This window comes from Tangfeifania diversioriginum, from assembly GCF_900141875.1.
GTDB classification, from domain to species: domain Bacteria; phylum Bacteroidota; class Bacteroidia; order Bacteroidales; family Prolixibacteraceae; genus Tangfeifania; species Tangfeifania diversioriginum.
Genome location: NZ_FQZE01000006.1, coordinates 1 through 115,343 on the forward strand (window position 1 = coordinate 1; position 115,343 = coordinate 115,343).

The 115,343-nt window shown below is 42.2% G+C and carries 76 protein-coding genes and 1 pseudogene (1 of these 77 running past the window's edge); 21 read left to right on the top strand and 56 right to left on the bottom strand.

Annotated elements, in window-relative coordinates; genetic code table 11:
• Positions 1-84 precede the first annotated feature (84 nt).
• The 20 genes from BUC07_RS05230 to brnA form a co-directional block, all read right to left on the bottom strand.
• On the bottom strand, positions 85-603 hold the full coding sequence (locus BUC07_RS05230; RefSeq protein WP_073166658.1) for an FAD-dependent oxidoreductase: 519 nt from the start codon (positions 601-603) through the stop codon (positions 85-87).
• Between the two features lie 34 nt (positions 604-637).
• Positions 638-1,807 carry a n-acyl-d-glucosamine 2-epimerase gene (locus tag BUC07_RS05235; RefSeq protein WP_073166661.1) on the bottom strand — a complete coding sequence of 390 codons (1,170 nt, stop codon included), beginning with the start codon at positions 1,805-1,807 and terminating at the stop codon, positions 638-640.
• Between the two features lie 15 nt (positions 1,808-1,822).
• Positions 1,823-3,244 (bottom strand): sugar porter family MFS transporter, encoded by a 1,422-nt coding sequence (locus BUC07_RS05240; RefSeq protein ID WP_073167054.1) that lies wholly within the window; start codon positions 3,242-3,244, stop codon positions 1,823-1,825.
• A 102-nt stretch (positions 3,245-3,346) separates the two neighbouring features.
• A complete protein-coding gene (locus BUC07_RS05245) occupies positions 3,347-5,059 on the bottom strand; it encodes an FAD-dependent oxidoreductase (protein ID WP_073166664.1) in 1,713 nt (570 codons plus the stop codon).
• Positions 5,019-5,363 carry an endonuclease/exonuclease/phosphatase family protein gene (locus BUC07_RS05250; protein ID WP_073166668.1) on the bottom strand — a complete coding sequence of 115 codons (345 nt, stop codon included), beginning with the start codon at positions 5,361-5,363 and terminating at the stop codon, positions 5,019-5,021. The genes BUC07_RS05245 and BUC07_RS05250 overlap by 41 nt, the downstream gene beginning before the upstream one ends.
• Complete coding sequence (locus BUC07_RS05255) at positions 5,350-6,204, bottom strand: sugar phosphate isomerase/epimerase family protein (RefSeq protein WP_073166672.1); 855 nt, start codon at positions 6,202-6,204, stop codon at positions 5,350-5,352. Before BUC07_RS05255 ends, BUC07_RS05250 begins: the two co-directional genes overlap by 14 nt.
• Positions 6,205-6,320: 116 nt before the next feature.
• Complete coding sequence (locus BUC07_RS05260; RefSeq protein WP_073166675.1) at positions 6,321-7,829, bottom strand: Gfo/Idh/MocA family protein; 1,509 nt, start codon at positions 7,827-7,829, stop codon at positions 6,321-6,323.
• Positions 7,830-7,918: 89 nt separating this feature from the next.
• Positions 7,919-10,165, bottom strand: a complete 2,247-nt coding sequence (locus BUC07_RS05265) for an alpha-amylase family protein (RefSeq protein ID WP_073166678.1) — start codon at positions 10,163-10,165, stop codon at positions 7,919-7,921.
• Positions 10,166-10,172: 7 nt separating this feature from the next.
• Positions 10,173-11,225 (bottom strand): DUF4434 domain-containing protein, encoded by a 1,053-nt coding sequence (locus tag BUC07_RS05270; protein WP_083578105.1) that lies wholly within the window; start codon positions 11,223-11,225, stop codon positions 10,173-10,175.
• Positions 11,226-11,349: 124 nt separating this feature from the next.
• Complete coding sequence (locus BUC07_RS05275; RefSeq protein WP_175552467.1) at positions 11,350-12,669, bottom strand: alpha amylase family protein; 1,320 nt, start codon at positions 12,667-12,669, stop codon at positions 11,350-11,352.
• Positions 12,670-12,846: 177 nt separating this feature from the next.
• The gene (locus tag BUC07_RS05280) at positions 12,847-14,238 is read right to left on the bottom strand and encodes a DUF5018 domain-containing protein (protein ID WP_073166685.1); all 1,392 of its coding nucleotides are present in this window, start codon (positions 14,236-14,238) and stop codon (positions 12,847-12,849) included.
• 14 nt (positions 14,239-14,252) lie between these two features.
• Positions 14,253-15,875, bottom strand: coding sequence for a RagB/SusD family nutrient uptake outer membrane protein (locus BUC07_RS05285; protein ID WP_073166689.1), 1,623 nt, complete (start codon positions 15,873-15,875; stop codon positions 14,253-14,255).
• 12 nt (positions 15,876-15,887) lie between these two features.
• A complete protein-coding gene (locus BUC07_RS05290; protein ID WP_139279482.1) occupies positions 15,888-19,034 on the bottom strand; it encodes a SusC/RagA family TonB-linked outer membrane protein in 3,147 nt (1,048 codons plus the stop codon).
• Positions 19,035-19,142: 108 nt separating this feature from the next.
• Positions 19,143-20,273, bottom strand: coding sequence for a DUF4855 domain-containing protein (locus BUC07_RS05295; RefSeq protein WP_073166695.1), 1,131 nt, complete (start codon positions 20,271-20,273; stop codon positions 19,143-19,145).
• Positions 20,274-20,550: 277 nt separating this feature from the next.
• The gene (locus tag BUC07_RS05300) at positions 20,551-21,762 is read right to left on the bottom strand and encodes an ROK family protein (protein WP_175552468.1); all 1,212 of its coding nucleotides are present in this window, start codon (positions 21,760-21,762) and stop codon (positions 20,551-20,553) included.
• Positions 21,763-22,022: 260 nt separating this feature from the next.
• The gene (locus tag BUC07_RS05305; RefSeq protein WP_139279483.1) at positions 22,023-23,789 is read right to left on the bottom strand and encodes an arylsulfatase; all 1,767 of its coding nucleotides are present in this window, start codon (positions 23,787-23,789) and stop codon (positions 22,023-22,025) included.
• Entirely contained in the window at positions 23,777-23,956 is a 180-nt protein-coding gene (locus BUC07_RS05310; RefSeq protein ID WP_073166702.1) for a hypothetical protein, read from the bottom strand. The genes BUC07_RS05305 and BUC07_RS05310 overlap by 13 nt, the downstream gene beginning before the upstream one ends.
• A 5-nt stretch (positions 23,957-23,961) precedes the next feature.
• A complete protein-coding gene (locus BUC07_RS21430; RefSeq protein WP_217652650.1) occupies positions 23,962-24,606 on the bottom strand; it encodes a sulfatase-like hydrolase/transferase in 645 nt (214 codons plus the stop codon).
• Between the two features lie 20 nt (positions 24,607-24,626).
• On the bottom strand, positions 24,627-25,394 hold the full coding sequence (locus BUC07_RS21105) for a sulfatase-like hydrolase/transferase (RefSeq protein WP_217652651.1): 768 nt from the start codon (positions 25,392-25,394) through the stop codon (positions 24,627-24,629).
• 37 nt (positions 25,395-25,431) lie between these two features.
• Positions 25,432-25,668: a type II toxin-antitoxin system BrnA family antitoxin gene (gene brnA, locus BUC07_RS05320; protein ID WP_073166705.1), complete on the bottom strand. Its 237-nt coding sequence runs from the start codon at positions 25,666-25,668 to the stop codon at positions 25,432-25,434.
• A gap of 167 nt (positions 25,669-25,835) precedes the next feature.
• On the opposite strand from brnA, the gene BUC07_RS05325 reads away from it, so the two are divergent.
• Positions 25,836-26,378, top strand: coding sequence for a YceI family protein (locus tag BUC07_RS05325; RefSeq protein WP_073166708.1), 543 nt, complete (start codon positions 25,836-25,838; stop codon positions 26,376-26,378).
• Positions 26,379-26,536: 158 nt separating this feature from the next.
• Here the strand turns inward: BUC07_RS05325 and BUC07_RS05330 are convergent, their stop codons facing one another.
• The 5 genes from BUC07_RS05330 to BUC07_RS05350 all read right to left on the bottom strand — a co-directional run bounded on the left by BUC07_RS05330 (position 26,537) and on the right by BUC07_RS05350 (position 32,830).
• Positions 26,537-28,966, bottom strand: a complete 2,430-nt coding sequence (locus BUC07_RS05330; protein WP_073166711.1) for an alkaline phosphatase D family protein — start codon at positions 28,964-28,966, stop codon at positions 26,537-26,539.
• A gap of 90 nt (positions 28,967-29,056) precedes the next feature.
• On the bottom strand, positions 29,057-30,655 hold the full coding sequence (locus BUC07_RS05335; RefSeq protein WP_073166714.1) for a sulfatase family protein: 1,599 nt from the start codon (positions 30,653-30,655) through the stop codon (positions 29,057-29,059).
• Positions 30,656-30,771: 116 nt separating this feature from the next.
• Entirely contained in the window at positions 30,772-31,752 is a 981-nt protein-coding gene (locus tag BUC07_RS05340; protein ID WP_073166717.1) for a hypothetical protein, read from the bottom strand.
• 247 nt (positions 31,753-31,999) lie between these two features.
• The gene (locus BUC07_RS05345; protein WP_073166719.1) at positions 32,000-32,392 is read right to left on the bottom strand and encodes a GxxExxY protein; all 393 of its coding nucleotides are present in this window, start codon (positions 32,390-32,392) and stop codon (positions 32,000-32,002) included.
• 102 nt (positions 32,393-32,494) lie between these two features.
• The gene (locus tag BUC07_RS05350) at positions 32,495-32,830 is read right to left on the bottom strand and encodes a phospholipase D-like domain-containing protein (protein ID WP_073166721.1); all 336 of its coding nucleotides are present in this window, start codon (positions 32,828-32,830) and stop codon (positions 32,495-32,497) included.
• Between the two features lie 437 nt (positions 32,831-33,267).
• On the opposite strand from BUC07_RS05350, the gene BUC07_RS05355 reads away from it, so the two are divergent.
• On the top strand, positions 33,268-33,954 hold the full coding sequence (locus BUC07_RS05355; protein WP_073166723.1) for a hypothetical protein: 687 nt from the start codon (positions 33,268-33,270) through the stop codon (positions 33,952-33,954).
• Positions 33,955-34,325: 371 nt separating this feature from the next.
• On the opposite strand, the pseudogene BUC07_RS21600 reads toward BUC07_RS05355, so the two are convergent.
• From BUC07_RS21600 to BUC07_RS05470, 24 genes and pseudogenes are all read right to left on the bottom strand, one after another.
• Positions 34,326-34,418, bottom strand: a pseudogene (locus tag BUC07_RS21600) (hypothetical protein); the annotation flags it as partial.
• Positions 34,419-34,662: 244 nt separating this feature from the next.
• Positions 34,663-36,429: a class I mannose-6-phosphate isomerase gene (locus tag BUC07_RS05360; RefSeq protein WP_073166728.1), complete on the bottom strand. Its 1,767-nt coding sequence runs from the start codon at positions 36,427-36,429 to the stop codon at positions 34,663-34,665.
• Positions 36,426-37,718, bottom strand: a complete 1,293-nt coding sequence (locus tag BUC07_RS05365) for a glucosidase family protein (RefSeq protein ID WP_073167064.1) — start codon at positions 37,716-37,718, stop codon at positions 36,426-36,428. Before BUC07_RS05365 ends, BUC07_RS05360 begins: the two co-directional genes overlap by 4 nt.
• A gap of 20 nt (positions 37,719-37,738) precedes the next feature.
• Positions 37,739-40,117, bottom strand: a complete 2,379-nt coding sequence (locus tag BUC07_RS05370; RefSeq protein ID WP_073167061.1) for a GH92 family glycosyl hydrolase — start codon at positions 40,115-40,117, stop codon at positions 37,739-37,741.
• Position 40,118: 1 nt separating this feature from the next.
• Positions 40,119-41,273 (bottom strand): MFS transporter, encoded by a 1,155-nt coding sequence (locus BUC07_RS05375; protein WP_073166732.1) that lies wholly within the window; start codon positions 41,271-41,273, stop codon positions 40,119-40,121.
• Positions 41,274-41,275: 2 nt separating this feature from the next.
• Positions 41,276-42,235, bottom strand: coding sequence for an ROK family protein (locus BUC07_RS05380; protein WP_083578106.1), 960 nt, complete (start codon positions 42,233-42,235; stop codon positions 41,276-41,278).
• Complete coding sequence (locus BUC07_RS05385; RefSeq protein ID WP_073166735.1) at positions 42,220-45,366, bottom strand: GH92 family glycosyl hydrolase; 3,147 nt, start codon at positions 45,364-45,366, stop codon at positions 42,220-42,222. The genes BUC07_RS05380 and BUC07_RS05385 overlap by 16 nt, the downstream gene beginning before the upstream one ends.
• Before the next feature lie 2 nt (positions 45,367-45,368).
• Positions 45,369-47,681, bottom strand: a complete 2,313-nt coding sequence (locus tag BUC07_RS05390; protein ID WP_073166738.1) for a GH92 family glycosyl hydrolase — start codon at positions 47,679-47,681, stop codon at positions 45,369-45,371.
• Positions 47,678-48,697, bottom strand: coding sequence for an aldose epimerase family protein (locus tag BUC07_RS05395; protein WP_073166744.1), 1,020 nt, complete (start codon positions 48,695-48,697; stop codon positions 47,678-47,680). The genes BUC07_RS05390 and BUC07_RS05395 overlap by 4 nt, the downstream gene beginning before the upstream one ends.
• Positions 48,698-51,463 (bottom strand): alpha-mannosidase, encoded by a 2,766-nt coding sequence (locus tag BUC07_RS05400; protein ID WP_083578107.1) that lies wholly within the window; start codon positions 51,461-51,463, stop codon positions 48,698-48,700.
• Between the two features lie 35 nt (positions 51,464-51,498).
• On the bottom strand, positions 51,499-52,737 hold the full coding sequence (locus BUC07_RS05405; protein ID WP_073166750.1) for a uroporphyrinogen decarboxylase family protein: 1,239 nt from the start codon (positions 52,735-52,737) through the stop codon (positions 51,499-51,501).
• Between the two features lie 6 nt (positions 52,738-52,743).
• Complete coding sequence (locus BUC07_RS05410) at positions 52,744-53,976, bottom strand: mannitol dehydrogenase family protein (protein WP_073166754.1); 1,233 nt, start codon at positions 53,974-53,976, stop codon at positions 52,744-52,746.
• Positions 53,966-55,159: a carbohydrate kinase family protein gene (locus BUC07_RS05415; protein WP_083578108.1), complete on the bottom strand. Its 1,194-nt coding sequence runs from the start codon at positions 55,157-55,159 to the stop codon at positions 53,966-53,968. The genes BUC07_RS05410 and BUC07_RS05415 overlap by 11 nt, the downstream gene beginning before the upstream one ends.
• An 11-nt stretch (positions 55,160-55,170) precedes the next feature.
• A complete protein-coding gene (locus BUC07_RS05420) occupies positions 55,171-55,845 on the bottom strand; it encodes a D-lyxose/D-mannose family sugar isomerase (RefSeq protein ID WP_073166757.1) in 675 nt (224 codons plus the stop codon).
• 19 nt (positions 55,846-55,864) lie between these two features.
• Positions 55,865-58,198 carry a GH92 family glycosyl hydrolase gene (locus tag BUC07_RS05425; RefSeq protein WP_073167074.1) on the bottom strand — a complete coding sequence of 778 codons (2,334 nt, stop codon included), beginning with the start codon at positions 58,196-58,198 and terminating at the stop codon, positions 55,865-55,867.
• A 65-nt stretch (positions 58,199-58,263) separates the two neighbouring features.
• Complete coding sequence (locus tag BUC07_RS05430; protein ID WP_073166761.1) at positions 58,264-60,537, bottom strand: GH92 family glycosyl hydrolase; 2,274 nt, start codon at positions 60,535-60,537, stop codon at positions 58,264-58,266.
• An 11-nt stretch (positions 60,538-60,548) separates the two neighbouring features.
• Positions 60,549-62,582 (bottom strand): glycosyl hydrolase 2 galactose-binding domain-containing protein, encoded by a 2,034-nt coding sequence (locus BUC07_RS05435; RefSeq protein ID WP_083578109.1) that lies wholly within the window; start codon positions 62,580-62,582, stop codon positions 60,549-60,551.
• A gap of 73 nt (positions 62,583-62,655) precedes the next feature.
• Positions 62,656-65,028, bottom strand: coding sequence for a GH92 family glycosyl hydrolase (locus tag BUC07_RS05440; RefSeq protein WP_073166768.1), 2,373 nt, complete (start codon positions 65,026-65,028; stop codon positions 62,656-62,658).
• 4 nt (positions 65,029-65,032) lie between these two features.
• On the bottom strand, positions 65,033-67,945 hold the full coding sequence (locus tag BUC07_RS05445) for a glycoside hydrolase family 38 N-terminal domain-containing protein (RefSeq protein WP_083578110.1): 2,913 nt from the start codon (positions 67,943-67,945) through the stop codon (positions 65,033-65,035).
• Between the two features lie 85 nt (positions 67,946-68,030).
• Complete coding sequence (locus tag BUC07_RS05450; protein ID WP_073166776.1) at positions 68,031-69,191, bottom strand: hypothetical protein; 1,161 nt, start codon at positions 69,189-69,191, stop codon at positions 68,031-68,033.
• Positions 69,192-69,227: 36 nt separating this feature from the next.
• On the bottom strand, positions 69,228-70,850 hold the full coding sequence (locus BUC07_RS05455) for a RagB/SusD family nutrient uptake outer membrane protein (protein ID WP_073166780.1): 1,623 nt from the start codon (positions 70,848-70,850) through the stop codon (positions 69,228-69,230).
• A 20-nt stretch (positions 70,851-70,870) separates the two neighbouring features.
• Positions 70,871-74,404 carry a TonB-dependent receptor gene (locus BUC07_RS05460; protein WP_083578111.1) on the bottom strand — a complete coding sequence of 1,178 codons (3,534 nt, stop codon included), beginning with the start codon at positions 74,402-74,404 and terminating at the stop codon, positions 70,871-70,873.
• Positions 74,405-74,597: 193 nt separating this feature from the next.
• Positions 74,598-75,599, bottom strand: a complete 1,002-nt coding sequence (locus BUC07_RS05465; RefSeq protein ID WP_073166784.1) for a FecR family protein — start codon at positions 75,597-75,599, stop codon at positions 74,598-74,600.
• Between the two features lie 395 nt (positions 75,600-75,994).
• The gene (locus BUC07_RS05470; protein ID WP_073166787.1) at positions 75,995-76,561 is read right to left on the bottom strand and encodes an RNA polymerase sigma factor; all 567 of its coding nucleotides are present in this window, start codon (positions 76,559-76,561) and stop codon (positions 75,995-75,997) included.
• 647 nt (positions 76,562-77,208) lie between these two features.
• Between BUC07_RS05470 and BUC07_RS05475 the strand changes: the two genes are divergently transcribed.
• From BUC07_RS05475 to BUC07_RS05495, 5 genes are all read left to right on the top strand, one after another.
• A complete protein-coding gene (locus BUC07_RS05475; protein ID WP_073166791.1) occupies positions 77,209-78,585 on the top strand; it encodes a purine-cytosine permease family protein in 1,377 nt (458 codons plus the stop codon).
• Positions 78,582-78,764 (top strand): hypothetical protein, encoded by a 183-nt coding sequence (locus BUC07_RS05480; protein ID WP_073166793.1) that lies wholly within the window; start codon positions 78,582-78,584, stop codon positions 78,762-78,764. The genes BUC07_RS05475 and BUC07_RS05480 overlap by 4 nt, the downstream gene beginning before the upstream one ends.
• Before the next feature lie 509 nt (positions 78,765-79,273).
• Positions 79,274-79,720 carry an IS200/IS605 family transposase gene (tnpA, locus tag BUC07_RS05485; protein ID WP_073166795.1) on the top strand — a complete coding sequence of 149 codons (447 nt, stop codon included), beginning with the start codon at positions 79,274-79,276 and terminating at the stop codon, positions 79,718-79,720.
• Between the two features lie 385 nt (positions 79,721-80,105).
• Positions 80,106-80,369, top strand: coding sequence for a hypothetical protein (locus tag BUC07_RS05490; RefSeq protein WP_073166798.1), 264 nt, complete (start codon positions 80,106-80,108; stop codon positions 80,367-80,369).
• A gap of 87 nt (positions 80,370-80,456) precedes the next feature.
• Positions 80,457-81,362, top strand: a complete 906-nt coding sequence (locus BUC07_RS05495) for a fructosamine kinase family protein (RefSeq protein WP_073166800.1) — start codon at positions 80,457-80,459, stop codon at positions 81,360-81,362.
• Positions 81,363-81,414: 52 nt separating this feature from the next.
• Here BUC07_RS05495 and BUC07_RS05500 read toward each other — a convergent pair whose 3' ends face one another.
• From BUC07_RS05500 to BUC07_RS05510, 3 genes are all read right to left on the bottom strand, one after another.
• On the bottom strand, positions 81,415-81,717 hold the full coding sequence (locus BUC07_RS05500) for a type II toxin-antitoxin system RelE/ParE family toxin (protein ID WP_073166804.1): 303 nt from the start codon (positions 81,715-81,717) through the stop codon (positions 81,415-81,417).
• Positions 81,717-81,938 carry a hypothetical protein gene (locus BUC07_RS05505; protein WP_073166807.1) on the bottom strand — a complete coding sequence of 74 codons (222 nt, stop codon included), beginning with the start codon at positions 81,936-81,938 and terminating at the stop codon, positions 81,717-81,719. Before BUC07_RS05505 ends, BUC07_RS05500 begins: the two co-directional genes overlap by 1 nt.
• Before the next feature lie 334 nt (positions 81,939-82,272).
• On the bottom strand, positions 82,273-82,788 hold the full coding sequence (locus tag BUC07_RS05510) for a nitroreductase family protein (RefSeq protein WP_073166811.1): 516 nt from the start codon (positions 82,786-82,788) through the stop codon (positions 82,273-82,275).
• A gap of 274 nt (positions 82,789-83,062) precedes the next feature.
• Between BUC07_RS05510 and BUC07_RS05515 the strand changes: the two genes are divergently transcribed.
• Positions 83,063-83,536, top strand: a complete 474-nt coding sequence (locus BUC07_RS05515) for a hypothetical protein (RefSeq protein ID WP_073166814.1) — start codon at positions 83,063-83,065, stop codon at positions 83,534-83,536.
• 56 nt (positions 83,537-83,592) lie between these two features.
• On the opposite strand, the gene BUC07_RS05520 is transcribed toward BUC07_RS05515, so the two are convergent.
• On the bottom strand, positions 83,593-83,775 hold the full coding sequence (locus BUC07_RS05520; protein WP_073166818.1) for a hypothetical protein: 183 nt from the start codon (positions 83,773-83,775) through the stop codon (positions 83,593-83,595).
• A 174-nt stretch (positions 83,776-83,949) separates the two neighbouring features.
• Between BUC07_RS05520 and BUC07_RS05525 the strand changes: the two genes are divergently transcribed.
• The 10 genes from BUC07_RS05525 (at position 83,950) to BUC07_RS05575 (ending at position 107,803) form a co-directional block, all read left to right on the top strand.
• Positions 83,950-88,119: a hybrid sensor histidine kinase/response regulator transcription factor gene (locus BUC07_RS05525; RefSeq protein ID WP_073166821.1), complete on the top strand. Its 4,170-nt coding sequence runs from the start codon at positions 83,950-83,952 to the stop codon at positions 88,117-88,119.
• A gap of 143 nt (positions 88,120-88,262) precedes the next feature.
• Complete coding sequence (locus BUC07_RS05530; RefSeq protein ID WP_083578114.1) at positions 88,263-90,575, top strand: fasciclin domain-containing protein; 2,313 nt, start codon at positions 88,263-88,265, stop codon at positions 90,573-90,575.
• A 46-nt stretch (positions 90,576-90,621) separates the two neighbouring features.
• The gene (locus BUC07_RS05535) at positions 90,622-93,876 is read left to right on the top strand and encodes a SusC/RagA family TonB-linked outer membrane protein (RefSeq protein WP_073166828.1); all 3,255 of its coding nucleotides are present in this window, start codon (positions 90,622-90,624) and stop codon (positions 93,874-93,876) included.
• Positions 93,877-93,893: 17 nt separating this feature from the next.
• Entirely contained in the window at positions 93,894-95,363 is a 1,470-nt protein-coding gene (locus BUC07_RS05540; protein WP_083578115.1) for a RagB/SusD family nutrient uptake outer membrane protein, read from the top strand.
• A 1-nt stretch (position 95,364) separates the two neighbouring features.
• Positions 95,365-96,936, top strand: coding sequence for a fasciclin domain-containing protein (locus BUC07_RS05545; protein WP_175552469.1), 1,572 nt, complete (start codon positions 95,365-95,367; stop codon positions 96,934-96,936).
• Between the two features lie 15 nt (positions 96,937-96,951).
• The gene (locus BUC07_RS05550; RefSeq protein WP_073166835.1) at positions 96,952-98,493 is read left to right on the top strand and encodes a fasciclin domain-containing protein; all 1,542 of its coding nucleotides are present in this window, start codon (positions 96,952-96,954) and stop codon (positions 98,491-98,493) included.
• Between the two features lie 41 nt (positions 98,494-98,534).
• A complete protein-coding gene (locus BUC07_RS05555) occupies positions 98,535-101,861 on the top strand; it encodes a SusC/RagA family TonB-linked outer membrane protein (RefSeq protein ID WP_073166838.1) in 3,327 nt (1,108 codons plus the stop codon).
• A gap of 19 nt (positions 101,862-101,880) precedes the next feature.
• Positions 101,881-103,737: a RagB/SusD family nutrient uptake outer membrane protein gene (locus tag BUC07_RS05560; RefSeq protein WP_073166842.1), complete on the top strand. Its 1,857-nt coding sequence runs from the start codon at positions 101,881-101,883 to the stop codon at positions 103,735-103,737.
• A 410-nt stretch (positions 103,738-104,147) separates the two neighbouring features.
• A complete protein-coding gene (locus tag BUC07_RS05570) occupies positions 104,148-106,901 on the top strand; it encodes a T9SS type B sorting domain-containing protein (protein ID WP_175552470.1) in 2,754 nt (917 codons plus the stop codon).
• On the top strand, positions 106,898-107,803 hold the full coding sequence (locus BUC07_RS05575) for a PorP/SprF family type IX secretion system membrane protein (protein ID WP_073166854.1): 906 nt from the start codon (positions 106,898-106,900) through the stop codon (positions 107,801-107,803). The genes BUC07_RS05570 and BUC07_RS05575 overlap by 4 nt, the downstream gene beginning before the upstream one ends.
• Positions 107,804-107,809: 6 nt before the next feature.
• Here BUC07_RS05575 and BUC07_RS05580 read toward each other — a convergent pair whose 3' ends face one another.
• Both BUC07_RS05580 and BUC07_RS05585 read right to left on the bottom strand, forming a co-directional pair.
• Positions 107,810-108,556 (bottom strand): SDR family oxidoreductase, encoded by a 747-nt coding sequence (locus BUC07_RS05580; protein WP_073166857.1) that lies wholly within the window; start codon positions 108,554-108,556, stop codon positions 107,810-107,812.
• A gap of 31 nt (positions 108,557-108,587) precedes the next feature.
• Positions 108,588-109,733 (bottom strand): MFS transporter, encoded by a 1,146-nt coding sequence (locus BUC07_RS05585; RefSeq protein ID WP_073166861.1) that lies wholly within the window; start codon positions 109,731-109,733, stop codon positions 108,588-108,590.
• Positions 109,734-109,875: 142 nt separating this feature from the next.
• Here BUC07_RS05585 and BUC07_RS05590 point away from each other — a divergent pair, with 142 nt between their 5' ends.
• On the top strand, positions 109,876-112,011 hold the full coding sequence (locus BUC07_RS05590; RefSeq protein WP_073166864.1) for a S9 family peptidase: 2,136 nt from the start codon (positions 109,876-109,878) through the stop codon (positions 112,009-112,011).
• Positions 112,012-112,015: 4 nt separating this feature from the next.
• Here the strand turns inward: BUC07_RS05590 and BUC07_RS05595 are convergent, their stop codons facing one another.
• Positions 112,016-112,771: a methyltransferase family protein gene (locus BUC07_RS05595; RefSeq protein WP_073166868.1), complete on the bottom strand. Its 756-nt coding sequence runs from the start codon at positions 112,769-112,771 to the stop codon at positions 112,016-112,018.
• A 394-nt stretch (positions 112,772-113,165) separates the two neighbouring features.
• Between BUC07_RS05595 and BUC07_RS05600 the strand changes: the two genes are divergently transcribed.
• Both BUC07_RS05600 and BUC07_RS05605 read left to right on the top strand, forming a co-directional pair.
• Complete coding sequence (locus BUC07_RS05600; RefSeq protein WP_083578116.1) at positions 113,166-114,638, top strand: SGNH/GDSL hydrolase family protein; 1,473 nt, start codon at positions 113,166-113,168, stop codon at positions 114,636-114,638.
• 9 nt (positions 114,639-114,647) lie between these two features.
• Positions 114,648-115,343, top strand: the 5' portion of a protein-coding gene (locus tag BUC07_RS05605; protein ID WP_217652652.1) for an MBOAT family O-acyltransferase. 993 nt of this gene lie beyond the right edge of the window; the window shows 696 of its 1,689 coding nt (coding positions 1-696); the start codon lies at positions 114,648-114,650; its stop codon lies off the right edge, out of view.

The following is a 115,343-nucleotide window of genomic DNA, read 5'->3' on the forward strand; positions in this document are numbered from 1 at the left end:
GCCAGACAATGGAATTATTAGTGAATTTTCAACCTGCTAATAACGGAGTTGAACAATGCCTATTAAAAATAAATCGTTAGTTTTTCAGCAAACCCTAATTCTTCTCGACTCCCTGATGTAAGGATATTTGGCCATCCCATCGGTGGTTCCCATCACATCGCTGCGCAGGCGTAATCCCGGCCAGCCTGTACCACCGTCGGGCCGAGGTGCTTCGGTTTGCAGCCAGTGAAACAATGATAAGTTCAACTGGCGGGCGGTTTCAATATGTTTTTTGAACTCTTTTTCACTCACATCGATCACATCTCCCAAAAAGTAATCGTTTTGCGGCCAGTTCACAATGGTGATGTCACCGTCGTAAGTCCCCGGCTCAAAGTTATTTTTGTTGATGATGCGCCGGTAGTTCCAGAGATTCAAAACCCCACCGGTGCTTTTCCCTTCCGGATGAAATCCCAGTTCTTTGGGCTCTAAGGTTTGTGGGTTGGAATAATTCAATTCGAGCAGTTTGCCTGCCCAGGGCGGGGTCAAATCGTAACCTCGTTCTTCTCCTGTACAGGAAATAAGTGCGGCCAGCGATGCCACCAAAAGAATTTGCCATATCTTCATCTAAAAAAAATCTATCTGTTTAAAAATTCTGTGATTATTTTTCGGCCAACTTCACGAGGGTTTGCCAGCACTGATAAAGTCCTCTCGGCACGTGGAAGCACCCTTTCCATTTACCGCCTTTCAGGTCAAGCAATACCTCGCCCTGCCTGTTCAGGTAACCGAACCATTCGGGGTGCTGTTCGTCGGTAAAGTGCGACCAGGTATAATCGTGTACTCTTTCAAACCATTCAAGCGATTTTTCTGAACCGGTAAGTTGAATACTTTTCAGCAATGAAATGAGAGTTTCAATATGTACCCACCAAAGTTTCTGGTCCCACTCCAGCTGTTGGGTCGGATGGCCTTTGGCGTCCATAAAATAAAAAATACCGCCATATTTTTTATCCCAGCCGTATTCAAGCATCTGGTGCATAATTTTTTCTGCTTTTGCAACGGCCTCCGGCTGGTTAAACCGCACACCCAGATCCATAATAAACCACATGGCTTCGATGGCGTGGCCCGGATTCAGCAAACGTCCGTCGAACGTATCGGAAAATGAACCATCGGCATTTACATTTTCAACTACCAGCCCCAGCTCCGGACGGTAGAAAACATTAAGCACTTCATGCATCACCGATTTGGCCGTTTTTTCCACCGCTTCGGCCCCCAGGGTATGTTCCATTTCGAGGGCAAGATTGCACATAATCATCGGCAACGCAAAATTTTTCAGGTTGCGTGTACCAGGATACGCCTTGTTGTATTTTCCCTTAGGATTGTCTTGCCTCTCTAAAATCCGGTCGAAAGTTTTGCGGGCAATATCGTTGTATTCTGCATTGCCCGAAGCCAGTCCCAGTTGAGCAAAAGCCATGGCGGCAAACGTGTAAGAAAAAATATTGTAGGGTTGCACCAGCGGGTTTCCTGCACGGTTCAGACTGAAAAACCAGTTGTAATTACCGTCATGCCCATATTTTTTCAGGAATTCACCTCCATGCAGGGCACAGTCGAGCCATTCCTGCTTTTTTTCAACCTTATTATATAACATCGAAAAAAGCCACACTTCGCGCGCCTGAAGCCAGATAAATTTATCGGTATCGAAAACATTTCCTTTGCGGTCGAGGCAGGAAAAATACCCGCCAAATTCCAAATCCTGAGATTTATTGAGCCAAAAAGGAACGACCCGGTTGAGCAGTTCATTTTTATATCTCTGTTCCAATTCATTAAAATCCATATCTTCTATTCCCTCCTATTTCTTTTCATCTTTTAACCAAAAAAGTTCAATCTCTTCAAGTGTTTTTCCTGTTGTTTCAGGCATTAAGCGCCAAATTATGAACATATATGGCAGACACATTACTGCAAACAGGAAAAAGGTGCCTGCCGGTGATAAAGTTGCCAGAAGCCAGGGAGTAAGCTGTCCTATCAAATAGGTTCCTATCCACAGTGAAAATGTGGCAAGTGACATGGCAAATCCTCTGATTCGTGTTGGATACATTTCTGACAGAAAAACAAAAATTACCGCACTAATCGATCCGGCAGTAAAAAAGATGTAAGCTAAAAAACAAATCAACAAGAAAGTACTGGTTAATCCCATTTGTTCGGAAAATAAGAAATAAAAGCCGATTAAAATTAGTGAAAGAATCATCCCGGATACTCCCACGTAAACCAGTTTTTTACGCCCCACTTTATCGATTATAAGTAATGCAAGTACTGTTGTCAGCATATTTACAGCACCGATTAATGATTGATAAAAAAGTGAATCTCCGCTGGACAAGCCACTGCTCTCAAAAATTGTTGGTCCATAATAAAGTACCGCGTTAACACCCATAAACTGCCCCAATATGGCAATAGCTGCCCCAATAATTACTGCTTTTCGAAAACCTGGCTGCATAAGTACTTTCCAATCAGAGCTAACTTCCGATTGGAGTTGTAATATTTTTTTTGTTTCGTTTACCTGAAAAGAAATATCTTCAGTTTTAACAAAGATTTTTGAAAAAATTGCAAAAGCTTTATCTTCCTTATTCTTTACCAACAGCCAGCGAGGACTTTCAGGAATTAAAAATGTTACCAGAAAAAAGAGAGCGGCAGGCAAGGTTTCTGCTCCTAACATTCCCCGCCAGGACTCAGAACCAAAAATTCGCTGAAATGATGAAACTGAAGAGTAAAAATCTACAGACAATTTTAACAGAAAATAATTCACCAAATAAGCGACTAAAAATCCAACTGTTATGGCAAGCTGATAAAGTGATACCAAACGGCCGCGATGGGATGCCGGTGAAACCTCTGAAATATAAAGAGGACAAACAACCGAAACTATTCCAATTCCGGCACCTCCAACCATACGCCATACTACAAGGTGGTTAAAACTGACTGACAGAGCACAACCCAATGCTGAAGCAGTAAATAGAAGTGCAGAGAGAATCATTGTATTTTTCCTTCCAAAATAGTCACTCAGCCTTCCGGCAAACAATACCCCCGCAATTGACCCAACCAATGCACAACCAACATACCATCCGCTTTGCAGAGTATTCAGTTCAAACTGTGCTGTTACCTGCGAAACGGTTCCCGATATTACAGCCGTATCGTATCCGAACAATAAACCACCTAATGCCGCCACTATAGATATAAAGGCAACATATTGCATGTTAATTAATCTGTTTTTGGTATTCATTATATTTTTTGCATTATCGAATTGCACATTGCACTTCTTCAATTTTTCCAACTTCAATTGGGTATTCCCTTACAAAAATCGCATAATTTAAAACATTTTACATTATTCAGGCCAGTGTGTTTCCATTCCCTGGGTCCGAATCCAGCCTTGAAACTCTTCCAGCAAACTCCTGTTTTCACGAACTGCTCTTGGTAAGGTTTTTTTCTTTGTTGCAAAAGCTATAAGTGAGCCAACAACTTCGCCGATACTCCACTCCACCGGATGCAGCCTGTAACACCCATTTGTGATATGCGTTGTGCCAATATTTTTATTTGCAGGCAACAGGTTATTCATACGCTGTGGCAGCAAAGCGCCTAAAGGAATCTGAAAAGGAAGAGAGCCAAAGTCAATATAATTATCGCCCTGGCTGCTGGGGTGCAAATCGATATGATAATAACCTGTTCCTATGCTGTCGAAAAATTCCGCGGCTTTTTTGCCGGCTTCCTCGCCCACCACCAACTTTCGGTTTTCTGCACCCACGTGTTCTTCCAATATGGTAAACTCAGCCTTAATTCTTCTGGATTCTCTGATGTAAGGATATTTGGCCATACCATCGCTTGTTCCCATCACATCGCTGCGCAAACGTAATCCGGGCCAGCCTAAGCCACCATCAGGGCGCGGAGCTTCGGTTTGCAACCAATAGAACAGAGATAAACTCAACTGGCGGGCTGCCTCAATATGTTTCTTGAACTCTTTTTCACTCACATCGATAATATCCCCTAAAAGATAATCGTTCTGAGGCCAGTTTACAATGGTAATATCTCCAGTATATGTTCCGGGACCAAAATTATTTTTATTGATTATGCGCCGGTAATTCCACAGATTTAAAACATCGCCTGTTCTTACCCCTTCCGGATGAAAACCAAGTTCTTTTGGTTCCAAAGTCTGTGGACTGGAATATTTCAGATCCAGTAATTTCCCTGGCCAGGGCGGGTACATATCAGGAACATAATTGCTCCAGAAAGTATAGTCTTCCGGACGGTCAATGATGTTATTTGCACCGTGCTGATAATCCATGGCAAAACAGAGTGTGAATGCCTGATTGTCCTTTGGATTTCCCTTTTCGGGAGCATGCAGTTCGCCGGTCTGACTTTTGGATTCGGTGCCGGTAACGTATTCGGTGCCGGTAAGCGGAAGCAGATCGCCGCATTCCGTTGCATCCACAAAATACGTGGCTTCAAGCACTATTGTCTGGTTGTTTTTCAGGTTCACTGCCTCAATGGCTTTTACCTTTTCGCCTGTAACATCGGCTTTTTTTATTTTGTGTTCGGTTAAAACAATCAGCTTTCCCGAGCTCATGTACGGATGAAGCATTTCCAGAAGTACAGCCACAGCCACTTTAGGCTCGTGGCATAACCGCGAAACAGCACCGTCTCCCGGGTTGAGGTTTTCACGTTTACGGGCATCCGCAGTCAAGGGATAATTGCGCTTGTAGTACTCCCGCACGCGGTTTCTGAAATCACGATAAGATGCAGGCGCGCCATGCGTTTCAATCCAAGGGTGTTCGTCAGGTGGAACGCCCTGTTGCGAAACTTGCCCGCCAATCCAGTCGGTTTCTTCCGTCATAACCACTTTCAACCCATTCCGACAGGCTGCAAGGGCTGTTGCACATCCCCCCATTCCGCCACCTGCAATTACTACATCGGCTGAAAATCCATCAGATAATCTTTGATTTTTATTCGAATTGGCAAATATTTCTGAACCTTGCAATGGTTGGGTTAACAACATACTTCCGCTACCGGCAGAAAGCAGTGTTATAAAATTTCTTCGTTTCATTTTTAACTGAATGAGTTATCTTTTTTACTTTAAGTTCTGTAAATACAACTACTTCCTGTAGCGCTACTAAATCTGGATTTGCCTGTTTAATAACCCGGGCAATTGCCGGAAGGTCCACTTCATTCCATCCTTTTGAAGGAGGATGAGCAATACGAATATTATAACTCAGGATTTTTATATTGCTTTTATTCCCCTTATTACCGAAAAAGTTTGTGCCAAACAAATTACTACTGGTCGCAAAGGAAATTATTCCAATTGCAACCAGTAGTGTTATTGTTTTATTGACTGATTTATAGAATTTCATCAGACAAGTTATTAAAATACGAAATACTTTTTTCTATATCGGGCACTGAATTGTACCAATTATGTTCGTATTCAATAGAAAATAGTCCTTTGAAGTTTTGTCGTTTTAGTTCTGTCAGCATTCCATTCAAATCCAAAATGCCGGTTCCCCAAATTACATCGTGCTGCTCTGCTTCTCCCTCAACTTTTTCTTTAATGTCTTTAAAGTGGAGTGCTTTTACATGACCATCCAATTTTTTTAAACATTCCACCGGGTCGAGGTTCATTCTTTTCCAGTACCCCACATCGGCGCAGGCTCCAATACGGTCGCTCAACCCGTCAACGGCTTCGAGAAACATATCTGGATTCCAGTAATTTGAAGGCTTCGGGTGGTTATGGATAGCCACATCAATTTTATATTTGTTGGCCAGCTTGTCCACATATTTTAAATGCTGGTATTCCGGTTCGCAGGTAATGATTTCAATTTCCATTGCATCGGCAAATTCGAATAGCTGTTCCCACTCCTGTTCATCTTTGCAGATAACCACACCGCTGGCAACAATTTTAACTTTTTTAGACCTGGCATATTTTAACACTTGTTTCCGGGTGTTTTTATCCATCCGAAAATCCATAGTGCCTTCCATACCTTCTCCCAACGGCTGACCGTAATAAACTTCAATGTATTTCAATCCAAGCTGCTGTGCTTTATCAACAGCTTCCTGAAACGTAAATTTATGAAAGGAATAACTTTGAACTCCCAATTTCCAACCTGCTTTTTCAAAGTTGGTCTTTTGGGCAAAACCGGTTAACGACAGGACAACAGTTGCCAAAAGGATACTAAATTTTACAGTAATTTTTTTCATTCTTTTATAATGTTGAATACTCTCACAAAAACGACAACTTAAATTTACAAAGTTTAAATGAACATTTTTCAAAAAAAGGAGAAGCTGCCGTAGCAGCCCTCCTATATTGAGACTACCTAATCTCCAGGCATATCTGGTAACGACCATCCATCCCTGTATGTATGTTTCACCCATTCTTCAGCCATTTCCCGGGCGTTGAACTCGGCATAATCCCGGTTAAACCTGGGATCACCGTCAACCACTTCGAATTTATCGTTTGTAACCACCTTAATTTTATCGGAATCCGAAATATTGGTAAAGCGCATGTTTTCGCCGTCCCAGTCGAGGATGCGGTTCAACCCTTGCAGGCGCACGGCCAGTACTCCCATTACCACCATTTCGTTGAATGGGCCCGAATACTCGAAATTGGCGCATGTTTCGGTACGGCTTTCTGCCGGTTCTTTACAGGCACGAATCCAGTCGCGTTCGTGTGCACCCGACCATGGCCCGGATTCAGATCCCGGAATCCGGCGTAATACTGGTTTGGGTTCTTCAAAATCTTCCATTTTGGAATAGGGCAGCAAAGTAGGATGCATTCCGTAGTAGCTGGTCATTATCTTGCCTTTCGAGCCAACAAACAGCAAACCTCCGCCGCTGTCTTTTCCAAGTACTTCTCCGTCGGGTAGTTCCACCGGACGGCGAGGTAACAGGCCCCCGTCGTACCAGGTCACTTTCACTTCGGGCATTCCTACATCCGGCATGTTTTTACGGGCCGGAAACGTATATTTTACAATTTCGGCATGAGGTGGGCTTTCGGTATTCACCAGCGTGGAAGAACCTTCCACCTGCGTGGGATATTTAAGGTTGAGCGCCCAGAAGACGGGGTCGAGCACATGGCAGGCCATGTCGCCCAGCGCACCGGTGCCAAAGTCCCACCATCCGCGCCAGTTCCATGGGGTATAGGCAGAATGGTAAGGCCTGTACGCAGCAGGCCCCAGGAACAGTTCCCAATCCAGCGTACCCGGCACTTTCATCTTTTCAGCGGGCCGCTGCAATCCCTGCGGCCATATGGGCCGGTCGGTCCATGCATGTACTTCGGTTACTTCACCGATAGCGCCCGACCAAATCCATTCACACACCCTGCGGATATCGCCATACGAATTGCCCTGGTTACCCATTTGGGTTGCTACCCCGTATTTTTTGGCCAGTTTAGTAAGCAATCGCGATTCATACACTGAATGCGTGAGCGGCTTCTGGGTGTAAACATGTTTGCCCAGTGTCATGGCATGGGCAGTAACCGCAGCATGTGTATGGTCGGGTGTTGCCACCAATACAGCATCTATGGAATTGCCTGCTTTATCGAGCATCTCGCGCCAGTCTTTGAATTTTTGGGCTTTTGGATAATCTTTAAACGTTTTTCCGGCGTAATCCCAGTCCACATCGCAAAGAGCCACAATGTTTTCGGAACTCATATTCCGCAGGTTGTTCCGGCCCATGCCACCTATGCCAACTGCTGCAATATTTAGTTTATCGCTTGGGGAAACATGGCCGGCTGCTTTTCCCAATACCGAACCGGGAACCACCGTAATTCCTGCGCCAGCTAATGCAGCTGTTTTGACAAAATTTCTTCGGTTTATGTTTTTCATACTATTTACTATTTTAATGCTTTATAAATTAAAATCTTCTATAACCAATTGGAAAAGAATTCATTTGGTCATTTGTAGTTTTTTGTAATCTAAAACACTTCAGCATTTTGGATTAACCCGGTAACCTTTTGAACAGGCAAATCGAAAACCATAAAACGACGGTTATCAACCGGTACAACAGAATGATCACTATTTTCTTTAAAATTAAGTTCCTTGCCTGGTTCCTCAAATAATCGCATTTTACTTTTTTCAACATCAATTTTCAGGAAAGCTTCACCACGAATATGCCAATAGCATAGCCACGTTTCACCATTTCTGTTGAACACGAAAGCCTTTATATCAGGAGAATCATTCGCCGGTTTAGCGATTTGCTGATATGTAAAAAACTCAAATTTTCCCTCTTCGTCTTTCAGTAAAATGTGCTCCTGGTCAGGTTGTTTTAACTGTTCTTTTTGTTTCTCAGTTAACAATTCTCCAATGCGAACATCTTCCCAGTTTCGGATAATTTTCAGATTGTCCCATGTTCGGGGATGGGCTTTCAATTCTTCGAGTTTACCCATCAGAGCGATAGGACAATCCCATGCTGCAGCCCGGCTGCATATATATTCATACATGTCGGGTTGCATTCCTTCTTTAGTGCTATCGGGTGCCAGGTAATCGTTCCATCCAAAATTTATTGAAGTAAAATCCTGTGCAGTAAATTGGGCAGCATACATCGGATACTTTTGTGTTGCCTGACGAATCACTTCCGGTGCAAATAAATCAAACGCATTTCCTCTGGTTATAATATGCCAGCTGTAGTGCGATTTAATAGCACCCTCCGATAATAAAGGAGCATTTTTAAACGCATTGTAAACTATTGACTGTGATCGGGCAACATGGAACCAATATGGCGGATGAACATCTTCGGCCCCATCAAAATAAATAAACTCAAAACCAGCAGCATCATATATTTTTGCAATACGTTCAGCTAATTCCTGCTGAATACTTGTATTTTGATCAAACCGGATAAAGAGTGGCCAGGTATCTACATCGAGCAAGCCAAACTTGAATCCTTTTTCAACAGGTTTAATTTTTGAACCGAGCACACCACGCTTACATCCGATGAATTGATAAGGAAAGGTTGTAGTGTAATTCTCGTATGAGATTAACTCATTCCCTAATTTCAATAACCGACGTCCCTCTTCAAGTGTGCAACCTTCGGGATTTTCCTCAATCTGTATAATATCTGAAGAGTTGTCAATCGAATCGGCTAATGTAAAAATGCGCCTCAGATTAAGCCTGGCATCAGGAACCGGACTGACATACGGATCGTTTCTGGCAGCTTTGTTATAGTGAATATGAAAACCAGGAATCATTCCTGCCTCTCTGATTTTTTGTGTAATGAACTTTAAATCATCCATGCCGTTGGGATATTCAGGCCGCCACGGGAAATGGCCCATTGAAAGAGCAAAATCTGTATAATACAACACGATCATACGAAAGCCACCTTCTTTTGCAAAAGCAATGTGCTCATCAATATTTTTTGTAGTTACATTACGCAATTCGTAATAGGAATATTTGTATTCTTCCCTTCGTCTGCTTTCAACTCCCAGGGGCAGGTTGTAATCCTTTTCAAGTTGATCGATCCTGTCCAATAACTTATCTTTTTGAGTTGTAATTAAAGCTGCCCCAACATTCATAAGCTTTACCCGGTTTTCCATACCTGCATAAAGCAAATGATAATTATTCCGGTCGAATGCATCGATACGTGCAAATTCATCTGTAGCCAATAAATTTACAGCCACATCATCGTCCCACACAACATTAAGCCATTCGCCCATGTGCCTGCGTTTTTTTACGGGTAATTGAAGTAAAGTAAACTCATCAATTTCAGTTGGCCTTTTAATACCAAACTTTTCAATTTCGTAATCCAGATTTGTAAGTTTGAAACCGATATAGTTGTCAGTAATATTCAGTGATATGGTTGCAGTGTAAGCAATTTTTTCAAAACCAACTATTAATTCATTTCCAATCCTGTAAATTGTGTCGGCCCCAAATGTTCGCGGTTTTGCCGGGTAGGTAAGAAAAAGTTCGTTATCGTATGGACGGTATTCTGTTATGGCGAAAGCAGGTGTATTCGTCCCAGTTTCAAGACACTCCTGTCCTGTTTCTTTATGAATCAAACTAATAGCCTCACCTTTTGCACTAAAGACAAGTTGCATTTCAGCATTTTCGATTATGACTTGATTCAGATTTTTTCCCCTTTCTTCTGCAATGATTTCATTAGTGAAGAAAAGGAAAAGAAAGAATAACGATAATGTTTTCAGTTTGCTTTTAACCAACGAATTAAACATCTCAAATTTATTTTATAAAACCATTCTTCTGAAGTGTTTGATAAAGTTCGGTAGAATTTGGATGGCCTGCAAATGCATCAGAATCAGGAGCATTCATTAATCCCATGTACTGATAAATGAATATTTTCTCCACGTAAGGAGAAACCGCTTCCAATTGTCTGATAACCCGTTCTGCCGGAGCTGGCAAGAGAGCACTTTGATAAACCTGTCCTTCAAATTGGAAAACCTCCACATCAGCCCATATTCTTGACTTTGCAGCTTTTTTATGCAGCTTATATAAACTTTTAAAAAATCCGGCACTCTCTTCTACTTTGGTCTTTTCAACACCTATTTCATCCTGATAGGCTATAAAATCCACATTCAACTGTTCAATTTGCCGTTGATGTCTATCGTCTGCTATAACATTGCGTGTTCCATAAGGAGCAATAAGCGTTTTGGCTTTAGGTGTAAGCTTTGCTGCTTCGGAAGAGGAACTATTTACATAGTTAATAAAAAAGTCATCGTAATGTCCCTGTATTCCTGTTTCATTTGGATAGTACCAGCCATAAAAACTTTTGTGATGTCCATATTTTTCAGCAATTTCATTCATCGCCCGGAGCCTGATTTTTTCAACCTCTTTATCTTGCATCAAAAAAGCGGGCTTTGTCCATTCTCCAAAAAAACCATTGCTTACAAAAAATTTAATGCCGTACTTATCTGCAGCCGACAATACAACTTCCAGAGGATCCTCGCAAGCCAGCTGATGTTTGGGAAGAAATTTCGATGGATAAAAGGTTTTATCTCGAATTGCGGTATTCAGTAATACCAGATAACGAATGCCGGATTGTGCGATTTCTTTAATTTTATACTCCCACTGATTAGCTGTAAATTCAGCCAGAGTGGGATTCCAATATTTTCCTTCGGCCAAACTATGATGCTGAAATTCAAACCAGGAACCCTCTATCGGCTTAATTCCGGCCGATCCATTCAGTTGAGCCATCAGTTCCGGTGCTACCCCTAAGCCCAATGCAGTTACTCCTATTGATTTGCAAAAATTTCTTCTTGTTGTTTTTGTCTTCATTACTTACCCATTATTTTTTATTATCAAATAACATTTGTTTTTTGATAGCCCGAAACTTTTATTGCCGGGTTATCTCTTTGAAAAATTATTTCTTTGATAAAACGACCACAAAAAAATAAAACTCCTAATTATTAGAATATTCAATTGCCCTGTCGATACCTTTTTTTACGGCATCCCACTGATTATACATATTTAAATAAATCATATCGAAAAACATCAATCCATCACCTACAGTTAAAGCAATAAAAACTGCTTCTTCCGCATCATTGGGTTTATTTTCGAAATTCAACCCGTAAAGACTTCCGCAAACAGCAACATCCCCCAAAGTTACTTTTTTAGCATTCAAAATTGCCCCCTCTACACTCCATTCATTTTCTGCACCATACAAAGTTTGGCCGTATGCTCCGGTCATGTACAGGTCGAGAAGTGAGGCATATCCATAGTTTTTGTATTCCGGAGTAGCCCAGGAATAATGAAGAGAAGCATCAAACCGGTTACTGGCCCAATTCACTCCTTCGTTGTAATAAGATGAATACCACGACCCGGTATATGTTCCGAATTTGATATCCGGATTTATTTCTTTTACCTTTTTTCTTGCATTTTCGAAAAGATCATAAATGGTTTTAGCTCTAAATTCCAACCACTTTTTATAGTGTGTTCCGGGCTCTACCTTATCCCCCTTCCAGGTAAAAACAGAATATGGAAAAGAATTTACCGTGGTGCCGATATATTTTTCAAACTCAACTTTTGTAAGTGGAGAAAAATCACTTTCAATTGAATTAAAGCGGGCTCTGTCCAGAATAATGCCATCGACATTCGAATAATTTTGAGCCAGATCTTCCACTATTGACAAGAGATATGTTTGCACTTCGGGATTTACCGGATTAAAAAATTTTGCATGCGATTTTTCATCGTCCATAATTGAAATAATCCCTGAAGGATAATAGAGTTGTGTTGCCCAGGAACTCTTGTCAGTCTCCCGGTACAAAACACCTCCGTCGCGAATATTTCCACCAACCATAATGTTGATGTTTGCATTCACTTTTAATCCCAGATTATGGGCCTCTTCGATAAATGTACCCAGATAATCCCAGGTGGCAGTCCTTTCAATATTGCCTAACTTTTTTATTTGTTCAACAATACCACTTTCATACAGAACATCTCCGCACGTTGGCCTCACATCCACAACCACTTCAGTGAACCCTGTATTTTTTGCTTTAACCAGGCAATTCCGAACATTTTCTTTGCTGTTTGCCAGATATTCAAAATTCGCCGAAGCGTCAATCCATAAGATTTTGGGTTTTTCGCTCACTGGAACAGATGGCTGCTGCACAGGAGGTTCTTTCCACTGCACCTCATCATCTCCGAGTTTGTTGCCTTCAGGGCTTGAACAGGAAGCATGTATGAGCAGGTAAAAAAATGCGATATAAAATTTTATTTTCATGGCAAAAAGAAAAAGCATTCTGAACTAAAGCAATAATTACGGAATTGAATCAATAAGCAAGCATGTAAAAAAGGGGCTGAACTTTTATTGAGTTCTTTTCATATTTGTTACAATATAAAATATTCAATATCAATATTCAGCCCCTCTCAACACCTTTTTATTTCGAATAAAAGGTTATTAATAGATTTCCCAGAGTTCCACGCCGCCGTTAGTGCATAAGAATGCAACAACAGCCGATTGTCCGTCCGGACTGACCTTCACCTTCACATCGCCGGTAACATTTCCGTTACTGGCGTAATTGGGATCCATTGGAAAATTGAGCCAATCATTCCATGCTCTGAATTTAATCAAATCCATGACAGATGAGATTTCGTTTGGCCTGAGCATTACTTTTCTGACATCGAAAATTTCTCTCATCCAATTGAAAGCATTCTGCTCTATAAAAAACATATAAAAGGCTCCATCCATTTGAGCATAGTCAAAAGCGTGGCCCCCACCTAACCATTGATGGTAAACATCCTGAATGTGATGTTCTGACTGATAGATTGGCTGATTGGTTGTACCATCCATATAGGTAATGGCAACTTTGGCAACCCCGTTCTCATACCGGGCCACAAAATAGTTACTGTTGGCACCAACCTCTATCGGTACAATTTTGGCTTGTACACCCATGGTATAATCGAGTGAATAATCGACCCTTCTGGGCTCTTCTGACACGACCTGCCCGTTTTTGATTTCCCACTGCAGGAACATATTTTTATTGGAGAGGGCCAGGTAGAGGAAAGCATGATCGGTCATATCACCTCTTACATAAATCTTTCTGCCAATCTGTACTCCCGGAATATCCAGTACATATTCAAACAGCAGTTCAGGGTTTGCCGATACCCCTTCCCACCAGTACATGTGTATCACATCACCTTCGGCAACACCAAAGTTACATGAAGCAATATTTCCGGCATCATCGGTGGCCATGTGCAGCGGCACAGTCCTTTGAAGATCTCCCCAGTCGATTCCTTCCATCGAAATATCACCGGCTTTTTCTCCGTCAGAAATGTTAACGTAAAAAAATCCGCCTCTGTCGTGTACTACAACATAATCGCCACTGAAACCCACCGCACCATTGTTATGGTCGGTAAAATTTAGTTCCGTAGCAGTTCTTTTCCACAGAGTACGGTGCTGATACTGGACACTTAATTGAGCTTCGATTGTATAAGCCTGTCTTGCTCCATCGGCTCCTACTACTTCAAACTGATAAGGTTCAGATAAATCCACCGGGCCTTCAAAAGCGGGCTCAACGCGCGCGTTGTTGGGAATACTGGCAGACACATTGATTTTTGTCATATCAGTAGTTTTAAGCCCGTTAATATCTGCCTCAACTACAATAGACCCATCTGTTTCTGTTTCATCTACAGTGATTTTGGTATCAATCAGATCGGAGGTTAAAAAACTAAGTGTGGTCAGTTTATTTCCGGCCGTAGGAATCAATTCTTCAGCCTCCTGACATCCAGTTGCCAGAATTATCACACTAAGAACAAATAATGACAATATTTTATTCATATTTTTTCTCATAACTTTTCAATTTTTTACCATAACGGTGTTTGTATGCACAAAGGATTGTTATTTATCTCACTTTGAGGCACAGGTAATTTATAATAGCTTTCTTTAAACACCCGGTTTTGATCGTCACACTCTACCGTTTCAAAGATGAATGAATCGCCATCTTTTGTAATCTTGGTTCCATGCATTCTTTTACCGTCAAGCACATCTACAGCAATTCTCCAACGACGCAAATCCCAAAGGCGATGACCTTCAAAAGCCAGTTCAACCTTGCGTTCTTCCCTGATGATTTCACGCAAAGCTTCTTTGTCTGTGACGGTTATTTTCGGCAGTTTAGCTCTTTCCCGTACTTTATTGAGAGACACCAGAGCTTCGGCTCCTCTTCCCAATTCGTTGAGTGCCTCTGCATGATTCAGCAACACTTCCGCGTACCTTACTTCGTACCAGGTTTGAGCGCTTACTCCATCCATCGGGGCATCTTCATCAATCATTTTCCTGATATAATAACCTGTAGTAGTTCCTCCGCCACTTTGCTGTGAACCATATTGTTCAAAGCCATCTGTGCCGCCAACAAAAGTCTCAATCGTGCGACCTTTCCATGATGCGCCATTATAGAGTACAGAAGCATAAAACCGGGGTTCCCTGTTTGCATAAGGATTGGCAGCATGCTCCGGATTATTCCAGTCGAATTCACTGCCATCTGCCATCCGGTAAGAATCTACCATTTCAAGTGTTGGTCCGGCAATGCCAATAATGCCTTCGCTCTTATCTCCCTTTGGACTGTACAATTTATGGAAACCATGCCCTAAGGTACCTCCAAAACGATAACTCAGAACTCCCTCTTTGCTATCTTTTGTTTTAAAAACTTTATCATAATCCGACTCAAGCTGGTATAAATCGCCTTCTTCTTTTATCACTTCTTCTGCGGCATCAACCGCATCCTGCCACCTTTCTGCATAAAGCATTACTCTCGATTTATAACCTAATACTCCACCCCTTGTCAGACGGCCTAAATCGGCATTGTCCCATTTACGTGGAAGATTAGCAGCAGCAAAATCCATTTCCTTTATGATAAAGTCATAGCATTCACTCTCGGTACTTCTTGCTTTGAATGCCTCGTTTGGTCCATCGATATAGTCTCTGATGATTATTCCACCGTGGCTTCTTACCAGCATAAAATGCAGAAATCCTCTAAAAAACCTTGCCTGGGCTTCCATTAGTATTTTATCCGCTTCGTCATAGGTGGCATAATTCTCCAACCCAAATAAAAATTCATTAATCCTTCGAATCCGGTTATATTCATAGGAATAATCGGAAAGAACCGGATTATTGGGACTAATAATTGAACTGAGGATTGTTTTATTTACATCACCTCCGTTAGCTCCCATAACATGTTGATTATATTTTACGATATCGCTAAACCCATCGTTCAACGCTACTCCTGCGTATTTTTTGCCATAAGGGCCGTATTCGTATATAGGCTTATATAAACCATTGATATACAAATAGGTATTCTCCATTGTTTTCCATATCTCTGCTTCTGTGTAAACCGTGCGAGGTTCCGGATTGAGATAATCCTCACTACAGGCACCTAACAGAAGAAAAGAGACCAGAAAAAGTAACTGATACTTGATTTTACTTATTTTCATTGTTATTTCGTTTTAAAATGTTACACTTACACCAAACTCATAAGTACGTTGTTGTGGATAATATCCGTTGCTGATTTCAGGCGCTTCCGGGTCGATGCCATACTTATTCAAACCTGACCATGTGAGAAGATTGGATCCTGTGAAACTTAACCTGACCACATCAATCCCGGCTGCTTTTAAGTAGTTGCTGTTTACGGTATATCCGATCTGAGCATTTTTTAATCTAAGATAACCAGCATTACGCATCCACCAGGAAGAAGCCCATCCGTTAGCATTGCCCACTTCGGCTGCCACTGTAGTCAGACGGGCAAACTCTGCGTCCGGGTTTTCCGGAGTCCAGCTGTCTTCAATCAGGAATCGGGGCGAATTACCGTTTCCATGGAAGGGACGGGTGTATATGGTAGCATCTACTGCACCATTTGCATAAACACCGCTCAAAAACATATCGCGGATTGCTGCACCCTGGAAAAAGATTGATCCATCAAAATTCTTCCACGAAGCTCCCAGATTCATACCATACATCAATTCTGGGAAACTGCTGTTTCCAAGAAATGTATAATCCTGAGCACTCTCGATCTTTCCATCACCGTTCAAATCTTTATACAAAATATCTCCGGGACGGATTTGACTTATTTTTTGAAGGTGACTGAGCGTTGGTGTATTCATAATCTGCTCTTCCGACTGGAAAAGACCTTCGGCAATAAATCCCATTTTTTCACCCATTTTTCTTCCGGTGCGTTTTTGATAAGCTGGTGTATTCGGACTTTCATTCATCTTCAGAATTTTATTCCGTGACCATCCCAAATTCCCTTTTATATTATAGGATACTTCACCTATTTTATTGTTATGTGTCAATACCAATTCCAATCCGCGGTTTTCCACTTCACCTCCATTAACTGTCCCGGGGTAATTACCACCCAGCGATGGTGGGAAAAGACTACCTCCGCCGATTAAGATGTCGCGGGTATGCTTATAGAAATAGTCAAATTCCATTCCGAAGATGCCCTTGTCCAACATCATCTCGAACCCCACATTGTAGGTAGCGGTTTTTTCCCAGGTGATATCCCGGTTCACCTCTCCTGCTGTATATACAGAAATGTATTCTTTGTCACCAATATAGATAGTTGCCGGATTTCTTCTCATCATATTCAGATAAGCAAACTGCCCCACATTAAGGTCATTACCAAGGACTCCGGCAGAAGCACGCAACTTCAGGTTTGCAATCTTATCCTTCAAATTACTAAAGAAAGGCTCCTCGGATATTCTCCATCCGACCGATGCAGCGGGAAAGAATCCCCAACGGTTCTGTGGGGGGAAACGGGAAGATCCATCATAGCGAGCTGCCAATTCAACCAGGTATTTGTAGTCGTAGGCATAATTAAATCTACCTACAAAACCGGCGCGTCTGAAAATACTGCTATTCCCCCACGCATTGGGCCTTCCATTATTATCCTTGATGTCATTCCCCATATCCAGTTCATGCAAGGTAGTTACATCATAATCGATGGCCACTGCACCAAGATTCTCCCCTTCCTGTACAGCTTCCTCAAAGAGAAATAATCCTGCAAAATCATGTTTGCCAAACGTGTTTGCATAGTTGATTGATGGTTGTAAAGTTTTCCGGTAGAATTGACTGTTTGCATGAGTAAATGCTTCCACGTTGTTTGCTGTTACTGACAAATTGGTCAATACTTCCGAATAGGTATTGGTAGCTATGTCATAACTGTTCACCATTTCGGGAGCTGCCCATGCCCGTCGTGTGGTATAGTCTTTATCGTAACTCATTTTAATACCCAGCTCAAGTCCTTCAACCCAGGGGAGTTCCCATGCAAATTTTGCAGAGGTCTGAAGAATATTCAAAACCGAATTATTGTAGCCTACATTGTTATATACCAACGGGTTAAGAGTGTTATTCTTATTAAAATGCCCTACCGTAGGTAAACCATCGTATGTAGTAGGCAAAAATGGAAATACTTTTGATGCCAAAGTAATCGGGTTGTTCCATGCCTGATTTGACACACCGAAATATCCCGATTTACGATCTTCCTGACGTGCGGCCATATCCAACTCCAACCGAAATCCATGATTCAGATTCACATCGATATTGGAGCGTACATTGTAGCGCTGGAAATCAAAGTTATCAATAATCCCATCTTGTGATAGATAACCTGCCGACAAGAAGTATTTTACAAATTCATTTCCTCCATTTACATTTATATTGTGATGTGTTGAGAAGGAACCCGGCTTCATGATTTCATCAAACCAATTGGTATTTTGAATTTTTCCTTCCGGATCGCCATTTAAAGCTTTTTCATAAAGACTCTGGGTGAAGATCGGTTCTTTTCCGTCCATTTCAAGAGCCTTGTTATACCATTTTATAAAATCCGGTCCATCGAGGAATTCAGGAAAAAGTGTATTTTGATTGTATGCAACTTTCCCTGTGTAGGTAATTTTTGGCTCTTGTAAAGTCCCACGTTTTGTAGTAACCAAAATTACACCACCTGCCCCCTGAACACCATAAACTGCTGCCGCAGAAGCATCTTTCAAAATAGATATTTTATCGATGTCGTTTGGGTCCAGCTGTGCAAAACTCCGTTGTACACCGTCCACAATCAAAGTGGCTGAACTATTTCCCAAAGTAGAAAGCCCCCGCACACGTATGGAGGAACCGTCAGCCCCCGGTTGTCCTGAAGTTTGCAGGGTAGTCAGGCCAGGTAATTTTCCCCCAAGTGCAGAAGTGATATTGCCTGAGGGAGCCTGCAGCAGTTCTTTACTTTCTATCTGTGCTACAGAACCTGTAACACTCACTTTTTTCTGAGTTCCATAACCTACCACAATAACTTCGTCAAGCTCTTCTGTGTCCTCCTCCATGGTAACATCCAGATATGTTCTGCCACCCAGGGCAACCTCTTGTCCTGAATAACCCACATAGGAAAAAACCAGCGTGGCATCAGTGCCTGGTACAGAAAGAGAAAATTCACCGTTCACATCTGTAATGGTTCCCTGATGAGTATCTTTCACCACTACATTTACTCCAATTAGTGTTTCTCCAGTCGAATCGACAACTTTTCCCCTTACATTGACTTGTGCAAACACGACATTTGTCGAGAAAAGCAGTAGTACTAAAAACAGATTTCGTATAAATCTGCAGTTCCACATAAAAAATCGTTTTTTACATTTCATTTATTTACTTTTTTGATTTAAAAATTAATATAGTTTCTGGTTTATTGAATTTTCTCCTTTTTTTTTCGGAAAATTGACCATTGATTATTTTTTTTCCACTTTTCGGGTAATAAGATTTATGAGCCGGCGATATAATGCTTGGTCAGCGTCTTCTTCTGATTGAGATAATTTATAAAAAGCATCTCCTCCCTGATAATAGGCTACTTTCATGGAATCGAAAACTCCGTTATTTTCATAAACATCTAAATAATCAGTCAATCGGTATCCCCATTCCTTATTATTTTTCAACACTCTGTCATCAAATTCAATTTCCATATTCATCTGGAACTTGTCCGCTCTGTCAAAAGCTTCCTGCAAGCGGGAATAAGGAATATTCTCATTAAAAAAATAGTTGGGCTGATAGTAGGGTACATTAAACCCTAAATTTTTCCATTCAGAATAGCCATCGGAGTTGAAATAGGGAATCCAATAAAAGTCATACTTTTTTTCATAGAGGTAATCGGCAACATCAGCAGCAAGATTTCTGCTGTTCGAAGCTTCTTCAGCAAGCCAGTAAAATCCGACCAGTTCAATATGTTCAAAATTGGCATTTCGAAAGAGCTCTTCAGCGTAATCGATATACCACTTACAGGCATCAAGCCGGTCCTTTTTATTAAAAAACTGAAGAGACCGACCGTCCAATTGCCCCCAATCGGTTTGATTTGGAATGGGTTCGGGAATACTAATTACAATCTTTCTTTTTTTGTATTCTCCCTGTATTCGGCCACTTTCCCTGATATCACCAAGTTGTTCGTTCAGTGCATGTATGGCATTTCCTTTTGCAAAATAGTTTTCAAGCAAATGTTTCCACTCTACTTTACGTGCAGCTAAAGCCTGGTAGCCTGAGGCAAAACCACGGCCCTGTCCGTTATGAATTTCCAAAAAAAGGAATCCGTCAAACAACCATTTTTTTCCCCCGTTTGTCTCCCCAAAAGCATAGGGAGCAAAATGATCTTTATTCCACTTAATGTTACGATGTGCCCCGCCATCATAAATAAGTACCAGGTCATTCGGAACCTCGTGATAATAATTCAATTCCCGTACTGAAGGTTCTTCTTTAAAAACTAAATCATTATCATCGCCGTTCAGCTTGTTTCCGTAAGAACATGCCACCGTGCTTAACATAAAAGTACCCCACAAAATAAATGAAATGGACACTTTCAAAAGGCTTCTCATTGTATAAAATTTTAAATTCAAACTAAAATTGATTTATCTCAGATTATTCTTAATTTACTTCCATTTCGGGAAAGCAAAAATTTCCGGAAATTATCAGATGAAACTTTTTTAGGAAAAAGATGAATTATATCATCTTTAAAAGTAAATTTGTATTGCAATTATATTTATTGAGGCCTGCCCATGAGCTTACAGGAGCCATGAGGCAGGCTTTCTTATTACTTTGCAATTTTATTTTTTTTCATATTCTTAGGTTTAAATTAATATTGTTTCTATTCTACTATATGAGATTTTTTCTTCTTAACACCAGGGCTCCTGCTCCTTTTATGGCAGCATCAGTCCCTACTGAACTAAAAGTAAGTTCGCAAGACTGAAGAAGCAAAGAAAGAGATGTATGTATCATCCCCGATTTGATTGAATCAAACAAAATATTCTTTGCAGGAGCAAATTTTCCACCTATAATGATTACCCCCGGATTTAACAGGTTTATTATATTGCCCAGCGCGTTTCCAAGCTTAAAACCAATATTATGGGTTAGTGAAATGGATAAAGCATCACCTTCCCGGGCAGCTTTTAAAATTTTTTTAAAGCTCACTTCTTTATTTTTTTTGTTTAGTGTCAATAATGAAGTTTCGCCTGCCTCAATATGTTCTTTAAAGTCTTCTTCTAATGCATGGCCGGAAACTACTGTCTCCAAACATCCTCGTTTTCCACATAAGCATAATTTGTTAGATCCCACAATTTGCATGTGCCCAAATTCGCCGGCAAATCCATCATCCCCTGTTACAATTTCTCTGTTTGTGATCATCGCCAGTCCTAATCCCTGACTTAAGTTAACCACAAAAGCATTTCTTACATTTCGGGCTTTCCCAAAAACCTGTTCAGCGAGTCCAATTAAATGTGTGTCGTTATCAAGATAAGCAGGAAACTGGAAACTTTTTTCAAAGTATTCGACCAGAGAGCTTTCTAAAAAATTAAAATAGTTATATGATGTTCCGGTTTTAGAACTTATTCGGCCAGTAATACCAACACCCATACCCAAAATTTTGTTTTTTTTAATCCCGGACTGCTGAATTGATTTTTTTATATGGGAGGAAACCGTTTCCAGACACTCAAGATTATTCTTTAATATAAAATCCTCAATTTCATCAGAATAGACTTCTTCCATTGCAAGATTGTAAACTGATATTGAAAGTCCTTTTAATAAAATTATTACTCCGATTGAATAAGCATAGTTTTTATCCATCTTATACAAGGAAGGACGTCTTCCATTTCCTGTTTCTTTTTTTCCTGAATCAACAATTACTTTCTGTTCAATAAGTTCATTAATAAGCCTTGTACCTGTTGGAACACTTAATCTAACTTTTTTGCATAATTCAGGGATAGTTAAAGCTTGCTCAGCTTTATTAAGTATTGAGACAATTTTTCTCTTTTGAGCATGTTGTCTGCCTTCATTACTTATATCTACTATATCTTTAAAAAATAAATTCACAAAGGGCATTATTTATAACAATTGTTATTTAATACCTGCAAGTTTATGTTTTTTTTTATTAACCTCAAATGGTTTTAATAGATTTATTTTTATAGTTTATGTTTGTAAGGACATTTAATTTTTGTAATTGCTTGATTGAATGGGATTTGAGCAGAGGGTTTGTTGTGAGCTAAGATCTATTTATTGGTGAAGTTTACACACAGGTATCCAATTGCAGAGAAAAGGGAATTTTTTTAGGTTGACTTTTCTTTGAACGTATTTTACAATCTTTTTAGCATAATCAATCTGAAATCCATTGCTTCTTTGCCCGGGATTTCCTTTGCTTTCAGCGTTAAAACACCTCTTCCTTTTTTCAGGTGAATCGTTCCCATTTTCATTGGCTTGAAATTTTTTACATATGATTCCATCCGTTTCACCCTGTCGTGTTCCATCCCCAGCAAAGGCGGATTATGGGGCTCGTAAATTTTACCGGTTAGTTTTTCTCCTGCATAACTTAGTTCAATGGTGGAGCCCGCATCCTTCGATGGACAGGTGTAATAAATTTCTACTTCGAAAGAACCGCCCGAAAGAACTTCAGCTTCCCAGGTAATACTGTCATCGGTGCTTTTCCAGTTGGTAAAAAAGGAATCGTTCGGAAACCGATTCGAACGCTGAATATTTCCATGGGCAATTCCGTCACGGGCGGGGATTTGGGTAAAGGGGAAATCCGGATGCCCGATAGTAAATGTACGGTCATCGGTCTCGGGTAATTCACTTAAAACTTCAGATTCCCAATTTCTTTTTGCCTGTAAAAGTTGGGTTGAAATTTCAGAAAATTTGTCGGAAACATCCTCATATTGTCCGGGATCGCTTTCCATATCAAATAATTTCCCTTCGTTATCGAGCCTGAACTGTTGGCTGCGTACACTGGTTCTTCCTGACCAGTGACTGAATAAAAGCCTTTCTTTCCATTCAGGCTTACCTTCTGTTAGCAATGGCTTCAGACTTATTCCATCCAGTGTTTTTTCGGGTTGAAAATTGATTCCTGCTAAATCGGCCAGGGTGGGCAGCAGGTCGATGGAACCTGCAATTTTGTCTATCTTTTTGCCACTTGGTAAAACACCTTCCCATTTCATAAACATTGGCGACCGGACTCCGCCCTCGTCGGTCGAACCTTTTCTGCCTTTCATCCCGGCGTTCCATCGCCAGCTGTTCGGGCCGTTGTCCGAAAGGTAAATAATGATGGTATTTTCAGCCAGCCCTAGTTCGTCCACTTTTTCCACAATCCTGCCCACGTTCCAGTCAATGTTTTCGCACATGGCAAGGGCTGCGCGGGTAAAAACAATATCTTCTGTTTCTGGTTCGTGGTGAAGCATTTCCAGTTCTTTGTTTTCAAATTTATTCCACCACCTGTAGGGCACCTGCATAGGGCTGTGCGGTGTATTGTACGGCAGGTAGAGAAAAAATGGCCGGTTTTTGTTTTTCTCGATGAACTCCATGCCCCGCTCGGTGAAGTCGTCCACTACAAATCCGTTTCCTTTTACAATTTCGCCATTGTGTTCCAGCATGGGGCTGAAATAGTTTCCCCAGTGGCCAGAGCAGAATCCGTAAAAATCGTCGAATCCGCGTGCATTGGGATGGTACGGAGGTTGCATTCCGTTGTGCCATTTTCCGTAGGCGGCGGTTGCGTAACCTGCTGTCTTGAAAATGTCTGCCATTGTGGTTTCATCCAAATCGAGCCGCTCGCCTCCTGCAGAAGTACTGTAAACGCCTCCACGCGGATGATACCTTCCTGTAAGCAATTCGGCACGGGTGGGCGAACAAACCGGACTCACATAAAACCGATCGAAAGTAACTCCGGTTTCTGCCAGCCGATCAATGTTGGGTGTTTCAAGGTTAGTGTTCCCCGAAATACTCAAATCGCCCCAACCCTGGTCGTCGGTGAGAATAAGAATGACATTGGGGGGCGCATTTTTTTCAGAATTATTGCAGCTACTTGTAATGGTTATTATACAAGTCAAAAGGATGAGTAACTTTATTTTAACCATTTTTTATCCGTTTTCTCCAGCTCTTGTTCTGTAACTAATTTTCCAAATTCAATATCTTGTTCACTCATTTCAAGCATCTCAATTTGCTCATGAGTCAGAGAAATAAAATTATCTTTTTTATTGATTAAATCCCTTTTTCTAAAATTTTCAATTCCATTTTTTATCATTAAAGCTATTTTTCCAACTGATTTTCCACCGGTTCAATTCCCGCCATATGTTTTTCCAGTACATTTCTGATTTCAACAATCACTTCAGGATGCTCATCGGCAATGTTGAATTTTTCTGAAGGATCGACATTCACATTGTAAAGTAAAGGTGTTTCGTGAACAGTTGGCGAATTGGTTATTTCTGTTGGCGGATTGGTAATCGGGTGGGCCGTCTGGCTACCATATTCGTTTTGCGTGATAAAGTGCGCTTTGTAATCGCCTTTTCTAACAGCATAAACCTGCTCGCCACGATAATAGAACACTACATTCCGTTCGCTTTTTCCCGTTCCGAGAACCAGCGGGGAAATGTCGTATCCATCGTAAACGCGGTCGTCGGGAAGTTTGGTTCCGGAAAGGTTGCAGAATGTGGGCAACAAATCCATGGTGGTCGCCATGTCCATCACCACACCTTGTTGTATTTTTCCCGGCCACCTGAAAACGGTAGGTTCGCGCATTCCCCCTTCAAAGGTTCCGCCTTTTGCACCACGCAGTAATCCGGCTGTTCCACCATGGGTTTTAAAGGTGTGCCATGGGCCGTTGTCGGAAGTAAAAACCACCAACGTGTTTTTATCCAATCCTTCTTCTTCCAGCGTTTTCAGAATTTGCCCCACCGACCAGTCGATTTCTTCGATTACATCGCCGTAAAACCGGCCAGCGAAGCATTCTTAAACTCTTCGGACCGGAATAACGGAATGTGCGGAAGCGAATGTGCCAGATAAATAAAAAAGGGTTCGTCTTTCATGCTTTTTATTTTTGACACCGCTTCTTCGGTGTATCTTTTGGTAATGGTGCGCTGGTCGGCCGGCCGTTCAATGATTTCGGTATCGCGCATTAGCGGGACATTGTAGGCCTGGTAGCGTTCATTTTCAGCCAGCGTGAAATGATTAGTACTTTCCACTTTATCCATATCGTTGGAGTAAGGGATGCCAAAGTAGCTGTCGAAACCGTGGTCGGTAGGCAGGTGAGGCGATTTATGGCCCAAATGCCATTTACCAATGGCAGCTGTTTGGTAGCCGTTTCCCTTTAAAGCCCGGGCTATGGTGATTTCGCTTTGTGGCAGCCCGCCGTTGGAATCGGGGAATAAAACCCGACGCTTGTCGCTGCACATGCCCGAGCGAATGGGCAGTCTGCCGGTGAGTAACCCGGCACGGCTTGGCGTGCAAACAGGTGCAGCCACATAAAAGTTGGTCCATTTTTGGCCTTCCACGGCCATCCTGTCGAGGCTGGGTGTTTTAATGGTGGGATGCCCGAAAATGCCCAAATCACCGTAACCAAGGTCGTCGGCAAAAATGACAATGAAATTGGGCTGTTTTTGTTCTTGAGATTGGCTGCTTTCGCATGAAACCGTAGTTGTCAGAAGTAAAATACTGAGTAGTAAAATAAATGAATTAGAAGTCATAGTCAGTTTTATTGATTTAAACAGGTAGGAATTGTATCTAAGCTGATTTCAATTTTTCAGAAATCCAGAATTTGATAATGGATTGCCGTGTTACACCTAATTTCATCGCCTGCTGATCCAGCTTTTGAATCATCCATTTGGGAAAATCCACGCTTACACGTCTTGTTTCCAGTTCTTTCCTTTTAGCTGTTTTTAAATCCAAAAATTCTGTGATATCCTTTTCTTCTTCAAAAAGTTTATCAAATTCCTGTATCGTTATCGATTTCTTTTCCATTTTGTTTGAATTTGAATGACTTTCGATTTGCTTTTCTGTTAAGTCGGCAATTTACAAAATAGACACAAACGAAAAGGTCCTTATTTAAGTTTCCTTGAAGAATAAAGTTGAACCATGCACAATGAAAACTGTTTAATAGGTCAGAAAACTTATTAATCAAGATAAAAATGGAAACACAAGGAAAAACTAAATGGGTACTGGATCCGGCACACAGCGAGATTCTTTTTAAAGTGAGACACCTGATGATTACGAATGTGAAAGGTGAGTTCCGGAAATTTTCAGCAGAAGCGGTTTCAGCAGGAAACGATTTCAGCTCGGCTGAGGTGAATTTAACCATCGATGCAGCTTCGGTTTTTACCAATAACGATGACCGTGACAATCACCTGAAAAGCGCCGATTTCTTCGATGTGGAAAATCACAAGGAGCTGACTTTCCAATCGACTAAAGTTGAAAAAGTGGACGACGACGAATATAAACTGACCGGTTTGCTAACCATTAAAGGCGTTGCGAAAGAGGTGACGCTCAATGTGGAGCATGGTGGAATTATGAAGGACCCCTGGGGAAATGACAAAGCCGGATTTTCGCTGGAAGGAAAAATTAACCGCAAAGAGTGGGGCCTCAACTGGAATGCCGCCCTCGAAGCTGGTGGTGTAATGGTTGGCGATGAGGTGAAAATCAGCGCCGAAGTGCAGTTTGCAAAACAGGGGTAAATTTTTTTTGTTTCCCGCAGAACCCGCAGATTTTCGCAGAAGGTATTTTATTCCGTTATTTTTATTTCCATTTTGTCTTTCTCTGCGGGTATCTGCGCCATCCGCGGGAGCTTTCTTTTGTTTCCCGTAGAACTCGCAGGTTTTCGCAGATATTTGTGTTAAAGCTCCACCAAAACTTTCTCCGGATTTTCTCCTTTTTGAGTTTTCAGACCAGATGTTTCCTGCTTATTATCGTTTTCTCCAATAATGACTGTAAACGTTCCGCTTTCGTGCAATTGGGGCTGAACGGTTTTGCCTTTAATACGGTAAATTTGCGCCAGTTCACCTGTTTCTTCGTTTCGGATTTCCATCAACTGGTTGGGTTGGTTCACCGAAATTTCGGGTAAAATATTTTCAGCGCCCATTCCCAGGTTATCGAACTGTGAAATTTGTTTTGGCCACCCCGGGAACTGGTCGCGCACCGGATTGGGATTTTCCACATCGGCCAGGAACCGCCAGGCATCAATACCGATAGTCCGTTCTTTTTGGTCGAAAGTTACAAATCCGAAACCGGAAGACCTGATTTGGGCATTGTTGTAGCGGCTTTCGCGGTCAACCGTAATTTTGCCCGGATTTCCAACAGCATACACAAAATTTTTGTTACCAAAAGCATCTTCGTATTTCCCGGTGTTTGGATACCCGTGCTCGGGCCGGTCAACCACCGGAAGGCCCAGTTCATCGGGTAAAAACCAGCGCATATAGAAGTTGCAGATTGCCGGTGTATTGAAACTCCATCCGGCATCGCGGTATTCATCCAGTCCGTATTGCACCAAAGTGGGAAGATGTTGGTCGCCGTTGATATGGAAAGCAGCTGCTTTTCGCATCAGGCGGATAACCTTGTCGCGGCCCGATTTTGGCCAGCCCCCCGAGTCGAGGTCACCGTAAAGGTAATTTTCCAGGCTGCCGTGGTGCGTGGCTACATTGGCAAAAACCGTTTGGGAGAGCAGCACTTTCATGTCGGCACCTTGCCAGTCGGTTGCCCAGTCGTTCAGGAATTTGGATTGCCGTTCGCCAATCATTTCAACTCCCGGCTTGTCCAGGAATGACAAATCTTCGCGGGGTTCTTTCATGTGGTCGTGCCGGCCTTCCCAGTCGGAAACGGCTTCCGGACCGGTTTTAAAGATACGGTCGGTGATGATAGCAAAACTCACCCTCCCGTAAGTGAGGTCGGTGTACCACACGCTCATTCCCTGCTCAATTGGGGTAGGGTTGTACGGATCGGGTAATTGCCCGCACTGCGTGCGGTTGACCACGTTCACCATTTCCACCGACTGCATAAACCCGCGCGTGTCGGAACTGCCGGCACCGCCCGGTTTTTCAATTCCGCCTTCGCCCCAGAGGTTTCCGTGAAAAACATCGTGGTCGTCGGGTGTGCAGATGGTTGGCGTGTTTCGCATCAAATCGCCAAATGCCCAGCCAAACATGTAATATTTTCCGAGGTAACTTAAGATTGAAGCTTCCACCGGTTCGCGTTTTATCTGATATCCGCCGTTGGGTTCGTAAATCTGGTCGCCCGAAAAATAGAGCATGTCCGGTTCCAGTTGGGTCAGGTTTTCAACCAGCGGCGTGTAAGGGTAACCCGATGTGAACTGGCAGGTGAGGCCGCCAAATTTCAGGGGGCGATCCACCGGGTCTTTGCGAATTGTCCCTTCATAATAGTCGGGCATTTCGGTTCCGTCTTTACCTTTTTCAATATATTCTACCCGGTATTCCGTGTCTTGGGAAGCATCCCAGTTTTCCAGTTTGAATACTGCAGTGCGCGAATCGGGTTCAATCTTTTCTGTGGCAACGGTTTTCCAGTTTCCGTTTTCATTTAGCTGAAGGCTGACCTGCTGGTTGTCATCTTTTCCGACAGGTGGCAGCAGCGCCATCATTTTTACGGTTGCCTTGCTGAGGGTATGCATGGTCCACAATACCGGCCCAAATGCATTATCGGGTTTTTCAATCACTTTTGAGCCTGACAGCTTTATATTGTCAAAAGCAAAATGGGCGTTTCCAGGCTTTTCATTCACGCTTAACTGCATATTGTTGGCCACAGCAATCAAACCCTCAATTCCGTCAACCGGACATGAAAGTTCGGTTTTAAAGCCTTTATAATCAACCAAATTCATGGTTAATTTATTATTTGAACCTTTAATGGTTATCGTGAATTCGTCCCAGACAAAATTCTCCGGCAGTTCAATTTTTTCATCTTTTAAAAAGGCATAGCCATTTAAGCTGACTCCGGCTTTAATGCCTTCTCCAAAATAACAAGTGGCTTTCACGTCGGCATCTTCTTCATCGTGCAAGCCAATTAAAAATCCGGCCGAACCGGGAATGTCGCCATTTTCAGCCAGCATTATTTTAGCAGAAGCCTGAAATTCACCTTCTCCGGGCGACAACACATGAGTGAGCAGGTTCACCCTCGACTGGGGAACTGTTCCCACACAGTGAAGCTGACCTTCTTCCACTTTCCAGTCTTCCAGCGGAATGGACCAGAAATCTTTTCCCACCCACACACGGTCGTGGGTGTTATCGAAGTTGGCTGAAAATTCGGTTTTTTTGTGCATGAAGTTGCAGCAATAATAACAGCAATGATGATGGTTAAGGTTGAAAGTTTCATATTGGTTTAGTTTCTTATTTTAATTTCGACTGTTCAGTTAATTTTTTCCGGCCCTGTGGTCCAGGTATTCCTGCAGGAATTTATCATTCAGCTCGTCGCTGTCGCCGTAATAGTCGCGTAGCTCTTCCAGCCTTTCATGAAGGTCGGCCTGAACTTCGGCATATTCCGGGTCGCCGTAAATGTTGTTCATTTCCATGGGGTCGGTTTGCAGGTCGTACATTTCCCATTCATCGATGTCGTAGTAGAAATGAATGAGTTTATAGCGTTCTGTTGCCACGCCGTAGTGGCGTTTCACCATGTGCACCGACGGATATTCGTAGTAAGTGTAATACACCGCATCGCGCCACTGGCCGGTTTCGCCGCTTACCAGTTTGCGGAACGATTCACCCTGCATTTCTTCAGGAACTTCAATTCCGGCATAATCGAGGAAAGTGGGTGCAAAATCGAGGTTTTGTACCAACTTGTCGATTTCCGTACCGGGTTTAATTTCTTTTGGATAGCGAATGAGCAGCGGGGTGCGGAACGACTCTTCGTACATGAACCGTTTGTCGAACCAGCCGTGCTCGCCGAGGTAAAATCCCTGGTCGGAAGTATATACTACGATAGTGTTTTCGGCCAGTCCCGCTTCTTCCAGGTAGTCGAGCACTTCGCCCACACCGTCGTCAACCGATTTGATGGTGCGCAGGTAATCTTTGATGTAGCGGTTGAATTTCCAGAGCGCGATTTCTTTTTCTGAAAGATTTTGATATTCTGCTTTGAAGGCTTCATTTTTAGGTGAATAGGCTGCCAACCAGTCCTCTAACTGTTTCTCATTGAACCGGTTCAGCTCATTGTGAAAGCCGGTGCTGTCGCCGTTCGGGTCAACAATCATTTTGAAATCGTGGCCCCAGCGGGCATGGCCGTCAATCTCCATCTCCTGCTCTTTAGCGGCGGTTCCCCTGTTTTCGTAGTCATCGAAAAAATTGGCCGGTGGTTCGAATGTCACGTCATCGAAAAGCGTGAGGTATTCGGGCCCCGGTTTCCAGTTGCGGTGCGGTGCTTTCTGGTGATACAGCACGCAGAACGGTTTGTCGGGATCGCGTTTGTTTTTCATCCAGTCGAGCGTGGTTTCGGTGATGATATCGGTGCAATAACCTTCTTTGCGTACCCGTTCGCCGTCAATCAGAAAATCGGGGTTGTAGTAGTGCCCCTGGCCGGGCAAAACCATTGAAAAATCAAACCCTTGCGGAATGCCGTCGAGATGGATTTTTCCGATCATGGCTGTTTGGTAGCCGTTGGCCTGCATTAGTTTCGGGAAGTTGGGCTGATCCCAGTTGAAAGGCTGCACGTTATCGACTTTTCCGTTGATAAAGCTGTGTTTCCCGGTGAGCAGCACCGCGCGGCTGGGCGCGCAAATGGAGTTGGTCACGTTGGCACGGGTGAATAGGGCCCCTTCGTCGGCCAGCCGGTCGATATTGGGCGTAGGCGCCAGTTCAGCAAGAAAACCATCATAGGCACTTATGGCCTGATAGGCATGGTCGTCGCTCATGATGTAGAGGATGTTGGGGCGTTGGGCTTCTTCGGTTTGTGGCGAGCAATTCAGTAAAAAAAATGCGGTGACGAAAAGGGAAATCAGTTTAACAAGATGTTGGTTCATAGTTGAAAAATATTTTTGATTAATAGAACAGTTTTGATAATATCAGTATTGAATCTTATACAATTTTACAAAAAAAGGGGGAGGGAGTAAATATTTGGGAATAAAATATATTCGAATTATTTTTTCGAATCCACCAGTTTCATGGGGGCGGTGCGCACAACTATTTTGTTTCCGTTTTCGGGCTGATCGGTGGATTGGTACATAAACCACATTTTGCGTTCTCTGTCGAGATATACGGTGGTGTGCCGGTAGTTGGGCCGGAACACTGAATATTTTCGGACGGGGCCGGTCAGTTTCTCGGGATGATCGACATGGGCTGTCAATACTTCAATGGTGTTGGCGCTGAAATCTTTCACCACAAAAAGTGCAATGCTGTCGTTGCTGATGCGAATGGGATCACAACCTCCGATGATGTCTCGCTGTTCATCCTGAACCTTAATGAAACGGGAGAAATCCGAAGGGCTGTCACCTCGTGCCACTCCCAATCCCCATGAAACTTCAGCAGATTTGGCAATGTAATACACGTTGAATATCTCCCCAGCTCTAAATGCGCCTATTGGAGAAATTTCATCGCCGTGGCCCCACACCTGTGAATCATTCCATGAAAAAACGTACCCCTGATTTTCAAAATGAAATCCATCATTGGATGAAGCCAATCCTGCATTGCACTGCACGGATTCGGTCGTTGGATTGCTTGCAAGTGTGGCCCCGAAATAGAGCAAAATGTCGCTGTTGTTATCCAGGATTGCCCCCGCTGAAAAAACGCCTTCTTCCGGGTTGTTCTGCGGCTGGTGTGTGAGAATGGGATTTTTCTCAAACTTTTTAAAATGAATGCCGTCTGTGCTTGTGGCCACTCCCAGCGAACGGTTGGCAGGACCTCCGTCGGTAGTGCGGTTGCCATTGGCCCCAATGTAATAAAGCAACCAGGTGCCATTTTTCTTCACCACCGTACAAGGACTAATCTGCCCGTATAAACGGGCGTCCCAGCTTCCTTTCGGGCCGGCTTCAAGCACCACCTGCTCCCGGCTCCATTCATCTGCCCGAGGGATGGTAACTTGCGGAAGGTTATCTTTACCATCTTCTGCTAAAATGGTCAAGGAAAATAAAATTATATGTATGAGAAGGAATGAAATGAAACTGATCAATCGTTGTGTCATTTTTTGAAAATTGAAATGATTCAAACTTTACAATTTTACGAAAAATGGGGGAGGAATGGAAATGGGGTTTGTGCCAACTGTTAATTGTCTGAACTATGATTTCAGCAGATTTTTGGATTGCTCAGATTCAGCGTATTCTGCCTCATCAGTTAAAACCCCTGTTCAGACATTTTCTTTCCATCCTCGTTCAGACCGTGTTAAATTTTGAATTAATCAACCGTTTAAATTGCAGGCTTTTGGCGCCGAAATTCAGCAACAGTCCTACTTCAATATTGTATGCCTCGAGATAATTTATGGCCTGTGCCAAATGCACATCTTCCAGTTTTGTCAAAGCTTTTAATTCAACTGAAACTACATCCTCCACCAGGAAATCAACCCTGCGGGTTCCAATTTGCTGTTCGCGATACCAGATGGGCATTTCAAATTCCCTATTAAAGTTCAGCCCGTAAAGAGGCATTTCAATTTCCATTGCCCGTTGATAAATCACTTCCTGAAACCCGTTCCCCAGAGTCTTATGTACTTGCATGGCTGCCCCTATTATTTTATGGGTCATTTCCTTGTATTTGTATTCTTCGGCCATATATTAAGAATTTATTTGTTGCTTCTGGCAATTGTCTGAACTATGATTACAACAGATTATAGAATTGCTCAGATTTCTCTTTAGCAATCTGCGTCATCTGTGTCATCTGGTAAAATCCAGGTTCAGACATTTTCTTTCCATCCCGGTTGAGACTTTTTCCCACTCCTCCAACTCCTCAATCCCCGCTTTTTCGTAATCCTCCCGCGAAATAATGCCGGGCAGTTCCGGGGCAACAATTGACGATTCGTTGTAGTTGAGTTCGCTGTTAACAGATACCAGCCTCCTCAACTTTTTATCCCCAATATTATCCACAATCTCCTCAAACCCCGAAAAGTAAAAAAAGCCAATCAAAAAACAGAGGTTCTCCGAATCCTTTAGGTAGTTATTAACGACTTCGGCAAGCAGTTTATCCTGGTTGGTAATGAATTCTTTGCTCATTGAAAATGGCGTGGTTTAAAGTAAAGTCTCGAAAATACGAAAATTTTAAAGATATAAACCGGGTGAGGATAGGGAAAGCGGAAAACCAGGCTCCTTTTTTAGGAATCTGCTATATAACACATTGCATATTAGCATCATAATTTTTAAATTGTCCCGCATATAATCCCCGGCTTATGTTTGCCGGCCCAAATAAAGAAAAAGAAAATGATTGCAACCGCCAGTAAAACATTGTCACCGGAAAAAGTTTTCCGGCAATTAGCCCATTTGAGTCAATCGAATTTTTTATCAGGATAAAGCAACCAAAGAAAAAACCGGCAGGCTTTACCCTGTGAAATAATACAAATTGGATTTCACAGGGTTTGAACGGAGCCCGCCGGCAGAATTAAATAACGCCCTTTTTAAAGGGCACAATATTAACTTTTCAAAATTAATAAATTATGTCTTACTCTGATGATTTTGAACAATGGAAAGAGAACATTGAAAATGTTCCTACAAAAGATGTTAAGCTGCCAAATCTTCCTATCGATGATTTTGTGGCAAGTGCCGAGACCCTGGCCATTGATGCCAACGAAGACCGTGATGACTTGGCGGCTGTCGGCCTGGATGTGACGCTGATTGACGAATTGACATCGCTAAGTGGTGCTCTGCGTTATTGTCAGGCCAACTGGATGAGTATCTTTCGGGCGCGTGAGGAAGCCCGGAACCAATGGCAGGAACAATCGCCTCAGGCCTTTGAATTCCGTAATGAACTCCTGCATGATTTTTCATTTGCTTACCGTAATCTTGACGATGTGAAAAAGAAAGTGACACGCATCCGCGAAGGCGGAAGTAATGCCGACATGGTACAAGATCTGCTCGATTTGGCTGTTTTGGGCGAAAAATACCCGGAGCCCCTGGCAGCAATTCATTTCGATATGGAAAAACTTTCACAGGCACGTGCCCTTTCGCACAATATGTCGGAATTGCTGGCTGCCTCAAATGGCGCTGCCGGCGAAGGCAACGAGTCTAAAGTATTGCGCGACAAGGCTTATACCCTGCTGGCCGAAAAGGCCCGGATTATTCGCGAATATGGCCAGTATGTATTCTGGAAAAACGAAAATAAATTGAAAAGATACTATGCTTAGCATTGTAAATTTCTGATTTTAAACGCCCCCGTGGGATTTGACCCTCCACGGGGGCTTTTCACCGTCCCCAGCGACTTTTGACCCTCCCCAACACGATTTTTGTTGCCCACAACGCGATTTGACCCTCCACAACGGAAATTTTCAATCTCACAGCGGAAAATGACTCGCCCCTGAGCAATTTCTCACGGCTACAGCGGGATTTGAGTGGCCCCTGAGCGATTTCTCACGGCCACAACGGGAATTGACCCTCCACAGCCGGATTTTTTGCGCTCACAATACGAAACAAGCGGTTTACAGAAAGTTTTTTCAAAATTCCTCGTGGCTGGATGGAAGTTGCTCCAATGCTTTAACATCTGTCCTTTCTTTTGTACTCATAGCTCTTTTTCCTCCTTGTACTTTCTGTGCCAGTAGCTGAATGTCTTTACCGAGAAGTTCTCACAGGAACAAAACTTAACCTGGGGTAATCCGCTTTCCTGTCATAACTCTATGACCAGGTACACCCGCCTGACCGCCCGCCTGAATGACTAAATCGGTCAGGGGCGGGCAGGTCTCTTCCTTGCTGTATCCGTCAGTTGTCCATAGCCGTTAATCTAAGTACTGTTTTATAAAAGTTGCAAAAAAAATATGAGGTTGTATCTCTCTATTTTCAGAACCTACAAATAAATTTATACCTCCTGGGTTCAAGAGAGTAAACAGCCTTTCCATTTTCTATTTCACGAAAGCTTTGACCACCATGATTTTTTTACCCAATTCATTTATAATTTTATAGGAACAGGAAGCGGCCGGCACAACAAAGGTTTCGAAATAATTGAACCGCTGCTGTACGCCATTTTGAGTTTCCACAATTATACTTTTCCCTTCCACCAGGCTCAGTACGTGGCATTTGTTTTCAGTTCGAATTTCTACTTCAGTTTCCAGATGAATCCGGTGAACATCGTACAAATGTTTTTCGTGAGTAGGAAGATGAAACAGCTGCCAGTCGTTACCTGAATCAATCAGTACTGGCTTGGCTACCAGTTTATTAGTTACGTAAGATCCTTTCCTCTCGAAACAGAGGTTTTCCATTCCCCGCTGTATGTTCAGCGGACGCGGTTTACCGTCCAGGTCGGGTCGCAACCAGTCGTACATTTTAAAGGTAAAAATATAAGGCGTGGAGCTGATTTCCAACACCAGGTTGTTAATGCCCGAGCCGTGAATGGTTCCAGGGGGAATCAGGAATAAATCGTGTTTTTTTGCAGGAAGTTTCTGCACAAATTTTTCAATGTTTACTTCGGTATTGTTTTCGAAACTTTCAGTAAGCGTTTTTTCAAACTCTTTCGGGGCGATATCTTCCTGAAAACCGAGGTAAACACTGGCATTACCTTTTGAGTCCAAAATATAATAGGTTTCTTCCTGGGTAAAATTTTCGTTGAAGTGTTTTTTTGTGTATTCCTTGTGCGGATGGCACTGAGTGGAAAGATTGCCTCCGTCAAACGTATCGAGAAAATCGAAACGAATGGGAAACTCCATGCCGAACTGTTCATAAGCATCACCCAAAACCGCCTGCGCTTCCTGAAACATGAGTGCATCAAATGATATCTCAATCAGGTTACCTGAACTTTCGAAAACCAGTCCGTTTTCCGGGACAATCAGCTCGAACGACCAGGCATAATTCGGCACATCTTTGTTCAGGCCGTCAATGTTTTGCAGTATCCAGTTTCCTCCCCAGGCACCAGGTTCAAACCACGGGCGCACGCGAAAAACATTCTGGCTGAGTGTTTTCAGACCGTTCCTCAAATCCTTGCCTTTTATCCAGGTGATTTCCTCCGGCCGCTGACCGTCAACCAAGATATCAATAATCGGGAGAACCTGTTTCTTGTGCTGGTTTAAAACGGGCCAGTCCACAAAATAGTAACGTTTATACATCGGTTTGATGTCATTCGGTTTTGAGGCGCCCAGGTTGGTTGCTGCTTTCGCTCTCGCCCTGAACTGCAGCTCGTTTTTGGGTAAATCGATATACACCAGTAGCCCGTCAACACCCGTTAATAGTGCGCCAACTCCATAAATGATATTTAAATCGGTAGATTCATCCAAAACCAACGATTTCAGTTTCTCCTGCTGAAAAAAATCAACAAGGTTCAGCGTGGTTCGTGTTCCAAACAGCAGGTCTTTTCCTCCCACAAAAGGGGCAATCAATTTATCAGTTTCTGCCTCCGGTTTCAAAGCAGCGGCGGTATTAATCCAATGAACTTTCAATTTTTTCCGATCGAAATATTTTTGCAGGTTTTCTCTGAAATCTTCGAAAAACACGCCAACGAAACCGTCAATTAAAATTGTACGGTGCTGTGCTAATTCTTCAGCTAATCCCTCAAATCCTTTTTCTATTTTCCCGTCGTCCAGTAAATGTGTGGGGTAAATGTCGTACTTTCCTTTTTTGTTTTTTGTTTTAATGGAAGGCATTAAAAACTGGCTGCTGTATCTCCAATTGTTCTTCATTGTTGATTATTTTCTTTTGTAAATTTTTCAAACAGTTGAATGGCTTTCCACAGCACACCTGCCGAACCGCGGAATGTGCCTGAGCCTTTGGGTTCGTTGTTTACGGTGTACCATTCAAAAAAACCATCGTTGTCCTTCACCCTTTTTACCATGGGTTGCATGTGTTCGTAAGCTTCCACTGCAAAATCGTTTTTAATGAGTTGCTGAATCATGCGACCGCCAAACCAGGTCCAGTCGCCGCCATTTTGATAACCGTACGGGTACATGCCTTCGTTTTTGAAAAATCCCTCGGGATAGGGCGGGTACATGGTCAGTCCGATAGAGCCGGCACCGGAAAGTTTTACATTTTCAGCCATTTTTTCTACGGAGGTTTTTATTTCGTTTTTGGAAAGTAATCCGGCTTCGATGGCTACTGCCGTTCCACCGTGGTAATAAATTTCGTTTTCGTTAAAATCATCGGGGAAAGGCGAACCATCAAGGTAAATGTGCGGGATGAATTTTTGGTTGGTTTCGTCCCACAGGTGTTTCCGGCAGTTGTTGAAAATCTGTTGATGCACCGGCTGCCATTTTTCTTTCTGTTCCGGCAGCAGTTCCATCAGGTTTTCAAGGGCAATCAGGAACATGGCATTGTCATAAATGTCGATGGCGTAGTGGGTGTCGTCGGTGAGGTAAACGCCCCAATCATGTTCGGGTTGAACGTCGCCCCAGTCGGCAGTGGTAGCGCCCCACAGCAATCCGTACTGCTCGTTGTGCCGATGGTTCATCAGAAAATCCATGGACCATTCCAGTCGCTCTGCCACGGTTTTTTCGCCCGCTTTTTCATTTAGAATGGAATTATCGCCTGTGGCCTGCACATATTTGTAAACCGACTGCACCAGCGACGATTCCTGGTCGGTTTCCACGGTGTTTTTGTGCCCGGCATAACGCGGTTCCAGTTCAGAATAAATGTAATCGTACCCACCACCGGCTTTTTCGGCCGGAATAAATCCATCGATGATGTTGCCGTCGTCGCCCTGCATCCTGAAAAATACCATCAGATTTTCTTTCAGTACATGGTTTTCAAAAACCTCTGCCGAAAGTTCGATAAAGGTGTTGTAATCGCGAATCCACACTTCGCCGTATCCGTCACCGGCATTAAATCCGGTCTTCACAACTTCCAGCGCTTTTTCTTTAACGAATTCGAAATATTCATTGGTTTGAATTTGTTTCATGAGGTTTTCGTTTTGGTCAGGTTGCGATGCACAAGCGAGGAGTCCGGCTGCGATGCCAATAAAAAATAGCTTATTCATATGGTTTAAATTTATTTTAGTTATTCCCATTCATCACTCATTAATGGCGGTGGAGTGTTTATGCCCCAATTTTCATTTGGAATCGAATCCATTTCAAAAACCAGCGTGCCACCTTGCATCAGTTTTTCCCTTTTCAACCAGGAGTTTTCGATGGTTTCACCATTAAATTTCAGGTTTCTGACATAATAATTTTCCGGGCTGTTATTTTCGGTTTCGATAATGAGCCGGTGATTTGATTCCTCAGAAAGTTGAATGGACACTTTTTCAAACAGCGGACTGCCAAATTGAAATGTAGGTTCGGCATTGGCATGTCCCTGCACATCGAAAAGTCCGAGGGAAGCCATAACATACCACGCGCCTAACTGGCCCTGGTCTTCATCCTGTCCGAAACCATACCCGTGGAGTGGTTCGGTGCCGTAAAACTCGTTGCAAATGGTGCGGGTCCATTTTTGGGTGAGCCACGGTTTGCCGGAGTAGTTAAACAGCCACGACTGGTGTAAACAGGGTTGGTTGCCCTGATTGTAAAGCATTTCAACGCCGGAAAAACTATGGATTTCCTGTCCTCCGCCAAACAACGATTTTCTGCTTTCTTCAAAGGTATTTTCCAAGCGTTCGTTAAACAGTTCTTTTCCAATATTTTTCATCAGGCCGGCAATGTCGTGCGGCACAAACCAGGTAAACTGATAAGCGTTTCCTTCCTGAAATCCGTCCCAGGCTTTCATGGGGTCAAAATCTTTTATGAACTCGCCATCCGGTAGCTTTGGCCGGATAAATCTGGTTTCCGCATCAAAAAGATTTTTCCAGTAACCGGCCTGCTCCATCAGTTTGTGGTAATCTTCTTCGTTGCCTCTTTTTTTCGCCATCTGCGCCACAGCGAACGAGCTGAAAGCATATTCCAGCGTGTGTGATGCGCCGAAATTAAACGCCCAGCCGTTGGAAATGATGGTATCCTGATAAGGCACAAAACCGTTGTTCACAAAGTAATGCAGGTCGTATTTACCGTTTCCCAGATTTCTGCCCCTGGATTCCAGCTCGTTTTTCACCGCAGCTTCGTAACCGGTTTCCCAGTCAAAATCGCGAAAACCGCAGTTGTAAGCCGAAGCAATGAGCAGTCCCTGAAAGTTTGTTTGCACACCGTTGGTGTAAACTCCGCCTGCCACGCCGTCGTGCAGCCAGCCGGTTTCCTTGTAGAAATCGATGTTCGACTGCAAATACTGCTGGAAATATTTGGGATAGGCCATTGCCCACAACTGACTGAGGTTCCAGAATCCGCCCCACATACCGTCGGTGTTGATGTGGTTGTACCGTGGTTTCCCGTTTTTATCCAGCGGAATTTGGCCGATTCCATCGCTGTTCAGCTTGTATTGTCCGTTCACATCGCTGGCAATTCCACGGCCAAGGAGTACGTGGTACAGGCCGGTGTAAAATTTTGTTTTGTTTTCTTCATTGCTGTCTTCCACCCGGATTCTCCCGAGCATCTCGTTCCACTGGCGGGAAGCATTCTGGTGAACTTCGTCGAATGTTTTGCAGGTTGCTTCGGTTTCCATGTTCAGCTTTGCATTTTCAATGCTGGTGTAGGAAAGGCCCACCTGCATCTCCACCACTTCGTTTTCTGCGGTTTCAAAGGTGACAAAAATGCCGTTCCGCACTCCTTTGGTCGTGGAATTGTTCGGCTGAACATCCTCGTCAACAAAGGTTCCCACTGAAGAAGGTTCTTTACTAAGTTGAGCCACAAAATACATTTTTACGTAATTCCCCGGATCGCAGAATTTGGCGTACTCGGGATAAGTTTCCACGTAGCCTTCTATTTCGTTATTGTTTACCAGTTGGGCAAACGCTTCAATTACATCGGAGCTTTCGCCCTGTTTGTGGCCAATGTCGAAAATCAGCCGCGATTCTTTTGATTCAGGAAAAGTATAGCGATGAAATCCCACCCGGTCGGTTGCTGTGAGTTCGGCATTTATGTTGTAATCTTTTAGAATAACCGAATAATAACCCGGTTCTGAATGTTCATCTTTTTTTTCGAAACGCGAACGATAGCCTTCATCGGGATTTTCAAGCGTACCGGGAACGGTTTTCAACGGGCCGGTGGCTGGCATTACTACCACGCCACCAATCTGGAATTCATGAAAATGGCCGAATCCTTCAATGGACGTGTGCCGGTCGTCGTAACCGCCGGGCAGCCAGCTTCCCAAGCTCTCCCAGGCATTGGTGTGAGGCGCCAGTTTTGCCATTCCAAACGGAAGTGCTGCCGGCGTATAAAAAAACCACCGTCCATGAACGGAGCCAATTTGTGGATCGACATATTGAACGGCATTGAAAGTGGGATTATATTCCGGTTCCTTGATACATGATATCAGCAGGAAGATTCCAATGATGAAGATTCCGATTTTATGCATATTAAACCTTTTTGTATGAATATATTGAAATAAATAGCAAATATATTGCACAAAAAACAAAAACATACATTCCTGTAGTAATATTGAACAAGTCTGAAATACCTCCCACAATAGGTGGAATTATTGCCCCTCCGGAAACGGCCATAATCATGAGGCCTGAGATTTCATTTGCCCGGGTGGGATATTTTTTTACGGTCAAGGTAAAAATCAGAGGAAAAATGTTGGAAGCAGTCAACCCAATTAGAAATATAAGAGATTGTGCCGCCAAAGGTGTAGGAGAGAAGATAAAAAGCAGTGTTGTTACAAGGGTTGCCGTTGCCGATCCGATTAAAAATTTAGTGGGTGAAAACCGTACCAGCAAGAGGGCACCCAGGAATGTTCCCAACATTTTGCCGAAAAAATAGAGGCTCCGGCCTTGTTGGGCAGATTCGGCGTTCATTTCCATTTTCAACAATAAAAATTGTCCCGAGGTGGCATTAATTCCAACATCGAGGCCAACAACAAAAAAAATGCCTAAAACCATTAAAGCAATGTAACCAACTCCCAGCAGTTTAAGGGAAGAAGCCAAAGTGGCTTTTTGTTCGCTGACCAGTGATTCGGTAATTTTGGTAAAGTGAAGCCAGCCAGCTGACAGAAGCGAAACCAGACCGAAAGACAGAAGAACTAGTTTCCAATCGCCAAAATGTAAGGCGAAATAGGTAGCCATGTATGGGGCAATCATGGAACCAATGGACTTTACAAATTGGGAAAAACTCAAGAAACTGGATGTCCTCGCAGGTGGAACGACATCGATAAGCAGCGGGTTTGCTGAAACTTGAATGATGGTGTTCCCAATACCAAGGAGTCCGAACCCAATCATCACCGTTAAGAAAGAATAGACGAAAAACGGAAGAAAAAGGCCCACTGCAGTGAGAAGGATTCCGATATTGAGCATATTTCGTTTTCCAATTCGGTCTTGTAACAGGCCAGTGGGGACAGACAAAAGGAAAAACCAGGCAAATACCGCCAGTGGAATGAGCTGAGATAAAGTATTGTTCAATCCAAAATCTGCTTTAACATTATCAACGCTAATTCCAACGAGATCGCAGGCGCTCATTACAAAAAAAGAGAGTAAAACCGGGGTGACGAATGCAACGGATATTGTTTTTTTGTTCATAGTCAGATGATTTTAGTTTTTATTAATTTCGAATAAAATGTATTGTCGCATAATTTGGCACTGCCGAAAAGTGCTGCATTTTCTTCCATTTCTGAAGGACAAATGGTTGGGTTTACATTGGTGTTTCTGAGTTGAGCCTCCATTTCAGTTTTAAAGAGCGGAAAGCTTTTGGAGATGTTTCCTCCCAGAACCAGGCAGTTGGCATCGAATTGTTTAACCCATGGTACCAGAAATTCACCAAGGTTTTGGCCAAATTCCCTGAACAGTTCAACATCAACAGCTTCATTATGGGCTTTTTCTGCCAGCTCTTTTACCCCATGGATTTTCTTTCCTGTTTTTTCGAAATACGTTTTCAGAAACCAGCGCGTGGAAAAATAATCGTCGGCAATAGAATTTTTAAACGGGATATGGTACAAAAATCCGTCCTCAGGGATTCCTTCCTTTCCTGCAACTGGAAATTTATTTTTTATAAAGGTGGTTCCAAAACCGGTTCCCATAGTGAGAGCAATTATCCGGTGATAATTCGACGCTTCACCCAACCAGGCTTCTCCAATGGCAAAACATGCGGCATCGTTCAGAAACCTGACCGGAAAATCTGCAGGTAAGTTCATCCTGTTTTGAATTTCTTCCCGGATATTCACGCCGTACAGTTTTTCGAATTTCCGAACTCCTTCGAACCAGGCAATGCCGTTTTGGTAATCAAACGGGCCCGGCATGGCGAAACCGATTCCTGAAAGCGAAGGAAGGTTTTGATTTTTTGTGGTCAGCCGTATGGCAGCAATCCATTGGTCCAGTATTTCGTTTTTCGAAGCCCGGCTATTCACGGCAATCCTGTGCCGGGTATGTACAACCGGTTTGCTGGTTTCCAGGTTAAAAAGCTGGCAAGTAATGTGGCTGCCGCCAATATCGGCACCCAAAGCTATTCTGTTCATTTGCTGTTCCTGATTTATTGAATGCCCCATTTTTTGTTGGGCTCAGGTCCCATAATTAATTCAAGTTTTCCGCCTTTAAGCAGTTCGCTGGCCGGGAATTTAAAACTATTCAACACTTCTCCGTTCAACCTGGCTGATTGTATGTATTTGTTTATCCGTGAAGTATTTTGGGCCTCTATGATAAATTTTTCCCCGCGGCCGTATTGTTGGCCAAGGTTAATTTCAACGTTGGAGAATAAAGGGCTCCCGATTTCATAAACCGGTTCAACGCTGGTTCCTCCGTCGGTTTGAAAAAGACCGAGTGCAGCCATAATGAACCAGGCACTCATTTGCCCCTGGTCTTCGTCGCCCAGGTAAGCATTGGCAAGGCCATATCCGTAATACCGCTGGGTAATGGCACGGCTCCATTTTTGGGTGAGCCATGGTTTTCCCACCCAGTTAAACAGAAAAGCAAAGTGCATAGATTGTTGATTTCCCTGCATTACCGGATAATCCCAGTACTGGTCGTTGGGCGCGTTAAACCGCCATTTGTTACTTTCATTGAATCCCCAGTCGATCCGTTCCACAAACCGTTCTTTACCAATGGCTTCAGCAAGTGCCGGCACGTCCTGTGGTACAAAAAAAGTAAGCTGCCAGGCGTTGCCTTCCACGTAGTGATGATTTCTTCCTGACTGGTACGGGTCAAAATCGGGTAGCCATTCACCAGCGGAGTTTTTCATGCGGGCATAACCGGATTCGGGGTCGATGGCGTTTCTCCAATAGTACCCCCGTTCCATAAAAGTCTGGTAGTCTGATTCCTTTCCCAAAGCTTTGGCAAACTGTGCTACGGTCCAGTCATCAAATGCATATTCCAAAGTATTTGAAAAACGGCCTTTGTCGTGCGGCACATATTTGTATTTCAGGTAAGGCAGCAGGTCGCGGTTTCCGGCAAATCCTCCGCCCACTTTTTGTGCCGGTGTGGTTTGCATTTTTTTTACAGCTTCAAATGCTTTTTCTGCATCAAAATCACGGATTCCCATCTGGTAGGCACCAACAATAAGCGGAATTTCGTGTTCGGCAACCATAACCGGAATGTATTCCATTCCTGCCGGGCCTTTGGCCAGCGAGCCTCCGGCGTCGTACATGGCCAGTTGTGAGTTTACCCAGCGGCTGCTCCATTCGGGCGTTACCAGGTTCCAGAACTGGTTGAGGTTCCAAAAAGTATTCCAGAACGCGTCGCAGCCCAGTGCAGGTGATTCCGGGTCAGCCAGTTGCCTGATTTTTTCATCGGCATCTACCCATTTCCCGTCCACATCGCTGAAGATATTCCGACTGCATAAAGCGCGGTACATGTTGGTGTAAAATCTTCGTTTTTCGCGTTGGTCATTTGTAGATATGTGGACGCGTTGAAGCAGGTGGTTCCAAGTATCGACATTATACTGCCGTACCGCTTCAAAATCCCATCCAAATGGCTGACTGATTTCGGTTTCCAGGTTTTTCGCTGCATTTTCGATACTTACATAGGAAATTCCTGTACGAACCAGAACTACCGGGTTGCTGCCGGTATCAAATTCGAACCACGCTCCGGCATCTTCCGGATTTTCTTGCTGGAGTATATTGCTTCCGGTTATTGTTCCTTCTTCGGTCCAAAAACCGAAGCTTTTTAACGGCTGGTCGAACTCTAGTACAAAGTGTACAATATATTCCTGTGAAACCCCGCCCGACCAGGTGTTGGGTGAAATCTGGCTGCTGAAACCTTCCACCCGGTTATCCGATACTTTTTTAATTTGAACTTTTTGCAGCTTGTACCGGTATTCTGCCGGAATCTGCAAATCAACCAAAATGCGTGAATTTGGCCGGTCCTGCGGAAAAGTGTAACGCTGAAATCCGCAACGGGTTGTGGATGTTAATTCAGCTAAAATATTGTAATCGGTTAGTTCTGCTTTGTAATAACCGATGGACGCTTCTTCGGTTTCGGTGTTCAGGCGGGAGCGGTATCCTTCGTCGGGCCGTTTTTCGTCACCAACAATTGTACCCAGCGGTCCGTTGGTGGGCATCAGAAGCAATCCCGCCATAGTCCATTCATGAATGTGGCTGAATCCTCCAATGGTTTCGAAAATGGGATCGTAGCCGGCTTGCCACCCGCTGTTTTGGTTGTCGGGACTCAGTTTTACCATACTGAAGGGCATCCACGGGCCGGGAGCAATCATCCACCGCGAATGAGCTGTTCCCATTTTGGTATCCACATAATCGGCCGGAGTAACCGTCTTTTGTTGTTCGCGTTGGATTTTACCTTTTTCCAGTGTTTTCCCGTCAGCCTTAATTTCATAGCTGCTTTTTACGGAAGTTAAAACTGCCGGCATGGGAGCTTCATAAACATATCTGCCGGTTTCAATAGTTTCAGAAAGAATAATTTCCCCATCCAGATAAACCTCGAGAAGGGGGAGTCCGTTCAGGTGTTCGACATCCACCAAAAGTGGCTGCATATTCCCCCCAGGAGTCTCTGTTTCATAATCTGCCGGTTCAACGTTACGGATAAAAAGTTGTTTGTTTTCTTTGAGTTTCGATTTGGCCGGACCTTCCAGTCTTATTTGGTCAAACATTAACCAGGAACCTTGCAGGGTAGTCAGGCTAATTTCGTTTCCTCCCATGTTAAGCAGATCCGAATCGAATGGGATTTTAATGGTATATTCAGCTGAATCCGGATTTTTACCTGCCGGCAAGTCAGTTCCTGTTCCGACAGGAAGGAAATTTTTCCACGACTTTCCGTTGATGCTGATTTTAAAAACGGGTGGATTGTTTTTATTGTAGCTTAGAATGTCAACCACCAAAGTACACTCCGCATTTTTGGGGATTTTTTTCAGTGAAAACAGGATGTTCAAAGTATGCGACCGCCAGCCTGCCGTTCCCGAAGTGCCACCAAATTCATCGGAGGGACCGGGCAAAACGTAAGGCCAGTCGTTTTTTTCGTCAGACGTCCCGATTAAATAAAAACCATCTTCCCATCCGAAATCTTTTTCGAGGAATCGACTGTATTCATCGGGTGCCAGGGCAAATTCATCCGCGCTGCCATCTGCCGTTCCAATTTGCCAGATTATTTTACTCTGGTTTTTGCAGGAAAAGATGGTAATTGAAAGTAAAAAGATTAAAAACGGGTAAACCCTGGTTTTAAATGGTGTCATAATTAATTGTATTCGTTTGAAAAAGAGTAAGGAAATGCCGTTTTCTCGGTTCCACGGTTTTTGTTAGGTTGTTTATCCATTTCAAAATTGATTTTTGCACCGTTCATCAATTCTGAAAAGTTAAAATAGTTTTTGTCGAATTTTTTTCCATTCATTTGGATTTCCCTGACATAACGATTTTCAGCGTTGTTTTCAGGGGCATTGATTTCGATGGTTTTTCCGTTTTCGAGGGATACCGTTATTTTTTTGAACAGTGGCGCGCCAATCACATATTCATCGGTGGCCGGAGCAACAGGATAAAATCCCATCGCTGTAAATACGTACCAGGCCGATGTCTGACCGTTGTCTTCATCGCCGCAATAGCCGTCGGGATGAGGCGAATACAACCGGTTCATCACCTCGCGCAACCAGTACTGTGCTTTCCAGGGCTTGCCTGCATAATTGTACAGGTAAATCATGTGCTGAATGGGCTGGTTGCCATGAGCATAATTTCCCATATTCATAATCTGCATTTCGCGGATTTCGTGGATAACCCTGCCGTAATAGGAGTCGTCGAAAACGGGTGGTACTACAAAAACCGAATCCAGCATGTTTACAAACTCCTGGTTGCCGCCCATTAAATCGATTAATCCCTGAACGTCGTGAAAAACCGACCAGGTGTAATGCCAGGCATTTCCCTCGGTAAACGCATCGCCCCATTTAAACGGACTGAATGGTGTTTGAAATGTTCCGTCTTCATTTTTTCCCCGCATGAGTTTGCTTTCTGCATCGTATAAATTTTTGTAGTTCATCGCCCGTTGGGCAAAAATTTCAATTTCCGATTCGGGTTTGCCCAGCGCTTTTCCCAACTGATAAATGCAAAAATCAGCAAAAGCATATTCCAGCGTGCGGGCGGCATTTTCGTTGACGCCAACATTATAGGGTACATATCCCAGCCGGTTGTAATAATCCACGCCGTAACGTCCGACCGAGTGCATGGGGCCTTCGTTTTCCGAATTTTTCAATACGGCTTTCCACAGCGTTTCAACGTCATAACCGCGACAACCCTTCAGCCAGGCATCGGCAATCAATGTAGCTGAATTGGACCCAATCATTATGTTCCGGTGCCCCGGACTGGCCCATTCGGGGAGCCATCCACTTTCTTTGTACGTATTGACCAGCCCTTCCTGGATTTTTTCGTTGAGCGACGGGTACATCAGATTGAAAAAGGGAAATACGGCCCGGAAAGTATCCCAGAATCCGTTATCGGTAAACATGTAACCGGGTAAAATTTCTCCGTTGTACGGACTGTAATGGATAATTTTTCCCTCTTCATCGTATTCGAAAAACTGGCGGGGAAACAGCAACACGCGGTAAAGGCACGAGTAGAATGTTTTAATCTGGTCGTCGGTTCCACCTTCCACTTTAATGCGTGCAAGCTCTTTGTTCCAGATTTCACGTCCTTCATTTTTTATTTCATCGAATGAGTTATCGCCCAACTCTTTCATATTTCGTTCTGCCTGTTCGTAGCTGATAAAAGATGATGCCACCCTGGCATGAACCTGCTCTCCTTTTTTGGTTTGAAACCTGACGGCAGCTCCCACATGGTCGTCCTCCAGTTCCGAAATATTTTCCATAATCTGGTCGTTGCTCCAAACTTGTGCAGAGGTAAAAGGTTTATCGAAAACAATCACAAAATAATTTTTGAAATTCTCAGGAACTCCGCCACTGTTGCGGGTTGTATAGCCGAGTATTTTGTTTTCAGACGGAATGATTTTTATGGATGAACCGCGGTTAAAAGCATCAATCAGAACAAAAGAACTGTCATTTTCAGGGAATGTGAAACGGAAAATGGCAGCCCGCTCTGTTGGAGTAATTTCTGTAACCACGTCATAATCGGCCAGATAAACTTTGTAGTAATGGGGATTTACGGTTTCAGCCTTGTGCGAAAACCAGCTGGCCCGCTCTTCTCCGGTTATTTTCAGTTTTCCGGTTAAAGGGAAAAGTGAAAACTGGCCGTAGTCGTTCACCCACGGACTGGGCTGGTGCGTTTGTTTAAATCCCCGGATTTTGGTCTCGTCGTAACTGTAAATCCAGCCACTGCCCATCCGGGCTGTTTGTGGTGTCCAGAAATTCATTCCCCATGGCCGCGCAATGGCCGGATAAGTGTTTCCGTGAGACAACTCGTAATCGGAGTCGGTTCCCATTAACGGATTCACATACGAAACAAAGTCACCGATCTCTTCCTGAACCTCATTGTTGTTTTCCGGTGTTGTGCAGGAAGACAGCAAAACAACCAGATGCAGTAAAATGATATGTAAAATGCTGGTATTCATCGATTAAAATTTATTTGAATGATAATGTTACTTGATTTTTTGTCTTTCTCGCTGAGAATAATCGCAGATTCGGTTAATTCTATTTTTTCAACGCCTCTGTAATTGAAGGGAATTTTAGTTAAAAAAGCAGTGAAAGATTTTCGGATTACCTCACCGGCATCGATAAATTCAAAAATGTTCCGGTCGAAAATTTTCGCTTTTTTGGCAACAACAGGAAAAGGTTCATGCAGTCCGGTTGTTCCGAATTCCATTCCAAAAGCAACAGGAATGCCTCCCTCCATGTGTCGCCAAAAGTTTATCCACGGATAGTCCTCGGTTTTCCAAATGTAACCGAGTAGAAGATTTTGTCCCGGATTTGCAGCGGTTACCCAACCGTATTTTTCGTTTCTGGGAAATACAAATGTGGAAACCCTGGGCCATTCATCCTGAAATTTTCTGAGGTTTATTTTTTTATCATTGTGCCTTACTTCCGTCCATTTTAAAACAGGTTCTTCCTGGTTCAGACTGCCGTCTTCCTTGTCTTCAAAACCCTTTTCAGTGTTGTTGTCGAACAAGGTGTTTGTGTCGAGAAAAGGGGGAGCCAGTGTAACATGCTGCACTATATTAAACATGCGGCCGTATTGGTTCAGGTTCTTTATTTCTTCCGAAACAAAAAATACCGGCTCCCCTTCAGGTAACTCAACTGTTCGCGTAAGCTTCAGACCACCCATTGGCAGTCGGCAACTCATCACACATTTTGTAATATTATTTGTTTTTTGTGGCTTTTGCACTACCTGCCACTTTTGGGAATTCACTTCGCCATGATGCCGGAACCCGTTTGCTTTTTCTGCCCCGGTGGGCGGTCCCCAACGGTCGAAACACAAAAAGTGCCCTTTAAACGGCGGCTGTTCTAGGTCGGTGGTTTCCCAGTTTATCGGGTTAACAGGCAAATTCTTCAGGCGGAATTCAGAGTAAGAACCTCCTTCAGGATTTATCTGCAAAATGATGCTGTTATTTTCCAGAATGATTTTTTGCATCTACCTCAGTTTAATTCCGAGTGTAACAATTTCGTGCGGTTTTATATGCATAGTAACTGAATTTCCGCTAGCCGTTGCGCCTGAATTTTCAGCTGCCGGCATTTCAATCAGGTTCAGTTTTCGAACCGATTGTACATTTTTAGGCAGGTTTAGTTGGAATGTTTTTTCTTTTCCTTCCACTTCCACCAAACGGATAACCATTTCTTCGGAATCTTCTGCTTTTTTCATTCCGGTTATATGCACTCCTTTGGCATCGAGTGAAACAAAAGAACCGGTTTCAGGGCGGGTTGCGTGGGCTTTTCCCAATGCAAGCGAGTGAGGTTCACCGGCCAAAACCGGCATATTAAAGTCATCTCCTTCCTGCCAAACACCGTTGGTCCAGTCGCCTCTATGTGGATAAAGGGCGTAACTGATTTTAAATTTCCCGAGGTTAGGATAAATGTCGGGAGCACCGGCAGCCCGCATCAATGTTAACCGTAAATCGCCTTTATGGTAAGAGTGCCCGTATTTTGTTTTGTTTAGTAACGTAATTCCTTTGCTGTTGTCAGAAATATCGACCCACTTTTGGGCAGGAACTTCCTGTCCGTCGGCAGTTTCAGGGGTTACCCCGTAAACCCTGCTTTGCGACGTCAGCCATGAAGGCGCTTTTTCTCCGTTAATAATTCCGTCCACCGGCCGTTCAACCACATCGAACGGAACATGAGAGTGGAATTTCGGATTTTCCATATTCAGCGGGAAAAGGGCCCGTAGCATCGGCGAATCGGTAGAATCGGTGCCGGTTTCGAGCCAGTGAACCTCCATGTCGTATTCAATCCGCGGATAGGATTTATAGAGGTAAGTTCGTTCAATAAACCGGGAATTTCCCCAGGTTTTTACCGTTTCCACGCATGCCCGCACCGGTCCTTTTTCGATGATTTTAACACTTTCAACATTGGAAACATCTTCTTCCTTTACAATTTTATTCAGTGTCCACGATTTCATGCCGCCTTTTTTATCTTCCATGTAAATTCTGAGTTTGTTGAGTTCACCGCCCTCTTTTACATATTCCGAGTTGGTGCGCTTATCCACCAGGCTGATGATGGCGCCTTTTTTCATGTCGAATTTTACGATAAAGAAATCGGTTTCGAACGTGTTATTGCTGAATGAAACCGGCTCTGCTTTTTCTCCTTTTTGGGTCATATCAACATAATAGGTTTTGTATCCTCCGGCCGGCAGATTGTCATCAACGAACTGTACTTTGGAAGTATATCCCGGAGGTGTGGGTTTTGAAAAGGTAATCTGGGCGGGGAACGTTTTTCCCGATCCATCGCGGACCAAAACAGAAGCCAGAATTTCGGCACTTCCTTCCTGACTTGTTTTGTAGTCAGGGTCAAGGAAATTGACATTGGGATTGTTTTCGGCGCCTTCATTTTCCTTGTCAACAGTTCTGAAGTTTTGTCCGTAATAATTTGCGCCCCAGGAAGCCACTTTTACGGTGGCCGGTTCTTCATGCGAATAAACCGTTGCCTCCACAATGGCTTTCCGTTCGTTTGGAACCATGTTGAAGGCAACTACCGGCTGACCCAAACCTTCTTGAAATTTAACCTCGTCGGCAATTTTCAAAAAAGCGGCGTCTTTCAGTTCCTGTGCTTTTCGTTCAGTCTCTGTGTAACGGGCAACGGCCTGCCGGTTGGCTTCGTAGATGGCCGATCCGGGAAGGATGTCGTGAAACTGGTTGAAGGTGACGGTTTCCCAAAGTTGATTCAGTTCGTTTTGCGGATATTTATGGCCATTGAGCCAGTTTAATGTGTTGAAAAATTCACTGCCAAAAAGCAGATTTTCACAGTTGCGGTTTCCCGATTTAATTTCTGAAACTGTGGTATAACATCCTTCGAAAATGAACTGCATTTCGCCTTTGTGGGTGGGACGTCCGTCCATTTCATTCGATAACCGGTTATAAAATGTTCCGGCTGTTGAAAATTTTACAGCTGGGTAATCAGGCAGTTTATTCAGTTCATGCACCAGCTCAATTTCTGCACGGCTCGGACCTCCGCCATGGTCGCCTACACCGGTTATGTGCAGAATACGGTTTTTGTCCGGCGCTATTTTTTGCAGTTCACTGTTTAGCTCGGGTGTAATTTTTCCGTTGTACGTATTGTTGGCATAGCACAGCACTTTCGATCCGTCGGGGCCTTCCCACCAGAAACTTCCCATGTAGGGTTTGCACCGGTGAAAATAGTAATAATCCATGCCGGCGAGTTTTAACATTTGAGGCAGTTGCGAAACATGACCGAAATTGTCGGGCAGCCAGCCCACTTTAGCCATTTTGCCAAAATGGTGGTTAAAATACCGCTGACCCAGCAGAAAAGACCGGGCAAGCGCCTCGCCCGACGAAAGGTTGGTGTCGCCTTCCGTCCACATTCCACCGGCCAGTTCAAGACGTCCGTCTTTTACATATTCCTGTACACGTTTAAAGAGTGCAGGGTCAACCATTTCAACAAATTTGTAAACGGCAGCCTGACTTTGAATCATCGTATAATCCGGATATTCATCCATAAATGAAACGACCTGCCTGAGGTTGTCATTACACATTTTCATGGTTTCAAAATAGGTCCACAACCAGTTCATGTCCATGTGGGCATGGCCAATCACATGAATGGTGTCTTTTTTCGTATCACTTGTTTCAATACCCGTTTCAGATACTTGAGTCTGCTGCGCCATGGCATTGAAATCGCCTGCTGTAAAAATGCAAGTAACGGCCAATAAGAAAATGCTAATTTTTTTCATAACTGTTATTTTTTGGTTTGACTTTTTCTGAGTGTTTAATAAAATTCGTGAACGGCTTCAAACATGGCCACAATGTTTTGCGGCGGCACGTCGGGCATTATATTGTGCACGGTGTTGAACACATACCCGCCTCCTTTCGAAAAAATGTCGAGGTTGTGTTTTACGTGGTCTTTCACTTCGCGGGGTGTGGCATTGTTGAGTACGTTCCGGGTATCGGCCCCGCCTCCCCAGAAAGTGATGTCTTTGCCGAATTTCTTTTTCAACCTGAGCGGCTCCATGTTCAATGCATTGATTTGCACTGGATTTAGAATTTCGAATCCGGCATCAATCAGCTCGGGAATCAGCTCGTAAATGCCTCCGCAACTGTGCAGCATGGTGTGCATGGAAGAGTGTTTTTTTACATATTCACACATCATTTTGTGGCGTGGTTTAAAAAATTCCCGGTAGGTTTCAACCGGAATCAGCGGACCGTTGTTTGTACCCAGGTCATCTCCGAATTTGACGATATCCACGATGTCGCCAACGGTTTCGCAAACGCGGATCAACAAATCCATGTGTTTTTGCATGAGTGCATCCAGCAGGCGGTGCACTTCATCCGGATTCAGGTAAAGGTCTGTCAGGAAGTTGTCCATTCGCCGCAGAAAACATCCCCATTCAAAAAGGTTGCAGCCTACTCCCAGCAGAATTGCTTTGTCGGTTTTCGCTTTTAAATCCAGCGTTTTTTCCCGGAGCATTTCCCAAAATCCGGGTTGGTTGGCCCAGTCCCAGGGGGTGAATCCAAATCCGCCCCAAACTGTTCGTTGCATGGCTAAATCAAAATTGTCGTAGCTGGCCGGAAATCCATCGAGGTACGGGAAAATGGTCTGATCGAAAAAAGTGGCTCCCAGCGGCATTTTCCCAATGGCTTCGCCGAGGTTGTTGAACGCCAGCCACGAACCGTCTTTCTGGTGTTCGACCTTGAACCATTTGGGATACCATGCGGGAAATCCTTTGATTAATTCGAGTTTATACCAATACCCGGGGGCCTGGTTAAAATTCCTGCCCACATCGAGTACATCAACTCCAAAATGGTCCAGAATCTCCATTTCGGGTTGCACCACTTCCTGTACCACATCGTACACCCAGGTTTGAAGATGCTCTTTGCCAAGGTATTTCAGCAGGTTTTGCCAGGCAACCACTGAAATTCCGGAACTTGGTGTTGCCCCCAAATCAATGGGTATCCGGTCGGGTTCCTTATGGGCGATGGCTGTCAGCAGTCGTTCTCTTGGTTTCATTTCTGTTTATGAAATATTAATATTTCGAATAAGATTCTTTTTTTCAGCCAGGTTGCTGTAGAGAATTTCCAGTTCGTTCAACAGGTCTCTGTTTCTCTCAGGATGAAATTCGCAAAGTGTTGTCAAGGTTTTTTTCACACCCTTATCTTTCAAAGTTTGCAGGAAACGTTGATTCTGAGTATTTAATGAGCCTTGTTCATCGGTTCTTCCGAAGAAAAAACCGTGTGCCATGGCATTTAGAATGCGGTCGTATTTTAATTGCTTTTTTTGTGCCAGTTGAATGATGCCTGCAAAACGGTCGTCGATTCCAAGTTTTCGGGGTAAGTCTTGTCCAACCCTGAACACCGTGTCTTTTAATGCCTGGTTTTGAAAACGAATGAGTAAATCGTCGGTGTGTTCCTCCAGGTCGTTGAAAGTAAAATCATCAGGATAATAGCTGACAAGTATTTCTGCTGCCTGGAGCATCGTTTTTCGGGTTAAGTCCAGTATTTTTTTTTCGGCCAGAACTTCGAAAATATACTTTTCCTCCGGATGGTAAAAATTGCCAACATAAGCAGCCGTTGCATGCCCAAGATTGTGAATAAATGCTTTGCGGTCAACCCAGGCCTGCATGTTTTTTTTCGGACTGAACCCTCTTACTTTGGGTATTGCTCCTTTAAAAGCCAATTTATCGAGAATAAGGGTATTGTAAGGTTCTGCAAAAATCAACAACGGGTCGTTTTTCAGGTCTTCGTCTGTCATGCTGGGAACCATTTTCCCGATGCTGGTTTCTACTAGACCCACCAGTTTGTTTAACGGATAATTTTTGGGAAGAAGTTCTATGAGCCTCGAGCGGATAAATTCACCGGCCGCCCGCATATTTTCTGCAATGATGATGTCCAGCGGCCTATTAGGAGTTAATTCCTGTCTTTGTTTTAACCCTTCTGCAATAGCCGGGATAATTTTTTCCAATGCGTTTTTTCCCACTGAAACGGCCATAATGGAAGCTTTTACAACTTCTTTTATTACTGCGTTGCGATCCAGCCCCGAAACAGCCCTTACGTTTTCTACGAGGATGGTTTCTTCCGTTTTTGCTTTGATAACAACCTGGTACGATTCCCTTTGGTTGAGCTCATTTATCAAATCCTGGTCAATATCGCAAAAAACCACGTTGTAGCCCGATTGTCCGAACAACTGGCCAATAAAAGAGCGGCCTATTTTACCTGCTCCAAAGATTAATATCGTTTTATTATCCTTCATCAATCTGTTTTAAATAGGCTTTGTAATAAGGAAAAATCCGTTTTTGTTTTTCTCCCGGTTCCTTTTGGTGGAAAGTTCCTCCCATATAAAAACATGAAAAACCACCCGAAACAATTCCCCATGATGCGGCCTCCTTCAGGTTAATTTTTGTTGAACCGTTTTGCAGTTGCAGTCCAAGGCTGGCAATGGCTCCTCCGGCAAAGTTGTCGCCGCAACCGGTTGTGTCGCCTGAATGACTCTTGTTTAATTCTTCCGAAATGGCTTCAGAAACAGGCATTTCAGTCAGTTCCGTTTCTCTGAAAATGGAGTTTTTGGCGGCAAAAAGTGTTATGTTTTTCGCCCCGTTGGTAACCATTACAGCGCCTGTGCCGAGATTGCGAAAAAAAATTAACGCATCATTCAATGCTGTTTCTTCGCTCAACCGAAGGGCTTCTTCGTGGTTTGTAATTAGCAGGTCGATATTGCTGTAACTGTCGTCACTTTTTCCCATCGGCCATTTTCTATCCGGATTGGCTTTTTGATTTCTAAAATCGTAAACTGTGTTCACCACGGTAATACAACCTTCATCTTTTGATTGGGCAAGCAAGTCGGTCAGGTTGTCTTGGATGGCTGGAACCAGTGCTGTTCCACCAAAAACAACAACATCCGAAGAGAAGAAGCGGGCATCGAGGTATTTTGGCAAATAATTCCCGGCTGCCTCTATAGAGTTTATGAAGACGCGTTCACCGCTTCCCTCTTGAAAATGAGGGTCAGATAATACAACCGTAGAGGGAGTGGCTCCGTTTACCCGTTTGTAATTGTCGATATTTACCGGCGTTTTTGCAAGCGACGATTGTAGGTATTTACCTGTTTCGTCTTCACCCCGTCCGCCGTAAAACCGTACTCGACAACCGGTTTCTTCCAGCATTTGTGCCGCTTGGATGAGGGCTACAATTCCTGGTCCGCCAATGTTTACCTTGTCTGCCGGTTTGCCTTTTGTAATCTCCCGTATTGTCGATTCGAAATCCTGACCGGAAAACTTTTCAAACTCCTCTGCAAATACAAGTTGTCCCGGTGTTAATCCCCCGTCTCCGCTTCTTTTTGAAACATATTTCGAAAAAATTTCAGAAGTGAATGAAATATTGTTGTAGAGGTAATCTACCAGGCAACATCCTACTCCCGAAATTTCAATTTGTTTTGCCATAAAATCGTTTATTAAATAAAATTTTTATAATCTGAAACCAATAGGTGTAGCGGTTCTTCGTCTTCTTCAATTTTTGGAAACCGCCCTACTGGATCGAGAAAGCGGTTGTCAGAAGTATCGTCGTTCACTGCACTCACTTCGCCAACAAAAACTTTTCCCTTGCCTGGTTCGCCATAAAACCGGTGGTAAATTCCCTGTTCGAGGCAAATGCTTTCGCCCGGTTTCAGTATCATCCTTGAATTGGGTTTTAAGTGATGTTTAACGCCATCAATCTGAATGTCGAACTCTGTATCAGAAAGCCCCTCTTTCTCATCGGATGCAAACAGTTCCAAAACCAGGTTTCCTCCGCCCCGGTTGATGATATCCTCCATTTTACTCCAATGAAAGTGCATCGGCGTTTCTTGGTTCTCTTCAACAATCATTGCCTTTTCAGCATACGGTTTTTTATCTTTTTTGAAATTGCCGTTGCGAAGGGTGAACAGGATAAGACCGCGTTGGTGAAAATCGCCGCTCCCAAAATCGGTTAAGTCCCATCCCAGCATGTTATCCACAATTTCAGAACAACTATTATATTTTCCTTTCCATTCGCCGGGGGTCCAGTAGCCCCAGGGCGGAAGTTTAAAATTCATTTGGTGGAAAAAATTGATAGACTCTTGGATAAGATGGTTTATTTCACTTCGTTTCATAATAACATATTTTATATTTTTATTTGTTAGATGTATTCAAATCTGACATTGAAGGAGGTGCGTCATCAGACCCGCTACCCCATTCTTTGTTGGGTTTATCTCCCATTATAAAAACCAGTTCTCCGCCATTAACCAATTCATCATGAAAAAACCAGGGCTTTGATAATTTTTCCCCATTCAATGTAGCGGATTGAATGTATTTGTTTTGGGGAGAAGCATGCTTTGCTTTAACCACAAATGTTTTCCCAGGATAATACTGAGGGTCTAAATGAATTGTAACTTTCTCAAATAGAGGACTTCCTGTTTCGTAAAATGGTTTTACAGACGCACCTCCGTTTGTTTGGAACAGGCCCATGGCACTCATTACAAACCAGGCTCCCATTTGGCCTTCATCCTCATCGCCCAGCCAGCCATGAAGCGTAGTAGAACCATAATAGCTTTCCATGATAGCCCTGGCCCATTTTTGGGTCAGCCATGGTTTGCCCGTATAATTAAACAGATAAGCCGCCTGCATATTAGGTTGATTGCCATGGTTGATATAATGAGCTCCAAAACGATCCCCTGTGGCATTAAAATCGGCTTTTTCTGAATTTTCAAATCCTTGATTCAATCTGTTATTAAAATTTTCTTTGCCGATGAGTTTCACAAGACCTTTTACATCATGCGGAACAAAAAAAGTGTATTGCCATGAATTGCCTTCCACAAATTCGTTGCGTGGTGAACTCAGTGGATCAAATTCCTCCCTCCACCTTCCATTTTCATGCTTGGGGCGCATGAATTTTGTTTCAGAATCGAACATATTCTGATAATAATGGGCTCTTTTTGAAAATATTTCGTATTCCTCTGATTTGTTTAAAGCTTTGGCAAACTGGGAAACACACCAATCGTCGTATGCATATTCCAAAGTGTTCGAAACATATACAGATTCGGTGGGGACATACCCCAGTTTCATATACGGTTCCAATTGCATATTTCCAACGGCCCCTCCGCATTCATAATCATGTCCAGGCACAGTTTGCTGATGAAGTATTGCTTCCCAGGCTTTTTCCACATCAAAATCGCGGATGCCTTTCTGATAAGCACTTACAATAAGAGGAATAGCATGTGATGCTACCATAATACTCGAGTACTCGATTCCGGCCGGTCCTTTGGCGAGCCATCCACCATCATCATACATCTGTAAAAGCGATTTTACCCATTTTGATGCGATTTCAGGGTTTACCAGGGTCCATAATTGATTCAGGTTCCAGAAGGTATTCCAGAAAGCATCACAGCCGTACATGGGAGAATCAGGATCCTCCAGGGTTTTTACCTCTTCACATGGATCACGGTATTTTCCGTTTACATCACTCCAGATTGCCCTTGCTACATAAGAGCGGTACAGGTTGGTATAAAACTTTTTTTTATCGGTTTCACTTCCTCCCTCAACTTCAATTTTACTTAACAAATTATTCCAGATTGTTCTTGCATTTTCGCTTACTGCATCAAAATTCCAACCAAAAGGTTTAATTAATTCTTTTTGAAGGTTTAACCTTGCCTGCTCAATGCTTACCAAGGAAATAGCTGTTTGCATTAAAATTTGTTCGTTCTGTTCTGTTTTAAAATCAACATAAGCTCCTACATCTCCTTTCCCACCAATTTCAGAAATGTTTTGCTGAATGTTTTCTTCTTCCCAGCCACCAAAAGCCTTAAAAGGTTTGTTAAAACGAATGACAAAATGAACGGTGTAATCGTTGAATCCGCCACTGGCTTGCTGCGAATATCCTTCAATTTCCGTGTTGTTTAACTTCGTAATTTTCGCATCGATGAGTTCTGTTTCGTATTCCTGTGGAAAAAGTAAGTTAAAAAGCATATGCCCCTCGTTTGTTTCGGGAAAAGTGAACCGGAAAAAACCGCAACGGGTGGTGCTGGTTAGTTCGGTTTTTATGTCAAAATCCACTAAATCTGCCGCATAATAACCAGGGCTGGCTTTCTCTGTAGATTTGTTTATTCTTGAACGGTGCCCTGAAGTACTTCCTGTGCTGATTGGCACATCGGCATGTGGATAAATGTGTGGGTTCAGCATTCCCTCGGTTGGCATGACTGAAAGACCTGCCATCGTCCATGCATGAATGTGACTAAATCCAAAGATGCTTCCAATGGTGTATTCATATCCTGCCTTCCAGTTTTGGGCCTGGTTATCCGGGCATAATTGCACCATGCCAAACGGCAAGGTGGAACCAGGATTGAGCATCCATCGAGATTCAGAAGTTCCCATTAACGGGTCGGCATAATCAACAGGTTGTTTTTGTTGTGCTAAACAGTCAGCACCTAGTGAAAAAACTAGGAATAGTATTAATAGTAAATGTTTCATTTTTTTGAGTTTTATCATAAACTAATTTGAAAAGTACCAATTTGTGGTTCCTTATACCCTTTATTTCACTTAATCGCGTTTTCCCAGTACCAATCTGTATCGGTGCCCCAGTTTTTATTAGCGCGTTCACCCATTTCCAGTTTGAAAACGCCGCCATTCATTATTTCGTTATGAGTTAACCACGGGCGATTAATTTCTTGTCCATTAAGCTTGGCCGACTGGATATATTTATTCCGGTTTGAATTGTTGTCAGCTTTAATGGTAAAGATTTTCCCATTGGGAAGATCGATTTCCACCTTTTCGAAAAACGGGCTGCCAATAGCATAGATTCCCGTACCCGGAGTTACAGGATAAAATCCCATAGCAGAAAGAACATACCAGGAACACATGGAACCACCGTCCTCATCGCCTGATAAACCCAGGGGCGAATCATCGAACCATAAGTCCATCACCTGGCGAATACGATATTGCGTTTTCCAGGGTTGTCCGGCATAATTGTATAAGTAAGGCACATGAAAAGCCGGTTCGTTTCCTGCAGGGAACATCCCATGCAGTCCGGTAGCATCGGGGAACTGACCCATAAACTGCCACTTGGCAATTTCGGTAGGTTGGTTAAATAACCTATCCAGTCTGTTGACAAAGGTTTCTTCTCCCCCCATTAGAACGATGAGGCCATCAATATCGTGCAGTACGTTAAAAGTCCAAATCCATGAGTTATTCTCAGCAAAATACATTCGACTGCCAATGCCTCCCGAAAGCTGTGGGTCGAAATCCGGAACCCATTCACCGTTTGCCTTTTTAGGGCTCATAAAACCTGTTTCCGGATTATATACGTTCCGGTAGTTTTGCGAACGTTCCATAAAATATTCATAATCGGAATGTTTGTTAAGTGCTTTGGCCAGTTGAGCCAGGCACCAGTCATCGTAACTGTGTTCCAGCGTTAGAGCAACCGCCTGTCTTTTTTCAAATGAATGCACCTCAGACACTGTTTCTTCCTCGCCTTCCTCCAACGCAGGATACCAGCCATTTTCGAGGTAAAACGAGTCGAGGCTACACATGGGGCCGGTCCGCCATGGCAGCATGGTGCCTTCCATGGCATTCTTTTTCAGCCCTTCGTATGCTTTTTCTACATCGAAATTTTGAATGCCTTTTTGGTAGGTATCCCAAACCAGTGCAGCAGAGTGAAAACCAATCATGGCCGGAAAATCGCCATAGAACTGGGGAAATCCGGGCATCCAACCATCCTGTTCATACATCCTGATATAGGATTGAACCATGTCGGCTTCTTTCTCTGGATGTAAAATCAGTCCCAGCGGATGCAGGCTTCTGAACGTATCCCACAACCAGTCATCCACATAAAAGGGTCGGGAATCCGATTTATGTACTTTCCGATCGTAACCGCTGTAATATTTTCCCTCTTCCGAAATGTTTACCATTCTTTCGTGCGAACGGTAAAGACTGGTGTAAAAAATTCTTTTTTGCCGTTCAGTTCCTCCTTCTACACGGATTTTTCCCAGTGCATTTTTCCAGATTTGATAACCTTCCTGTTTAATATCTTCGAACGATTTTGATTTCGTTTCATTTGTTAGGTTTTGCCGGGCTTGTTCAGAGCTTATATACGAAATGCCAATTCTTAACTCGACGGGTGTTTCCAGTTTTGCAAAACTATAAAAGGCGATAAGTTCTTTGCCTGAAATTTCCGATATTTCTGCCTGAAATTCATCAGATTGAATAAATCCTGATTCCATTGCCGGCAGATTAGATTCGATGAAAAAATACTGACGGGTATTTTGAAATTCTTCCCAACCGCTTATGGTGTTGTCATTGATTTTGATATGGCTGTTTCCGCGTGTTCTGAGAATAATATGATTGGAATTTTTTTCCGAGAAATCGAAACGGTATAAAACAGCCCGTTCCGTTGTGGTCCATTCGGTTATAATATCCGGTTCTTCCAGCAACACTTTGTGGTACCAGGGGTGAACCTCTTCCAGATCGTGGTCATAAAATGCTGCCGTTGTGTTTCTATCGGTATGAACTTCTCCGTGATAAGGCATCAGTTCCGAAACATGTCCCATACGGTAAGCTGGCATGTTGAGTGCAAAGCCATAAATTTTGTCCGATAAAAAGCGATCGTTTAAACCCGGCTCTGTAACCGGAAAAACCCGAACCATACTGTTTGGCCTGTGAACAGTTGGTGTTTTAGTAGTTAGTAACGGGGCAACACCGCCAATGTTAGGATCAACATACTTGGTTGGATCGTTTTGCGAACACGAGGTTGCAAACAAAATACCGGTAATCAGAATAAATAAATTGCCTTTAATAAATTGCCTTTTAGTCATTTTAATTTTTATTATTGAGAATAAATTATTTTGTCGTTGTTTTTCCAGATTTTGCTCAATCGTTCGGCAACGGGTTTGGGATTGCCTTCAAAATCGATGATGGCAGTGTTAATCATGCAGGGAAAGCAGTCGTGCCCCATCCAAATAAGGAAACCACCACACTCCGGAAATTTTTCTTTGGATGATTTCACCGCAATCTCAAGCCCTTCAGCCTGCCTGCTTTGGCTCCATCGAACATAATTTTCGAGTGACCTTTCATTTTCAGACGTTGCCACCAGATATTCATTCCATTCGTTCCACCAGTTGACCGTTCGCCAAAGGGGGTTATCTAGGCTGGCAGGAAGCGGGCGAAAATCACCGCTGTATTTTCCAATAAGCGAAGCCTGCATGGCACCCGGTACGCCCACTTCGGAAAAGAAAAAGGAATCATTTTTTTTCCAAAATTCGGTGACTTCATCCATCGTTTTCTTTTCGCCGAATGGAAGTTTCCAGGGACCGTGCGTATCCCAATGCACGCCTTTCCCAAAGTTTGCCGGACTGGCATAAATGGATGGTCCCGATGGAGAGCCTGGCAAGAAACGGCGATCGGGGTCGTTGTTATTTACGGTTTTTTCAATGGCTGCAATCAGCGGATGGCTGTTATCGACAGGTCTCACGTCGTCTTTTTCATATAACTCATTTCCGCCGCACCATAAAAGAAGTGACACATGGTTTTTCAGTCTTGTTACATAGTGTTTGGCAATTTCTGTAAATTCAGCAATTGTTTCAGGATCTGAAGGAGGGTAATTATCCAGCCCGGAGGAGGAGAGTGGAAAATCCTGCCAAATTAATATTCCCAGCTCGTCGCATAGTTCGTATAGCCACGATTTTTCGGCAAAACCACCACCCCAGATGCGAATTGTATTAATGCCGAGGATTTTATATGTATTGAGGATTTTTTTGTAATCCATCTTTTTCAAATCCGCAAAGTTGGGCAGCAGGGGAGTCCAGTTTACTCCCTGGATAAACAGTGGCTGATTGTTGACACTACAAATCCAAGAATCAGCGTTTTCGGGAGCGCCTTTGTTTGACAGCCATTCTAAGTGTTTGAAACCTACCTTTTGTTTTTTTGTTAAAATGCTTTGCCCATTTGCTTCATAAAAGGTAATTTTTAACAAGTATAAATTCTGATTTCCCCAACCGTTGGGGTACCACCGTTTTATCTTCAGGTTTTTCCACGTTTTTCCAAAGGAAATTTCCTGCATTGAAAGGGAATCCTTAAAAATTAATTCTCCTTCGGAATCGTTAAGTGAAATTCTAGCAAAACTGGTATCGGAACTTTTGCTATCTTCAACTAAAACGGATAACTCACCTTCGTCTTTTTCCTTCTCAGCTTTTGTTTCAACCTGCACCTTGCTGAGTATATTTTGCGATTTCGTTTGCAAAAGGATTTCATCCCAAATGCCAATCTGAACGATACGGGGCACCCAGTCCCAGCCATAGTAAAATCTTGGTTTCCAATCTGTTGTTTGTGATGTGTAGCCAATCTGCCCCAAGTAATTGGGCGGGCATTTAAAAACAAAAGCGAGGGTGTTGTTTTTTTCTTTCAAAAACGGGCTGATGTCAAAGGACCAAGGAATAAATGCATTGTTAAACCGACCTGCTTCCTGACCATTAATGAAAAGGATTCCCTGGTGATCTAATCCCTTACAATGTAAAATGCAGTTGTCTTTTTCCGTGACCCAATCATCAGGAATACTGGTGGCAATTATCCAGTGCCGGTTTTCAATCCATTCCAGCTTGGTGAAATTCAAACCAATGTTCCAGTCGGGAACAATGCCCTGAGCTTTTAAGGCATTTTGAACAGAGCCTGGAACGGTGAAAGGAATAGCTGAATATTCAGCCCAGGTTCCCGAAAGTTGGTTAAAATCAAAGTTCATTCTCCATGTATTGGGCAGATACCCCCATAACTTCCACTTTAGTTGTCCGGCATTTATGCCGTAAATTTGATTGTTTACGCTGATTGTAAGAAGAAGAAATAATATGAGAAACTTATTGCGATACATAAAGTTCTAAACCATTTAGCTGGTGATTGTTCTTGCTCTTATTTTAATTGTATTTGCGCATAAAATTATTCGATCAGTTTTGTTTTAGGCCCCACTTTTTATTTGGTTCTGCTCCCAGTTCAAGCTCTAATTTTCCACCCTCCAGAAAAACAGAAACAGGAAACTGAAAGTCGTTCCATTCCTCTCCATTCAGCCAGGCTTTTTGAATGTAAATGTCGTCCTGATTCTTTCGGGAGGTAATAATTTCAAAAGAATTAAATTGTTTCCTATCTGTAGTGGAAGGAAAGCTTAAAGTTATTTTATCAAACAGCGGACTTGTAATCTCGAGTGTAGGGTCTTTTCCAACACACCCCTGCACATCGAACAGTCCGATGGCCATTAAAACGCCCAGTGCACCCAGTTGCCCCTGATCCTCATCGCCGTTGTATCCGGAGTAAGGATCAGTTCCTCCGTAGGAAATTTTTTTTACCTGGTTCACCCAATACTGCGTTTTCCAGGGAGCGCCTGCATGGCTGAACAAATGTGCCATCGAACACGACGGCTGATTCTCGTAATCTACCCATCCGGTGCCGTGTTCGCCGTGCGGGGTAATAAACCGGTATGGCTGCGCTTTGGTAAAACTGGAGTCCAGTTTTTCAATGAATTTATCCCTGTCGCCCATTTCTTCAATCAGGCCGCTGATGTTTTGCGGGACATAAAAGGAATAGGTTGCAGAATTTCCTTCGATAAAGCCGGGTGCACTGAACCTGCTGTTTAGCGAAACCGGAGCGAATCCGTCCATCCATTTTCCTGATTCGTGGCGCGGGCGGGCCCAGCCTGTTTCGGTATCCAGCACATTCCTCCAGTTTTCCGAACGATCCAGAAACATTTCAGCCTCTACATTTTTACCGAGCAACATTGCCATGGTTGCAATGCACCAATCTTGGTAGGCATATTCAAGTGTCATGGCAGTCCCTCCCCGGTGATACCCGGCACCTCGGTCTGCAATTTCCACCGGAACATAGCCGAGGTCAATATACCAGTCAATTCCACCCCCGGAAGGATTTGCTCCGGATTCATAGCCAGCACGATCGCGTATTCCTCCTGGGAATGCATTTTTTTTTGATGCCGTGTATGCCATTTGCTGGTCGAATGTAGCACGGCCTGTTGACATCAGTGCAGCGAGCAGGGGCGTGGAATGGTCTCCAACCATCACGTACGAATAGTTTCCTCCCCACGAACATCTTGACATCATTCCTGCATTCTTGTAATATTCAAGGAAAGTTTCAGCCATCCAGTTTCCGTATTCCGGGTAAATGAGGGACCACAAAATATTCAGGTTCCATTGGGAACCCCATAACCCGTCGCCGTCGAAAAATTGTCTTTCTGGCCGGCCGTTTTTATCCACAGGCAACCGGCGTATAACAGGTTGGGGGCCGGTCCAGTCGGAATAGGAGCCATCCACATCATTTGAAATTCTTTTTGATGTAGTATGCATTAGGTCGGTATAAAGCTTCACTTGCTGTTCGTGTGTACCTCCTTTTACTCCAATTCTTCCAAGGTATTCGTTCCATTTTGTATCAGCTTCTTCAACCACCCGGTTAAAATCCCAATGAGCTAGTTCAGTTTCCATATTTAACCGGGCATTTGAAATGCTCACGTACGAAATGCCCACTTTCATGAGAATTTCTTCTCCATCTTGCAAATTATTGTAGGAGACATAAACGCCGCTTCCCTTGCCTTTTACAATGTTCTCTTCCGGTTCGACGAGTATATTGGTATCGCTGTTTTCGGGTTTTTGCCATCCAGCAAACTCATCGAACGGTTTGCTAAAGCGGGCAACAAAATGTACCATAAAAGGCTTTTTCCGCCTGAAAGTGGGGGCCATTACCGAATAGCCTTCTATTTCGTTTTCATTTGATTTTCTGGCCCAGGAATAAAGCATTTTAGTTGGCCCGACAGGTGCTCCAAGGTCAAACAAAACATGGGCTTCTTCAGATTGCGGAAAAACATACCGGTGCATTCCAACCCGGCAGGTTGCTGTTAACTCTGCTGTTACTCCATAATCTTCCAGAACTACTTTGTGGTAACCTGGTTTTACCGTTTCCTTTTCATGAGAGAACCGTGATTTACTTGCTTTTATCCCTAGGTTTCCCTTGCAGGGGCCGGTTACCGGCATTACAGGAATGCCGGCTGTTTGGGCATTGTGGATATGGGAAAAATTCAGGATGTACTTATCGTCGTAAAGGTAGCCCGAGTTCCAGAGATCGCCGTGCTTTGTGTCGGGCGACAAAGCAACCATACCAAAAGGTACGGTAGCTGATGCAAAATAGTCAAACCTCGATTGATGGGTATCAATCAAAGGATCTACCAGTCGTGTAAAATCTGGCTTTGTTTTAGTTTCAGAAGTATCAGAAGCACATCCTGAAAAAACAAGAATGATATAAAAGAGAATACCGGTACGCATAAATCTAAAGTTCGATTTCAATAAATTTTACTTCGTTGGGATTAAATGCAATATTTTTTACATCCAACTCCTGAATTATTTCACCGATAATGTTTACCTGCTTCAGGGTTTTTACCGGACGGTCTTCTATTTGCGATGAAAGACCTATTTGGGCAGGCTTGCCGTCTATCTCCCTGAAATGAAGCAAAACACTACCGTTTCCGTTAAAAGATGGCCTGCTGTTAATGAGCATTACATTTTCATCTCCGGTAATATTCATGGTTTTAAATACCGGTGAGGTTAATTCATTTTTCCCGGCAGGAAAAGTACGCGTTGGAAGCGGATTGCGCACTCCCCATGCAAATTTGGTAGCGGTAGTTACCGTGGTATCGGTTGTGGTACTGATGGTGTAAGTCCAGTTAACCGTTCCTTCCTGAAAGGCCCGGAAGTTGGTGAACCAGTAGTTGTTCATTACCCAGGAGTAAAGCCACGGTTTTCCGGGTTTGGGGTAACGTTCGAATTTACCCATGTTGAAATCGCTGAAATGCCAGAGCGGAACTTCATCGCTAACCATTATAATTTGTCCCGTAGAACCTTTCACAGAAACAAAATTCTGAGCCACGTTCCAGTCGGATGATGAGCCCGGAAGTTGTTCGCCCTGGGCAAGGCTGCCCCCAATGGTTTCGAAGGTGATGCGTGAATCAGGTAAACGAAAAGGGAATGCCACATACAATGCTTCGGGGTCAGTAATAATTTCTTTACTGGCCTGGTACGAAAACTCCACTTTTTTTGAATTGTTGAACAGTCGTATTTCCCATTCTATTCCCTGTGGTTCTCCGTCTTCTCCTTCTGTAAATCCTTTCAAATCGGCTGCAACTTTTATACTTTTCCATACGTCACCGGCTACCCCCGGCTCAACTTTAAGATTAAAAACCGTGGAGTGGGAGGGAGCCATTTTGTTTCGTGATTCAAGGGTTTCTCTTACCGGCTGTCCGATAAAATAAGGATTTTCATTGTCATACAGGTTTTCCTGCAATTCCTTATCGTAGAATTCTTTTATTCCACCGGTTTTTTTGTCGATGGCAATTTTGAAATACTGGTTTTCGAGCACCTCGGTATTTTCGTTTTTTGACAATTCGGTCACCTGTTTTTTCTCTTCGGAAACGTCAATTTTCAGGGCTTTAAAACCCAGTGCGGGTACGTTTCCGACTTCCAGGTTCCAGTAAGATCCTTCTCTTCTTCCATGGGAAAACTGTACCGGTATTTTTTCGTTAGTAGTTAAATCGATAATTGAAAATGCTTTGTCAGATGGAAGAATTTCGTAATCGATAAATAGTTGAATGGTTGCCGAACGGTTCCATCCCATGGAATTCACCACATAAATGACCGGGAAATCTGCTTTTTTAAAGAATTGTTGAAGCCTGCCCAATGCATCTTCATGTAATAGCGTTACCTGTTTCATAGCCTCCCATGAATAAGCTCCTTTTTGCAGCCATTGGCGCATGGAATTTATGGAGAACGGTTGAGAAATGCTTTCAGCCGCACCGTAAGTGTGCTCATCATAAAACAATGCATTCTCGCTGATATGCCAGATATCATCCTGAACTTTTTTGTTCACTTCACCTCCCAGCATTTGTACCATAGCAAAAATACCTTCATCTACTTGTTTAAGATTTTGGGTCTTTCTGACTTCCGCTGTTTCGCGGGCAGAAGAGCCAAATCCGTCTGACCACCAATCGAGCCAAGCATTTTGGTAAACTGGTAATTCATCTGCATGATTTTTTTCAATATATTCGAAAAAATCCTTTGTAATGGCCAGTTTAAGTTTTGGATATTCGTATTTTTTATTCCAGGCTTCAATAATTTCACAAGCGCCTGTAGATGGTGGAGCATTATCAGTTCGATAGCCAGAAAATTGAACTTGAATTTTATCAAAGGGAAAATCCTTATTTTCCATCTCTTTAAGATAATTGAGAAGTTTGATCTCATTAAAGTCCTCTTTAGAGGGCATTCCCCAAAAATTTCCAGTCATATAGTGGTCACTGCGATAAGCCAACAAGCGTTCGCCGGCCGGAGATTCCCACCAAAAACAGGTAGGTTTATCAAAAGGCCTAATCGAGCGGGTTTCATTAATGCCCATGTTTAGATATTTAACTCCTGTGTTTTTAAAGTAGTCGGGCATGGACCAAGCTATCCCATTTACATCGTTTTGCATGGCAGTATAAACAGGTATCTCATATTTGTTGAATAATTTTAGAGGGGTTAAGAAATCCACCATAATATTTTCATCCGCAATTTCTGCCATGTTAAAAAGCATTGCAGTCACTTCTATCCGACCTTCTTCTATCCGTTTTAGCAGACGTTTAATTTGGGCGGCTGGCCTGGTTCTAAGGTATTCCTGTGTTACCCATGCCGATTCGCAAGTCCATCTGAATTTAGCGGCATCAGGAAGTGCATCGGTTTGATCACAATAATCGAGGGCGTAATCAATGAATCGCATGTGTTCGGCAAGGATTTCCGACTGAGGACGGGTGTATCCGATGTCGGTATGTGAATGTTGAACGATATTTACTTCCCACTTTTTTGGAGGAACAATCGTAAATGGAATTTTTTCGGATGTAAAATTATCAACCTGGAGCGTAAGGGTTATGTCTTTGGCTTTTTTTATGGCAGGGAATGTGAGTTGAAATTGATTATTCCCTTTATTAAGGCTGTCTCTCAAAAGTATTTCGTTGTTGTGAGAAATTTGAATGATTCCTTCTTTTGATGCGTTATAATTTGCAATTACTTGTTGATATGATTTGCCATTTTCTTTTAAAAGAGCGGATACATTATAGAATTTCGCATTTTGTTCTGCTTCTTCCTGACCAACTGCAATAATGTTTGTGCCCAAGAATAGAAAAAATAAAATAGACAATCGGTAGGAGTAGTTTTTCATGGTAAGTATTATTAAAATTATTTAGAAAATAGAGAATAAAAAGCACTGCCCCGAAAAGGCAGTGCTTATATTTTATTTTTGATTATTATTCTATTACAGCAAGGTGTGCATACATGTTACCTATACGGTATTCAAAAGTTACCGATGAATTGGGTACCACGCTACTAACACTGATCATACCATAATAAATATCTTCAGGATTAGCGCCGGTTACAGCTTTGAAAATGTAAATGCCTTCACCATCAATTGGATCAGCAGTTGTAACTGACTCTCCGTCTTCAAATGCAGCAATAGCATCGTTTGAATTGTTAAGTTCATACATTGCTAAATCAGTAGGAACAAATTCAATTGTATTTCCGGCATCTAACCATGCTGAACCACCGGTAATGAGAAGTTCATCGCTCAGAGCCAGCATTGCTTTTGCATCATCATCTTCAATTTTATCATTTATAAGTAGATTTAAACCATCTCCAAGATTTAGGATAGCAGACTTCTTCAGGAAGAAATAAGGTTCACGTACAATGACATTTGCATATATTTCATCTGTATAACCAGATTGCGTTGCTACAAATCTATAATCCATTGTATCTTTTCCTGATTCAAAATCAAATCCTGAAATTGGCACCATAAATGGTTGATCTCCTGAAAATGGAGAGCCTGGGACTTCCTCCCATGAAGCATCAGCTCCGTTTTTACGATGCGCAACCAAGGTTCCAGTATAATCACTTGCTTTTGGTTCAACTGTTACGTGGAAATAGGCAGTTTCATCGCTACGTGCAACATCAATCTCAATGCCTTCTACCATTGGTCTGGTAGTTTCTGTTGCAGTTACCATATCTACTCGTTGTAATGCATAATCTGTTTCACCTGCCATAGAAACTGTAACATAATCTCCAGGTTCATTCAGATTTGCCTCACTTCTCGAATAATTAACACTTGCTTTTAAATCGCCTCCAACGTTTACTGTTTTTTGCGTACCCGCAAGTGGTAATAATTGTTCGTTGCCTCCAGCCTCATGATATTGTAATTGTAAGCATTCGACATTCAATACATCGCCTGATTTTGCATTTGGCAAATAGGCAGTAACCGAAAATTCATCATCAAGAGTACTTATTCCAGTTGTAGTTGCAGATGATACTTCAGTTAAAATTGCATCTCCATTTTCATCTCTTGGTATATCCAGTTCCTCTTCTTGGCAACTGGCGATAAAAATGAGTGCTGATAAGAAGAATATTATTTTTTTCATCTTTTTAATGTTTTAATTAGTTAAATCATTTATTGATTATGATCCTGATTGTACAGGTTGCCAACCAAAGTTTTGAGTACATTGCCTGTTGTTTTTAATTTCAGTGGCCGAAATTGGAGACAAGAGGTGTTTATTACCAAATTCATGATCGAAATTTGTTGGCTGATGTCCAACGAAATTTTCAATAGCTTCAAACTGACCTTGCCCATCTACTAATGCCTTGCGAGTGCGCCGCATGTCCCATAGCATTTTGTTTTCAAATATCAATTCATAGGCACGTTCACTCATAATAGCCTTTAGGTTTACATCGCCAGCCTGGTATTCTGATAATTCAGCTCTTACCCTCACTTCGTTAATACCTTTAATAATATCGTTATCAGAAACAGATACTCCTAATTGACGGAGCGTCCAGTTTACTTCTGTCAGCATTAACAAAATATCAGCATACCGGTATAAATTCCAGTTTAATCCTGAATTAGCGGTTCCTTTTACTGCATCATAGTCGTAATATTTATATAAAAAAGCAACAGGGAATTTATCAGCAGGGCTCTCGTTTACATCATATTTTTTTGCTTTAGTGTCACTGTAGTAAAAATATACTCTATCCTGAATGCGGATATCTGCTGGATTAAACGATTCATGATATGCCGGGCTTGGAATATTGGTTCCTGTCTCAACAGTATATGATGAAACATAACTATTCATGGGCAACCAGAAATAAACCGGGAAGTTCTGAACGCCTTCCATGTATTGAATCTGGAATATTGCACCTCCTCTGTTGTTCATTTCAGGATTGTTCAGATCGCTGAATTCTCCAATCGGATATTTTCCGTAAAGTGCATCCAGTTGTGTTTTAGATTTTTGCAACAGTTCTTTTGCACTTGTAGTATTTACAGGATATTCAGTCATAGACCACGATCCTTGTTCGCACCACGCTTTGTCTGGATCGGTGTTCACTTCCTGGTATGGATAACCTGCCATTGTTAGATAAACATCGGCTAGAATTGCTATAGATACATCTTTTGTTACACGACCATCACTTGATCTTCCATCAGGTAGGTTGCTCTCATTTACGGCAAATTCAAGATCAGGAACGATAATTTCGTCGTAGATCTTTTTTAGTGAAGCACGTGGTTGTTCAGCCTCACTTGCATCCTCTAAGGTTGCTACGTTATAAACTACATCACCATAGTGGCGAACAAGACAGAAATAATAAAATGCCCGTAAGGTGCGCACTTCACCAAGGTAATGCGATTGATCTTCTGGTGAAAGACCATCAATTGTAGGAATCATTTCTATAGCAAGGTTACAGTCCCTGACTCCCGTATACCAGTTGTTCCAGGGGCCGGTAAAATAATCTTCTTCACCACTTTGGTCATCTTGTTCAAATTTCCAAAGTCTTGCTCCCATGTACTGTGAATATGCTTTGCCTGTAAAATATTCACGGGCACCAGCCTGGTTTCCACCCCATTCACTGGTTCCACTGGTCCAGCCCGGAAGAGCTCTGTAGGCGCCTGTGGCAAAGGCAACACCAGCCTCATAGCTGGAAATATCGGATTCTGTAGTTAGTGAACCTGTGGGTTCCTCTTTTAAAAAATCCTCGCAAGAACTTATTAAAAGTCCCAAAAACAGGAATATATATATATTATAATATTTCATCTCTCTTAAATTTTTAATGATTAAAATCTTACATTAACTCCAAAGGTAAAGGTTGTGGGGCGTGGATATTGATAAAAGTCCATATGAGGAGTAACCGAATCCATGTTTCCGCTGTCATTACCTTCAGGATCGTAGCCATCGTATTCAGTTAAAACAAAGAAGTTTTTGGCTGTTAGATACATTCTTAGCCTGTCTATTCCAATTCTGTCAACAACACTTCTGGAAAAGTTATATCCAAGGGTTGCGCCCTCTCCTCTAACAAATGATGCATCCTGAATCCAATGGGTATCAGGATATGTCTGATAGTAAACACCTCCCATACCTGGTCTAACCTGACCTATTTCGGTATTCTGATGATCTGGTCTCCAGGCATCAAGTACTGTGGCTAAACTATTTCCCATTGTTTGCCTGTCTTCTCCGGAGTGATTCATTCTTTTTTGAATTTTTGCTCCGTAAGAAACTCTAATGTCAAGGCTAAAATCAAAATTTCGGTATTCAAATCTGTTATTAAAATCCATATCCCATTTTGGAAATGCGTTTCCTAACAGATAACCATCCGATGCATTGATAGAGCCATCATTATTGGTATCCTCATATTTAACGTCGCCTGGTTGAAATCCGTAACGGGCAGCCAATGAAGCTTCTTGTGTACTATAGGTTCCAAGCCTGTTTAAGCCCCAGAATGTAGCTACTGATTCGCCTTCCCGTAATACGGTGTTGGCTCCGCCAACCCAATAGTTACGAAGGATATCCTCTCCTGTAGGTCCTAGCGTTAAAATCTTGTTCCGATTAGCACTCCAGGCAATGTCGGTGAACCAGTTAAACTGGTTTGTTTTTATATTATGCGTATTAAGCATAACTTCAAAACCCTTGTTTTCAATTTCGCCGTAGTTGTCTCTTACGCTTCCCGTGGTTGTTGAAGTGGGCAAAGGCACAGAAAGCAACATATCAGAGGTTAACTTATAATAATAATCAACCGAAACAGCAACACGGTTATCAATTAATCCAATATCTAAACCTCCATTATATTGGGTTGTTGTTTCCCACTGGAGATTAGGACTTGCCATTGAACTTGGAAACAGACCCGGGTGAACAGCTCCGCCCAAAGCCACATTTGTTGACCCAATGAAAGCCTGGGTAACATAGCTACCAATCTCCTGGTTACCAGTTTGACCTATACTTAAACGAAGCTTAAGGTTTGAAAGTGAAGGAATATCTTGAGCAAAGCTTTCTTCTGATACCCTCCATGCAACAGAACCAGATGGGAAAAATCCATATTTTGAATTTGCTCCAAATTTTGAAGAACCATCTACACGGCCTGTAAATGTTAATAAATATTTGCTCATGTAATTATAGTTAAGGCGAGCAAAATAAGAATTTAAGGAATTTTGACCGTCACTACTGGATGGGGCTGGCCGGTTAGCCGTACCAACACCTATATTGTGCCATTTGTAGAAGTCATCAAAAAATTGATTGTTCCAGGTATTCAGATTCTCCCACTGGTAACGCGACCAGGAAAGTCCCAACAGTCCATCAATATTATGGTCTCCAGCTGTTTTATTATAATTAAAATAATTTTCATTTTGCCAGTAAATTGATTTTGATGCATCAATATCTGCTCTGCCATGATCCCCTCTTGTAACATCAATACCCCCATAATAATTGAATTTATATGAGTTGTCATCGGCTGCAAAATTAGTTCGGAAAGTAAGATCCGGAGTAATTTTAAAAATTAATTCAAGGTTTCCGGTAAATTGAGAACGATTCGTAAACCTTTCAACGGTTTTACTTACCTGCCAGGGTGACTGGTGATCAATTTCTCCAACAGGGAAGTGCAAGTTTCTACCAAACCTATCGGCATATTGTCCGTAAATTTCTTCATTGTTTGGAAATTCAAGAGGAATAATTGGGAAAGCTTCAATAACACCACGGCCTATACCGCCCGAAAAATAGGAAACATCGTTTGATTGTTGTTTACTTCTATTGACTGAAATTTGAGTTTTAATATCCAGCCATTTTGCTACTTCAATGTCACCTGTCATTCTTGCAGCAAAACGTTCAAGGTCAGAGTTTAAAAGCAAACCATTTTCAAGAGAGTAATTCAGGAATGCACCTAATTGCACTTTTTCACTACCTCCACGAATGTTTACTTGATGGTTTGTGGACGTTGATGGTGTAAAAATAGCTCCCTCCCAATCAGTATCAAATCTTGGTTTGTAATAATTACCATCTCTTCCAACTAATGGAACTGAGTAACCTCCCGGTGAAACTTGTTCGAAAAGGTGAGGATATTCAGAATAGGTGTTTTGCGAATTAACTCTGTCTGCTGGCAAAATATTAGCATCAGTGGCTAAAGGCCAGTTAGGTGTTCCTCCGCGAGTGTATTTGGTAACATTCATCCATGCTTGTTGATAAACATACATAAATTGTTCAGAGTTAAGACTCTCCAGGTTATTTTGTAAAACACCATGAGAGACATATCCATCGTATTCAACCTGAACATCTCCTACATAACCTCTTTTAGTTGTAACCAGAATCACCCCGTTTGCTCCACGGGCTCCATATATGGCTGTAGCTGATGCATCTTTTAATACCTCTATTGATGCTATTTCATTAGGATTTAATAGAGTAAGTGCATTGGCTACTCCAACTACACCATCAACAACTACAAGAGGTGAGTTACTTGAGTTGATGGAATTAGTGCCCCTAACACGTATCATCGGATTTCCACCAGGTTGACCGCTTCTTTCTATTATTTTTACCCCGGCTACTTTTCCAGAAATTGCCTGAGCCATGTTGAAGGCTGGTTTATCCAGCAGTCTTTCTTCATTAACACTCGTTACTGAGCCTGTTAAGTCACTCTTTTTTACCGAGCCATAGCCAATTGCTACTACTTCTTCGATGCCGATGGTATCTTCTAGCATGGTTGCATTCACAATTGTCTGATTTCCAACAGTAATTTCTTGAGTCTGCATTCCTACAAACGAAAATTGCAAGATAGCTTCTTCCGGAACATTAGTTAGGGAATATTCCCCATTGGCATTGGTAACTGTGCCCTGTGTAGTGCCTTTTACCACAACGGTAACTCCCGGCAAAGGTTGTCCGGAACCATCGGTTACAGTTCCGGAAACTTCTCCTTGTTGTGCACTGTTTGTTTCCCGGGCTGATGCCAGTATCTCCTCGCCAAAGGTATCATTGGCAGGGCGTACTACAATGTAGCGATCCACTATTTCATAACCAATGTTTTTACCAGTTAGGACTTCATCAAGTATTTCCATTACCGTTGCATCCTGGGCATTTACGGTAACGTTGTTTAACTCCCGAAGATCATTGTTCCGGTAGAAAAAGAAGAATTCGCTTTTGTTTTGAATCTCGTGGAAGAGTTCGGTAATGTTCCCGTTCTCGAAGTTGATGTCTAGCCGCGTGTTTTGGGAATAGGTGGAAGCGGTAACGCTTGCGAGGGAGAACAGGAGAATTGTTAACGTTAGTTTCATAATTAACAAAAATTTTCTCAATGATCGGGATATCCCAATCCGGTTTGATAGTTTTTTCATAAATTTACATGTTTTTAATGATTATTACACTTTAAACTTTGTTTTAATCGAAACGGTGGATATGTGGGGCATATCTGCCGTTTTTCTTTTTGAATTTTCGAAAAGTGAATCCGTTTAAAAATATAATATACGCTATTTAAATTAAACTTGTTTCACTTCCAGTTTAGGTTTCAGGCTATTTGTCCATAGGCACTTACTTTTTTGAGATTATTATTACATCTTTATTTTCTATGTTGTTTTGGTAATTTACTTCAACAGGCAATAACAGGCAAAATGCCCTGGTAATTTGATTGAATGGTTTGTTCTTTAGTATTGTACCTGAAAAGCGCAATTCGCCAATTTCTTCCTGCTCAAAATGAATTTCAACATTGTACCAGCGTTCCAACCGACGGGCTACATCGCTCAGTTTTTCATCGTCGAATTCAATTTTTCCTTCGGTCCAGCTTTCGTAAAACCGGGTATCTACCTTTTTTACAAAATACTCTTTCGGGGATTCAGGAATATGGATTTGGTCCCTCGGCGTTAAGCGTGTAATTTCTTCACCAGTAGTTTTGTTCACTTTCACTGAACCTTCCACCAGTGTTACTTTGCTGAAATTATCTTCCCGGTAGGAAATGGCGGCAAAAGAAGTCCCAAGTACTTCAATCTCACTTCCTTTTAATTCTACTTTAAAGGGAATTTCGTCTTTTTTTACTTTGAAGAAAGCTTCGCCATCCAATTTTACCTCGCGCGCTTCATTGCCGAAATTATCAGCGTACCGGAGCGTAGTACCCGAGTTGAGCCAAACATGCGTGCCGTCACTTAATGTCATCTCAGCCATTTGTCCCAACGGCACTTTTACTTCAGAATAAGTTAACGGTCGTGCTACGGGTGTATTCCGGTAGTGGTTGATTAAGATTCCCGATATAAGCGCCAGAACTATGATTGCGGCGTATTTGGACACAGAAAGGAAAAATCTGATTTTCTTTTTTCTGAAATAATCGGAAATATTAAGCCACGATCGGGGTTCGGAAGTTTTATACAGCGGTGCAGTGCTTTGCAAATCGCTTTGTATTTTCCGGGAATCGTCTATTATTTTTTGATTTTCGGATTGTTGCAGGAGTTGTTCCAGCTCGCCGGTTTCGTTTTTGTCCCCTTCGTGATGTACTCTTGAAGCGGTTAGTTCCCAGATTTTATCTTGTTTTGTCTCTTTCATTCAATTGTTGTTACCGTCGGTAAAGAACGACCGAAATTTTCAGTCGTTCTTCTAACCAAACTAAATCTATTCTATGAACAACCGGTTATCAAGTTACATTTAGTTGATTTACGGTTGTATTTAATAAGACGTAAATTGAAACAGAACGGGGTGACAGGAATGGAGGATTTTTTTGTGAAAAGTTTGAGAGGGGGTTGTATGGGGTTGATTTGTAGTGGGTTATTGGGTTGGTGAATTGTAGCTAATTGGAGGTTGATAGTGATTAGTGGGGATTAGTAGGGATTTATGGTGATTAGGTGGAGGTTGATGGAGATTTATTGTGATTTGTGGGGATCCATAGAGAATGGTTGAGATTTCTGGTGTTGGGTAAAGATTTACAGATGATTTCTTGAGCGTCAATGTGAATTCTTCTTTTTGATGAGGAGAAAGAAATTAAAATCCTTCGGATCGAGCATTTCACGTAACTGTTTGTAGGCACGGCCCATTTGGGTTTTTACCGTGTTGCGCGAAATATGCAGTTTTTCTGCTATTTCATTATAAGATAACGATTCATAAACAGCCAGTTCGAGCACTTTTTGGCATTGGGAAGGTAACTTTTTAACCGCTTTGTATAACCGTGCATACTGCTTTTGATCGTCGAACTCCTTTTCATTTGCCGGGGCAATAAAATCTTTTTCGAGTAGTGGTTCGGTAAGAATTCTTTTTTTTCTGAAATGATCCACAATGACGTTGTGCAACATTAAAAAAAGATAATGTTCAACCGAGTTTTTTATTTCAATTTTGTTGCGCTGCTCCCACAATTTTATGAAACAGTCGGATACCAACTCTTCGGCCAACGCGGTGTTCCCTTCGGTCGATTTAATTGTATAAAGGCACATCTGATAAAAGTACTTAGAGTGTAATTTTTTGAGTGCTCCTTTATTGCCGTCCTTAATATTTTTCCATAGATCGAGGTCTTCCACAATTGGCTTATTAGCATAATAAATAGCAAATATAGTTTTTCCATTTGGGAAAAGAAATTAATTTCTGTAACTAATCAGTTGGTTTATGTTTTCCTGGTGATGGTTTGAAGAAGCAACAAAAACAGCCCCGACCTTCAGGTTGGGGTATTATTATGAGCCGGAAGAGGATTGAGATTTTTGCGCCGGGTTTTAACCCGGCGATTCCATGATAAATTAAAGTTGGCTTTAGCCATTAATATACAGTCTTTTAAAGGCTAAAGCCGCAACAAATTTTTGTGCTTTCGATACACCGGGCTGAAGCCACGGTGCAAAAATCCCCATTTTTCACACAGCCTGTAAAAGCTGGGGCTGTTTTTTTATATTTCCAACAATCAACATAAATTTGAACTGATTAATTCTACTTTGACACTTTTTCCTAAAGTCGAAAAATCTATTCGTTTTACCCTAAACCCCAAGGGGAATCAAATAGATTTTTCTTATTTCTCCACTTGGGGCCGGGGTAAAAAATAAGAAAAATCGGTTTCTCCTACAATCTGTCAAAGTAGAATTAGTTGCAATTTTCTTAATTAATCCAGACACCACAGGATAATCCTTTTTAAATATATTCCCTAAATTAGCCGGTAAAATAGAAAATCTAAATCAAAAAAATGAAAGTACGAACCATTTCTAAAAAGCTGGATGCCCTGTATGAATTTGACCGCGAGCCGGTTTCGAAAAATGCATTGCAGGGTATTGGCAATTTCCTTGGGAATTTTGCGGGTGAGCACGTGGCAGGTACCGAGTTTGTAATCGGGATGCTTTTTGTGGCACATGGCGTTTCGGTAACCGATATGTTTGTGGGCGGATTAATAGGGAATGTACTCGCTGTGCTGAGCTGGGCTTTAATTACCACCCCCATTGCAGTTAAAGCGCGGTTGTCGCTCTACTGGCAACTAAAAAAGATTTGCGGGCCCATTCTTGTGTTTATCTACAATATTGTAAATGCGCTTATGTTTTGTTTTCTGGCAGGCGCCATGGTTGCTGTTTCGGCTACTGCTGTCGGAATTCCGTTTAATGTGGAAATGCCAGCGTTAAATGATTTGTATCCCTCGAGTTTGGGATGGGTTATAACCGTATTTGCAGTAGGAACAATCATTACTTCATTTGCCATTCTCGGGTTTGAAAAACTGGCACGTTTTGCCAAAGTAGCCGCTCCCTGGATGTTTTTTATCTTCCTCGCTGCTGCCATCGCTTCATTGTCGAAGCTGGGAATTCAAACCGATTTGAGCAACTTTTGGGATGTAGCCGGCGAAAAAATCTGGACTGGCAAAGCGCTTCCGGGGCAATCGCAGTTTACCATCTGGCATGTTATATTTTTTACCTGGTTTGCCAATGCTGCCATGCACCTTGGAATGAGCGACCTTTCGATTATGCGGTACGCCAAGAAATGGCAATACGGTTTTGCATCGGCAGTGGGTATGTTCCTGGGACATTATGTGGCCTGGATTTCTTCCGGAATCTTATACGCAGCTGCCACCAGCGACGCACCCGGCGAAGTGGCTTTCCAGGCCATTGGAATTGCCGGGGCATTGTGTGTGATTATTGCTGGCTGGACGACCGCCAACCCCACGCTTTACCGCGCCGGACTGGCCTTGCAGGTAGCATCACCCAACTGGAAACGGTGGAAAGTAACACTGTTTGCCGGACTCATAACCACGGTTGCGGCCCTATTTCCTGCGCTGGTGATGAAACTGATGGATTTTGTGGCATTGTATGGATTGGTATTGATTCCGATGGGCGGTGTTATTTTTGCCGATTTTTACCTGATGGATAAGTTGGGTTTGAAAAATTATTATGCCGAACGGCAGGGTATCAATTTCAACTGGGCTGCCGGCATTACGTGGTTTTTATTGCTCATTGTAGCACTCATTATGAACATGTTTGTGGGGGTAGAGCTGTATTTTCTGCCGCTCCCGGCATGGATTCTATCCATAGTATTGTTCCCGTTATTCAGTAAATTTTATCAGAAAAAAATGGCCTTATGAAACGTATATTGCAAATGATATCCCTGGCAGGATTACTGCTCACAATTGTACCCCCGATTCTGTTTTTTCATGGAAATGTCAGTCACACCACTCAGAATATGTTGATGTTAATTGGCGCCTTTACCTGGTTTATCAGCGCTTTTTTCTGGTTGGGTAAAAAAAGCAAGGTTGAAAACTGATGAATTTTGCGTTTGCAGTAAATTCAACCCTTTCAGGGTTGTCGGGAACAAGTTCCCGACTTACCGTAAATTTCATTTACGGCTACTTTTGTTCTATCCTTTCAGGATTGTTGGAATGCAGAATATAAATGATTAAATTGGAATGAATTGATTTAAAATAAGTTTGTGAAATTTTTAACGAAAACGAATTGCATTAATACCAGATTTTCTATAGCTGTCGGTACCAATTGCTGCCAGTAAAATTTATGGGTAAAACATCATAACTTACTACTGAAAGTGGGTAGCACTAAAAATCGCAGATGCAACCTGCGGAAAAAAGTGGGAATGGACCAGAACCCGCCAGCGGCGGGTTCAACAATAATAGCCGTAGGTACAACCTACGGGTGAAAAGCAATAATAAATCAGAACCCTGAAGGGGTTCAATAACAATAACAGTAGGTGCAACCTGTGGAAATAAAGTAACAACAAACCTGAACCCGCCAGCAAGCGGGTTCAACAACTTGAACGATATGGCAACCTTTACTCAAATTTTGTATCAGTTTGTTTTTTCAACAAAGAATGCCGAAAGAACAATGAGACTTGAGAACTCCGAAAAGCTCTACCGATATATATGGGGAATTCTGAAAAATAAAAAATGTAAGCTGTACCAGATAAACGGTACAGAAAATCATTTACACATTCTTACTCATGTTCATCCAACGGTCTCTGTTGCATCTTTGATAAAAGATATAAAAGTTTCATCTTCCACCTGGCTGAAACAGGAGAAATTGTTTCCAAACTTTATTTCGTGGCAGGAAGGTTACGGAGCTTTTACTTATCATATTCAGCAAAAAGATATTTTGATAAATTACATCGAAAAACAAAGGGAACACCACCATACAAAATCTTTTAGAGAAGAGTATATTGAATTATTAAATGAACACGGGATTGAGTTTGATGAGAAATATTTATTGTAAATTCAACCCTTTCAGGGTTGCAGGAGATATGTTTCATGCTAACCGTAAATTTCATTTACGGCTATTGTTGTTCAATCCTTTCAGGATTGTTAAGCAGAAAACAATCGGTTTTTAATTTGAAATTTAATGAATTAAACAAAGTTGATTATTTTTATAGCAATAGGATGATATTAGTACAGAACCCGCCAGCGGCGGGTTCAACAATAATAGCCGTAGGTGTAACCTACGGTCCATGTAAACGGGTAAAACCAGAACCCTGAAGGGGTTCAATAAAGACAATTAACTAATTCAAAATAAATTATGAAGCCAGTAAAATTATTAACCGGATTGTTTTTGGCAGGGGCATCTGTTTTCTTAATGTCTTGTCAGAAAGCCGACTCTCCGGATGTTGTGGGAGAGTTGCAATGCAAATTTCAGCAAAACCCTTTTGGAATTGACCGCGCTGAATCGCTTTTGCAGTAGAAAATTTCAGACCAACGGCGTGGCGCAAAATTCAAGTGCAGTGGTTGATTTGCCCGGTGTTGATGAAAATTCAGTTATAAAAGAAAGCGACGTTGATGTTGCCGGAAATTCAATTGAGGGAATTTCTGAAACTGCCGACGGAAAAATTCGGACCGCAGCCAGCAGTTATGTGTTTACGGTAGAGTAGTTTTCCTGAAAAATATGTTTGAATTATTAACGTGAAATCCCGGTTTTTGCCGGGATTTTTTTATTTTCAGGGAAAAGAAATTACACTATGCTATTTGGAAACACCAGCAAATCAGTTTTAGAAGAAGTAGAAAAGTCGCTTTCTGATAAATTTGATAAAGAAGTGAAAATTGAAAAATCCGGCAATTTGGGAGGTGGTTGCATCAACAACGCTTCGAAAATTGAAACCACTGCAGGAACTTTTTTTCTGAAATGGAATGCCCGTTGCAAGGCCGACATGTTTTTGCGCGAAGCTGAGAGTCTCAGTGAACTAAAAAAAGCAGCGAATGGGAAAATTGAGGTCCCCGGGGTTTTTGCCGTAAAAGAGGTGGACAACACGCCCGGTTTCCTTGTGCTGGAATACCTTTCTCCCGGAGGTTTCGGGGCCAACACCGATGAAATACTCGGTCGTGGGTTGGCCACCATTCACCAGTTTGAAAATGATAAGTACGGTTTTTACAACGATAATTATTGCGGATCTACACCGCAGGACAATTCATGGAAAACAAGCTGGCCTGACTTTTTCCGCGATAACCGGCTGGGGTATTTGCTTGGTTTGATTCAAAAAGATCGTTCCTTACCCACTTCTGAAATGAAAGTTTACAACCGTTTGCTGAATAAAATTCCGGATTTGGTACCGGCAGAATCGAAACCTGTTTTGATTCACGGCGATTTGTGGGGCGGAAATTACATGGTTTGCAGTAAAGGACCGGTGCTCATCGATCCGGCTTCCTACTACGCCGATCGCGAAATGGAAATGGGAATTATGACCATGTTTGGTGGCTTTTCGCAGCAGTTTTACAGCGCTTACAACGAGGTGAACTCTTTGCCTCCTGAATGGGAAGATCGAAATCCGCTATACCAGATCTACCATGTGTTAAACCATTACTATTTGTTTGGAGGAGGATACAGTAGTCAGGCCTTGCGCATTGCCAAATATTTTGCAGGCGGATAAAATCTGGTTACTAATCCCGCTGCTGACACCATGTGATATACAAAAGCATGGTTTATTTTAATTCTTTTTTCAATTTGGCAGGATTCATTCGATTATCAAAGATCGTTACAACTTTAATTGTTTTCGAATCGAATCGATAAAATAGTGATGTTTGCTTTGTTACAACAAGCATGTGAAGTCCTTTTACGTAATCAGTTTTAGGGCAAGACTCTGGGAATTTTTGAATTTGATTAAAGGATTTGTCAAGTTTTTTGATGAAATCATCTTTCACATTAAGAGACCATTCTTGTTCCAGGTATTCAAGCAGTTTGTCAAGTCGATTGGATGCTCTTTTTGAAAGAACTATTTTTCTCATTATCTGTGTTTTTTCATAAAATCTTTGTAATCTATAACCTCTCCGTTTTCAATATCTTCGATTCCCTCAAGTATGTCATCCTTTTGCTCTTGAGAAATGGTCTCCCAGAAGTCCGTTTTTGTGCTTTCTTTAAAAATATTTTTTACTGATTTTAAAATGTTTGGATTGTTTGTCTCCAAAATCATTTTCATTATCTCTATTTTCTCTGCTTGAATATTCATATTTTTTTTCTCAAAGTTAAAAATAATTTGTTTTTCAATTGGTTTTCAGTTACCCGAAATTTATTTTGGGACTTCTTCTGAAATCAACGGAGCAAAATTAGCTGGTGTCATTTTATGTCCCTCAATAAACGCGAATGTGATATTTATTTCGTTTTTTTAGCTTGTTTAGGGTTTGTCACGAAATAACTTTATCATTCAGGCTTGTTCTTTTGCACGCTAACTTCGTTAAAAAGCCTCGTCGTAGCTATGGCTATACCTGCGTTTTTTGTCTCGTTATCGCACAAAATAACATCGCCTGCTCTGTCCAACTTATTCCGCAACAAACCCTTAGGTGTTAAAACTTTTCCCAGTGAATGATTTCTTCTACAGGTTTTCGGTTTTTTTCAGGAATTTTATCACCGGCGGGGTAACCCAGTGGCAGCATCACCAGGGGTTCAATGTGCAGGGGTAACCTTAATGTTTCAGCACATTTCTGCGCATTAAAATTACAAACCCAGGTTGTACCCAGTCCCAGCTCGGCAGCCTGTAGCGCCATGTGATCAACGGCAATGGCTACATCCACATCCGCATAATCTTTACCATCCGAACCTCTTTTCCACGATTGGGAATGGTCAGCACAAGCCAGGATAATTACAGGGGCTTTCCTTATCCAGGCACGCTGGTAAAAAGCAAACATTTTTTCCAGGTTCTCGGGAGCCTGGACCACAATAAAATGCCAGGGCTGGAAGTTAACTGCAGAAGGAGCCAGCCGCGCCGCTTCCAAAATTTTTTCCAGTTTATGTTTTTCAACCGGTGTGCTTTCAAAATCTCTTACTGCGTAACGATGTACAATTAACTGAGGAAACTTCATCTTGATTCAAAATTAGTATTGTCGCTTTTAAATTATATTGAAGTAAAACGCATGATTTTCGGATAAAATATAACTGATTTACTATTTATAATTTCATTTATTTATAATTGTACTAAATAAGAAATTAAATCTTAATTGTCAAGTAAATTCGATGAACATCAATATGTTATAAAGCAGAATAATTTCTTGTAACGTCTTTGTAATTCATCCGTCTTGTAAATACAAATGAGATTGAAAACAGTAAAACAATTGTAAACATTAAATTTTAGAAGTCATGAAAAACGTTAAATTATTATCAGTTTTTGTTGTTTGTTTTTTGGTATTAACAGCATCGGTAAACGCCACCGGTTTTCGCTCAGATTTTAAAGATTACGAAATTGAGGCGGTTGACGATTTAAACCTTGGCAAGAAAGTTGAAAAAGTGTGGACGCTCACCTACAATTCCAGTGAAAAGCCCGTTACTGTGTTGAAACATAAAACGCTGGATGGAGTTGAATACATGGTTCGCAACGATTTTTTTGAAGTGTGCTACGCCGTTACTTCAAATGGGTTTGGCGCAAAAAAGGTAAGAAATTCCTGGAGTAACGTTCCAAAGCAAATAAACAGCGTTGTATTAAATAAAGAGCAACTGAAAAGACAGGCAGTTATTTCGCCCAATAAAGAAATGGATGACGAAAAAGCACTTGGGCTAATTGCCAATTTTCTTCCCGACCTGATTAACGATGAATATACTCACCTTTTAAATTAAATAGCAGTTTATAGTGAATAAGAAGAGTGATTAAACCGCGGGAAACCGCGGTTTTTTTATATACAGCCGCAAACCAACCCGTCAGCAAGACTGTCAAGATATTCTTCTTCTTTCTGCTTTTCTTCTGCTGTCCCAATGCAATTTTTGCAAACAGGCAGCATTACTGTTTTATTCACCGATGTTTCGCCGGCAGGATAAACCTTTTCACAAACGAAACACTTTTTACCTGCATCCTCCATTTTATCTCTGTTAAAATTCGTGCAAATATAATTATTTATTACAGCTGGGGCTGTTTTTGTAATTCATATTAAAGCTGGTAATGAACCCGTTAAATTGGTTGTGTTGAGATCCATCAATGAAGGGAATGTTGTATAATATGTTGTGTGATTGAATGATTTTTTATGTTTGTATGCATGAAAAGTTTTATTTCTGTACTACTTGTTATTCTCGTTTTTACCCTCAATTCGTTTGGTGAAGATTTCAGGTACCTTCGATCTGAAGACGGACTTCCGGACGGTGAGATTAACTCCATTGTGCAGGACAGCACAGGGAATATGTGGTTTGCAACCTGGTCGGGTTTAATAAAATACGATGGGCTGACTTATGAACTTTTCAGGCCCGAGCTTGGTGATTCAACCAGCTTGCCCGATAAAAAAGTAAAAGAACTTTTTGTGGATTCATATGATAATTTGTGGATTGCAACCTCGCAAAACCTGTGTTGGTACAATAAGAAAAAGGAATCATTCCATAATGTCAGTTTTTCAGATGTTTCCGGTACCGGTGTAAATATTTTGCACCTGTCAGAAACCCAAAAACATCTTATTGTACATACTGTACGAGGAATATATCTATTGCCGCTTAATAGAATCAATGATTCGGATTATGCTTTGCAAAAAGCAACAATAATTGGTCCGGGCGAAAGTGAAGACTATTATTTTCATTTTTCCACCGCTTTTCGGGATAGGTTGGTTTTAGTGAGTAATAATTTGACTTCTCCCACTCTCCTGTTCTTGGGAAATATTTCTGGTAGTGCAGATAATCCCACCATTGAAATAACTGAAACTGCCCAGCTTGACGGATGGGTTAATTCAGTTGAATATGTACCTGCGGAAAACGACCTGTATGTTGCCACTACCCGCGGAATGCTATCTTATTCGTTGAGAAATAACAGTTTTGAAGGGCCCACGTTTTTTAACGGCAAAAATGTGCACAAAATATTATATGCATCCGATAATAAAATATATTGCTCCATGCTGGAGCCCAAACTTTTATACCTCGATTTACATACAGGACTTACAGGAAGTTATGAGTCGAATCTCAATGTTCCGGGCAGTCTTTTGGATAATGAAATCCATTCGCTTTACGAGGATTTTTCGGGCAACTTGTGGGTAGGGCACCAGGGGCAGGGGATAAGTATTTTCAATTTGTTTCAGAAAGAATTTTACACGTTCAGGCGGAATTCTGCAGAAAATGCCACACTCAACTCAAACATTGTAATGTGTTTTAACAGTACTGAAAAAGAGGTGTTAATTGGTTGCCGGTCAGGTGGTTTGAATATTCTGCAAAGGGATGAAATTTCTTCCGTTCAACCTGAGTTTAAGCAGCTGTCACTTGTGGAAGATGATATCCCCGGCATTTTGCATGACGGAATTTGGGATATTAAAAAACAATCGGATTCCCTGTTTTGGCTGGGAACTGATTTTGGGTTGTACCGGCTGTTGAAAAAGGAATCAGGATGGTCGCTCGAGCCGTTCAGCGGAAAACCGGAAATCGATTATGAAATTCGCAAGTTGTATATTGATGAAAATAATAATATTTGGGTTGGAAGCCATAATAACGGTTTAATACTACTTCCTGATCCCGGGCGGAACCCCGAAGGATTGAATTATTCTTATATGAGCACTGCAGGTGATCCGGAATCTCTGCCGGGGAATGTAATCCTTGAAATTTTCAAAGACAGTGAGAACAGGTTGTGGATTGGCACAACAAACGGGTTCTGTAAAGTAAAAAGCAGTTACGAAAATATTGATTTATCGGGGCGGGCAAAACCGGTATTAAAATTTGAACAATTTGTCGCAACGGAGCCGAGCCCCGATTTCTTAAATAGCAACGAAATAAATTGTTTTTTTGAGAACAATGACGGCAAATTATGGATTGCCACGCAGGGAGGAGGCATTAATATTTTCGATCCCAAAACCGGAACTTTTGACCATATTACAACCAAAGACGGACTTCCGTCAAACGATGTACTTGGAATACTTTCCGATAGTGACGGCAATCTTTGGATAAGTACTGCTGCCGGGTTAGCTTGTTATAATCGTTTCGACCAAGAGCCGGGGGTCACTGTTTATAGTTCTGCAGATGGGGTTCAGGGTGATATATTTATGGTGAATTCTTATTACAAAACACCCGACGGACAACTATTTTTTGGAGGAGATAATGGTTTTACATGTTTTTATCCGGGTGATATAAAAATAAATCCTGTTAAACCGAGGATCAGATTTACTAAGCTGAAAATAAATCACCGTATCGTTGAAGTGGGCGATACAATTCATAAAAACCAGGTTTTAAACAAGTCATTGAATTTCAGTGAAAATATTTCGCTTCCGTATAAAATGAACTCATTTGGGGTCGGGGTTGCGGCACTTCATTTTCAATACCCCAAAAACAACAGTGTTATTTATATGCTCGAAAATTATCACGAGCAATGGCAAACTGTTCCTTTCGGTTCAGAATATATTGATTTTTCAAATGTTCCTCCCGGCAATTATGAATTGAAAGTCAGAGCGGTTAGTCCTGACAGAATCAGGTCGGGCAATATAAAAACATTGGGAATTGAAATTATACCGCCCTGGTACAAAACCTGGTACTTTTGGGGAGGAGTAAATATTGCAGGTGCCTTTTTAGCATTGGTTGTGGTTTATTTCTTGGTTAACAGGCAGCGGTTGCTCTATCAGAAAAAGATTGATAAATTGACCATTGAAACCAACGAGAACAAAATGATGTTTTTAACCAACATTGCACACGAACTAAGGACTCCTTTAAGTTTAGTTATTGCGCCGGTTGAAGATTTAATGAATAACCTTACAGTAGAAAAACACTGGAAAAATCATTTGCAGCTGATAAACCGGAATTCCATTTATTTACAACGGTTGATAAATCAAATCATTGATTTCAGAAAATTAGATGCAGGCAAACTGAAGATCCATCCTCAAAAAACGGATATTGTCCGGGTTATTAAAGATGTAGTATTAAATTTTAAAGGCCACAAAGCCAACCGGAACATTAAACTGTACCTGAAAGTCCCTGCCGAATCGGTAATTCTTTCTGTTGATGTTCAGAAAATTGAGGAGGTTCTGTACAATTTAATTTCCAATGCCTATAAACATACGCCCGACAATGGTTCCATAACCGTTTCAATGCGGTTTACAGACCCTCTTCCGGATACTGCTCCGCGGCAGGTTTGCATAACCGTTTTTAACGAAGGAAATGAAATTAAAGAGGAAGACAGGAATAAAATTTTTGACCGTTTTTATAAAATTGATGAGAATGCAGAGGGTGCGGGAATTGGGTTGTCATTTGCAAAGTCGCTGGTTGAAATGCACAATGGAACCCTGGAGGTTGAATCTATTCCGGGCAAAGGAGTTGCATTTCACGTCTGCCTTGCTTTTTCTGATTCAGGATTGAATAATGCTGATGTGGAGCGAGTTGAGAGTTTGCAGCCTTTTCTGGTGGATTCATTTACCTGGGAAGATGACCAGGTTGAAAACCCCGGCAGCGAAGGGAAGCAACAGGTATTAATTGTGGAAGATAACGAGGAACTGGGTGATTTTCTGGTCAGTATTTTTTCACGAAAATATGAATGCATTAGGGCTTTTAACGGGCAGGAAGCGTGGGATATTATTCAGAAAAGTTCTCCGACAATTGTTGTGTCAGATATTATTATGCCACGCATGGATGGCTTGGAGCTTTGTAAAAACATGAAAGAAAACGCCACTACCTGCCATATTCCAATTATGCTTTTAACGGCAAAAAATGCTTCAGAACAAATCATTGAAGGATTTGAACTGGGGGCCGATGCCTATATGACAAAACCATTTGATATGAACCTGCTGCTTTCACAAACCGCCCGGTTAATAAAAAACCGTGATCTGATTCACGAAAAATATAAATCACAGAATTTTATGGTTGAAGTGGATAAAAACAGCACCTCGCGCGACGACGAGTTTGTGCAAACCGTAAAGAAAACGCTTGAAGTAAACCTTGCCGACCCTGAATTCAATGTGAATAAACTGGCAGGCGAATTAAATATCAGTACCACGCAACTTTACAGGAGGCTGAAAGCTTTAACAGGCTATTCTCCCGTTGAATTTATGCGTATTTTGAAACTGCAAAAAGCCTATGGTCTTCTCAGCCAACGAAATAACACAGTTAAAGAAATATGTTACCTGACAGGTTTTAATAATTTGTCGTACTTTATTAAGTGTTTTCGTGAACAGTTTGGGGTAACACCCGCCAATTTCCGCGATAACGGGCTGGATGAAAAAAGTAAAGCAGGAGTAAAAAATATCATGCAGACTTGACAAATTTGTAAAAAGTACAATAATCTGAAAAAAATGTATGATTTGTTATATTTATGGCTATTTTTATTGTATGTGCTGAACCTGTTTTTTAATATGTTTGGACGATTGAATTTGACTAATACTGAAATAATAACTAAAATAATATGATCAAACTAAAACCAATATTATTACTACCTGCAATAGTAGTGTTGTTTTTGTTTTATAGTTGCCGTGACGATATGCAGGTTGACAGGTATGAAAGACCTGACTGGTTGGCTGGTAAAGTTTACTCCCAGATTCTGGAACAACCCGAACTTTCTACATTTGCTAAATGTATTGAACTCACCGGTTACGATACTATTATTAATGTGTCGGGCAGCTACACTGTTTTTGCCCCCTCGAACCAGGCCTTTGATAAGTGGTTTTCACAAAAATCCGCCTATAGTAATGTAGAAGATATCCCGTTACCTGAACTAAACAAGTTGGTTAAGTTTCATATTCTGCAAAATGCCTGGTCGAAAATACAACTCCAGTCGCTCGATGTATTTGGCTGGATTGACACGCTCGACATCAACAATGACAAACCGCGCGGGTTTAAACGCGAGACATTGCTGAAATACGATAACCGGAAGTATGGATGGAACCAGGTGGGAGAAGACGATCGTACCGTTATTTTGGATACCCTTAACACATCGCATCACCGAAGAGTTATTACTGATTCCAGAAAATATGCCCCTGTATTTTTCAAAAAATACCTTGATATTTATGATCTTACTTCCCAGGATTATGAGTTTTATTTTAACCGACCATGGGAAGGTTCAAATGACCTGTATTTTGGCAACGGGAAGATTACAAGCAATGAAATTTTTTCCGAAAATGGTTTTGTTTATGTAATCGACGAGGTTGTGGAGCCGCTAAAAAATGCATACCAAATATTGGAAGAGGATAATGAGGAAGCTGGCTATTCAAAATTTTTCGATTTGGTGAATTATTTCCCCCAGTTTTCGTACAACGAAAATGAAACATTCAACCAGCCGGGAGCTGATCAGGGGTTGCAGGTCGATTCATTATTCAACCTTTCATTTCCGGAATTAACTTTTAATCTTACCAACGAAAGAACCCGGCCACCATCGGGCGTTACCGGATTACCCGAGAATGTGACTTACAGGTACCACCATGGCTTAATGGCCCCAACTAACGATGCTTTCGATGCACTTATTGATGAATATATCAGAATTCCAAAAGGATGGGGCAGCCTCGAGGGAGCACCCGATCATATTAAAAGTATTATAGCCAATACGCATATGTCCGTTAATCCTGTTTATCCGAGCGATTTTAGTGAAGGATTTTACAATGGAGAATTTGATAGGGTTACCCTGGATGAATCAAATGTTATTCAAAAAGAATTTGGAAGCAACAGCACATTTGTTGGCCTTGATAAAGCAATTGTACCGCGCGCTTTCAGCAGTGTTACAGGACCAATTTACCTGCAACAGGGGTTTTCGAAGGTGATGTACGCGATTGAGGAAGCCGGGTTGTTACCAGCCCTGAAGAGGCAAAACAAAGACTATATGTTGTTTGTAGAATCGGATGCCAACAGCAGGGTCGATTCCTCATTAATTTACAATCCGGTGAACGAAAGTTTTGCTGTGTTTATGATCAGCCCCGGAGGAGCGCAACGTTTTATTCTCACACAAAACGATTTGCGGATTTTGCTCATGAACCATGTGGCTACTCAGCAACCGCGGGGAATAGCCCGAAAGGAATTTTTGCCTAATCTGGCCGGTAATTATATAATTGTAGATAATGTAACGGGCGAGGTGTCAGGAACAGCACCAACTACCAACGGTTACAAGGGCACATCAACAGTTGCTGAATTCCCCAAAATATTAAGCACAACTGCCGACAACGGCACCGTGTGGGAAATAAATAACTGGTTTAGTTTTTCTGTTACCAGTATTTTTAACCGAATACAGACTTCATTCCCCAAATTTCATGCGTTGCTAAACCAGGCCGGTCTTTCACTCAATAAAGAATTCCGCTACAACTTTTTATCTGATAATGAATTTTATACCATATTTATTCCCAGCGATGAAGCGCTTGAAGAAGCAAATGTGAGCTCCATGTCGAAAGAGGAATTGCAGAAATTCCTGATGCTACATTTTGTTCAGGGAGAATTAATATTTACCGATGGAAACAAAGCCGCCGGTTATTTCGAAACAACCCGAATCGATGAAAAATCAACTCCATTCTCCACGGTTTATACACAGTTATATGTAGAACCGGATGTTGACAGGATTCGGTTTAAAAATGAGAATGGGGAGATTTATACCGAAATTGAAGAATCAGAATTAACCAATATGCTTACAGGAGTTAACCTGGGTGAAAGTAACGACAATTTCAGTAATGTATTCAATAATGCTGTTATTCATGAAATTGACAGAGTATTGAAAGTGAATGAAGTGGATACCCAGTAAACAGACAAAGCAATTTGATATATAAAACCTAAGGTTTGTGAACGAAATGAAAAACATCAGAACTGCCATAATTTTTATCGTTGCACTATTTGCTTTCTTTGCTGCAACAGCTCAGGAAAAAACAATAATCAGGGGAAGGGTTATCGATAAATCGGATAATACTACCATTATTGGGGCCAACATTGTGGAATACGACAGTGAAGAAAGGGTAGTAAACGGCACCATTACCAATGTAAATGGCGATTTTGTCCTTGAAATGAATGACCCCGGCAACGTTGTCCGCGTGAGTGTTATCGGCTATAAATCTCAGGAAATTGAAGTTGATCCTACCAAAAACATTATGGTTGAGCTTGAAGCTTCCGATGTGGCATTGGGTGAAGTTACGGTTACAGCCGAATCAAAATCAACCGGAGGTTTAACCAATATTGAAGATCGGGACAAAGCTTCCTCCTCGGTTAAAGTCGATTTAATGGATATGCAGGATGTGGGTATGATTTCAGCTGCTGATGCTTTGCAGGGTAAAGTTTCGGGGCTGGATATTATCAGTGCATCGGGCGACCCGGGCTCTGGATCGCAACTCGTAATACGCGGGCTGAGTTCAATGGGAAACAGCCAGCCACTTATTGTTATCGACGGAATTCCCCAGTTTCGGGTAACTACAGATTTTGACCTCAGTTCTGCCGATACAGAAGATATCAGTAACCTCATTAACATTGCTTTGCAGGATATAAAATCAATCGAAGTACTCAAAGATGCGGCCTCTACCGCTGTTTATGGTTCGCGTGGTGCCGATGGCGTTTTGCTCATCGAAACCAAAAAAGGGCGAATGGGAAAAGTGCAGTTCGATTATCAGTATAAATTCAACCAAAACGTGCAGCCACCTCCAATTCCAATGCTTAACGGCGACGAGTATATTATGCTTCAGCTGGAAGAATGGCACAACAGCCAGGGAGCTTTTGATATTCCTCCGGAAATTGCTTACGACAGAGATTATGCTGACTTTTATAACTATTCGGCCAACACCGACTGGATAGGCCAGATTACCCAGAATGGCAAAACTCACGACCACTATTTCAGTATTTCGGGCGGTGGCGAAAAAACAAGGTACTTTACCTCGTTTAGTTATGTGGATGAAACCGGTACTACAATAGGTACACGCTCACAACGTTTCTCAACGCGTATTAACCTCGACTATTTCCTTTCGCGTAACCTGCTTTTCCAGGTGAAATTTAATTACATCAACAATGCCATCGATGGCAATGTTTCAATACAAGGTAATCACTGGCGCCCAAGGAATGTGAGGGAAATGGCTTATATAAAAGCGCCCAACATGAGTGTTTGGGAACGCGATTATTTGGGCCGTTATACAGGGGAGTATTTTACCCCGATTAACAGCTACCAGGGTGATGGTGTAACTTATTTTAATCCGGTGGCAGTTGCCAACCTGGGAATGAACGACCGCGTGATGAACCGGCTTGAAAATACCTTTATGCTTCAGTACAGGATTAACGACTGGCTTACTTTCCGCGAAACAATTTCTTTTCAGTACGAAGGTTCAAAATCGAAAAATTATTTGCCCTACAATGCTATCGGGGCCGACTGGTTACAATGGAATATTAATAAAGCAGAAGAAAGCAACAACCTGAACAATTCAATACGTACCGAATCTCAGCTCGCTTTTAGTTCACCGTTTCAGAATGAAGACCATGGTTTGTCAGGGGCATTAACCTGGATTACCGACCAGTCGGGCTACGAATGGATGAACCTGCAGGGAAACAAAACACCCAGTGTGGATATTAAAGATCCGGCTATTGACCCGCAAATTAACTGGATTGGAACAGGGTCGGGCGAAAATCGCCTGATAAGTGGTGCCGGTAATATAAACTACAAATACCGCGACCGTTACATGGTTCAAACTATCCTCCGTGCCGATGCACACTCTTCATTCGGTATCAATAACCGGTGGGGGCTTTTTAAAGGAGTTTCGCTCGGATGGCGGTTTTCCGGTGAACCATTTTTGAGTGGCCTCGATTTTTTAGGCGAAAGTATGTTGCGTGCCAGCTGGGGAGTATCGGGACGGCAACCCCAGGATGTATATGCCCGCTTTGCTACGTATGAATCAACCGGAACAGGTAGCTACATTCTGAACCCCGCAGTTGCTCCAACAAGTATTCAATTGAGCAATTTGCGCTGGGAAACCATTACTTCTTACGATATAGGGGCAGAGTTCAACCTTTTTGATGAACGTCTATATTTGGAGGGTGATGTCTATCAGAAGGTTACAAGTGATATATTATTTGGTGGAACAAATGCGGCTGATTACTACCAGATTCCAACCTCTTCGGGGTATTCCGGGCTGAAATATCTAAATGCAGGTGAGATGACCAATACAGGCTGGGAGCTGATGGTCGATGCCCGATTGGTTCGTACCAAAGACTGGTTCGTGTCTGTTAATTTCAACACCTCGCAAAATATAAACTCATTTAACAAGCTTCCTGAGAATTTCAATACCGAACGTTCCACCTCTATCGGTAATGAGCAATATCCGCAGCTTGTGCAGGAAGGAGAACCTATCGGTTCATTCTTTGGGTTCAGGTATCTGGGTGTTTATGCCAGCGACGAAGATGCCGTGGCGCACGATGCTGACGGAAATGTATTACTCGACAACGAAGGCAGGCCCATACCTATGCAATATACCAATACGTACATATTTAAAGGTGGTGACCCCAAATATGAAGATATTAACCATGATGGCAAAATTGACCTGAGCGATGTGGTTTATATTGGTGACTCCAACCCGGACTTTATTGGTGGTTTTGGTACGAATGTGAAATATAAAAATTTCGATTTTTCTGTCAATTTCCATTATCGCGTTGGGTTCGATATTATTAACGGAATTGCCAGTCAAACCGAGGGTATGAATAATCGCGACAATCAAAGTAAAGCAGTGCTCAGGCGCTGGAGAATCCAGGGGCAGGATGAAGAAGGAATTTTGCCACGCGCTTATATGAATCATCCGGCAAACAACCTCGGTTCCGACCGTTACGTAGAAAAAGGTGATTATTTAAGGTTAAACAATATGAAAATCGGGTACCAATTGAGTCAGGAACTTTGTAATAAGCTGGGAATTAGAAGAGCCAGTTTTACATTGAGTGCCCGAAAGCTGCTTACTTTTACCAACTACTCAGGGCAGGACCCAGAAGTTGGACAAGATGCCAGCAACCCGTTTTGGATTGGTGTGGACTATGCACGTACACCTCCACCTAAAGTATATACATTTAGTATTGGAATCGGTTTCTAAAAAAATGAATTAAGGATATGATATCAAAAGTAAAATATTTTCTGCTAACCCTGTTGGTTTTCATGCAGTTCTCTTGCAACGACTGGCTGGATCTTATTCCTCCCAGCGGGCTAATCAGGGATGAATTCTGGAATGCAAAGGAAGATGTTGAAGCTGTTTTAATGGCAGCATACGAAACTTTTGGCTCCATGGACCGGAACCTGTTTTTGTACGGTGAGTTGCGGGCTGATTTGTTGCAGCGCGATGTACAGCAATCATCAGGCGAGCAAAATATCATGGAAAGTAACATCTATCCCGATAATGGTTTTAGTAACTGGGAAACTTTTTATCAGGTGATTAACTATTGTAATGAAGTCATTAAAAATGCGCCGGAGGTTAAAGAAATTGACAATACATTTACCGATTTTCAACTGAAGAGTTTAATGGCCGAGGCTTATTTTCTGAGAAGTTTAAGCTATTTTTACCTGGTTCGGTTGTACAAAGATGTCCCTTTGGTGCTTGAACCCTCAGAAAGTGATGATGCTGATTTTTATCTTCCACAATCGCCCGAAGAGGAAGTGTTGGAACAAATTGCCAGCGACCTGAAAGCCAACCGAGATTTTGCACCCTCCGAAAGTTTCCCCACAATTGCCGAAAACAAAGGAAGGGCCTCAAAAGCCGCATTCGATGCACTGCTTGCTGATATTGCGCTGTGGCGTTTTCAGTATGAAGAAGTGCTGACTCATGTGCAGAAGATTGAACTAAACGAAAACCTGGAATTGATGCCAAGCTCGAGATGGTTCCAGCTTTTCTCTCCGGGGAATTCACTCGAAAGTATTTTTGAATTTCAGTTCGATGGCAACCGGAATCAACGCAACGGAACATTCGGATTGACCGAGCAGAACAGTAACCAGTACGATCCCAGCCAAAAAGCTGTTGAAATGTTTGGCAGCGAGTATGCCAAAGAAATTGTGAGAGGGCAGGGCGCTACCATTGCCAAAATTGGCGAAGATGATTTTATAATTTGGAAATACGTGGGGCGATCACCCGACGGATTATCGGTACGTGCCGGGGCTGATCAATACAGTGCCAACTGGATTGTTTACCGCCTGGCCGATGTGCTGCTTATGAAAGCCGAAGCATTGGCACAACTTGAACGGTACAACGAAGCACTTACAATTATTAACGAAATCAGGGTCAGGGCAAGTGTTCAGCCCATAGCACCTGCCTTTAACCGGGTTGCGTTCGAAGATGCCATTCTTGAAGAAAGAGCGCTGGAGTTTGCCTACGAAGGAAAACGCTGGTTCGACCTTCTCCGCATGGGGCGCCGAAATAATTACGGACGAAAAAGTAAACTTGTTGAGATAATTATCAGCAATGTGCCTTCAACGCAGAAGAGGATACTTGCCGCAAAACTTACCAATCCGTTAGGTTGGTATTTGCCGGTGTACGAAAATGAAATTGAGCGTAATAGAAATTTGGTTCAAAATCCGTATTATGATTTTTAAAATGAAGAAATTAGCATACCTGGCCATAATAGTAATGGCAGCAGTTAGTTTTTCGTGTGTCGAAAAAGAACTGGAAGCTGCCTTTGAAGATTTGGAACGGCTTACCATCTACGATTACCTGATGGAAAACGAAGAGGAGTATTCCAGTTTCATTTCAATTTTGGAAAAAGGTAATATCCTGAAAACCTTAAGTGCTTATAATCCTGATGGAACTGGTTATACTTTATTTGCACCCGATAACGATGCCATTAACCGCTTCATTAACGAAAACAACCAGTTCTCTTCTGTTGGCGATATTCTGAATGAGGAAGAGTATGCAGCATCTTTCAGCAGGTACCACGTGGTTAATAAAGATTATCATTCCAACGATTTTCCGTTCGGGGCTTTTGCTGAGCCCACCTTATCGGGCGATTTCCTTACTGTTGGCTTTGTAATTGAAACCGATACTTCGTATTATAAAATTAATAACCAGGCCGCTGTTAAGTTTCCCAATATCGAGACTTCTAACGGTTTTGTCCACGAGCTTGAAACGGCCTTAAAACCAATCACGTTAACCACCTATCAGTGGCTAGAACAAAATGCTGAATATTCAATCTTTAAACAGGCTGTTGATATTACCGGGTTGCAGGCAGCCATTGATTTCAACACGAGAGAGGAAGAAGGCAGGCAACCGGTAACTGTTTTGGCTGAACCCGATTCAATTTACCAAAAAGCAGGCATAAATTCAGTGGATGCTCTTATTGCCGTTATCAGTCCTGATGACAATGACTTCACGAATTCATCCAACAGGCTTTACAATTATGTTTCCTATCATTTTTTACAGGGGATGTATTTTTTAGATGACTATACGGACGAAAATACCAACTACAACACATTATCAGAAATTCCGCTTAACATTAATGGGCGGGGCCTCGAAATAGAAATTAACCCCGGAAAAGAAGTCTTTGATACTATTGTTTACCAGGGCGATTCAACTTTTATCGACTATATTGGATTTAAATACGACGAGAGTAATATCATTACCCAAAGCGGCGCTATCCATTTTATCGACCAGGTAATGAAACAGCATGCACCCTCAAAAACTGATGTAACCTTCCAGTTTATGGAAGAGTCACTGATTTATTCTTATTACCAGGAAGGTGAAGGAAACTTTGTCATTGAAAATCAGGATGCGCTGAACTCCATTGAATGGACGGGGGCTGATTTGTCCTACGAAATTATAAAAGAAGAGGGTGAGGAAATTACCAATGCGTGGAATAACGATTATCTGGTTATTGATGGTGACTTTATTATTTCCTACACAACACCCCAGATTGTTGCCGGGAAATATACTGTAATGCTTGGAGCCGAGGCTTATAACGAGGATAATGCACTGGTGGAAGTTTATATCGATGATAAAAAAATTGGCAGCCTGGTTGACCTTACCACATTGGGCGATCAGGACAACCCGTTTCAGCAAATTGAACTCGGAACAGTTGATTTTAAAAGTTATGCAAGACATAAAGTTGAAATACGGCCTTTGATCCCGGGAAGATTTTTATGGGATTATATACGTTTTGAAATACCAGAATAATTAACAGGATAAAAAATGAAGTTGAAATTAGGTATATATACGGTTTTTTCCATTTTACTTTTGGCATCATGCACAAAAGAGTGGGACGATCATTTTAATGTGTATCCCGAAACAGTTGACCAAAATGTTTGGGAAGCAATGAGTAATGATCCGGAAATAGCTGATTTTATTAATTTGTTGAAGGAATTCCAATACGATACACTTTTTCAGTCTGATATTCCATATACTCTTTTTGTACCATCAAATGATGCCTTAGCTCAATATCTGAGCCTGAATGAAGCGGACACCACACTACTGAATTATCATATTGTTACGCACTTTATTCAATCTGCCAGCATTGAAGGAAAACGAAAAGTGCAAACGTTATCCACAAAGTATGCTCTGTTTGAAAGGGAAGGCACACAAACAACACTCGATGGAATTGCTCTGAAAAATGAAAGCCCGCTTTACAATAACGGAAAATATTTCGTCCTCGAAGAAGTGGCCAAACCGCTTCCTAACTTATATGAATTTTATAAAGTCAATAACCCCGTTCTCCGCGATTATATCGACAGCCAGGATTCGATTATTCTCGACCGTGAGCGAAGCAAACCAATTGGCTTTGATGATGATGGAAATACAGTTTACGATTCAGTAAATATCGTTTACAATCTTTTTGAAGCTGAGTATTTTCCGGTGAGTTTGGAATCAAGGAATTATACGGCCACTTTTGTTTTTCCGCAGAAAGAAGATTACGAAGAGGCGTTAACCGTTATGGCCCAGGATATGAACATTCCGGGTTATAATGACTACAGCAGTATTCCAATCGAATGGCAACATGATATCCTAATGCCCCACCTGCTCGAACAGGGCGTTTTTCTTAATATGATTGAACCCGAGGAATTTATTTGGGAAACAGAAGAAGATACACTGAAACTGCAGAACATCCTTGGCGATAGTATTCAGATTTTATATACGCCGGTTGATAAAAGTATTTGCAGTAACGGGTATGCCTACAATTACGAAAGTTTTTCAATTCCCGATTCGCTCTACAACAGTTCCTCAAAGTATGAGGCTGAATTGCTGCTCGACGAAACCGGACTTAACCGGTACGCATGGTATGAAAACGTTAATGTAGTTGCCGACCAGATTTTTACGCCACTTCAGGAATATATCAATACCGCTTCAAATGACAGTATTATAAGAATATTGTTTCCAAGAGGCTATTCAGGTAGCTATTCTGTTGAGTTTAAAACACACAGCGTATTTCCCCGGAAATATGCTATGGAAATTGCTACCCACATGGATATTGGCGGGGTTTACGACATATATGTAAATGATGAATTGGTAAGAACATTTGATTATTATGATTTTATAAGATACAGAGGTGTAATGCCAAGTGTTATTCCGGGCAAACGTTATATTCCCAAAGGCCGTTTTAACAGTTTTGATGTGTTGGTTGACAATGTGGAAGAATACAGCAGGCCAAAAGTCAGGATAGAATATAAAGGACCGGGAAGTGGAATTTCTTCGAACGGATTAGTAATTGATTACATCGATTTTATTCCTTTTGAATAAGCAGAACTAAACCTTTGAAAAGAATTAGAATACTAAAACGAATGAAAAAAACATTCAGCATAGCAACTTTTATTAACAGTTACAACAAATTGTTTGTAATGAAGCGCATTAATTCAGAAACGACAATTGTTTCCGTAACGGAGGATTATTTTTCACCTGCGGCAACAAAATACAATAAGCAAAGTTTCAGCAGCATGACAAACCAGGTAATATACTCTATTTTTAAAAAGTGTGCCCTTTTGGGGGCGTTGGTGTTTGCTTTGGGCCTCTTTTCTGTTCAGGCACAGGATACACTGTCGGTGAGCGGAAAAGTGATAAACAGTGCAGGCGAGCCGGTCCCCAATGTTGCCGTTGGAATTGAAGGTTCATTTCAGTTGCCGTCAATATCCGATGAAGCCGGCGAATTTACACTAAAAGTGGTTAGCCAAAATATATGGTTAAATGTGGAACCTTCCGGTGATTATAAAAGCAAAAGGGTTTATCTGGGGGAACGGGATGAATTGGTGATTTATTTAACAGGAACTGACTTATCAGCCGGTAACGATCCGATTTCTGTACTTAACCAGGTGAGGCTGAAACGTAACATGATTTCTTCTTTTTCGGTGCTGAATACCGATCAGATTAAAAGAGAGCCCGCATTATCTATTGATCAGTTTATGCAGGGGCGAGTGCCCGGGTTACACGTAACCAACCGCTCGGGCGACCCGGGCAGTGGTGCTTTTACACTGATGCGCGGAATTAACTCGCTGAATGCATCAAACCAGCCGTTGTATGTTGTTGATGGCATTCCCATGGCCTCAATGGGCGTTTTTGGTTCAAACCTCGATGGATATTCTTATAACCCGCTTTTGGCTGTAAATAATTTAAATATCTCGAAAGCAACTGTAGTAAAAGATCCGTTGTTAACTGCTGCTTACGGGTCAAAAGCATCAAACGGACTTGTTATTATTGAAACACTCGATCCGAGTGCCACACAAACAGTTATTGATCTTGATTTACGCAGCGGCTATTCTCTTGCTCCCTCAAATCAAATACCTCAGTTGAATGCGGGGCAACACAAAACCCTGGTCAGTGAAGTGCTGTTTTCTTCAGGCAGAGAGGAAGAATGGATACGACAAGAATATCCCAACCTCTTTCTTAAAGAAACGAGCGAACGCTGGGTTGATTATCAGCATAATACCAAATGGCAGGATATTATTTTCAACAATGCATTTTTCTCTAACCTGAATATAAATGTAAAGGGAGGCGACGAAATTGCCCGTTACGGGCTTTCTTTTGGTTATATGAATGCCGATGGTATAATTAAAACTACCGGTTACGACGGGTATAACCTCCGGTTTGTAAGTTTACTGAATATTTTTCAGTGGCTGAAAATGAATGCAGGAGTTTCCTTGAGTTACAACCTCTCGGAACTGAAAGAGTCGGGAAAAGTAGCGCAAACCAACCCCATTTTAACCAGCCTCGGAAAATCGCCAATGTTAAATCCCTTTCAATATGATGAAGAAGGCAAAGAGTTGATAACACTGGCTCCGGTTGACGAACTTGGAGTGAGTAACCCGCAGGCAGTTATCGATAATTATGAAGCAAGTAACAGTAATTTTCATTTTATTTCTACGCTTGGATTCGAAGCCAGCCTGAAAGAAAACCTGGTGCTCAATTCCAATTTCGGGCTGACTTATAATGTACTCAAAGAATTGATTTTTATGCCCAACAAGGGGATGGAACTTTATTACAATAAAGAAGCGATTAATGTTTCCAAGGGAGCCAACAACAGTCTCTCTTCATTTTATAACAATACCTACCTGAAATTTGACAAAGCATTTGGCAGCGACCATTATTTGACTTCAAACACAGGAATCAATATAATGACAACCGATTATGAGTTTGACTGGGGGTTAACTAAAAATGCGCATGAAAACGATCAGTACCGGATGCTACAGGACGGAACCAATAGCCTGCGCGAAATAGGTGGTACCAATCGTAACTGGAACTGGGTGTCGTTATATGAGAATTTAACTTATAGTTATAAGGATCGTTACCTTGCCTCTGCCTCACTTTCCATCGATGGGTCGTCGAGAATTGGCGACAATGCAGCCAATACCCTTAAACTGGCTGATATTCCGTTTGGTGTTTTTTATGCCGGAGGTGTTGCCTGGAGATTGTCGGGCGAACCATTTCTCAGAAATGCAGCATGGCTTGAAGAATTGAAACTACGATTATCTTACGGAAAATCAGGGAATGACGATATTGGCGAATCCAATGCCACAAACTATTACAATGCGGTTAAATTCCGCGAAACGGTTGGGCTTTATCCGGCAGTGGTACCCAACGATGAGCTTACCTACGAAACTGTTGATCAGTTGAACGCTGGCCTCGATATCTCGTTATGGGGTGAGCGGTTTGTTACAAGCATAGATGTTTACCAGTCGGTTACCAATAACATGTTGATTTATTCTCCGCTCGATGCCTACTTCGGTTATGATTTCCGCCCTGAAAACGGAGGTAAAATGCAGAACAACGGAATCGATTTCGGAATGTTTTACCGAATTATTGACCGTCCGGCCTTTAACTGGGATATACAAACTTCACTTTCTGTTGTAAAAAATGAAGTACTCGAAATTAAAGGCGACAAGCTGGTTACATCGATTCCAGGAGCCGAAATTGTAAATATGCCGGGAGAGCAGGCCAACAGCTTCTATGGTTATATTTTTGAAGGGGTTTACACTACAACCGAAGATGCCATAAATGACAATCTTGTTAATGAACGCTTAATGCCTTACCAGGGGGGAGATGTCCGGTTTGCTGATTTATCGGGCCCCAACGGCACACCCGACGGAATTATCAACAATTACGATAAAACAGTATTGGGCTCATCGTTACCGGAATATTTTGGCGGATTGAGCAATACATTCACATATAAACGCTGGGAATTGAACGCATTCCTGCAATTTGTATATGGCAACGAAGTTTTCAACTACGTACGCTATCAGAATGAAAGTATGGACGGACTTGAAAATCAGAGTACAAATGTGTTAACCCGCTGGCAGTATGAAGGACAGGAAACCAACGTTCCGCGCGCATTATGGAACGACCCTATAGGCAACACAGCCTTTTCATCACGCTGGATAGAAGATGGTTCGTACTTGCGGGTGAAAAATATTTCGTTGAGTTATACCATCCCTGATGAGTTTTTATCCTTCAGGAATGCGCAGTTTTATGTTTCGGCAAGTAACCTGTTTACCTTCTCCAATTATCTGGGGTACGACCCTGAATTTGCCTATTCGTTTACACAAATGGAGCAAGGTATTGACTATGGACTAACACCACAGCCCAGGCAGTTTATTGTGGGAATTAAATTAGGTTTATAACCAATTATTTTTGTTTGACATGAGAAATTTGAAAAAATATTCGGCTATTGTTTTTGCTTTTTTAGCATCGGTATTTGTTTTCTCTTCCTGTAAAGATTTTCTGAATCCGGAACAGGAGGTGAATATTACGGAAGACAAATTGTTCGATGATTGGTATGAATACCGTTCGGCAGAAATGGGACTCTACGGGCTGCAACAGAAACTGGTGGAGCAGATTGTTATTTTAGGAGAGCTGCGTGCCGATTTACTCACTATTACCCCCAATGCCGATGCTGATATGATTGAAATCTATAATTTCAATATATCAAAAGAAAATAAATACGCTTCGCCAACAAACTTTTTCAAACTTATATCGGCCAGCAACAGGTTCTTACGCGTACTGGAGGAGCAACACCCCGAAGTGTTGGACCAGAACAGTCCGGTTACAAATTACGACAGACTTTATGGCGAAGCGCTCTGTATGAGGGCCTGGGCCTATTTCAATGCAGTTCGAATTTACGGGAAAGTACCTTTTATTCATGAATCGCTTACTACTATTGACGAAGTGGAAAACTTCCTGGCTTCAAACGAACCTTATATCGATAGCGTGCATATTATTTTTGCCCGGGATGGTTATTATAACGATACAATTTATCAGGAGCCCGTTACCCTTGAAAAACAGTACTACGATCAGGACCTGGTTATCGATTATTTTACCAACGAGCTGGAAACGAAACTGAAAGCAGTGGGGGTGAATCATTATATCGATAATAACGATAATACCTGGGAAGTTTCAATCTGGAATGAACATGCCAGAAATGCCTTGCTTGGCCACATGTTCCTAACCCAGGGCGATTTGAAAAAAGCGGCTACTTATTTTGAAAAAATCACAAGGCTTTCAACTGATAATTACCGATACCAGTTAGATGCAAGTTTCTCATTTGACAATTGGAGAAATATTTTCATCAATATTGATAACCGGGAACACATTTTCACACTCTGGTTTAATAAATCCAACTTTCAACAGAATAATTTCCAAAGTATATTCGATCCGCGCGAGCCACATCAATACATGCTAAAACCCACACGGCAGGCAGTGTTGAAGTGGGAAACCCTGTGGGATAATTATTCGTTGAATGTTAACAATGCAAATCCATCGCGCACAAGGCTGAACCAAAAAGGGTTGCCCGGTGATTTTTATCGCGGTTATGGCGTTTCCTACGCTTATACTATTAATGGCGAACCAATCAATCCGAATCAAGTGTTTTCTGCACTCTATTTAAAATCAGAAGATGATTTTAAAACTGCAAACCTCATTACTGCCGGTGCCGATACTGTTGTTTGGAAATATTCATTTTACAAAAATGTATTTGACCAGGATGCCAACTTTATAGTTTACCGTGCAGCCGGAATTCATTTGTGGCTGGCCGAAGTTTACACGTGGTGGGCTTTTGAGCGTAGCGGCGGAGTAAGTACATTTACTACACAGGCACTTGACATTGCGAATGACGGCAGATACTACGAAATTTCTGATAGCAGGGAACAGATGGGCGTGAGAGGCCGCGTTGGTTTTGCCGATCAATTCGATAAAATTAGTGTGGGAAACATCAATTATGTGCATGATCCGTTCAATAATAAAGTACTCGATTATATTGATTTGACAGGTAGCCTGGAAGCAAAACAACTTTACTTGGAAGAGCAACTGCTCGAGGAACGGGCCCGTGAACTGGCTTTTGAAGGAGAACGGTTTTATGACCTGATGCGCGTGGCTAAACGCCGAAATGATCCTTCTTTTCTGGCCGAAATTGTATCAGAAAAATATCCGGAAGGCAAACAGCAGGAAATTTACAATCTGTTACTCGACGAAAATAACTGGTATATCAACTATTTTGAATAATATAACCGCCGGGAATTGGAATAACCGGAAACACAAGCAACATTACCGAAAATGAGGCAGGCAAATTTTGACCTGTCTCTTTTCGTTTTAACTATTTTGAACGAACACGCAACCTTTCACATCCCAAAAACATCTTATGTGAGATTTGACATATTGTTTGTTTTTGATAATAGCTATTTTTCTGAAATATTAGAGAGTGTTTTGATTTTGTTTTTTAGAAATATTTTGATGTATTTTTTGCTCAGACAAGGCAAAATTGACGCGAATAGCCTTAGCTATTTAAGGAAATTTTGCAGCAGTATGAGTGAAAAAGACGCAAAATGGAATAAATGGATAAATTCAAAACAGTCTCTTAAAATCGCTTGAACCTGATTATAATGCTAAACTGAATGTTTCAAACCAAAAAACAAATGGCCTTTAAAACCGGTGTACTGATTATTTTCATGGCCTGTTTCAGTTCCGTTTTTGCACAAAACGAAGCCAATGTCTGGCTGCTGAATAACGGGCAACAGTTAAATTTTGATTCCGGAGAACCTGAACTGATTGAGTTCGAAGGTCAAACAAAATTTGCTTCTACCATTTGCGATGAAAACGGCAACCTGCTCCTTTATTCCGATGGCCGTAAAATCTGGAACAAAAACCACGAAGTAATCGTCAACGGTGACGATCTTATCGATGAGGATTCCTGGATTCAAAGCTACCCTTATTTTCTCCCTTATCCCAATAAAGATGGATGGTATATAATTATTTACGAAGAGATGATCTATTGGCTTCTCGGAGGAACATACGGTAACACATTGTATTACGGAACTATAAATACCAATGCCCAAAACGGAAAAGGTGAATTGGTAACTGAAAAAGTATTTATCCACGACAATTACCACTCCGGACCAACCATTGCAGGGTATTGCAACAACAGTTACTACTGGCTGGCCATCGATAGGAATGAAAATGTTATTTCAGAAATCAACCGTGACCGGATTTATTTCTACAAGATAGATGAAAATGGTTTAAACGAGGAACCTGTTATTAACGGTGAGTTGGGAATTGGAAGTTCTGGCGGATACAAGTTTTCACCCAACGGCGACAAATTATTTTTTTTAGTTGGTGGGGATATATATAGTGACGGTAATTATGTAACCGATTTTAACTTTAAAACTGGCGAACTGTACAATTTTCGTCGCTTAACTTCCATGTATAATTCCAGAAATGAGTTTTCACCCAACAGCCGTTTTTTTTACTTTTTTGATGATTCAGTTCTGTGCCAGATGGATGCCCGCTACACCAGCGCTGCAAACTTTATTAATTCCACTGACACAGTTTTAACACTTCCACCTCCGGCAGGACAGAGCAACAATGGCTGGGACCTCAGGCTGGCCTCCGATGGACGGATTTACTTTCGTTATGTCGATGTTAAAACTGGTGAGCACAAACTGGGCCGAATCCGTTTCCCTAATCGCAAAGGCAAGTTATGTATTCCTGAACTGGATGTGTTGACTTTTTCAATCCAAAACATTCGGTTTCCTAAATTTATGTCCGGCTTTTTTCGCGAAAAGTTGCCCGAACCGCTTGACGAAGTTTTTCCGGATGCCGGCCCCGACCAACAAGTGTGCCCGGGAGATATTATTTCTCTTGGTAAAGAAAATCAACCCGAAGCGTTTTATACCTGGTTTCCCGAGAATTTTATCACTGAATACTTTTCTCCACAAACTGACCTGAAAGCCCCGCCACATTTTGACGAACCTGAAACCAACACATTTACTTTGCGGGCTACCGATGGAAACTGCTGGCTGAATTTTGATGAAGTGGAAATTACCCGGTATCCGAAAAACCGACCGCTGGAAATAGCCGGAAGCTGGTCAGTTTGTCCGTATGTGGAAAAGGTGAATTATTGGACCGGAAACAACTACTACGACTACGAACCGGTTTGGCTGGTGGAAGGCGGCGAAATTGTTTCGAGGCAGGGAACCGACAGCATAAAAATAAACTGGTGGGATACCAATCCCGATGCCTATGTGGCAGTGTACTCTGAAAATGAGTACGGCTGCATTTCCGATACTACTTATTTTCCGGTGCGGATTAATGTAGAGCTGCTCACCGAAAAGCCCAACGGCCCCGATGAATTGTGCATAGCCGATGCTAAAAACGTCACCTACCAAATTCACAATACTAACGGTTCGGTATATGTCTGGACAGCCGAAGGCGGCGAAATTTTAAACGGGCAGGGAACCAACAAAGTAACCGTGAACTGGCTGCAGGAAGGAATCAACTCGCTTGTGGTGGAAGAAACCAGCACCACCATCGATACGGTTTGCTACGGCGAATCGGAACCACTGCAGGTGGAAATAATTAACGACAGTATCGACATTGCCTTGCTGAACGTTTCGTTTAACAACGACGACAACGTGGAGTTGGAGTATTATTCAGAAAAATTAGTAAACCACAAACACACCCTTTACATTCTTGCTGAAAACGAAGATACTGGCCGGGAGATGCAGGTGCATGTTTCTGCTGAATACGACGGCTCAACTTACTATTTCCCATCTTCAGCTGAGTTGGCTCCCGAAACCATCCGGCTAAAAGTAGAAAATTTATGTGGAGAGCTGTTTATTTCCAATCCGCAGCAAACCATTGTAGTAAGAGAACGAAATACCGCGGAAATCGACCGGGCACTGCTCGTGTGGAACAGCAACAAATACTGGGACAACAACCGGGTGGAATACGAAGTGTGGCACACTTCGGAGAGAGATGGCACCTGGGAACGAATTGCCGGGGGGATTTCGGCCAACCAGTTCGACTATTTTAATGAAGGTTTTTCGCTGGAACATTATTTCAGAATTAAAGCAAACAACCTCGATAAAGGTGTTTCCTCATGGTCGAATACGCTGCGGGTAGTGTTTGAAAATACCATTGAAATCCCCGATGTGTTTACGCCCAACGACGATGGTTTCAACGATGTGTGGGATATTCAAAACATCCGTTTTCACGAGCCTGAACGGGTTACCGTTTATAATCGGCATGGACAAAAAATTTACGAGAGCCGCGGTAGTTACGTGCCGTGGGATGGAACTTTTAAAGGCGAAATCAATCAGGGAACCTATTTCTACGAAATTGTTTTCGATGCGCAGAATATTGAATACGGACAAGTAACGATTTTGCAATGAGGTGTTTTAGACATAGCATATTAATTTTTCTGTTGTTTTTATCTTTTCAGGCAAAAACGCAGGAATTCCCGTATCACTATTTTTCGCATACTGCGCCGGTTATCAGTAATCCGTCGTTGGCTGCCGCGCAAACTTCGCTGGATGTACAAGTGGGCGCATACAATTTATGGGCTGGCGGTTTTAAACCGGTCAGTGATTATCTCATCAGTTTTTCCTGGTCACCCGATGCCATGAACCGCAGAGGATACGGACGGCAATCTACCCGCGTGGGACTGGGGGCCACGTTGCTGAACGAAAAAATAGGGCCGTTTAACCAGTACATTTTGCATTTGATGTACGCTTATCACATTCCGCTCACACGCGAAATCCAGCTTTCGCTCGGTGTTTGCGGCATTATCGAAAATTTGAATATCGATGTCAATTCGCTGTCGCCGCTGCATCCGGATGATCCGCGTTTATTAACGGGAAACAACCGCTCATTTTTGTTCGATGGCGGTTTCGGCGCTTCCATTCTTAGCGACAACTGGGTGGTTGGATTGTCTCTTTTGAACCTGGCGCCCGGCACGTTCCGGTTTTCGGAAGAGCCGGCAGCCGAGTTTTCATCATTCCGAAAACTGTTTCTCAGCGGAAGTTATTTTTGGGGTTTAGGACAAAATTTTGGAATCCAACCCCACATTACATTGCGAAATTCAAATTTGAAATGGCTGAATTATGATGCATCACTAAAATTTGATTTGCAGTACTTTCATGTAGGTGCCGGCTACCGCAGCGAAAATTCCCTGTTCTTGTTTCTGAATGTACCGCTCGAAGGGTTCACATTCAGCTACACTTCAGAAAATCCGCTAAACGCCAATCACATGATGGGAAACGGGCACACTTTTTCTGTGGGGTGGATGCTTTAAAATGCTTCAAACATAAATCATCTTCCGTGTCATACCTCCGTCAACAGTAAAGTTTTGTCCGGTGATAAAACTGTTATCGGGTTTTAGCAGGAATAAGACCATCTTAGCAATATCGTCGCCTTTACCAATTCTTCCGGCAGGATGCTGCTCGTGCCACTCTTTTTTCAGGTCGAGCTGATTCGCTTCCAATTTCTTTTTAACACCCGACACATCAATCCAGCCCGGACTGATGGAGTTCACCCTGATTTCGGGGCCCAGGCTCATGGCCAGCGCGTGCGTCAGTGCAAAAATTCCTCCTTTGCTTGCGGAGTAGGATTCCGTATCGGGCTCCGACTGAAATGCCCTGGTCGAGCACATATTGATGATACTTCCCCGCGCAATTTTTAAATGCGTTGCTGCGTATTTCGAACACAAAAAAGTTCCGGTGAGGTTGGTGCCAATCACGCTGTTCCATTCATCTAATGAGAGTTCTGAAATGGGTTTGCGAATCATAAATCCGGCATTGTTAATCAGTCCGAAAACAGAGCCGGTTTTGTCAACTGATTCAGCAACTGCTTTTTTTACATCTTTCTTATTTGAAACATCGCAGTGAATGGCCAGCAGATTTTCAGAAACCAACTCATCTTCCAGTTCATTCAAGGCTTCTTTATCTTTTTCAAAAACCGATACAAAATAACCTTCAGCTAATAAATATTCTGTAATAATTTTCCCAATTCCCTGTGCTCCGCCAGTAACAATAATATTTTTCTTCATAACTTTTCTGGTAAAACAATTTTGTTTAAAGTTAGAGTTTTACCATGAAAATAGAAATAAAAATCATGGCCACTGCCACCAGAGCACCACCCAAAAATGCTACTCCGGTTCCGCCAATGGCATAAAACACCCCGATGAACAGCGGTCCCAGTGTTTGTCCGAGGCGTAAAACCATGCCGTTAATCGACATAAAACCTGCGCGTTCGTTCAGCGGAGCAAAACCAACCAACAGGGTTTGGATTCCCGGAATAAGCATTCCATGGCCCATGCCAAAAGTAATGAGCGGAATGATGAGCAACCACCAGTTTCCGGAAAACGATAAAAGAATCATGGAAACAAAATAGAGAATAAAACTGATGGTAAGCTGCTTTTTGGGTTTCAGGTAGCGGTTAATTACTTTTAGTTGCGATGAGGTAATGGCAGTAACAACAGAAAATCCTGACATGAAAAGCCCGATTTGAAAATCGGTGGCCCCCAGCCGTTCTACCATAAGTTGCGGGAAGTAGGAGAGGTAAGCCCCGTATAAGATGAAAAAAAGCAGCACATTAATTATAAAGAGTCCCCACACGGTTTTTTTATTGATATTTTTCCATGTGCGTTTCAGATAGCTGCCTATGGTTTGCGGTTCTTTAGGTTCCGGATTTTTCAGGTAGAAAATTATCAGTAATCCTGTAGGAATGGCCAACAACGGGAGCAGAAACGGAAACTGCCAGCCGGCCATGGCCAATGCTCCGCCCACAGCGGGATAGGCCGCAGTACCCACACTCAGCACACTGGCGTTGTATCCCATAATGGCGCTGCGTTTTTGGCCTGAAAATAAATCACCTATTAATGTAACATTTAACGAGCCTAGCGCAGCCGACCCAATTCCCTGAAAGAAACGCAGCAACAGCAAAATTTCCCATTTATTGGTAAAAAAACAGGCCGCACCGGCAATGCCGAAAAGAAACAGCGAAGGCAGCAATATGGTTTTTCGGCCCCATCTGTCGGCCAGTAAACCAACCACAGGTGCCAGAAAAATCCCGGGGAATGTAAATACTGTAATCAGCAAAGTAACCTGGCTGGCCGAAATATTGAAATGTTCCCTAATGGAGGGGAAGGCAGGCGTAATACTGGCGACCCCCATTACGGCCACAAGTGTAATTAAATAAATTATTGCAATGTTTCTTTTTTCCATGTTGTTGATTTAATCAGGCAAAAGTAGAATTTTCGACCCATGTTGAAATATTTCAACAGTTTTTTGCACGACCTGATCTTAATTCTTTTACATAAAGCAAGCTTTCACTATTTTAGGCGCTTAAATTGAAAAATAAAAAAAAATGCGAAATCTGTTCCTGCTTTTTCTGGTGCTGGCCACATCACCTTTGTCGGCCCAAAACAAACAAATGTCTCTTGAAGATGCCATTTTAGGCCGTTATTCACACCTTCGGCCGGAGTCAATGAATGGCCTGTCGTGGAAAACCGACGATGTGTTTTCTTTTATCGAAAATGATACGCTTTGGGCTGAAACGGCAAAAAATGGAAAGCGCTCGGCGGTCATTTCGCTCGGGGAGTTAAATGCTGAAATGAAACAAAAAAACAGTTCCGGTTTTAGTCGGTTCCCGGGGTATTCATGGATTGGCGGCAATATGCTGCTGGCCAGGCACAGCGATAAGTTTATCGTTTTTAATACCGAAACCAAAAAGATTGCTTTTCAGATTGAATTGCCCGAAAAAGCTGAAAATGCAGAGTTTTGCCTTCAGGGGAAATTTGTAGCTTTTACCGTAGATGACGATTTGTTTGTCACTTTTGAGGAAGGGAAAACACTTCAAATTACTGAAGATGGCGGCAATGGAATTGTAAACGGAAAAACGGTGCACCGCAACGAGTTTGGTATTTCCGATGGTATTTTTATTTCACCTAAAGGGAATTACATTGCCTTTTACCGGAAAGACGAAACCATGGTTTCCGACTACCCGATAGTTGATTTTATGGGACGTGTGGCTGAATATACACCGGCGAAATACCCCATGGCCGGAATGAGCAGCCACCATGTTACGGTTGGAATTTATAATATTGATTCAGGCGAAACAAAATTCCTGGATACCGGTGGCGATCCTGAGCATTTTCTTACCAACCTGGCATGGTCACCCGATGAAAAAAATATTTACCTGGCTGAGCTGAACCGCGGACAGGATCACATGCAAATGAATTGCTACAACGTTTTAACCGGGGAAAAAGAAAAAATACTTTTTGAAGAATCCAGAGATACGTATGTGGAGCCGTTACATCCCATTTGTTTTTCAGAAGTAAAACAAAATGAATTTTATTACCTGAGCCGCAATGACGGCTGGTTTCACATTTACAAATACAACACCAACGGAGAACTCCTTCAGCAAATTACAAAAGGCGAGTGGGAAGTGACCGATATTCTTGGTTTCGACGAAAAGGAAAAGAATGTTTTCATTCAGGCTACCAAAGAAGATCCATTGGAAAAGCATATTTATCGGGTGGAAGTGAAATCGGGTAAAATGGAAAAATTAACCGGTGCGGAAGGAATTCACAGCGGGACCCTGAGCCCCGAAGCCAGTTGGTTTATCGAACGTTTCAGTGCACCCGAAATTCCGTCGCAAACCATTCTTCTTTCATTAAAAGGAAAAGAAGTGCGGACACTCCACTCGGCCAACGACCCGCTTGAAGATTACCAACTGGGAGAAAATAAACTGGTTTCAATAAAAATTGACGATGGCAATACCAAACTGGCTGGTCGCCTGATTCTTCCTCCGGATTTCGATTCATCGAAAAAATACCCGGTAATTTTATATGTTTATGGCGGTCCGCACTCGCAGCTCGTTACCAAAAGCTGGCACAATAGCGCACGCTGGTGGCAGTATTACATGGCCTCGCAGGGCTACATTGCATTTACAATGGATAACCGGGGAACCCTAAATCGTGGAAGGGATTTTGAAACCGCCGTTCATCGCCAGTTGGGTATTTTGGAAACCGAAGATCAGATGCAGGGAATTGAGTACCTGAAATCGTTGCCTTATGTGGATGCTGAACGCATTGGCGTGCACGGCTGGAGTTACGGTGGTTTTATGACGCTCAACCTGATGCTGCGCCAACCTGATGTTTTTAAAGTGGGCGTGGCCGGCGGACCTGTGGTTGACTGGAGCCTGTACGAAGTGATGTACGGCGAACGCTACATGGACCGCCCGGACGAAAACCCCGATGGTTATGAAGAATCAAACATGGTTAACCACGTGGCCAACCTGGAAGGAAAATTAATGCTTATTCACGGCGTGCAGGACGATGTGGTGGTGATGCAGCACAGTATGAAATTTTTGCGCGAGTGTGTGAAACAAAACAAGCAGGTTGATTTTTTTGTGTATCCCACTCATCCGCACAATGTGGGCGGTAAAGACCGGATTCATCTCATGCGAAAAGTAAGCGACTATTTCATCGATAATTTATAGGAGGCTACCTGCCCGGTTCGTTGAGCAGCGTGGTGTGCCATTTCATATATTTTAAAATAAAATAGAAAACAGTGGCAGCAACAGCAGCGTAAAACCAGAAATTAAATTCAAGGTTGAATTTAAACCGGCCGGTTTCAAGCAAAAATGAGATAAAATCGAAAATGAAGAAAAGGATAAAAATGGCTGCAATGCCGTTTTTTTCCTTTTTGAGTATTTTTTTCCAACTAAACGGCAGCGAAGGTTTTTCGTACCTTTTTAAAGAAGGAATAAAAGCGGGTGTTTTATCTGCCCATTTTTCATAATCTTCACCAAATTTATTGTACAGAAACATTTCTTCTGAATACATGATTCTTTCATAATAAACCCAATACAGAAAAATGAAAGCCACCACAAACCACACGTTGGCAGTTATCATTGCCAGGCCAAGCCAGATGAAAAAATTGCCCACATATAGCGGGTGCCTCACCGTGGAATAAATGCCGGTTTTGTTTATTTCATCGGCTATTTGTTTGAGGCTGTTTCTGCCCGATGTATTAACAGGTGTAAAACCTACTGTTAAGATACGTATGAGCTGGCCAAACAATGCTATGGCAACGCAAATGATCATGTAATATGTTTCGGGAAAGTTAATGCCACTTTCAGCTGCTTGTAATGTTTTACTTATGAACACTGCCATCCCGGCTACAAGAAATAGTAGCGGAAAGTTGCTCCTGTACCTGAACAGAAAGTCGCCTTGTTTTTGTAATTCTTTTTTTAGCAAAACTGATTAGTTTTAAAATGATTTGTATCTTCTCAAAATTATCTTACAATAATAATCATTTTCTATACTTATGATGCAATAAATGATTGTGTTACTTATTTTTTTTTTCGCTGTAATCTTTGGTATAGGGAATTTGCATTTTATTTATTCAATGGTTTTCTGTTTTGGCGGAATTAATATTTTTGTATGGCCAGTAAAATTTGAAAAGTTTGATTATTCATAACCAATATATTTTTATCTGCATATTTACGTTTCTGTTATCAGATGCGGATGCAAAATCTGTTACAACAAAAATCATGATAAGTACGAAGTATTTCAACTCGTTGGTTCACAGAGAATTTTGTGGTATTCTAAATAGCAATCGCTGGCATCGACAGAAACGATACATTATTCAATGAAACCGGTTAAAATATTACTTTTTATACTCGGCGTTTTTATCCTCTTGGGAGCTGCCATGTGGCTTACACCAACAGGAGGCGTAGATTCTGGTGAGTTTACATTTCACATGCCAACGTTTGAGGAAATGTTTTTGGATGATGATGTGGAGTATGCTGATGTTTCAGAAATTATTGAGGGACAATTTAATATCGATTCGGTGCATGTATTTAAAAATGATTCCATCAGTGGTGAGATGAAGTTCCCAAAAGCAAGTTACGACTCCCTGGTTAGTAAGATTCATGTGCTGGAAACAACCAGCGAAGGCCGGCAAAACCTGTTTCATTTTTTTGAAAAACTTGAAAATGATACGCTAAACCGCATTATGCATTACGGCGACAGTCAGATTGAAGGCGACCGAATGACAGCATTTATTAGAAATAAATTACAAAACAGGTTCGGGGGGGCCGGAATTGGATTGCGTCCGGCGGTGCAACCCTACGATTTTGTTTTTAGTGCCCGTCAGGAGAATTCAGATAACTGGCAACGGTACACAATTTTTGGAAACATCGATTCGCTGGTGGATCACAATAAATATGGTGCAATGGCCGCTTTCTCGCGCTATGCCCCGCTTAGCTACGATTCTATTCCTTTCTTACTCACAAATGATTACAGGGCTGAACTGAATATTGCTGCAACAAACATGTCGTTTAAACTTACCCGGCGTTATGAATATTTCAGGATGTTTTACGGCAACCTGAAAGAGCCGGTAAAAATCAGTTTGAGGGCAAACGGAACATTTGTATTGCGCGATTCCCTGAAATCAGATATTGATTATGCTGTGATTGAATGCGACCTGCCGGATTCAACCAACACTATTTCGCTGTTTTTCGAAGGCTTTGACAGCCCCGATATTTATGGCATTGAACTGGCTTCGCGAACCGGAATAATAATGGACAACATTGCCTTGCGCGGAAGCCCGGGGTTATTTTTCACCAAAAATGATTTTGAGCACAGCCTGAAAATGTACAACGATCTCAATCCCGGACTTTTCATTCTCCAGTTTGGAGGAAACGTACTGCCCTACATCAGCGAAAACAGCAAAGGGATTGAGAACTATTCACGATGGTTCCGTGCTCAAATTAACCGAATAAAGAAAACCTGCCCCGATGCAGCAATTATTGTAATTGGGCCAAGCGATATGTCAGTTAAAGAAAAAGACAGATACGTAACGTATCCGCAGCTTCCGGAGTTGGTAAAAGAAATGAAAAATGTGGCTTTGTCAACCGGTTGCAGTTTTTGGAATATGTATGACGCAATGGGCGGAAAAAACAGCATGCCGGCCTGGGTGAATGCCGAGCCCCAACTGGCCCGGCCTGATTATGTGCATTTTTCAACCCGTGGGGCCAGGTTGATAGCCAACATGTTTTACAATGCGCTGATATTTGAATACAACAAATTTTTAAAAGAAGAGAGTAAATTGAAAAATTAAAGGTAAAAATTGGAGTTTTTTCAGCAAATAGAATGGAGCGAATACCTGAAAAGTATTCTTTTTTACGACAAGGAATCGCCGTTGATTTTTACCCGTTTCTTTTTTTGGGGATTTTTTGCTGTGGTACTGGCCGGCTACTCGTTTGTTTACAACAACCGCAATAGGAGCCTGCGTGCCGGTTACCTGTTTTTGGCCAGCCTGTTTTTCTATTACAAGTCCAGCGGATTTTTCTTTTTCATTTTATTGTTCAGCACGCTTACCGACTATTTTATAGGGAAAAGCATTTATTCATCGCGCAATCAAACGGTAAGGAAACTACTGCTGGCACTGAGTGTTTTTCTGAATTTAGGACTGCTTGCCTATTTTAAATACGCCTATTTTTTTACTGAAAGTTTGAACACGCTGCTGGGGGCCGATATGCAGGTAGTAAATTACCTGGCGGTTTGGGCCAACGAAGCTACCGGCACACATTTTAATGTCAACCAGATTTTACTGCCTGTGGGGATCTCGTTTTTTACGTTTCAAACCATAAGCTATTCGGTTGATGTGTACCGCGGAGATACTCAGCCGGTTAAAAATTTGATTGATTTCGGGTTTTATGTCTCCTTTTTTCCGCAGCTGGTGGCAGGTCCCATTGTGCGTGCATCGGGCTTTGTAAAACAGATTTACGAAGATTACCGGGTATCGAAAAGAGATTTTGGCTGG

Excerpts from the sequence above, each read along its gene's own strand:
- BUC07_RS05230 (WP_073166658.1), bottom strand. The coding sequence starts at position 603 with ATGAAGATATGGCAAATTCTTTTGGTGGCATCGCTGGCCGCACTTATT.
- BUC07_RS05235 (WP_073166661.1), bottom strand. The coding sequence starts at position 1,807 with ATGGATTTTAATGAATTGGAACAGAGATATAAAAATGAACTGCTCAAC.
- BUC07_RS05240 (WP_073167054.1), bottom strand. The coding sequence starts at position 3,244 with ATGAATACCAAAAACAGATTAATTAACATGCAATATGTTGCCTTTATA.
- BUC07_RS05245 (WP_073166664.1), bottom strand. The coding sequence starts at position 5,059 with ATGAAACGAAGAAATTTTATAACACTGCTTTCTGCCGGTAGCGGAAGT.
- BUC07_RS05250 (WP_073166668.1), bottom strand. The coding sequence starts at position 5,363 with ATGAAATTCTATAAATCAGTCAATAAAACAATAACACTACTGGTTGCA.
- BUC07_RS05255 (WP_073166672.1), bottom strand. The coding sequence starts at position 6,204 with ATGAAAAAAATTACTGTAAAATTTAGTATCCTTTTGGCAACTGTTGTC.
- BUC07_RS05260 (WP_073166675.1), bottom strand. The coding sequence starts at position 7,829 with ATGAAAAACATAAACCGAAGAAATTTTGTCAAAACAGCTGCATTAGCT.
- BUC07_RS05265 (WP_073166678.1), bottom strand. The coding sequence starts at position 10,165 with ATGTTTAATTCGTTGGTTAAAAGCAAACTGAAAACATTATCGTTATTC.
- BUC07_RS05270 (WP_083578105.1), bottom strand. The coding sequence starts at position 11,225 with ATGAAGACAAAAACAACAAGAAGAAATTTTTGCAAATCAATAGGAGTA.
- BUC07_RS05275 (WP_175552467.1), bottom strand. The coding sequence starts at position 12,669 with ATGAAAATAAAATTTTATATCGCATTTTTTTACCTGCTCATACATGCT.
- BUC07_RS05280 (WP_073166685.1), bottom strand. The coding sequence starts at position 14,238 with ATGAGAAAAAATATGAATAAAATATTGTCATTATTTGTTCTTAGTGTG.
- BUC07_RS05285 (WP_073166689.1), bottom strand. The coding sequence starts at position 15,875 with ATGAAAATAAGTAAAATCAAGTATCAGTTACTTTTTCTGGTCTCTTTT.
- BUC07_RS05290 (WP_139279482.1), bottom strand. The coding sequence starts at position 19,034 with ATGTGGAACTGCAGATTTATACGAAATCTGTTTTTAGTACTACTGCTT.
- BUC07_RS05295 (WP_073166695.1), bottom strand. The coding sequence starts at position 20,273 with ATGAGAAGCCTTTTGAAAGTGTCCATTTCATTTATTTTGTGGGGTACT.
- BUC07_RS05305 (WP_139279483.1), bottom strand. The coding sequence starts at position 23,789 with ATGGTTAAAATAAAGTTACTCATCCTTTTGACTTGTATAATAACCATT.
- BUC07_RS05310 (WP_073166702.1), bottom strand. The coding sequence starts at position 23,956 with ATGATAAAAAATGGAATTGAAAATTTTAGAAAAAGGGATTTAATCAAT.
- BUC07_RS21105 (WP_217652651.1), bottom strand. The coding sequence starts at position 25,394 with ATGACTTCTAATTCATTTATTTTACTACTCAGTATTTTACTTCTGACA.
- brnA (WP_073166705.1), bottom strand. The coding sequence starts at position 25,668 with ATGGAAAAGAAATCGATAACGATACAGGAATTTGATAAACTTTTTGAA.
- BUC07_RS05325 (WP_073166708.1), top strand. The coding sequence starts at position 25,836 with ATGGAAACACAAGGAAAAACTAAATGGGTACTGGATCCGGCACACAGC.
- BUC07_RS05330 (WP_073166711.1), bottom strand. The coding sequence starts at position 28,966 with ATGCACAAAAAAACCGAATTTTCAGCCAACTTCGATAACACCCACGAC.
- BUC07_RS05335 (WP_073166714.1), bottom strand. The coding sequence starts at position 30,655 with ATGAACCAACATCTTGTTAAACTGATTTCCCTTTTCGTCACCGCATTT.
- BUC07_RS05345 (WP_073166719.1), bottom strand. The coding sequence starts at position 32,392 with ATGGCCGAAGAATACAAATACAAGGAAATGACCCATAAAATAATAGGG.
- BUC07_RS05350 (WP_073166721.1), bottom strand. The coding sequence starts at position 32,830 with ATGAGCAAAGAATTCATTACCAACCAGGATAAACTGCTTGCCGAAGTC.
- BUC07_RS05355 (WP_073166723.1), top strand. The coding sequence starts at position 33,268 with ATGTCTTACTCTGATGATTTTGAACAATGGAAAGAGAACATTGAAAAT.
- BUC07_RS05360 (WP_073166728.1), bottom strand. The coding sequence starts at position 36,429 with ATGAAGAACAATTGGAGATACAGCAGCCAGTTTTTAATGCCTTCCATT.
- BUC07_RS05365 (WP_073167064.1), bottom strand. The coding sequence starts at position 37,718 with ATGAATAAGCTATTTTTTATTGGCATCGCAGCCGGACTCCTCGCTTGT.
- BUC07_RS05370 (WP_073167061.1), bottom strand. The coding sequence starts at position 40,117 with ATGCATAAAATCGGAATCTTCATCATTGGAATCTTCCTGCTGATATCA.
- BUC07_RS05375 (WP_073166732.1), bottom strand. The coding sequence starts at position 41,273 with ATGAACAAAAAAACAATATCCGTTGCATTCGTCACCCCGGTTTTACTC.
- BUC07_RS05380 (WP_083578106.1), bottom strand. The coding sequence starts at position 42,235 with ATGGGGCATTCAATAAATCAGGAACAGCAAATGAACAGAATAGCTTTG.
- BUC07_RS05385 (WP_073166735.1), bottom strand. The coding sequence starts at position 45,366 with ATGACACCATTTAAAACCAGGGTTTACCCGTTTTTAATCTTTTTACTT.
- BUC07_RS05390 (WP_073166738.1), bottom strand. The coding sequence starts at position 47,681 with ATGAATACCAGCATTTTACATATCATTTTACTGCATCTGGTTGTTTTG.
- BUC07_RS05395 (WP_073166744.1), bottom strand. The coding sequence starts at position 48,697 with ATGCAAAAAATCATTCTGGAAAATAACAGCATCATTTTGCAGATAAAT.
- BUC07_RS05400 (WP_083578107.1), bottom strand. The coding sequence starts at position 51,463 with ATGAAAAAAATTAGCATTTTCTTATTGGCCGTTACTTGCATTTTTACA.
- BUC07_RS05405 (WP_073166750.1), bottom strand. The coding sequence starts at position 52,737 with ATGAAACCAAGAGAACGACTGCTGACAGCCATCGCCCATAAGGAACCC.
- BUC07_RS05410 (WP_073166754.1), bottom strand. The coding sequence starts at position 53,976 with ATGAAGGATAATAAAACGATATTAATCTTTGGAGCAGGTAAAATAGGC.
- BUC07_RS05415 (WP_083578108.1), bottom strand. The coding sequence starts at position 55,159 with ATGGCAAAACAAATTGAAATTTCGGGAGTAGGATGTTGCCTGGTAGAT.
- BUC07_RS05420 (WP_073166757.1), bottom strand. The coding sequence starts at position 55,845 with ATGAAACGAAGTGAAATAAACCATCTTATCCAAGAGTCTATCAATTTT.
- BUC07_RS05425 (WP_073167074.1), bottom strand. The coding sequence starts at position 58,198 with ATGAAACATTTACTATTAATACTATTCCTAGTTTTTTCACTAGGTGCT.
- BUC07_RS05430 (WP_073166761.1), bottom strand. The coding sequence starts at position 60,537 with ATGACTAAAAGGCAATTTATTAAAGGCAATTTATTTATTCTGATTACC.
- BUC07_RS05435 (WP_083578109.1), bottom strand. The coding sequence starts at position 62,582 with ATGTATCGCAATAAGTTTCTCATATTATTTCTTCTTCTTACAATCAGC.
- BUC07_RS05440 (WP_073166768.1), bottom strand. The coding sequence starts at position 65,028 with ATGCGTACCGGTATTCTCTTTTATATCATTCTTGTTTTTTCAGGATGT.
- BUC07_RS05445 (WP_083578110.1), bottom strand. The coding sequence starts at position 67,945 with ATGAAAAACTACTCCTACCGATTGTCTATTTTATTTTTTCTATTCTTG.
- BUC07_RS05450 (WP_073166776.1), bottom strand. The coding sequence starts at position 69,191 with ATGAAAAAAATAATATTCTTCTTATCAGCACTCATTTTTATCGCCAGT.
- BUC07_RS05455 (WP_073166780.1), bottom strand. The coding sequence starts at position 70,850 with ATGAAATATTATAATATATATATATTCCTGTTTTTGGGACTTTTAATA.
- BUC07_RS05460 (WP_083578111.1), bottom strand. The coding sequence starts at position 74,404 with ATGAAAAAACTATCAAACCGGATTGGGATATCCCGATCATTGAGAAAA.
- BUC07_RS05465 (WP_073166784.1), bottom strand. The coding sequence starts at position 75,599 with ATGAAAGAGACAAAACAAGATAAAATCTGGGAACTAACCGCTTCAAGA.
- BUC07_RS05475 (WP_073166791.1), top strand. The coding sequence starts at position 77,209 with ATGAAAGTACGAACCATTTCTAAAAAGCTGGATGCCCTGTATGAATTT.
- BUC07_RS05480 (WP_073166793.1), top strand. The coding sequence starts at position 78,582 with ATGAAACGTATATTGCAAATGATATCCCTGGCAGGATTACTGCTCACA.
- tnpA (WP_073166795.1), top strand. The coding sequence starts at position 79,274 with ATGGCAACCTTTACTCAAATTTTGTATCAGTTTGTTTTTTCAACAAAG.
- BUC07_RS05490 (WP_073166798.1), top strand. The coding sequence starts at position 80,106 with ATGTTGTGGGAGAGTTGCAATGCAAATTTCAGCAAAACCCTTTTGGAA.
- BUC07_RS05495 (WP_073166800.1), top strand. The coding sequence starts at position 80,457 with ATGCTATTTGGAAACACCAGCAAATCAGTTTTAGAAGAAGTAGAAAAG.
- BUC07_RS05500 (WP_073166804.1), bottom strand. The coding sequence starts at position 81,717 with ATGAGAAAAATAGTTCTTTCAAAAAGAGCATCCAATCGACTTGACAAA.
- BUC07_RS05505 (WP_073166807.1), bottom strand. The coding sequence starts at position 81,938 with ATGAATATTCAAGCAGAGAAAATAGAGATAATGAAAATGATTTTGGAG.
- BUC07_RS05510 (WP_073166811.1), bottom strand. The coding sequence starts at position 82,788 with ATGAAGTTTCCTCAGTTAATTGTACATCGTTACGCAGTAAGAGATTTT.
- BUC07_RS05515 (WP_073166814.1), top strand. The coding sequence starts at position 83,063 with ATGAAAAACGTTAAATTATTATCAGTTTTTGTTGTTTGTTTTTTGGTA.
- BUC07_RS05520 (WP_073166818.1), bottom strand. The coding sequence starts at position 83,775 with ATGGAGGATGCAGGTAAAAAGTGTTTCGTTTGTGAAAAGGTTTATCCT.
- BUC07_RS05525 (WP_073166821.1), top strand. The coding sequence starts at position 83,950 with ATGAAAAGTTTTATTTCTGTACTACTTGTTATTCTCGTTTTTACCCTC.
- BUC07_RS05530 (WP_083578114.1), top strand. The coding sequence starts at position 88,263 with ATGATCAAACTAAAACCAATATTATTACTACCTGCAATAGTAGTGTTG.
- BUC07_RS05535 (WP_073166828.1), top strand. The coding sequence starts at position 90,622 with ATGAAAAACATCAGAACTGCCATAATTTTTATCGTTGCACTATTTGCT.
- BUC07_RS05540 (WP_083578115.1), top strand. The coding sequence starts at position 93,894 with ATGATATCAAAAGTAAAATATTTTCTGCTAACCCTGTTGGTTTTCATG.
- BUC07_RS05545 (WP_175552469.1), top strand. The coding sequence starts at position 95,365 with ATGAAGAAATTAGCATACCTGGCCATAATAGTAATGGCAGCAGTTAGT.
- BUC07_RS05550 (WP_073166835.1), top strand. The coding sequence starts at position 96,952 with ATGAAGTTGAAATTAGGTATATATACGGTTTTTTCCATTTTACTTTTG.
- BUC07_RS05555 (WP_073166838.1), top strand. The coding sequence starts at position 98,535 with ATGAAAAAAACATTCAGCATAGCAACTTTTATTAACAGTTACAACAAA.
- BUC07_RS05560 (WP_073166842.1), top strand. The coding sequence starts at position 101,881 with ATGAGAAATTTGAAAAAATATTCGGCTATTGTTTTTGCTTTTTTAGCA.
- BUC07_RS05570 (WP_175552470.1), top strand. The coding sequence starts at position 104,148 with ATGGCCTTTAAAACCGGTGTACTGATTATTTTCATGGCCTGTTTCAGT.
- BUC07_RS05575 (WP_073166854.1), top strand. The coding sequence starts at position 106,898 with ATGAGGTGTTTTAGACATAGCATATTAATTTTTCTGTTGTTTTTATCT.
- BUC07_RS05580 (WP_073166857.1), bottom strand. The coding sequence starts at position 108,556 with ATGAAGAAAAATATTATTGTTACTGGCGGAGCACAGGGAATTGGGAAA.
- BUC07_RS05585 (WP_073166861.1), bottom strand. The coding sequence starts at position 109,733 with ATGGAAAAAAGAAACATTGCAATAATTTATTTAATTACACTTGTGGCC.
- BUC07_RS05590 (WP_073166864.1), top strand. The coding sequence starts at position 109,876 with ATGCGAAATCTGTTCCTGCTTTTTCTGGTGCTGGCCACATCACCTTTG.
- BUC07_RS05600 (WP_083578116.1), top strand. The coding sequence starts at position 113,166 with ATGAAACCGGTTAAAATATTACTTTTTATACTCGGCGTTTTTATCCTC.